This is a genomic window from Pantoea sp. MT58, from assembly GCF_014495885.1.
Taxonomy (GTDB): domain Bacteria; phylum Pseudomonadota; class Gammaproteobacteria; order Enterobacterales; family Enterobacteriaceae; genus Pantoea; species Pantoea eucalypti.
This window is the reverse complement of the sequence record NZ_CP061083.1, coordinates 1148696-1255075: the sequence shown is the minus strand read 5'-3', so window position 1 is coordinate 1255075 and position 106380 is coordinate 1148696. Positions and strand designations below refer to the sequence as shown.

Here is a 106380-nt window from a genome sequence, read left to right as displayed (position 1 = left end):
GGGGCGCTGGGGTCGCGCGGCCTGTGCAGTGCACCGCTGGCAGCCGAAGTGCTGGCAGCCCAGCTGACCGGCGAGCCACAGCCGCTGGATGCCAGTACGCTGGCAGCCCTCAATCCTAATCGTTACTGGGTGAGGAAATTACTGAAGGGAAAAGCGGTTTAACTGGCGATGATAAGGGCGGCATGCCGCCCTGCACGGTCAGGCGGAGAGCTGACGAGCCTGGACAAACAGGTTGTCCCACATCCCCACCACTAATGCCTGATCGCGCGGCGAGAGTTCACCCGCCGCAATGGCATTTTGCAGGCTGCGGGAGACCTGAATCTGCAGCGCTTCTGGCGTATGTTCGCCCAGTTGCTCCACCTCGGCCACGGCCAGTGTCAGATGCCCGCGCAGATAACCGCTGGCGAACAGCTCATCGTCACTGGCATGCTCGACCATGTCGTCAATCAGGGCCAGAATACGCGCTTCAAATTCTGCGATCATCTTAATTCCTCTATTTATAATGCCTTTCTGCATCACAGATCGTCCGGCCAGGGAAACTGCGACGCTGTTAATGACGGCCTGCCATAAAATTCCGCCAGGGCGGTAATAAAACGCGCGGGACGGTCGGGAATGCCCGACGTCAGATAGCTCATGACCTGAGCATGGACTTTACGCTGAAACGCAATGCGATCCGGCTCACAATCTCCATCGAGATTGTCACAACTCACGTTGAAGGGAAAGCCTGCCGCCGTACAAAACATCCACTCCAGCGCCTGCGGCTTCACTTCCACGGCTTCAAACTGACTCTGGGTCAGCGCGTCGCGGCCATCCGGGCAGTACCAGTAGCCAAAATCGACCAGTTTGCGGCGGGCTTCACCGGCGATGCACCAGTGTGAGATCTCGTGCAGAGCGCTGGCGTAGAAGCCGTGGGCAAAGACCACGCGGTTCCACGGCGACTCTGCATCCGCAGGAAGATAGATCGGTTCATCGTCGCCTTTAATTAGACGGGTCTGAAATTCATCGCTGAAACAGCGATCAAACAGCGTGATCAGCTGTTCATAATGATGAGTCGGGTTCATGACGGTATCACGTAAAAAGTTACGAATGCAGCGTGGCCAGCCAGGCCAGAACGTCGCTGCCGTGGCTGTCCCACAGTAATTTAATGCTCATGACGGCAGAGACAATGACCACCATCGGGCGGATCAGTTTCTGTCCGCGGCTCAGCACCAGCCGCGCGCCCAGACGCGCGCCGCAGAACGCGCCGAGCATCATAACCAGGCCTGTTCCCCACACCACTTTGCCGCCGAACATAAAGAACAGCAGGCTGCCCAGGTTTGAAGTGAAGTTAAGGACCTTGGCGTGCGCGGTCGCTTTGGCCAGGTTGTAGCCGCAGAGCGTGACGAAAGCCAGCGCATAAAAGGAGCCTGCGCCCGGTCCGAAAAATCCGTCGTAGAATCCTACTGCTCCGCCGCCCACCAGCGCATAAGCCAGGCCATGCAGGCGGCGCGCCTGATCCACTTCCCCCAGGCGCGGCATCAGCAGGAACCACAGGCCGATGGCGATTAAAAACAGCGGCAGCATCTGGCGCAGAAAATCCGCCTGCAGGCGCTGAATCAGTATCGCACCCAGCACGGACCCCATCAGCGTCATGGCGATATTCAGCCACTGTTCATTCAGCTTCACTGCACCGCGTCGGACAAAGTAGAGACTGGCGGAAAACGATCCGCCGACTGATTGCAGTTTATTGGTCGCCAGCGCCTGGGCGGGAGAGAGGCCCGCCGCCAGCAACGAAGGTACCGTAAGTAATCCCCCGCCACCCGCGATTGAATCAATAAAACCGGCCAGCATGGCGATTAAAAACAGCAGCCCGACCAGCAGCGGGCTGACCACAAACCAATCCATGGAATCCCTTACAGTAAATGTTTATCCAGCAGGGCCTGACAGGCAGGCGGCAGCGGCGGTGGCTCACGTTTCACCGGTGCACCAGAACCCGGTTGCTTCGGCAGGAACCAGCTCTGCAGTTCTGCGCCACAGCCATCGCCTGGCGGCGGTGCAGGCTGATCTTCACAGCCAATACTGCCTGCCGGGCAGCGCAGCCGCACATGCATATGGGCACGATGAGCAAACCACGGACGCACTTTACGCAGCCAGTCGCGATCGTTACCTGCATCAGCACAAAGCTGCTTTTTAATTGCCGGATTGACGAAGATGCGTGTGACATCATCATCTTTGGCCGCCAGTTTAATCAGGCTGTCGATTTCCGGCTGCCAGTGGCGCGCAATGACATTTTTATCGCCTGGCCCAACCAGATCCAGCGGCTGCGGCTTCAGCAGTTGCTGCGCGCTCCAGCGGCTTTTTGGTAGCTGCAGCCAGATATCTACATCCAGTCCGGTCTGATGACTGGCGTGACCGCTGCTGAAGCGCCCGCCTGCTGCCATGCCCATGTCGCCAATCAGCACGTTACCCAGTTGCAGGTTATGCACCTGGGTGCTGAGCCGCTGAATAAACTGAATCAAATCGGGATGACCGAAATAACGCCGCTGATCCTGCCGCATCACCTGATAGTTGGGTGAATTCAGCGGCAGCGACTGCGCGCCAACAATACAGCCATTGGCAAAGCCGCCAATAGATTGCGGTGCGCCGCTGATTGGATGCTGAATGTTTTGCCACGGCGTCGCCGCCAGGCTTGAGGCGCTGATCAGCAGCGCACTCAGGGTAAGCAAGAGCGCTTTCATGCCATCACCAGCGCGGCACGGAGCTGTTAACATCACCGTTCTGCGCCCGCTGGCGCAGCAGATGATCCATCAGCACGATCGCCATCATCGCTTCCGCGATCGGCACGGCACGGATCCCCACGCAGGGATCGTGACGACCTTTGGTGATCATCTCCACTTCTTCGCCATCGCGGGTAATGGTTTTACCCGGCACGGTGATGCTGGAAGTCGGTTTCATCGCCACATTGGCGCTGATGATCTGACCGCTGCTGATACCGCCCAGAATGCCACCCGCGTGATTGCTCTGGAAACCATCGTGACGGATCTCGTCGCGATGCTGACTGCCGCGCTGGTTTACCACCGCAAAGCCGTCACCGATTTCGACGCCTTTGACGGCATTGATACTCATCAGCGCATGCGCCAGATCGGCGTCCAGTCGGTCGAAGACCGGCTCGCCCAGGCCTGGTGGCACGTTCTCAGCCATGACAGTGACTTTAGCACCAATGGAGTCGCCCTCTTTTTTCAGGCCGCGCATCAGTTCGTCCAGCGCTTCCAGCTTGCCAGCATCCGGGCAGAAGAACGGGTTCTCTTCTACGATGCTCCAGTCTTTCAGCTCGCAGGCGATATCACCAATCTGTGACAGATAGCCGCGCACCACCACACCGTGTTTCATCTGCAGGTATTTCTTGGCGATGGCACCTGCCGCCACACGCATCGCGGTTTCGCGCGCCGACGAGCGGCCGCCGCCACGGTAGTCGCGCTGACCATATTTCTGCTCGTAGGTGTAATCCGCATGGCCCGGACGGAACAGATCTTTGATCGCGCCGTAATCCTGCGAGCGCTGATCGGTGTTCTCAATCAGCAGACCAATTGAGGTGCCGGTCGTCACGCCTTCAAACACACCGGACAAAATTTTCACCTGATCCGGCTCGCGGCGCTGCGTGGTATAGCGCGATGTGCCAGGACGACGGCGATCGAGATCGTGCTGAATATCGGCTTCGGTCAGCGGGATGCCTGGCGGCACGCCGTCAACAATGCAGCCCAGCGCAAGACCGTGGGACTCGCCGAAGGTGGTTACTCGAAAAAATTGCCCGATGCTGTTTCCGGCCATGCTGTTTCCTTCTCAGGGTTTGGCGGGCGATACTTCGCCCCACTTTTAGTCTTTATAAAAAGAGAAATGGTGTTGTGCGTCGACAATCTGCTGGCGCGTCAGCGTAAAGACGCCGTCACCGCCGTTGTCGAATTCCAGCCAGGTAAAAGGCACATCGGGATACTGCTCGATCATGTGCACCATGCTGTTGCCCACTTCGCAGACCAGAACGCCCTGCTCGCTGAGATAGTCAGGTGCACACGCCAGAATACGGCGCACCAGCTTCAGGCCATCGCTGCCTGCCGCCAGACCCAGCTCAGGTTCGTGGCGATATTCGTTTGGCAGATCATCCATGTCTTCCGCATCCACATACGGCGGATTCGTGACGATCAGATCGTATTTTAGCTGTGGCAGTTCGCGGAACAGGTCAGCACGAATCGGCGTCACCTGATGAATCAGCCCATGCTCTTCAATGTTCTGCTCGGCGACGGCCAGCGCACCGGTGGAGATATCCACGGCGTCCACTTCCGCTTCCGGGAAGGCATAGGCGCAGGCAATCGCGATGCAGCCGCTGCCGGTACACATATCCAGGATATGACGCGGCGGCGTGCTGACCAGACCGGCAAAGCGGTTCTCAATCAGTTCGCCAATGGGTGAACGTGGAACCAGCACGCGCTCATCCACAAAGAATTCGTGACCGCAGAACCAGGCTTTATTGGTCAGATAGGCGACCGGAATGCGCTCGTTGACGCGACGGATAACGCGCTCAACGATCAGCAGACGTTCGCTGGCGGTCAGACGCGCGTTGCGCATATCTTCAGGAATATCCAGCGGCAGCCAGAGTGACGGCAGGACCAGTTGAACGGCTTCGTCCCAGGGATTGTCTGTACCATGTCCGTACCAGATTCCGGCAGCGGAAAAGCGGCTGACCGCCCAGCGCAGCATGTCCTGAATGGTGTGCAGTTCGTTCACTGCCTCATCGACGAAAATTTTGTCCACGTAGCCCTCCGCAGGCCTTTTGCTAAATCGGCCAGTAGTGTGCCATGAAGCCGGGGAGAATTCAGCGCAGCGAGGTGAAAAAGCTGACATTTAATGACACTTAACGGTAAGGTAGCGGCTCTGCTGTGTGACAGCCTTTTCTGATATGACTGACCTGCCATGAGTAAAAAAACACCACTAAGCCCGGATGATGAAGCGCTGTTTCGCCAGTTAATGACCGGAACACGTCAGTTAAAACAGGACACCTTTGTCCATAAAGCGCCGGTGAAAACCCGCCAGATTCCGGTAAAGCGTCTGCTTTCAGAGCAGGCGGACAACAGTCACTACTTTTCGGATGAGTTTCAGCCGCTGCTTTCTACGGAAGGGGCAACCCGTTACGTTCGCGCCGATGTCAGTCACTTTGAGCTTAAAAAATTGCGTCGCGGCGACTATACGCCGGAGATTTTCCTGGATCTGCACGGATTAACGCAGCAGCAGGCTAAGCAGGAGCTGGGGGCACTCATCGCCGCCTGCCGACGTGAACATCTGTTCTGCGCCAGCGTCATGACCGGTCATGGGAAGCATATTCTGAAGCAGCAGACGCCGCTGTGGCTGGCCCAGCATCCGTGGGTGATGGCTTTTCATCAGGCGCCGAAGATGTTTGGCGGTGACGCCGCGCTGCTGGTTTTGATTGAGATTGAGGAGTGGCAACCGCCTGAGTTGCCATAAAAGGGGCCGACGGGATCGGCCCACAGACGTCAGATCGCTTTCGCCAGTTTTTTGGGACTGACCTGCCACAGCAATTTACCTGAGCTTGCCGCGGGATCGAACTCCACGCAGGCAATGGCGGAAGTGGCAAACATGGGCGGTGCTTCCTGTGGGCACAGTTCAGAGACTAAATACCCCACCAACGGTAAATGTGAGATCACCAGCGCCGATTTCACGCCTTCATTCGCCAGCGCCTGCAGATAGCACCCTACCATCTCAGGATCGCCACCCGGCGTTAACTCCGGCAGAACGTCCTGGCCTTCCGGCAGGGGAAAGGCTTCACGCACCGTCGCGAGCGTTTGCTGCGCGCGTAAATAGGGACTCACCATTACTCGCTCAATGTCCGGCGTCTGGCTGTTAAGCCAGTTGGCCATTTGACGTGATTCGTTGCAGCCACATAAGGTCAATGGCCTGACTGAATCACTGGCTGCTTCCAGAGCCGCATCGCCGTGACGCATGATAAAAACTTGCATAAAGCACCGCTGTTGTTTGTCGACATCGCCCGACGCGTAGCGCCTGACTCTTCACTCTGCGAATGAACGCTGTGTTTTACCCTAATGGCTTCAGTATAGTCAACCGGTTGTTTATTAAATAAGCACTTCTCAGAATCATGCTGCGCCGCACACTCTGGCGGCGTTTTTCTAAGCCGCTGAATCGGATTGGTTATTCCATTTTCAGCAGAAATGTAAAATTTCGTCTATTTTTTAGCCGCCTCAATCAACACGTCACAGGGTGTAAAACGTTCCCCATGTTGCTGCGTAAGCCGGGTTAATCTGTTGACCATTTCCGCCGCGCCCAGTTTGTCCATGTAGTGGAACGGACCACCCAAAAATGGCGGAAAGCCGATGCCAAACACGGCACCGATATCGCCATCGCGCGCGCAGCGGATCACCTGCTCGTCAAGACAGCGGGCCGCCTCATTGAGCATCATCATGACACAGCGTTCAGCAATCTGTGCCTCACTCTGCCTGGCTTTCGGTGTGACCTTCAGCAAAGTATAAAGTGAGGCGTCAGGTTTTTTACGCTGCCAGCGCGGCTGGTCATAGCGATAAAAGCCTTTGCTGTTTTTACGTCCCTTGCGGCCATCTTTCAGCACCGCATCAAACGCGGCCGGCGCGGCAAAGCGTTCGCCATAGGCCTGATGCAGGATGGGACTGATTTTACTGCCGACGTCGATACCCACCTCATCCAGCAGCTGAATCGGGCCGACCGGAAAACCAAACTTCACCAGCGCCCGATCAATATGGTCGATGGGTTCGCCCTCCAGCAGGCAGCGCATCGCTTCATTTATATAAGGTGTCAGGATGCGGTTAACATAGAAACCCGGCTTGTCCGCCACCACAATCGGGGTTTTGCCCTGGCTCCGCGCCAGCGCCACAATCGTCACCAGCGTTGCGGTTGAGGTGTTCAGATGGGGAATCACTTCCACCAGCGGCATTTTTTCGACCGGACTGAAATAGTGCAGCCCGATGACGTTTTCCGGACGCTGCGCTTTGACGGCGATCTCTTCGATCGGCAACGAAGAGGTGTTTGAGGCAAACAGCGTGTGCGGCTGGCAGTGTGCTTCCACTTCGCTCACCATCTGCTGCTTAAGCGCTAAATCTTCGAATACGGCTTCAATCACCACATCACGCTGTGAAAAGCCCTGATAATCTGTGCCGCCCGTGATACGAGCCATCTGCTGTTGACGCTGTGCCGGCGTCAGCTGGCGTCGTTTAACCTTTTTACTCAGCAGCTCCCAGCTGGTTTTCAGCGCATGATTTACCCCATCCAGGCTGATATCTTTGATGCGCACCGGCAAGCCCGCGTTGATGGCGGTGACGCTGGCGATGCCGCCGCCCATCAGGCCACCGCCGAGAATAGCGACGCTTTTCACCCTGGCAGGCTCCGCGTCTCCGCCCCGCTCTTTCTTCATGGCCGTGGTCGCGAAGAAGATGCCGCGCAGCGCAACGGATTCTGGCGTCATCGCCAGTTCACCAAAGGCACGCGCTTCAGCATCATGTCCTGCCCGGCTGCCCTGTTCCAGCCCGATGCGCACCACCTCAATAATGCGATTTGCCGCCGGATAATTGCCCTGGGTTTTAGCGGCTGTCTGACGGCTCGCCAGGGCAAACAGTGCCTGACGGCCAATCGGGCCATGCAGCAGACGGTCGCGCAGCGGCAGCGTTCGTCCGCTGACCTTGCCCTTTTTCACACGGGCGATGGCGGTCTCCAGCAGAATCGCCTGCGGCACCGCGTCATCAACCACACCCAGCTTACGTGCCTGTTTAGCCCGCAGCGTTTTGCCAGTCAGAATCAGCGGCAGCGCCTGCTGCACGCCGATTAAGCGTGGCAGCCGCTGAGTGCCGCCAGAGCCTGGCAGCAAGCCGAGCTGTACCTCCGGTAATCCGAGGCGGGTTTTATCATCCAGCGAACAGATACGTGCATCGCAGGCCAGCGCCAGCTCCAGTCCGCCGCCGAGGCAGGCACCGTGGATGGCTGCAACCACCGGGAACGGCAGCGCGTCGAGCGCAGCCATCACTTCCTGGCCCTGTTTTGCCAGCGCTTCAGCTTCCTGCGCGCTCTTGCAGCGGTCGATCATGCTGATGTCCGCACCCGCAATGAAGTTATCCGGCTTGCCGGAAATCAGCACCAGGCCAGCCAGCTTTGGATCGCGCCGCGCCTCCGCAATAATCGCGATGATCTGACCGGCAAATTCCGCTTTCAGGGTGTTCATTTTCTCATCAGGGACATCAATCGTGATGATGCCGACGTGATCCAGTCGCATCTTCAGATGAAACGCATTCTGCTCCATTATTCGGCCTCCAGAACCATTGCCGCACCCAGACCACCTGCTGCACAGGCAGTGACCAGTCCTAACCCGCCACCCCGGCGGCGTAATTCGTTCAGCGTCTGGGTAATCATGCGCGCGCCCGTGGCGGCGAAAGGATGACCATAGGCGATTGAACCGCCCAGCACGTTAAAGCGCTCTTCATTCACTTCGCCCAGCGCATGCGGACGATTCAGTACCTCACGGGCAAAGCGCTCATCGCGAAACATCTGCAGGTTGCTCAGCGTCTGGGCGGCAAACGCTTCATGCATATCGATCAGCGTCAGATCGGCCAGGGTCACGCCAGCGCGATCCAGGGCCAGTGGTGAAGCGTACGCCGGACCCAGCAGCATATCCTGCTGCACCCCGATAGCGGAAAAAGCGTAGCTGCGCAGATAACCCAGCGGTCTGATACCCAGCTCGCGGGCGCGGCCCTCGCGCATCAGAATCACCGCGGCCGCGCCGTCGGTGAGTGGCGTACTGTTCGCCGCAGTAACACTACCGTGCTGGCGATCAAATGCCGGACGCAGTCGGGCGTAATCCTCCGCTTTGGCATTCATACGGACGTTATTGTCCTGATCGATAGCGGTTTTCCACGGCGGCACAAAAGCGGCCATCACTTCCTGATTCAGTACCCCGGATTGCCAGGCTCGGGCGGCATGCTGATGGGATCGCAATGCCAGCGCATCCTGTGCTTCACGGGTAATGCCGTGACTCTTCGCCATCTGTTCGGCTGTGTCGCCCATGCGCAGGCCAGTGGAATACTCCGCCACTGCGGGTGGCACCGGCAGCAGATCGCGTGGGCGCAGACGTCGCAGGATCTGCAGTTTCTGCCCGAAGCTGCGGGCTTTATTGAGATCCACCAGCGCACGCGCCAGCGTTTTACTGACACCGATTGGCAGCACTGAAGAGGAGTCAGCCCCACCCGCGATGCCCGCAGAGATGGTGCCCGCCATCAGACTTTCTGCCACATTCGCTACCGCCTGAAAACTGGTGGCGCAGGCACGGCTGACACTGTAAGCGTCGGTATGTACATTCAGCCCGCTGCTTAAAACAATTTCCCGCGCAATGTTCGGCGCTTCCGGCATCTGCACGACCTGCCCAAAGACCAGTTGCTCTATCACTTCAGCGGGAAGTTCACTGCGCGCCATTAATTCGCTGACCACCATACGTCCCAGTTCAATGGCGGGAATGCCATGAAAGCCGGTCGCCTGGCGCAGGAAAGGGGTGCGTAACCCATGGGTTATTGCGATGCGTTCACCATCACGCGTCAGCAGCGGCTGCGCTTTGCTCATTATTCTCACCTGTGGCTGGGACTGTGGCATCATTGCCTGAAGAGGTCTGACCTGATCAGTGTTAACCACAAGCGGGTGAGCCGCCAATATCGGAAAGGAAAAAGTGCGAAGGGAAACACGAAAATGAAAAACGCCGCATGTACGCGGCGCTTAGAGATTTAACGCAAACCGAGCTGAAAAATCAGGGTTTCAGCCTGGCAGCTGAAGGTGAAATCGACATCGAGCTGTACGCCCTGATTTACTTCGCTGAAGCGCGATTCAATCACACAGGGTTCTGATTCAACCTCACGCGCGCGCTGGGTAAGTTGCGCTAATTTCGCTTCCGCATCGGCACGCTGAGCAAACCATTCTGACCAGCTTGCAGTGCAATCGGTGTTATCCATCACTGTGCCCACATCAACACAGCAACAGGCTGCGGTTTCGGTCGCACTGCATTTTTTAATGGCATCAGTCATTTCATTCTCCTGACCAGCATTCTGGCGGTTTGCGCGATTTTATGACCGAAATTTTACCTGCTTGCCCAAAAATGCGCCACGCGTATGGCCCTAAGTGACGAATATCACAATAAAAATTGATCCAGAACAAACTGGAATCGGTATGCTGTGCAGAATTAGGGCTGTTTTGTTAAGCAGATCGAATTTTAAGCGATCAATTCTGAAATATTTGAAAAACAATATTGCAACATGCACACAGGTCGGACCTATACTCTCCGCACTGGTCTGATATGTGCGCTTTACATCAGTCCCTACAATCCGCCGTCCTTTGTTACGCGACGTTATAGCGTTAAATAATAATTCACATGAGGTTGTGGTCATGAACCATAAAAACCTGTTTGCAAAGTCAGCCGTGGCGGCTGCAGTGGCGCTTGTCTCTTCACACGTTTACGCAGCTGGATTTCAGTTAAATGAATTCTCTACGATTGGTTTAGGTCGCGCATATTCAGGCGAAGGGGCAATGGGCGATACGGCGGCGTCAGCCAGCCGTAACCCGGCGACGATGGCATTAATGGATCGTCCTGAATTTTCACTCGGTGCGGTTTATATTGCGCCAGATGTCAACATCAGTGGTCGCAGTCCCAGCGGACGCAGCCTGGATGCCAATAATATTGCCCCGAATCAGTGGATCCCCAATATTCATTACGTTCAGCCTATTAACGATCAGTGGTGGATTGGCGCATCTGCAACGTCAAATTATGGCTTAGCCACAGAGTTTAATAATGGCTACACCGCAGGCGGTTACGGGGGTAAAACCGACCTGATGACCGGCAATTTCAATCTCAGCACCGCCTATCGTCTGAATGATCATTTTAGTGTGGGTGTGGGTTTTGATGCGGTTTACGCCAAAGCCAAAATTGAACGCTATGCAGGTGAATCAGGCGCGAGGCTGGGTATTCCGGCTGATACCCAGGTGGCCCATCTGAAAGGCGATAAGTGGGGCTACGGCTGGAATGCCGGTGTCCTGTATGAAGTGGATGAAAATAACCGCTTCGGCTTTACCTACCGTTCAGAAGTTAAAATTGATTTCGATGGCGATTATAAGAGCAACCTCTCATCACGGCTGAATGCGTTTAATGATCCGACCGTGACCGGTGTTCCTGATGGCACCAACGGCACGACCGTTCCGGGGGCATTAACCCTGAATCTGCCGGAGATGTGGGAAGTGTCGGGCTGGCATAAAGTGGCACCGCAGTGGGCGGTTCACTACAGCCTGGCGTACACCAGCTGGAGTCAGTTCCAGGAGCTGAAAGCGACCGGTTCAAACGGCCAGACGCTGTTCTATAAAGATGAAAGCTTCCACGATGCGTACCGCATTGCGCTGGGCACGACCTATTCCTACGACAAGAACTGGACTTTCCGTACCGGTATTGCGTTTGATGACAGCCCGGTGCCAGCAGATAAGCGTTCTATCTCTATTCCGGACCAGGATCGTTTGTGGCTAAGTGCCGGTACCTCTTATGCCTTTAACGATAATGCCTCTGTTGATTTAGGCATCTCTTATATGCACGGACAGAAAGTGACGGTGAAAGAAGGTCCTTATACCTTTACCTCTGAAGGTAAGGCCTGGCTTTACGGCGCGAACTTTAACTACAAGTTCTGATGAAATAGCACGATCAAAAAGGGCGACTCTGGTGAGTCGCCCTTTTTTGTGGCGGCGGGTCGCTGGCTGGCTCAGGGAGCATGCGCCCTTTGCAAAGACGCAAAACCCGCCATACCTGACTGCTCAGCGTGGGCGATTACGCACCTCATCCCTGAGATGCGCCCGCTGCCGGGCCAACGCTTTGCGTTGTTTAAAAACGCTCCCGGCGTTTTTATCCATGGCCCGCGATGCTTTGTTCCGGGCGTATGCTCCCATCACTTCAGCTGCTGTGCGCTCTGCAGAAAAACACAGCGACACGCAGGCAGGGGATCCTGCATTTACTGCGCGTCGATATCCTTCAGGTCATCCTGAATCGCGGCTGCGTTAGGGTTGTCTTCCGGCTTGAGCTTGCCACCGCGCGCCAGGAAGTCGTGACGCTGGAAGTAAGCGTTACGAATAAAGGCGTAAGGATCGCTCTGCTGTTTCAGGATCGCATCGGAATCCAGCAGCTGCGCACGGGTCTCGATCCCTTCAAGCGTCCATTTACCGATCGACATCGGCCAGGTCAGCCAGCCAAGAATCGGATAGAGGGTATCAACGTAGTCGCCGCCATCCTGACGAACCGTAAAGCTGCCATAGGCAGGCAGTTCAACGTAAGGACCATAGCCAACGCCGTAATGACCCAGCGTAGTACCGAAACGGTGCGGCTCTTCACGCGCCAGTTCCGGGTTCGCTTTACCGGCAACGTCAATGAAACCGCCCAGGCCCAGCACGCTGTTCAGGAAGAAACGGGTAAAGTGAATACCCGCATCGCGCCCGTCACCCACCAGGATGGCGTTGACCATGCTGGCAGGTTCTTCCAGGTTGCCAAGGAAATTGCTCAGGCCGGTACGTGCCGGAACCGGCACATAATCGCGCCAGGCGACAGCGACCGGACGTAACACATACGGATCCAGCACATTGTAGTTAAAGTTAAACATCGTGCGGTTAAAGCCTTCGAATGGATCGCTGCGCCCGGCAGGATCGCTATTCGCGGGCTTTGAACTGGCACAACCCACCAGAAGGACGCTGGCCACAGCCAGGCTGGTCAGGCGATAATTCATTCCAATCTCCCTGTGCGGATGAAAAAGGTCTACCCATCGTTCAGGTCACAGCCCGGAGTCGAATCGGCTTACCCGATGAGCATAGCTGACTTTGTGCCAGAGGCAGCAGGCAATGGCACGCATCATTGTTAACATTATCAATTTTTACGTTCAGGGAAGCTGCTTATTGATCTCTACCGCGATGGACTGATGCCCATCCCAGGGCGTTACAGCGCTCAGCCCCAGCCAGTCACCCGGCTGCGGATTGGCGCTGCCATCGCGTGAAACGCGCACCCTTACTGCGACCTGATGCTGCGCCGACAGCAGGCGATCTGGCATCATGGCGTTACTGTCATCCAGCGTCAGCGTCAGCGGGAAATGACTCAGCGGCATCCGCTTAACCGCCACCGGCACGGGTGAATCCCCGTCAGAAACCGAAATATACAACACTCCGTCTGGCGGTAACATTTTTTCTGCCTCAGGTGTCAGCGTCACGGTCAGCGCCAGCTGACGACTCTGCTGCCCTGCCTCACTTCTGGCCTTTTCAATGCTGCGGGCGATCATCGCGTGCCGCTTGTCATCGGCAGGCAACAGAGCTAAAAGCGTCTGCCATGCGTCGATAGCCTGATCGTATTGCTGCTGTCCGTAAGCATTAAACGCCAGCAGGCTCAGCGTCCGCAGGTTGTGCGGATCTGCTTTCAGCAATGATTGCAGCAGCAGTGACGCCTGCCGGTTATCCTGCGGGTCAGAAGATCGCGTCAGAACCTCTGCATAATCCTGTTTGAGCGCCAGATCGTTGGGGGCCAGCTGTAAAGCATGCTCAAAGGCCTGACTGGCGATCTCTGTATTATTCAGTACCATGCCGAGCCGCCCCAGCATCGTCCAGTCGGCCAGATTATCCGGTTCTGTTTGCAACGCGGTACGCAATCCGAGCTCTAAACGCGCCAGCTCTTCCATGCTCAGCGGCTTAGCGCCAGGGTCCATCAGACGGGCACGCAGCTCAGGATACGCCTGCTGCACCTGCATCCAGCCAGTGAATTGTGCCAAGCCGCCGGTTTTCAGATAAGTGCCCAGCGAGACCGCAATCAGTACAATCAGGCCTGGCAGCAAAATCCAGCGGCTGCTGGTGTGTGATTGCATTGCCTGTGACGGCGGAATATCCGCCAGTAGTGTCTGCTGTAATTCCCGCTCCATCAGCGGACGTTCAGCGACCACGCCCTGCGCTTCATCCTGCGCCAGCTCATCTATGCGCTGATGGTAGAAGCGCTGATTAAGACGATCGCGATCGTCTGTGCTGGCCTGACGTTGCCGCCAGCCCGCCGCCATAAACAGCGTGCAGGCTGCCAGCAGTAACAGAAAAAGGGTGATCCAAAATGCACTCATTACGGCTTCCTGTCTGACTTCAGTAGCGCATTAAGACGCTGTTGCTCATCTTCATCCAGCTCGCTGCGGGTTTTACGCTGACGGCTGCGCAGGATGATCACCGCGCCGCCCAGTAGCGCAAACAGCGCCGGGCCCGCCCAGAGAATCAGGGTGGAGGGCGTGACCGGTGGCGAATAGCTGACGAAATTGCCGTAACGCGCCACCATATAGTCGATGATCTGCTGGCGACTCTGGCCCTGCTTCATCAGCTCGTAGACCTTTAATCGCATGTCGGCGGCAATCATGGCATTCGAGTCGGCGATGCTGTTGTTCTGACATTTCGGACAACGCAACGACGCAGTCAGGTCACGGTATTGCTCTTCCTGGGCTACCGAGTCAAATTGCAGCGTGTCGATGGTCGCCCAGAGATTGATGCTGAACAGCAGGCCGCAGAGCAGTAACAGCGTTCTCATGATCCCGCCTCCGCGCTGTATTTCATCCACAACGGTTTCACTTCCTGCTCCCAGACTCGCGCATTCAGATCGCCCGCATGGCGATAACGAATAATCCCTTTGCCGTCGATCAGGAAGGTTTCCGGCGCGCCATAGACACCGAGATCGAGTCCCAGCATACCGTTGCCATCATAAAGACTCAGCGCATAGGGATTGCCCAGCGTGTTCAGCCAGTTAACGGCCTTGCGTCGATCGTCTTTGTAGTTCAGCCCGACCACGCGGATGCCCTGCTCCGCCAGCGTATTCAGATACTGATGCTCTGCGCGGCAGGTCGGACACCAGGTCGCCCAGACATTCAGCAACATCGGCTTGCCATCCGTCAGCACATGCTGGTCGTAGATTTTGCCCGGCTGATCCAGTGCTTCCAGCCGGAACAGCGGCACCGGTTTGCCAATCAGCGCAGATTCGAGTCGGGTCGGATCGTCACCCTCGGCATTGCGGGTCAGCTGCCACAGCAGCGCCGCCGCCAGCAGCAGAAACAGCATCAGGGGAATAAACAGGATTTTCTTATTCATGTCCGCGCCTCCGTTTCCGCTTTTTTGCGCGAACGGTAGCGGGGATCGAACAGGCAGAATAGGCCACCCAGCGCCATCAGTGCGCCACCGAACCAGATCCAGCGAACAAAGGGTTTGTAGTAAATGCGCACGGCCCAGCTGTCATCATCCAGCTCTTCGCCCAGCGCCGCATAGAGATCGCGGCTGAAACCGCCATCGATCGCCGCTTCAGTCATCATGGTGCGGGCAGCGGTGTAAAAGCGTTTTTCCGCCTGCAGTGTTGCTTCATGTTTGCCGTTGCGGGTGACATCAATAATACCCATGCCGCCGCTGTAGTTCGGCCCCTGCAGATTCTGCACACCACGGAAGACAAAGTGATAGTGATGAATATCGACACTATCGCCTGCTTTCATCCGCACATCGCGCTCCACGCTGTACTGCGTGCTGAATGCAATGCCAATCACCGTGACCCCTACGCCCAGATGGCCCAGCACCATGCCCCAGTGACTGCGTGACAGATGACGTAATCCGGCAAAGAACGGGTGGCGATGGGTGGCGCGTTCGTGCAGCTCCAGCAGTGTCAGTACAATAATCCAGAGCGACATCAGCAGGCCAACCACGGTCATCGCCTCAATGCGATCCTGCAACCACCAGGGAATGATCATGGAACAGGCCAGGGTCACGATCAGCGCCAGTGCCAGCCGTTTTGCCAGCTTTTGCGGTTCATCGCGACGCCAGCGCACCAGCGGTCCGATTCCCATCAGTAGCGCAAACGGCGCCATCAGCCAGCTGAACATGGTGTTGAAGAACGGCTCGCCGACCGAAATGCTGCCCAGCCCCAGTTGCTTATGTACCAGTGGCAACAGCGTGCCGAGAAGGACCACCAGCATTGCGGCAATCAACAGCACATTATTGCCCAGCAAAAATGATTCGCGCGACCAGGTTTCATTCTGTACCCGGCCACGCACCTGCCCGCCTTTGATGGCGTAAAGCAGCAGCGAACTGCCGATGACAATCACCAGAAACGCGAGGATAAACATCCCGCGCGCCGGATCGGAGGCGAAGGAATGCACCGACACCAGCACCCCGGATCGCACCAGGAACGTCCCCAGCAGGCTCAGCGAAAACGCCGTAATCGCCAGCAGCACAGTCCACGCTTTGAAGGTGCCACGCTTTTCCGTGACCGCCAGCGAGTGCATCAGGGCGGTGCCCGCCAGCCACGGCATAAACGACGCATTTTCAACCGGATCCCAGAACCACCAGCCGCCCCAGCCCAGCTCGTAATAGGCCCACGCCGATCCCAGCACAATGCCAATGGTCAGGAAGACCCAGGCCGCAGTCGTCCACGGGCGTGACCAGCGCGCCCAGGCGGTATCCAGCCGGCCAGCCATCAGTGAGGCGATGGCAAAGGCAAAGGCCACCGAAAAGCCGACATAGCCCATATAGAGCAGCGGTGGATGGAAGATCAGGCCGATATCCTGCAGCATGGGATTCAGGTCATGGCCGTCTATCGGGAAGTCCGGCAGCGTGCGGCCAAACGGATTCGACGTCAGCAGGATAAACAGCAGGAAGCCAAGATTGATCATCCCCATCACTGCCAGCACGCGTGCCAGCGCATCCTGCGGCATACCGCGACTGAATATCGCCACCGCCAGTGTCCAGGTGCTCAGCAGCAACACCCACAACAGCAGCGATCCTTCATGTGCGCCCCAGGTGGCGGCGATGCGATAGTAAACCGGCAGCAGGCTGTTAGAGTTGGTGACGACATAGGCAACTGTAAAGTCGTTGCTGATAAAGGCCCAGACCAGCAGTGCAAACGCCGCAGCGATACAGACAAACAGACCCGAGGCCAGCGGACGCGCCATCGCCATCAGGCGGGCATCCTGGCGCACCGCGCCCCAAAGTGGATAGCTGCTCAACAACAGGGAGAGGCCCAGCGCCAGGCAGAGCAGAAAAGTTCCGATTTCGGGCATCATGATGATTTATTTCCCACCTGATAGCGCGACTGCGGGCCGGTTTGATCACTCTTCATCGCGTTTTCAATCTCCGGCGGCGTATATTTCTCATCATGTTTTGCCAGAACCTCTTTGGCGATCACCTGGTTGCCCGCCGCCAGCACGCCCTGCGCGACAACGCCCTGCCCTTCACGGAACAGGTCCGGCAGGATCCCTTCAAAACTGACGCTGACCACACCACGCGCATCATAAAGTTTGAACGACACAGCCAGCGTTTTCGGATCGCGCCGGACGCTGCCGGGCATCACCATGCCACCGACGCGCAGCCGCTGTCCCGCTTCGGGCTTCTCGTGCGCCTCCCCTTTGCCGTAGAGGATTTCGCCTGGGGTATAGAAGAGATCGATGTTTGAGCGCAGCGCATACATCACCAGCGCGGTGGCCAGGCCAAGACCGAGCAGGATCGCCAGGGCCGCATAAAGGCGGTTGCGTCGACGGATATTCACAACTTCTCTCCTGCCGCTTCAGCCGCGGCTTTTTTCGATTTTGCTGCCCGGATGCGACGTTCACGTGCGTCACGCTGGCGAATCTCCGCCAGCAAACGGCGGCGCAGTAACAGGGTATGCAGCGTCAGGCCGATCAGTGAAAGCAACGTGCAGGCCACCGCCAGCCAGACGTAGAAAGCGTAACCGCCCATCGCAAAGAAGGCGTGCCAGGAGGAAAAGGCTGGAGTCATGCCTGCTCCCCCCGCTTCGCCACATCAATCGCCCAGGGACGATGACGTTCGGTTAACAGAATCAGGTTACGCAGTCGCATCAGCGTCAGCGTAATAAAGACCAGCAGATAACCGAGGATTGCCCAGCGCAGCGGCGTGCGCATAACCGGCGCAATCGCCTGCTGGAGAATGCCCGACGAGCCCTGATGCAGGGTATTCCACCACTGCACTGAGAAGTGAATGATCGGCAGATTGACCACGCCGACCAGAATCAAAATACCCGCGGCCCGGCCTGCGGTGCGGCGGTCATCAAAAGCGTGATACAGCGCAATCACGCCCATATAGAGGAACAGCAGTACCAGCTCTGATGTGAGGCGGGCATCCCAGATCCACCAGGTGCCCCACATCGGTTTGCCCCATGCCGAGCCGGTGACCAGCGCAATAAAGGTAAAAACCGCACCCACCGGAGCCATGGCGGCGGAAACCAGATCGGCCATTTTCATCTGCCACACCAGGCCGATAAAGGCGGCGATGGCCATTGAAGCATAAACCCCCATCGACCACATCGCAGCGGGCACATGAATGTACATGATGCGGAAGCTGTCGCCCTGCTGATAGTCAGCGGGTGCGTATCCAAATCCCCAGACCCAGCCCAGCAGCAACGCCGCCAGCCCGGCGATGGCGAACCACGGAACCAGTCGCCCCGAAAACTGATAAAGCCGTTCGGGTCTGGCCAGCTGATGTAACGCTTTCCACATATCAAATGCTCACATTAACGATAAAAGAGTGTTGCCGCGTCTTGTACGCGCGGTTATTGCAAAGTGGCTATTGCAACGTGATGCGAAGCGCCGCCGCCGTAGCAAACGGCGCGAGTGTCGCACTGCCCATCAACATAGCGCCAAGAATCGCCAGATAGCCGCCAATCGGCAACCCCTGACTGGCCGCCTCCATCGCCGCACTGGCGAAGATTAAAACCGGAATAGCCAGCGGTAATACCAGCAGGCTCAGCAGCACGCCGCCGCGCCGTAAACCCACCGTCAGACCCACGCCAATCGCACCGAGAAAACTCAGGGTTGGCGTACCCAGCAACAGCGTCAGGGCCATTGCCCGCCAGCCATTAAAATCCAGTGACAGCAGCAGCGCGGCCAGCGGCGACAGGATAATCAGTGGCACGCCAGTGACCAGCCAGTGCGCCACCACTTTGCCGATAACCGTTACCGGCAGCGGCGTCGGCAGCAACACCAGTTGCTCCAGCGAGCCATCGCTGAAGTCATCACGGAACAGACGCTCCAGCGCCAGCAGCGACGCCAGCAGCGCAGCAACCCAGGCAACGCCCGGTGCAATGCGAGCCAGCTGTTGCGGGTCCGGTCCGATACCTAAAGGAAACAGGGTAATGACGATCAGGAAAAACCAGAGTGGATTGACGACATCCGCGCCGCCACGAAAGGCGATGCGTAATTCACGCTGGATGAGGCGAAACAGCATCACTCTGCCTCCACATCGCCGAGGCGAATTTTACGCACCCGCGCTGCCTCTGCAGGCAAATCCTGATGGGTGGTCAGGATCACTGCACCGCCGTTATCGGCATGCCGGGCGAACTGCGCCATTAATTTTTCAATACCCGCTTTGTCGATGGCGGTCAGCGGCTCGTCAAGAATCCATAGGCGAGCCTGACTGAGCCACAGACGTGCCAGCGCTACCCGACGCTGCTGCCCTGCCGACAACCGGCTGACGGGCACCTCTTCGTCGCCCGTGAGATCGACACTTTCCAGCGCAGCAAAAATCTGCGCATTACTGCAATCGGGATGGTAAAAGCGCAGATTTTCCAGTGGCGTGAGCACGCCTTTGACGCCGGGCTGATGACCCAGATAGAGCATCGCCTGATGCCAGCTTTCACGCTGACGCAGGATCGACTGCTGCTGCCAGCGTATTTCACCCTCTTCAGGACGGCTCAGCCCGGCCAGCAGGCGCAGCAACGAGGTTTTACCGGCACCATTGGGGCCTTCAATCTGCACAATGTCACCTGCGGATACGCGAAATGAGAGCCGCCGGAACAGCGACCGTTCGTCGTATGCACAAGTGAGTGTAATGATTTCCAGCATTGAAGGGGGAGTCGCACCAGCTAAAAGTGGCCGGGATATTACCACAATGTTGCTGTGGGCCGAAGTGTGAGCCAGCGCTCAGTTTCGCTGGTAAGGGATTATTCGTGCGTTTTCATCAGCAGTCTGAATAAAAATGCAGTTCCGAAAAACGTTGTTACGCTTATTCGCATCGGACGTTACATTTCCGGCAAATAAAAAACGGCTACGCTTATAACGTTACAGCACTATCACCAGGAGAAAATATGAAGCCTTCATCAGGTAATGAGCAGGGTCCTAACGACGTAGAGAGCGAAGAGAAGGACAAGGGCACTGACATCGAAGTTGATGAGGAGGCTTTACCCTCCCGCGCGGCTGCGATTCATGAAGAGATTCGCCAGGATGGAGAAAAGGAGCTGGAGCGCGACGGTATGGCGCTGCTCTGGTCAGCTATCGCGGCAGGCTTATCCATGGGTGCCTCGCTGATGGCTAAAGGGATATTTAAGGTACATCTGGATGGCGTACCGGGCGCTTTCCTGCTGGAAAATCTCGGTTATACCTTTGGTTTTGTTATCGTCATTATGGCGCGCCAGCAGCTGTTTACTGAAAATACCGTTACCGCCGTATTACCGGTGATGCACAAACCCACCTGGGGTAACACGGGCCTGCTGTTACGGTTATGGAGCATTGTGTTGCTGGGTAACCTGATTGGTACAGCGCTGGGTGCGCTGGCCTTCAATGAGATGCCGATTTTTGACGAGGCCACCCGCCAGGCGTTTACCGACATCAGCATGAAGGTCATGGAAAACACGCCAGGCGAGATGTTTGCCAATGCGGTCATTTCCGGCTGGATTATCGCCACCATGGTCTGGATGTTCCCCTCTGCGGGCGGCGCGAAACTGCTGGTGATTGTGATGATGACCTGGCTGGTTGCGCTGGGCGACCTGGCGCACATTGTCGTGGGCTCAGTAGAAGTGCTCTATCTGGTGTTTAACGGCAGCATTAGCTGGCATGAATTCCTGTGGCCGTTTGCCCTGCCGACGCTGCTCGGCAACATCACTGGCGGCACCCTGATTTTTGCGTTGATCAGCCATGCACAGATTCGCAATGACATGAGTGAAGCCGCTGTGGCCAAAGCAAAAGCTGAGAAGCGGAAGCAGGAAAAACGCCGCCAGCGTGAAGAGAAGGAAAACGCGGAATAAATGGCAAAGGCAGACAAGGCTGATTTACCGGTTTTGTCTGCCTTTCAGGCATGCTGGCTGAACCTTTGATATTGAGATCAAACCGTCAGGCTAAAGCAGAGAATCTTTTCAGCGTGAACGATCTGCACGCGTCATGTTTAATTGCGTTCAGTGCAGAAAATCGGGATTGCTGGCGGAATGAGCAAACGCGCGGCAACCTGGTGAATTTTCAGGACTGTTTCGCTATACTGCACGCCGCTGTCCTCTTAGTTAAATGGATATAACGAGCCCCTCCTAAGGGCTAGTTGCAGGTTCGATTCCTGCAGGGGACACCACATTTCACAGAACCCACCTCCACCGACACGAACAAAACCCTTTCAGAATCACGCTCCCCAATAAATCATACACAACCGGCGCGAACCGACATGAATTGACTACGCCAACTTTTTGCGGGCATATTGTGGGCACAACGAAAACTATGCCCGGAATTATGCCCACATGCTGACCGTCAAGCAGATTGATGCTGCGCGCCCTAAAGATAAGTCATACCGCCTGGCGGATTCAGGAGGCTTGTTCCTCTTTATCCCGCCGACCGGCAAAAAGGTCTGGCGACTGCGGTACCGGTTTGACGGAAAAGAGAAGACGCTCGTCATCGGTCCCTACCCGGAGATACCGCTGACAGAAGCTCGGGCTCGCCAGTCTGAGGCGAAGATGAAGCTCCTTACTGGTGTTGACCCGGGAGAGCAGAAGCAGTCGCTGAAGAGGAAAGAGAAAGAGGCAGATGCCGATACCTTCGGTGACATATTCAGAGAGTGGTATGCCCACAAGTCCAAGGTTTGGTCGCCAGGATATGCAGACGAGCTGCACCGGATGTTCACCGACGACATTCTGCCGATTATTGGTTATCTGAAAATGGAAGCGGTTGAGCCGATGGTTCTGCTGAAGGTTATTAGACTCTTCGAAGAACGTGGCGCGATGGAGAGAGCGGATAAGGCAAGGAGGAGGTGTGGCGAGGTTTTCCGGTATGCGATCGTAACCGGGCGGGCTAAGTATAACCCGGCACCCGACCTTGTGGATGCACTGCGAGGGTACAGAAAGGAGAACTACCCATTCCTGCCAATTAACCGCATCAGGGAGTTCCATAAGGCGCTGGAAGGGTATGGTGGAAGTGTGATTGCAAAGATTGCGGCACAGGTTCTCCACTATACCGCCCTGCGAACAAAGGAGTTACGCTCGATGGCATGGGCGAACGTCGACTTTGAGAACAGGCTTATTACGATTGACGCTGAGGTAATGAAAGGGCGACGCATTCATGTGGTGCCAATGTCAGACCAGGTGGTTGAGTTGCTCACCTTCCTGAATAAGGTCACCGGCCAGTATCTGCTCTGCTTCCCCGGACGAACAGACCAGAAGAAGCCCATCAGCGAGAATACAGTGCTCGGTGTGATACGGCGGATCGGATATGAAGGGCAGACCAGCGGACACGGATTCCGGCACCAGTTCAGTACCGTCATGAATGAGCTTCACTGGAACAGTGATGCTATCGAGGCCCAACTGGCGCACGTCAATTCACAGGGAACTCGCGGAATCTATAACCACGCCCAGTACCTCAGCAATCGCATAGAGATGATGCAGCACTGGGCGGATTGGCTGGATGGTAAAGGGGCATAACCCCTTCGCCTCAGATTATCGGCCTGCTGGCTTCATGCACGGACAGCACTTCGGCCGTCACCTTCCCCAGCACGATAATCCCTTCCATGCCCTCTCCGTCGATCGTCTCGCCATCCGAGGTGATAATTCCTGTTTTGAACAATCTCCCCAGTTGCGAATAGTCTCCGAGCTGGAATGCGACCTTGTCGCCTATCTTGCCGTGAACCGTTCTGTCAACAATCGCGAAGCCAGCAGGCGTGTCAATCATCAGCATGTGGGTCGGATGAGGCATAAGAAGCTTATTCAGGTCGATGCGACCTTCAACGTAGTCAGACGCAGGTGATGGAAAGCCCATATCATATTCCCCCGTTCGGGTTGAACTGGCGGTAGGTTTTAGCCTCACCCTTCTGTGTCGATGCGTCGCGAAACGTCGCCGTGTTTGCTTTTATCCACTGGTTAGCCTCACGCAGGCTGAAGTGCCAGTTAACCAGCTCCAGCTGATGGACAAACTCCTGAGTCGTGACGATAACGCCCAGCCCAGGCTCTCGCCTCATGGCAGCCATGAATGCCGCCTTAATTTCACTCTCTCTCGGCATGATAAATCCTCCTCTGATAAATACTGTATGTATAAACAGTAATATTGATCGGTAGGATTGATCAAGGCGGACCAGTTCACAGATTTGTAAAGGGGTTGAGCTGGAAGGAATTTTTAATCGGGCCGGGGTCTCGGATAGTGACTAATCGCAAATGACCCACCCCGCAACCTGATCAGGCAGGATCGGATGAGTCACTGCCCGGTCGCCGGGCTTTTTTACAACCTAATTTCGTCGCGATTATTACCCAAAAGAGGTCTTATGGGTTTCTATAGCAGACTCTAAACAGTAGAATGCTTTCAGATTTTTTTTGCGAGGCTTGATATGAATAACCGTTCAGGAAGGAACGAAGATATAGAAGCACTAAGGGCAATCGGTATAGTTTTCGTTCTGATTGCTCATACTTATAAAATATTCCCCTGGTTCAAGTTTGACACAGGTGGATTAAGTAATATCTATGTTTACTTCGGTTGGTGGACAGGCGTAGATCTGTTTTTTTGCGTGTCAGGATTTATTATTTCAAAGAGCCTGCTACAACAAATCCCTAATGATAGAAGCCCTACTGAATTTATCAGATTTTCAGCTCCATTTTGGCTGAAGAGAATTTACCGACTATGGCCCGCTTCTTGGTTCTGGCTTACTTTCACTGTAATTGGCTCTTTATTATTGAATCATAGTGGAGTATTTGGCAAACCAATTAATGCAATAATGTATCAGGCATATGCCATGCTAAACATGGCAAATGTTTATGGTTTTGAGTGCACAAAGACAACAAGTTGCGGCGTTAACCAAGTTTACTGGAGTCTGTCCCTGGAAGAGCAGTTTTACTGGATACTTCCATTTATCCTTTTCTTTGTGCGAGGAAGGAAATTGGCGATTCTATTAGCGACTTTAGCTTTGATACAAATCCCATTGGATCGCGGCGGTCAATTCATAGGCTTCATTAGGACTGACGCGCTTGCTATGGGAGTGCTTATAGGGATGGCATGCAATCAAAGTTGGTACGCCAGTCTCAATCCAATAGCCTTAGCTAAAAAGCCTTATTCGTGGATGACCACAATAATTTTGATGGGGCTCCTTGGGCTTGTCGGAACATGGAAGATAGTTGTGGTCCCTTTCAATACCGGCGTTGTTGCCATCATATCCGGCATCCTCGTATGGATTGCAAGCTATGGCAATGGATACATCATTCCTGGAATTAGGACCCTGACCAATTATCTCGGCTCAAGGTCCTATTCATTATACCTTGCACACATTCCAGCTTACTACATATCTTACGAAGTAATGCATCGTGTAAACGAGCATTACAATAACGCCTTATATGGTAATTATTTACCATATTGGACCATGGCTATTACGCTAGCTTTCATTTTTGCTGAGTTTACCCACAAGGTCATTGAAACACCCTTAAGAAATAAGGGTAAGAGATACAGCATTGAGCTTGAGAAAAAGATTTAACTAAAGTGAGTGGGATTCATTCTTTGTGAATTCCCACTTACCATTAATTTCAGAAGCAGAATCACCTACCCCAACCCCTGCTAGCTCTGTAATATCAACCATTACTTTACCTTCAAAGATATCACCACCCCCATCCCAAAGAATAATATTTACTACCTTACCACCTTCAATTTCAGCCCAAGTCTTTACGTCCATTAAGCATACTCCCATACGATAACTACGCCATTTGAACCTGCTGCGCCATTATATTGCGTTGAATTGCTGGCGTATGCGTTAGCTCCACCACCACCAGCTCCGTAACCAGATGCAGCAAATCCGGCTGCAGCAGTTCCGTGTGAACCACCGCCTGCCCCTAGTGGAGACCCGCCCCCACCGCCTGATATAATTGCATTTAATGAAATGGCCATGCCAATTACAGCCCCCTGACCAGAGATGTTTTCAATATTTCCTCCTGATGCAGTTGGTATCCCTGTAGCGTTCTGGATGATAGGAGGTGCTGAGGTGCCTGACCCGCCACCAAAGCCTCCTCCGCATGTGATTATAGATCCGAAAGTAGTCGACCCCGCATTTCCGCCAGACCCATTGACTCCACCAGACCCAGGTGCGCCAATTGTCACTGCATATGACGCTGAAAGATTTGTTAGATATGACTTAGCATATGCGCCTCCGGAGCCACCCGACGCCACTGCAACTGTAGATGCTGACGTAGCGCCTACTCCACCGCCGCCGCCGCCAGCACCCTGAACTTCAACAATAATACTTTTGGTGCCTGCCCCGGGCGTATATGTTCCTGAAGATAAAAGAATGACAGGTGGCCTTAACAAGCGCCCAAGCGATGCGGACAGCAAACCAGACTTGAGACTGGCTAGGATAGCTGCTGTATTGCCGTTATCGAGCACATCATTACCAGATGAATCAGCAATGAATTGAGCCAGTATGCTGGCCATTACAGCGCCCTGGCGCAGGGCTTTATTTATTTGTGCAGAGGAAGCCTTTCCTGCCTGGAACCCGGAAGATAGGGCGCCCAGAGATTCATAATCAGCCTGGCTTAAAACATTTGCGCCAGAGCCAATTGCAAAGGGTTTGAAGTTGTTTGTAGCCATTAAAGTGTTACTCCCCAAGCGCCATCATCAAATCCGGCGATATATTCGTTGTCCATGTCGAATCCGAAAAATTTCGAACCTACCGATGGTGTTAAAATTGAAGGTGTTTGCACATCACCAGCCCATACACCTGCTGCCTTTACAGTCAGGTAGCCCTGCTTTATTGCTGCGATGAGTTCTCGCGAAACAAGTGAAATGTCATTCTCCGGAAATACCCATACCGAAATGGTCATGTCTCGGTTATCTACGATCTGCATTCTCAGACCTGAACCGTCTAAGGCTGTTTCTAAAATTGAAGGCAAGGAGTCGTTTTGCCCGTCCCAGCTGTTAATGGCTATCTTCGCTTTGAGTACGATGCGATAGGTGTCATCGCTCAGGCTGGTGAAGCCGGCATCCGGGTCATACGGCCCTTGCCAGACGCCCTGGTCCCAGCCTAGCCCATCGGTATCAAACGAAAAGTACACACCAGAAATAGGCTGGCTGACGATTCGTGTTCGTCCAATCCACTCACCCAGCACATCCAGTTGCACTCCGACTGCGCTGTCGATATCGAAGGCGGAGAGCAGATTTTGCAGGGCTGTAGAGGTGTCAGTAAGCGGTCGCGTTGACAGGTCGACGTGATCTACAAAAAGAGGTTTTCCTCTGTGGTAGTTGGTAATAAGGTCGGTGTATTTGCTCATGAGGTCACCGTGAGCGCGATATTAGCTGTGCTGCAGGAAGCAGATTCGTTGAACGCTATGACGATATTCGCCGCTGCCTGAGAGCTGGCAGACTTGCCAATGGTCAAGGCGTTGATATCGTAGTATTTCGCGTTGCCACCGCTCACGACACCGAGGTTTGCCGGTGAATAGATGCGGCTTAACAGGACGTCATCGCCAATTGTCAGGCTGTTAATGTAATCGGCAATCGCCTGTTTTATCTGTTCGCCAATCTGAGTTGTGTAACCGGTGAACACCTTCAGCGTTATTGCCACATATATCGGAACATCAGTTGATCGCGAGAAGCTTATTGTGTGTGGGTTACCGTATTTATCCGGTACAGTGACGGTCGTCGAGCCGAACGTGGAAACGCCCTGCCCTTTTTTGCCACGAAGGGTCTGTGCAATCTCCGTAACGTCCCCACCATCCACGATCGCTGCCAATGAGTGTGCTGGGATTCCGTTACCGTCTACTGCTCCTGTATCGTTTTCATATAGTTTGTGACGCGTTACGCCGGTGAGATTGGCAATAGCGCCATCCACAGCGTCAAAAGGTGTCAGGGCCGGTATCGCCACGCTCTGAGCCTGTCTAACACGAAGCTGCGCATCAGTTTCTGCTGCGGAGCCTACAGTCGCCGCACTGGCATTTGATACCGCCGTCCATCCTCTTGTCGGCGTGTTGATCTTGGCGATGCTGCCGGCAACTGCTGCAACGGGCCCGGAATTAGCGCATGTAGCCGTTACCGTCACCGAGCCACCGACACCGATAGTTACGTTGGCTGGCAGGTTCCAGATGATGCCGTTAGCATCTTTTACAGAGCCATTAGTGATCGTCGTGCCTTCCGTGCCGGTGAGTGTAACGTCCACCGTAGAATTAGTGGCAGCCTTACGAGTAATGCCGTTGATTTTGACGTTACGCGTAAGGGCATCGGTCATGCCGGAAGATGGTGAAAAGGAACTGTACACCTGAATTGCCGTGTTGTTAGCGTCATGCACGGCCAGCGCCACCAAAGCAACCATCTGACCATCCTTACTGTCAGGCTCCAGATAAGCATCGGTACCGTATATCTGCTGAAAGTAGTCCGTGATTGTACTCAGGATTGTCTGGTAGTCGGGCGCACTTATCCCTGAGGCGGTCACCATTGCGGAGAGCCCCAGCGTATCGAGATTGAGAGCCATTATGCCTCGCTTGTGACGGTCGTCGTTCCGTAGATTGTTTCAATGGTAGCGGTGAAAATCACACGCCGGGAGGATGTGTTGAGGCTGGTATCGAATGACTTGATCGAGTTCACGCCGGGCGTCTCAAGTATCCGTTTACGGATAGCCAGGTTATAGGTTTCAGGCTTCTGCTTACCGAGCACCGACTGAACCCATGGAGTGCCCTCTGTCGTATCGAGGAACCACTGACCGTACCAGAGCAGGAAGCGAGTTTTGATTGCTTGGGCAACGCACTCAGGTGAGTTAATCAGCCAGGTGTCATCCCCTTTCCCGAAGGTGTAATCACCGTTTTCATCTTCGCGTCTGTAACGCATCAGTTCACCTTGCCAGAGTTGCCAGAGCCAGACTGCACGCCGTTATGCGTATGCTGGTCGCTGATGTCTTTGCCGTTGGATTTCAGGCTGCCGATGAATTCTATGGCCCCGGTGATTTTTGCAGCAGTACCCGTCGCAAGGCTACCCACCATGCCACCCATCCATGTCAGCAGGCCTGTAATCGCCACCGCCTGGCTGAACTTAGCCAGAGGCGTCGTCACGTTCATTCCGCCAGGGGCGACGATGTTTACCGCATGGCTGTTCGGGTCCAGCTCAATGTAGGCAACTCCGTCATCGGTACGCATCTGTAACGTTGATGGGCTGATGTTGCTGATAACTTCTGCCTGAGACTGCGGGCCGATGATAGCGAAGGCGTCTGACAGGTCGTGCTGTCGAGGGTCCACAGGCTCCTGAATGCCGCCGTTCTGCCACCAGAAATCGATGCAGCGGTCGCTAAAGATGACCAGGCACTCATCACCCTCTTTAACCGGAAAGGTGATCGTGCAGCCGCCGCCGCGAGGAAACACTACCGGGACATCGAGAAGCAGAGGAAGCGGTGCCGATTTGAAGTTACCCAGCTCATCTGCCGCCTGGCCGCTGATAGCTGGCTGAACAGTGCAGGTGCAGGCAATTGGGTCAAAGCTCTGGATGATGCCAGGCATGGAAACGCGGAGCATGGAGAAGATGGAATCTGACAGCGCTTTATAGGCCTGCGATTCACCGCCAGCCTGTGATTGAGGTGAAACTGGCATAGTTGCTCCAATAAAAAACCCGCCGAAGCGGGTTCATAAAATTGCGTCTTACTTAAATTTTCTTGCAGTCATACGTTCCGAACATTCGTGGCTCATCCATGTTGGCTCGGATGGCTTCAACATTCAGAATGGCTTTGCCATTACGCTTAATGAAATCCATGCCATAGTAGCCGGGATAGTCTGTGCGAGGCACCATCCATTGATACGTGATGTTCTTATAATCATCAGCGACATTGGTGAACCTAAACTTCTGACTGACCGGTCGGATGTTATTTACATGCATGAAGCCATCATTACTTGATGACAGTGTAAATGGCCCGCATTGCATTAGAGGCTTAGCTATATCATTTGCTAATGCACCCGCACTCAATAGTGACAGTGCGACCATTAGAATTTTCATTTTCATGCATCAGCACTCCTGTTTAAGGCCGATGTTGTCTGAAGGTCTGCGGAACCTCTGGCGCTGCACATCAAATCCATATACCAGGCTTGTCCGCGTGTGTCACCAGTATAACTGATGGATTGCACGATATACACGCCATCGGTCGCAATACTTGCGGGCTGTTGCAGTGTCCCATTAACGTTCAGATTCCCGTTATTTTCGGTCTCAAATATGCGACCACCCGACCGCTGCACTTCGTCACTGGATAGCGCTGAGCGGTACACAGAAGCCTGGTCCAACTCTATCAGGCCACTCACCCGGATATTGGGATTAATAAGGCATCGCACATTGACGCCAGCGCCCATTGTCTGCTGTGGCATGCCGATGAGCCCGGTAAGGCTGTTTAGCACGATCGCCTCATGAATGTACTTATCAGTGCTGACCATCTGCGCCTGACTATCCACAATCTGCCAGTTTGCATTGCACTGGTCAGCCACATTGCTCATCACGTCGCGCGCCATGCCATACATTACGCGTCCGCGGGGGAATACGGTATCCGGCATCTGAGATGTGATGCCTTGGGTGATACCGAAAGGCTGGAAGCTCTGCATTGTGGCTGCATGCAAATCTGCCACTGTGTAACCGGCTGCTAGCGTGGTGTTGACCTTCGCGGCAACAAACGCCTGATGACCATCAATGGCCTGAATCAGGATATACGTGTCGGTTGGGTTATCGCGCCCGGTTATCGTAAAGCGAATTTCACCATCGAATATCTGCCCGAAGTTCTGCCCATCAGTCTGGCCGACCTGTGTAGCATCAACATTACGTGCGATACCAACCTGACTGGCATCCACCGGCTCAGCCAGTCCGTCATACCCGGCGATCATTTTCAGCCGTGAAAACTCCTTTCCCTGTATCCGGCTGAGAGTATCCTTTTTCAGGTTATAGATTTTAACAGTCGCAACGCGGGGCCAAAGCGCGTTCGTCCACTCGATGTTAAATACGACTTTGAAATCTGAGAGGCTGATGCCCGCGCCAGACTCGTCAACAAGGAGCAGCTCAAAGTGGCGCATCCAGTTCTGGCTCATGCTCACTCCGTTATGACGTAAAGGTGACTGCGGATGCCGAGGTCAGTTTTGGTTGGATAATCCTGTGAAGCATCATCACAGGCCACTTCAAGCGCAAATCCCAGATTAAGATAGGCCCACTGCGATAACAGGTTTCCCCCCGTAACCATCGGTATCCCACTTACGATTTCATTACCACCGCTATCCTTCAAATCAAGCACCCACCCGAAATCGCGCCACTCTACCTGTAGTTGATAGGTGGTGTTATTCAGCTGGATATTGAATGCCTGATTATCCGGTGATAGCGGGATTTCATATCCCTGCATATCTACCCCGAAAAGTAACTTGAGAGCTTAGAAAGCACGGACTCATTGGCGCTCTTCACTGACTTGGTGCCGGTGTTCTGCACTGGTGAGGTGCTCACTCCATCCGTCATGTCGGCTTTGTTCGCCGCGCTAATAGTCTGCGTCTGCGAGATGATGACCTCTTTGAGGGTCAGGGAAGCCATCAGTACATTTTCAGACGTCCGGTCCGTGGTGACATCAAGCACGCGTATCAGCATGTTGCTGTAGATGCGCTTGCCAGTAACCACGTCGAATGGAACGCGACTGGCCTGCAGGTCGAGAAGGTTCTGATAGGTTTCTTTTGGGCTTAGCCCCAGCAAACTCGTACCGGTGAGCGAACTCGCAAAATCAAGCAGCGAACCACCACCTGAAAAGCCGACCTCCATTGTCAGCTCTGCTGGCCGCTTGTACGCATGGTCAGCAACTGGCGCACCATCCTCGGTGGGATGCTCTGTGATTTCAAGCACATCACTGTGCTTTTCAGAGATAACCACATCCGGGATGATCAGGCCTATCTTCCTGCTTTGCTGTGAAAACAGCGTAGAGAGAATATCCATTATCTGACCGCCGGAGTGAGCTGCTGAGTTAAACGAGAGTTCACACCCATCTGGCGATCTGCAACGCTCATGCCAGCACGTTCAGGGTCGCTAACGCCGTGGATGTGGATGTTCGTTTCCTGCGTGATACTCGCGCCTGCATTAGGCATATTGCTAAGCACCCGGGGAACATAATTTCGAGTTTCCTGAGGCATCAAAGCCATACCATGCTTTTGCACGTTACCCAGCCCCCAGTTGTAGGAAGCAAGGGCTTTCGATAAATCGCCGTTGTTGGCTTTAAGCAACTGGCTGAGATATTTTGCCGCCGCTGCCGCCGCCTTCATTGGGTCGAAAGCGTCATTGCCGCGCAACCCCAGATCGCGCCCCGTTCCCGGCATTATCTGGAACAAGCCCTGAGCACCAGCGCCAGATAATGCATTTGGATTGCCGGAAGACTCGGCTATAGCAACGCTTTTGAGCAGCCCCTCCGGGAGTCGATAAAGCTGCTCCAGCCTGTCCATTGCAGGCTTCATCCAGCCCAGCAACGCGGCACCATCTCTGCTTGCCTGTGGCCTCCGTACAGACTGACCATATTGTGAAATCGGACCATCTACCGGATAGATTTTTTCAGGTCCGGGCTCTTCAGCTGGCATCGGCTGGGGTTCACTGTCAGTCAGCCATCTCTTCAGAGCCAGGCCAACACTGCGCGGGTCAAAACCAGTTTTGCTTTTGATATATTCTGCAGCACTGTCTGCGCTGGAAGTAACAGCGGGCAAAGCGTCAGGATTATCTTTTCCTTGATTTACAAGCTCGCGACCAATTGAATAGGCATCTTTCCAGCGCCCATCCTTAATAGCGTTAAGCAGCCTTGCGATGCCATCCAGCATTTTTGACAGCTCACCAAGATTGTCCATGAGGTTGCTCATGTCCCACTTAGATGTCCATGTTTGCGGATCAATTCCAAGCAGCCGCATGACGGCATCTTTAAGGTTATCGATGCCTTTAATGGCACCTTTAATCTGCGGCTCCCACTTGCTCCAGTCGATGAGTGACTTGCCGCCTTCCCTCCACGTTTTGTAGTCGTCATATAGCGCGAGAATGGCGAGACCAAGCGCGGTAATGATGCCAATCGGCGACATCAGGAAAGCGCTGTTTAATATTCGCCAGGCTATTACCAGCCCGCCAAAAATCTCAATAAGCCGCTGAGTAGACTTGTCCAGCGATGACCACCACGACATGATGTCAGCACCAGCCTGAATTAATCGGTAAACAACTCTGCCGATCGTCTCAGCCAGCCATAACAGACCTTTCACACCACTGATGATCGTCTGCTCTATCTTCGGGAAGTTATCAACAATCTGTTTACGCAGAGTGTCGATTGAACCCGACAGACCTTCAGCCAGACTCGAACCGATTTTATCGCGCGCCATGCCCGCCATTTGCCCGAAGGCGCGTAGCGATGTCATAAATCTGTTTGAGCTAACGGCAGCCGCGTCAGCATTGTAGCCAATCGCTTTCGCCATCTGCGTGAACTGCGCACTGAATTGGCCCACGCCCCGACGCATCGCCATCAGGGTGTTTTCATCAATGCCGAGCATCTGCGCATATTGGTTTGCGCGGTAGTAAGGCATCTGGCTCAGGCGCTGACCGACGCCCGTAAAGACGCTGGCCATGTCGCGCATATTGCCTTTCGCATCGCGAGTCTGAACCCCTAGGCGATTCAGGAATCCTTCGGCGCCAGGATTGTTACGCACGAAGTGCGCAAGTCCTTCCAGCGAAGATCGCGCGCCGTCAACGGTGCCCCCAAGCTGTGACACGGCATAGCCAATCTGCTGGATGCCCGCCACCGTTGCTCCGGTACGCTGAGACATCCAGTAAAGGTTATCAAGTCCACTGGCGATTTTAGCTGTGAAGGCCACCACTGAGAGGGCGGTAGCTTCCACTACCGCGCCGAGCTTGACCACCTGCAGAGTTGTACCCAGCACCACCGAGTCAAACTTGCGTGCGCCAGCATCGTCAATCTGAAAGCCGAGGCTTACCAGAAAATCCTTGATAGTCTCAGCGTTCATTATCCTGCCTCCAGCGCTCAATGCGGTTGTTGTTATCTGCCTTCAGGTCTAGCCAGTCATTCATGCGGGCAACGTCTGCGAGGTCTACTGAGCCGTCTTTAAGCGCGGTGTAGCTGATGTACCCGGCATCAACCGGGCGCATCAGAAAGTCTTCACCATCAGGCAGGGATTCAATCGTCAGGCCGCTGAGTTGTCCGCAATCTCTTTGCCGGGGGCTGCGGGCAAAAAATTTCCCAGGCTGTCGCCCACCACCCGACCGACGATCTGCAGCATGCTCATAAGGTCGATGTCATCGAACATCAGCGCGCCCTGAACCATTACCGGTGCCCAAACCTTGCCGTTCTGCCGCGCGACCACGGTCAGGCAGGGGAATATGATCGCATTCGTATCTTCCTCACTCATTTCTGCCAGCGAGTCCGCAATCTTCGGCAGCGCGCTTTCAAGGGCTTTATTTACATCGCCACCCTGCGCGGCAGCCTTGATGCCCTGAAAGTCGCCAAGCATCCCGGCCAGAACCGGGAGCAACTTGCGTGATACTTTCAGTTGGTCGAAAACGCTGAGCTTTGATGCGCGGTAGTTAACGCCTTTGATTTCAAATTCCATCGATTAAAACTCCCCGAGCACTTCGTCGATTTTGCCGCCGTCAAACACCCATGCGACCATTCCGGCAACCTTTGGGTTATTCCAGTCAGGCTGCTTCTGGAAAGCCGCTGAGCGAACGGTAACGATGTCACCTGAAGCTTTATTTCTCAGCAGGAATACGTTGTTCCCCCACAATGCAGAAGACTGGCTTTGCGCGTTGTACATCAGGGAAAGCTTTTTATTTACCGGCGAGGTTTTCTGAAGATTGATGGTTACGGTGCCACTCTTGCCAGCATGCAGGCTGTGCATCGTTTCGCCATCAGCACCAATCGTCATGGTGTTTTTAGCCTCGGTCATCGTTACCGTGATGCCTTCTTCGGCGTTCGCAGAGCCGTAGCCAAGGTCAATTGAGCCGGTCGGGCCGGTCATGGACGCCGTAATGTCCATAAAGCTGTAGGTACTCATCTATATCCCCTTAGCGAACAACGTTGATCTGAACATCGGCGTAGTGAACTGCGCCGGCCAGTTTGATAGCAGCCTGAATCAGCGGCGCGCGGCGTTTCTCACGGTCAGATTGGGCCTGCGATGACAGCGGCTGCGCGTACACGTAATAGCCCTTGGTCAGCGTGTCACCTGAGGTTATCTGGCCGATGTCGCCGCCATTCCACACGCCAGGCGCGACCAGCCCATTCGAAACAGCCTGGTCCAGAGACATCTCAACGTTAGTCAGGAGGCGTGTGATACCGGCTTCGGTCTGCGGGATTTTGCTGGTCGAGGTGTATAGCAGGTTAAACAGGTTGGTCTGCACGTAGTTCTGCAGCCAGTCCAGCCCGTGGCGCTCGTCGAAGAAGTCACCGTTAGACATTACGCCCTGCTGCAGGATTGCTGTGTCGTTCGCGTAGTACACGTAGACGTTGGCATTCTTCGCATCAACTGCGGCCGCCTGAGAGCTGGTCAGGGTTTCATACGTCACGCCCGGCTCAGTTTTAAACTTGAGGGTGATCGTCGTGTTGTTGCCGGTGAAGTTAACAGTGAATGCACGACCAAACGCCGACAGCGCTGCATATTTGCTCTTGGTCGAGTACTGAACGAATGTGCGGCTGTAACCGGCAGCCTTAAGGGTTGAGGCCACATCTGAAGTGGAAGCTGAGTCGATGATGCCAGAATCGGAAGAGGTGACAGCAAATACGCGGCTAAGACTGGATGCCTGAATTGCTGCTGCAGTGGCCGTAATCTCTGCAGGGGTCAACTCATCTTCATCTGCAATACCCAGCCCATACCAGTTGGTGAACTGCAGCACTGCGCTGATTGCCTGAGCCAGTGTTTCAACGCTGCCAGTTTCGCCAGTTGCCAGAGTCTTGGCCCAGCGGCCGACGTAGACCTGAGACGGTCGCGGTGACTGTGAGAAGTAAATCAGCGCCGCTTCGTACTCCGTGCTGTCTTCGCCAAAATCAACACCGATATCCTCTGAGCTGGTGTAGAGCCGTATGCGTTCTGACACAGGGATTACAGTCGATGTGCCGAGAATCAGCAGCGAGCCGAAATTACGACCCGTCGCCGCAGTGGGCGACATGATCACATCAACGTTCACAACGTTGGATACAGGTAAGCCCTGTGCCATAGATTAATCTCCAAAGAATGATACTGGCGCTTCGACCAGTGATTTAATGCCGTAGTCGCGGATTACCTTGCGGCGCAGGTGCACAGTGATGTCGTACCTGCGCACCCATTGGTTGTTGATGAGTTCAGGGAAGGCTTTCAGTTCACTGTAATCAGCAAGTGACAGCTCGTTTTGCTTGAGAGTTTCGTTGTTCTGCTCGACTGTCAGGCCGTCACGAAACAGTGTTGCTATGGACTGGCTTTGCGGACCATAAAAGGATGCGAGTGTTTCAATCACCTCGTGACGCCAGAGCTGGCTGCCATCATCAGTCTGCCGAACGAAAGCCGGCGCGTTATCAGCCGTAAAACCGATGATGCCGAAACCACACCAGTTGGTGTCAGCCGAAGGAAGAGCGGCCTGTGTAGCCGTCCAGCGCGGTCTCACCATGCCAGCCGGTAATCCTGATAATGCTCTGGCCCACTGACTCAGCTCGCGCTCCAGCGCCTCATCGTAGGCCTGTGACGCACTGACGGGTGTCAGATAGCCGGGAGATGTGCTGTCTTTACTCACCTGCGCCTCCGTCAAATGGCTGAAGCTCACAGTGAGCCTGAACGAAGCCAGCGCCGTAAGCCGTGTAAGGGTCTACGAAAGTGACGCGATACTCACGCCCACGGTAGGTGACAATGTCGGCATCGATACCGGTGTTGCCACTGGTCAGGCGGAAAACAGTCACAATCAGGATTGCGCCGTTAATCACCTGGCCGGCCTGCATGCGCTTGGCTTCCAGTGAGCGGTCAACTGTCACCACGCCGCCAAACGGCGTCACAGTGGCGATGTTGGTGGGGAATCCATCATCATCGACGGTCTGGACATTTCGTTTAACGGTGAGGGATGTGTCGAGGAATTCAGGCGAGAGCAGCACGTCAGTTACATCAAGAGTCGGCATCTTTATCCCTCACAATGTGCGTGATTGAGCGGCGATACTCGCCTGTGTCGATTAGAGGCTTATTACCGGTACGCCCGCGACGGAGACGATTTGCAATCGTGGCATCTGCCAGGGGAGTGAACCCGGTAATGGTGATGTAACGCTTCACCCCGTTAGCAGCCACTGTCCCGGCGCGATCGAGTGATGTAACCGCACCCTCTGCATTACCTTCCAGCGCCTTCTGAGCAGCGGCTTTCAGGTGAGGCAGGTAATCCTGCTCCACCGACCGGACGCCGGGCTTTAAGTGCGGGCGAGCCGGAATGTTTTGCTTGGGCGATCCATTTTCATTGATATACCCGATACCAGCATTACCAAACTCACCTTCAGTCTCACCCTGACGCTCATCCTTGCTCTCAGGGATGCCCACCAGAACATCCTTGTTCGCGAGGGTTTTAAGGGCGTCCAGAATGCTTTGCGCTTTGTCAGCACGAACCGTAAGGCCTGATTTCATAACTGAATACCGCCATACCCGAAGTACTGAAGCATCTGCCAGAACTCGGCCCCGTAGCGTGAGAAGTTCCAGAATCCCGCATCAGCGTTTAAAGTCGAGCTGTTGTCATAGCTCACACTGACCTTGTCCACTGACTTGGAGGTGACTACGCCACTGGTAGCGCCTCCGGCACCACCCAGCACCCCGGCAGCAGTATCAGCTGCGTTCAGCACCATGTAATGCGCCACAAACAGCTCTACTAAGTAGGGGAACATATCCCCCATAGCAGAGCCATCAATGAGCATGTCAGCGAGATTGAGACGGAACTGGATTACTGCGTCGGGGTATTTGGTGGTGTCAGAGAACTGCGGGAAGTCGCGGCGGAAATCACTTACTGTCGGCAGGTTTTTGTTTCTTGCCATCGTCGTTACCTTCCGGCTCCGGATCAATCACAGGCTGCTGCAGTGCTGCCAGTTGCGCGGTCAGGTCAGCAATGATTTCGTCTTTCTCGGTTACTGATAACTGCAGGTCACCGATGGACTTATCTTTGCCTTCCAGTTGCGCGGTCAGGCTGTCGATCTGCGCCTGAAACTCCTTGGTGTCTGCCGGCACTTTGGTTTTGCCAGTGATTTCGGCATGCGCGGCGACAAACCAGTGATCGGCAACCTTGTCATCTACAGTGTGCTCACCAACGCTGAACTCCTGCGCCGTACCATCTTCGCTGTTGAGCTTAAACGGGGTATGCACACGAATGGTCTTCTTAGCCATTACATTCTCCTTAATGCCCCTTTCGGGGCGGATAGGTTAGATGCCATCCATATACGCGATGGTTTCCGGATACGGAGATTCAACAGCGCCCAGCTTGCCGTAGTACGTGGTCAACTGGTAAATGCCGCGATACTGAACCGGGATGTTCTGCAGCGGAACCATCGGGAAGCGCACGAACTTCTTATCGTTGGTGTAAGCCATCATGCGGTCAGTGCCACCAACGCCAGCGCCTTTCAGCCACTTCACGGCGCGGATATTCAGTGGTGTGCCGTTCTGATGGAATGCGATGGTGTTGTTCTGCAGGTAGGTCAGCAGTGACTGGTTACCGGCAGATGAGACGATGACGCTCGACAGCAGAGCGAACTGCTCAGGCGGAAGCAGCAGGTCACGCGGCACGATCGTGTAGCCGGTGGCAGCCCATGCATTCGACAGCAGCAGGTTGATCGAGGTGCGGATTTCATCGGCAGTAGACGTTGCCCACGTTTTCGGCGCGTTGGTCACCGCAGCACCGGTGTAGTTAGTCAGGCCTTTAACGCCCAGCTGACTGTCACCGCGATACACCTGTTCATCGGTGTCCATGTTCCACTTCAGCTGCATGCCGTCGAACTTCTGAGTGTCCAGCGGGCGGCCAACTTTAGCGGCGGCAGCCAGTTCAACAACGGTCCAGCCCAGCTCCATGCCCCACAGGGTCAGCGGGAAGCCAGTTTTAGAGATGTCGACGTTAACGCCTGCGATTGCAGTGGAGTCTTTGCCGATCCAGTTTTTACCAGCCGGGTTAGGTGTGCCCGCCGCTGCAAACTGTGAGTTGGTGAAAGAACTGATGTCATCAGCGATAGACACATCTTCGCGCAGCTCAATATCGCGCGACCAGGTGTATCCCACCAACGGCATGTTCAGGTTCTGATCGAGGCGCTCAAGTTCGCCAACCAGGAAAGCGCCAGAACCGTCAACGGTGGCTTGGTCAAAAGTAAACATATTTAGCGGTTCCCTTAGATGTTGTAAGCGACTTCAGCGTTGCCAGCAGCATCGCCTGCACCGGTGAAGGAGGCGTTAGGCAGCACGACAGTTTCGCCGGTGACTGCTGCGCCAAGAATTGCGCCCAGCGGGCTCGCGTCGGTCGGATTGGCATTGCGCACATAGACCGCGCCACCCTTAACCAGTCCAACTGCGGTGCTGCCGATGTTCACGGTCATATAGCCGCGCTTCATCACGTCGCCGGTGAAGTTCTTACCGGTGCCAACCTGACGCACCATGTCAGGCGTCGAGATGGTTGGGTATGGGCGAACGTACAGGCCAGTAATCACGGTGGCGGCGTCGGAAGCAGCTAACGGGATGAACTTGCCATCTGCGCTGTCCTTACCCACCAGACCGTAAGCGCTGAATGTATTGGTCGAGTCCAGAATCACCGGCTCGGTGGTCAGATCCTGAGGGCGTGAAATAGCCCCGGTGATGCCTACAGGCATCCGGTACAAATATGCAACCATGGGTTTATCCCTTATTTATTCCAGTGAGCGGCGAAGGCTTTGTTGAGAGCAGCCGGTGAGTTTTTGTTGGATGAATCGTAGAAAGCAGCGCGAGAGGTGGTGACCGGCGCAGCGTTGCGTGATTTAGCGATTTCACTCGCAGACACGAACACGGCATCCAGCGTGGCTTTTGGCATCTTGCTGAAGTCCGGTGTAGCACCAACCAGAGGAACCAGCAGCGACTGACCTTCAGGTGTCTTAAATGCCGCGTCCATGGTGGAACGCTTAAAGGCCGCCAACTTACCGCCTTCCGGCAGCTTCACGCCCGGCATGATCAGTTCAGCGCGAGCCACGACACCCTGATGGTATGAAGCGTCAGTGGTGGCCTTCTTCTTCTCTTCCTCTTCGTCCGGATCTGAGTCAGTGGTAGATGTCGAGGCTGGATTAACCAGCTGCTGAACCAGCAACGACAGAGCATCAACCTTCTTCTCCAGCTCGCCAATGCTCATAGCGCCGCCACCTTCACCTTCTTCATCGGTAGTTAGACCGCCAAGCTCACGCCCTTGTGGCAGTGGCTGCGCCGGATTGATAGTGATGTTTACTGCCCGCGCCAGATCAAGGCTTGGCTCGACCAGTTCTGATGGCGCATTGTCCACCAAATCAGCCAGGCTATCGGCATCCTTGGTTTTAATGGCCCGTTTCAGCTGGCTAAACCAGCCCTGATTTTTGGTAGTCATGAATGTGCTATCTCCAATTGAACAGCGAATGCCTGCACGACCATTGGGTACGCTCGCACAGTGGTTACCGATAATTGTGTGTTGCCGGGCCTGACCGGGTGCCTGCTGCTCATATTCAGCATCATAGCCCATTGATATCTGGTCCTGACCATCCATCACCTTCTGAATGCCTTCAGCAGTTTTGATGTGGATGTCACCCAGCATTAAATCTGACTGGTCACCAGTGCCGCGCCGGACGTTCTGGATATGTCCATGCGCGTGCTCTTTCCAGTTGCCCGGATTGACCATGTCTTTCGGGTGGCCCAGCGTGAAGGCCATGCCTTCGAATGATGCAAGTGTTTCAGGCCGGAATACTTCGTCAGCGTCACGCGTTACGACAATCTCACCATCCTCATCGCCAACGATGCCGGGCAGTTCGCTTTCGTCGTATACCTGCGCGCCGATACGGGCGATCGGGACGTCTTTGCAAAGCAGTGAGCCATCGGCCATCTCAAATCGAGTGTTGCCGAGGCGGGTTGTGTAGAAATATTGCATCGTTAATCCTCGGGAACGACGACTTCGCAGTAGCAGCGGCAGTTAGGGAACTGACCGGCGTGACCCGTCATGCCATCGAGCGTCGGCGGGGTTGTCCAGTCGACATACTGGCCTTCCATTTGTTTGTGAGAATGCCGCACGTCGCTATCGTCAGCTGTGCGCCAGATGTAGCCACGCGAGCCAATAGCAGTTGAACGAGCCTGGGTGATAGCGGTGGATGCGCGACCAACCTCAGTACGGGCGATAGTGCGCGCACGCGACTCAGTGACTTGACCGGTGCGCATGATTTCTTTCTTCAGATCACCGGATCGCTTACCGAACACAACAGCCTCAATCGCCTGATTGTGAATGTCGTAAACCCGGTCGGCGGCTTCCAGCGGGAGGGACTTGAACAGCTTCACCTGTTCCTGAATGATGCTGCGGGTGACCATCCCCTGACTGCCAGACATCAGGTCACGCAGACCGGCAGAGATTTGATAGGAGCGCTCACGCCACATCGCATCGTCGGCAATCTCCAGCGTGCTGATAAGGCGATTTGATACCGCCTCAGCCCATGGCTCAATCAGGTCGGCGTAACGCTCCAGCCTGTCCATGATGTCAGTGACGCTGTCATTTGAACCATCGTAAGAACCCTCGACTATCGCGCCCACTGCCTGCGCTATCTGTCGTAGCTGTGTTCCCAGTTGCCTCTCGGCGCGCTTCAGGTTCGGTGGCTTCGACGTTATCGAGGTCTTTCTCGCTCGGCGGCGGGAGGTCACTGGCATTATCAATATCCTCGTCGCTGATGGTTGACCCGAGGCCGGTTACTCGCGCTGTTTCCTGCAGATGCATTGCACCGGCTTTCTCTGTCATCAGGCCAGCGTCAACAGCCTGAACCGTTGCGGCCACAACCTTCGTTGCGGTGTCGGCACGCTCACTGTCTGGTGTCTGCCACAGCTCGTTAAACTCGAAAGTGAAGTCATCAGGCAGAGGTGTTGCGAACAGGCTCATATGCAGCACCTGAAACAACTTGCGGATGGGGCGGCGTAACTTGCGCTCCTGCTGGGTAGACACGTTGTCGTAGTAGTTAGCGAGGTCAGTGTCACCGGTAGAAAACCCGGCAGGAGACTGACCAAACAGGCGCACCAGCGGGATGCCGAACGCGCCTGATACCTGCTGCCCAAACTGTGCCAGCACATCGCTGAGGCCGGCATAGGAATAGGTGTGCGCCTCGAACTTGTCGGCGGCATCCATGATGGTCATACCTTCATTGCTCTGGTATTCGCGGATCATGTCCATGTGCGACATCAGCCCCTTAAACATCGGGCTGTCTTTACCCATCGCCAGCAGCTTACGCAGCCCTTCGATGCTGTAAGTGCGCAGGTGAGCTTTGTAGACCAGCTGAGCAACGCCGGTTGTCGTGGAGTCGAACGCCAGTAGGCGATCAAAGCAACGTTCAATCACCGACATACCCCAGTCGTTTTCTGTCAGGCGCTGCTGATACGGCAGCGGAATACCGTCAAACCGAATCAGCCTGGAGTGGTGGATGCGCCACGGCGGGATGCCGGTAGCTGATGTCACCACCTTGTAGAACTCTGGCATGCCGAAGTCCGGCCCCAGCTCACTCACGCGGCGCTCTGTCATGGCGTTGAGCATCCAGCGGTCCATCACCATCACGCCTTTGAAGGAGTCTTTAGCGATAGCCTCGACACGAAGCGGCGTTGAGTAGTTCTGACCGTCAATCAGGATGACGCCCACGGCGCCACCATAGAGCCGCGCCCACTTCAGCGTGTCGTTGATTGCTTCCCACAGGCCCATTTCATCCCATGCGTGGTCAAGCTGCTTCTTGCGGCCATCTTCGAGCTTGGAGGTGATGGTCACGCCCTTGCGGGTCATGTCGTCAGGAATAGCATCAACGCCTGCGCCAACCAGCCATGACGTGCGGTAGGCCTGTTCAATCAGAAGGCGGTTGCGTGATGTCCAGTTGTTGCGGTAGGTGCCAGCGCCTGACTGGTTCGACTCGTTGACGCCCAGCCGGGCAATGAAGTTTTCATAGCTGTCACGCGTTGGTACAGGCTGCGACATGCTTTCTGTTTCGGACATATTCAGCCTTTCCCAAGTTGCGCCCAGGTGCCGAGGCTGTCTGAGCTGGTAATGTAGCCATCCAGCCCGTAGCGAATGGCGTCGATGCAATGGTTAAACTTGTCGACGATGATCGGCAGTATGTCGCCGTTCTTTTTGTCGACCTTGTAGGAGTAATGGCGGAATTCATCGGCGGTGTGTTTGCAGCGCTCATGGATGATGATTTCCTCAAACCCTTTCAGGTAGGTGACACCATCCTCAACGCTGCCCTTCCACTTGGCGGCAGCATCAATTGAGAAGCCCTGACGCGCCAGATAGCTGATTGTTTCCGGGCGGGAGTTATCACCCTTGACCGGCCACTTACGCACTTCAGGGATTGAGTCGTAAAACTGCGGCATCTCATCCAGCTCAACACCCACACCATAGGCCTCATATTCGATATAAAGCCGGGTGTCGATCATGAACATGCGGATAAGCGTGCTCGGGTCATTTGCGAAACCAAAGTCAGCACCGAAGAACAGGCGGTTAGCCTGCTGCCACAGGTCATCAGGGAATGCTTCAACCCGGTATCGGTTACGGAAGATGACTGAATCGCTAATCGACTTCGGCTTGCCCAGCCAGATATGCTCATACGCCTCGTAATCGACGCGCTTGCAGTACTCCATCTCTTTCCGGAGCGTGTCCGGAAGGTATGGGTTGTCGTAGTAATTCACCTCAACCGTAATGCTGTCATCCGGTGGGGTAACGATGAAGCGCTGATAGGTCGGGTCTGACTCTTCGCCGGGGTTAAACGTCACCCAAATTTCAGAACATTCCTTTCGGATGGTGGGTATCAGAATCGCCCATGAGTCAGAGGAAACAGACTGCGCCTCCTCAACCCAGCAGATGTCTACGCCTTCAGTTGATTTGATGCCAAGCGGATCGAAGCGCAGACCTTTGAACAGGAACTCGCTACCGGATGCGCTGGTGATGCTCTCATTGGTGATGCGGAACCACGGGTTAAGCCCCAGCATCTCAATCTGGTCTTTCAGTAGCTTGTGTACTGAGTCCTTGATCGAGTTCTGAACCTCGCGGGTACAGAGTATGCGGAGCTTTTTGCTGGCAGCCATGATGACCAGTGCGCGGGCAGCAGCCCATGATTTAGCGCCGCCTCGCCCACCGTGGAACGTCTTATATCGCTTGGGCTGGAAGAGTGGTTTGAACTTAGGCGCAAAGCTAAGTCTCGTCTCCGCTGCTGTCATCTTCCGCTCCGAAGCTAATCACGAATGATGGCGTGGCAAGAGGAAGGCCATTGGCGCCTACAAGTTCGTTTTTAACGTTGTCTTTGAATGCCTGGACAGTGACGTGCTTGCCAAGCAATTCGAGATTCTTAACCTTGTCAGGCCATTTAATCTTTTTCAGAATGCCAACCATTTCCCGATCTTCACCCCTGCCCTCAAACATGTCGGCCAGGTCGAATCCGCTAAGATATCGACGCCAAGAGGCGGGCCACTGAGATACTGGCTTAATGCTCATATCGTCAGTCATGATGTCGAGCACATCCATTTCGTCGATCTCTACCAGTCGACGGAGGACATATGCCGCATCAATGCCTGTCTGCTCGACGCGCTCAGCCTTAAGCTTGGCGACCAATTCGAGGATGTGAGGTTTAGTGAGGTTTTCGTAGCCAGCCTCTTTGGCGGTTTTTTCGCTGTAGCCCGCCCTGATAGCTGCCTGAGTGGCGTTTAAATCTTTCAGGTACTCACGGGCAAACAGCTCTTGTTTGTCTGTGAGCTTTGCCATAATTAACCTTCAATATCCTAAATTAATTACTTATGCTGATTGATACGAACTATGTCTGTTAAAAGAGGAGTGCGCACATGGAGTTGTTGACATCAATATGCGGTTATATTACCAAATATCACATCATTTCAATCGCAGTAGGTTTGTTCTCCGCAATTCAATGGTTTTTATCAACCAAAGTTAAAGCGAAGCCAATAGTTGCTGGAGTTGAATTAACAAATCCGGATCCAAAAAAAAATGTTAATTTGCACCAGCATTTTGAAACCCTCGAAATTCAAACCAAATACAACTCAAGAGCCGCCTTTGCAGCTGCTGTTGCAGTTATACTCCAAGGTCTTGGCATCTAATCAGTATCATCAGGCGCACTCGTAAATGCGCCTTGTTATTGGTACCACTTTCGATTGCCTTAATTGTACGCCGGCCTGTTTATCATGATTGGAGGCCATTGATTGCATCTATAATGGGCTGCATAGAGAAACCAATCCCTATACCTGAATTCGCATTTTTGGACATCATGTCAGAGACAATCTGTAAAGACCTACCGAACAAATCTGCCATTTGTCCAAAATTCACGCCCATGATTTCCGCATGACCATGCTGGCTTGCAGCACTAAGATACTGACGAAGTTGAGATATCTCTTGGCCAAAAGCATTTGCCTGATCACCCATCAAATATCTACGCTGAGTTACGATACCTATTGCCTCACCCGTCTCACGATCAATGATAGGCCCTCCAGAGTTACCTCCATTCACCATTCCATCAAGAGCAAATCGTCCATATTCCAGCGGAGCTGAGATAACACCTTCGTTTGTAAGCAGTTGAGGAATGCCGTGTGGATAACCGGCAAAAATGCATTTCTTTCCTCGAGTTGGCGTAAATTCGCGGGATTGTTGAAGCACAGTCCTGCCATCAGGAAGTGGGGATAATAATTTCATGATTGCAAAGTCATTTTCGCCATCAATATGCAAAATTCGGACATTAATACGCTCATTAGCCTCAGTGCAAATGATCACCGGACTGATTTGCTGCATTGCTTGCAGATCACAGCAGGAGGCAACAACATGGAGGTTTGTTACCACTAAATCCTCCCGCACAAAGCTGAAGCCACTACCAAGTGATTCACCTGCAATAACTTGAAACGTTGCGTTCGCTAAAAATTGATGCATTTCCTGTTCCTCCACTAAAGTAGAGGAATAATTTACACTTAAGATAATTCTTAACCAACGTTAAATTCATTGATTTAGAATTTTCAAACTTTAGTAATCACTTAACCGGTTTAATGTCGATGAAGTACTCTTTGCCATGCTCAAACTGATCGAAGGCTGCAGGGTTAGAGATGTTGAGGCTAAGGTCGCCAGATGGCGTGTACTTTGACCACTGTTCATTCTCAGCGCTGCCAGTGGTTACCGCACTCAGGCGAACTAAACAGGCCCAACCATCCTCTGACTTTCGGATCATATGGCAGTGAAATTTTGCGCGGATGGACATCGTTTTTCCTCTCAGGTTATTTCAGGCATTGTTCGTAGATGTACTGCTGCAATCCGGCTATTTGCTTTCCGGCGATTTCGATTCGCTCTCTGAGGGTGAAATAATCCCGCTGAGCGGTGTCAGTAAGTCGGGCGCTGGCTGCATCATCCACGCTGGCGGTGCCGGAGGCTGATTGTTTCGCGCAGGTGGCGTTAAGCTGCAGCCGGCGCTTGCCAGTAACAACATCATCATGCAGCTGATCGATAGTGGCTTTAGCATTGGCTAACTCCTTTGTGTATTTCTCATCCAGCGCGGCCACATCACGCTGGCGCGTCTGCATATCGTTGATGGTGTCATTTGCCACCTTAAGACTGCTGCTTGCCGTGTCACGCTGCGTCTTGTAGTCAATGGCATTGCCGCGGTAATAGAGCGCGAACGCTACCGAGATGACTAACAGCAGCAGAACCAGCACGATGAATGCAGCAAGCACTTTAGCCTTTAAGGTCATCGGCACTCTCCGCCAGGCACATAGTGCGCTCCATATCGCGACGGTTCATTAATCCCCGCCACTTCTGACCACCGGCATAAATCCAGCGACGCAGTTCTTCACATGCGCCATCAACATCGCCTGAGTTAAGTCGCTTCAGCAGAGTCGATTTAGAAAACGCATTGGTGCCAACGTTATAGGTGAAGCTGTAAAGTGCGGCGCGCTGATATTCGCCCAGCGGTATTTTTACCATGCCATCAACCGCTTCCTTAACTGGCTGAAGGTCATTCCACATCAGCCGATCACATTCGCGGTCGGTATACTTTTTGCCTTTGATGATGTCGGTGCCGGTGTGTCCATCGCAGACAGTCCAGACGCCTGCCACATCTTTGTAAGGCTCGTATACCCTGCCCTCTACCCCATCCTTTCCGCCGAGGAATACCGTAGCGATAGCCATAGCTCCGCCACCCGCGACAGCAATTAGCTTATTGCGCAGGCTGTTTGACATAGCCATGGGTTAATCCTCGTTGATGTCTGGTGCGGTGGGCCAGCGCTGAAGGGCTTTGATTTGCGCTATTGTGGTCTTGCGCTTGTAATACCAGTTGATGCCTAGCGTGAAGAGCGCGACCAGAATACCGGCCAGTACGCCCACAGCACTCCATTCATCGGGACTTAACCGGGTCAGCAGACCATTGGCAATCGTCCCGGCTGATGCGCCATATGCTGCGCCTGATGCCAGTTTGCTCATATCAATACTCATGTGACCCCCGGTTACGGGGACAGGCTCAATTAGGAATTGTCTACTTTCTGAACTGAGCAAGTCCGGTTAGTCTTTTCTTGTCGAGAGAAAACACCGCACCGCCGTTGGGTAGCCAATAAGAAATAATCCGCCATTGAGCGGATTTTTTTATGCATAAAAGATCGCCCGTTGCCACACAGGAAAAGGTGAGAGTCGAGGTTGATTGGCAGGGGCAAAAAAAGAAAAGGCCAGCTCTATGGCTGACCTTTGAAATGATTTATTAGTGTTACCTGTGCGATGCAGAGGGAGAAAATAAAAAGCCCCGCCGACTGGTGAGGTCGCGAGGCTTCTTGGCATCCACATTTATGCAACTGACCGGTAAAGCCGCGATCTGTTCGCTTCACTTCCCGATCATGGCGTTAATGTGCCAGGTTGCTTGCCCTTTGTCTTTGTCATTTCGTGCTATTTTGTATATTCAAGCAGCGATTTTAAGAATCTCCTTCTCCATTTCTCGATTAATTGCGTAAAACATTTCTCCTTCGAGAATATCCATGGCCCATTCCATTCTGTTCCGGGCCTCTTTTGGTGAGATGCTGCAGTAATAAATCAGCGATGAGCCGATGTTTTGCACGCTCTTGCGTTTGCAGTATCGTAATCTGGCTACATTGCGAAGCGGGTTATCCTTACCGAACGTCTTTACCATGACTGATTCAACAAAGGCGGCATCATCTGATTCTTTGGCGAGAGCGATGATGTTTGCCGTTGATGACTGAGGGATAAGCAGGTCACGCGCCTTGCGGAATAGCTCTTCACCACGCAGCCCTTCACAATGCAGCTGTGTTACAATTTTCTCTATCTGCTTACCCTTCTGCTCACTCCATTCGCATCGCATCATCAGGCGGCCAATCACGTTCACCTCTGCGCGGTCGTAATCTTCCCCGCCCAGGTGATCGCCCCATACGCCCAGCAGATGACGTATCCATGCCTGCTGTGATTTGTTGATAGTTTTCCAGCCATTTCCGAATAAGCGGCGCATATCCGCTGCTGTCCTGACGCCTGACAGCCTGACGATTTGCTGATAGTCACGCTCAATGCGCATGCTTCACCCCCATCATTTTCGCCGTGTTGCGGATTATCCGGTAGTTGATCTCATACATGCCGCGCATCTTTAGGATGCGAAGCCTGAGCCACTTCTCTCTGAGGTATTGGGTCATGCTGCTTCCCTCTGCTTAACCAACTCACGCAGCAAAGCCCTGTAACGCGCACGAATGCCGTCCAGTTCTTCTCTGGTGTATCGGTGAGGTTCATTGTTTGATTCGAGCGCCAGAACGCGCTGAAGGCCGATTTTGGTAATGAGGTTGATGCGGTATGGACTGATGTTGCCTGACTGATGCGTATTGCACGCACTGCACTGGCTGTGAACATTGTCCTTGATGAAACGTAACTGCGAAGCCGCTGCAGTCGTCCTGTAGTGCCCTGCGTGATAGCTGACCGCTGTTGTGCTGCCACAGCTGATGCAGATATTGCCGTCCCGCGCCCGGATGTAGTCGTTGAATGCCCGCTGGGTCATGTTCATCCAGTGGCTTAACGGCTTCACATCGGCTTTGCGTTTGTTCCATGCAGCGCGCTGCTCTTTCTCCAGGCGCTTTTGCTTGCGCTCGGATATCTGGTTGGCGAGTTGGATGGCACATTTGGGAGAACAGACGGTCTGGAGGCTATTGCGGGGGATAAACTTTTCAGGACAGCATTTGCACTTCTTCGGCTTCGGCGGCTTGATGCCTTTAGCCATCACTTTCTCCTGTCATGTCGAAGTTCGGATCGCTTTCCACCCATGACTTTACGCAGCCCGCGCAGCAGTAAACTTCCTCCGTTGTGAGCCATGCTGGACAGCCAGCGCACCTGATAGCGGAGATATCGCCAGGCGCAACGGATTGGGTAGTAGTCGAAGTATTCTGCATACTGGTAGTCCTCGTTACAGGTTTCGCAGTTAGCCCCGTAGTGATACTTGTCTTCTGAGGTGAGGATGGTATGACAGCGGCAGCAGCGTTCTTTCTGTGTCATCTTCAGCTCCACATTGGGTTTCGATACTGCTTTGATGGCCTTGGCTCTTCCCGGAACTCTGGAAGCAGTGCGCTCACCAGCCACAGGCGTGGATCTGCTGAGAGTGTCTTCTGAGTTTTGATATTGCGGGAGGCGTAGCGGGAAAGGAGTTCGGCGGCGGTTTCGGTGTCTACTGGGTCATGAGTGAACCACGTTTTCATGGCGCCCCCTTACGGTTGAGAGCAGGCTATCCAGCATCGCCATGTTGTAGCTCCGGCCAAAACCAACACTGACCGTTCCCATGCGGTATTGATAGTCATGGTCAGAGCTGCCGAACTGCTGGCGCTTAATCTTGTTGCTATCGGTCATGTCGTGCAGAGCGACGGCAACGTTATTGCGCTTCGCTAAAGCCATTGCACAGGCACGGTCGGTTATTTCTTTGGAGGTGTGCCATTCGCCATCAGAAAGCACGTTCAGAATTGCAGTGGTTAATTTACTCATGATGTACTCCCGAATCTTCCAGCCCATTCAGCAGCGCGCGCTGACTCGTCGCTGAACCTGACGTTCTGCTCGGCACCAAATGCATGGATGAGGGTGATTAAATCTCGCATCTCACTGACGCGCATTTTGCTTGTTGATTTACCGAGGACTACAAAGCCATTCCCCGCCAGATTCGGCACTGCCTCCTGTCCGTTTAGGCTCGCACTAAACAGGTGCTTCCAGCTCTCCGGAGCCAGCTTTCGCCCATGCCAAACAACCTGCTCTGATACGTCATGCAGGCAAGCCCATAAGAGAGCGTTTTGTTCGAGGGTTCTGGTTCGTTCGGAGATGGTCACTACAAGAGGGGTTTGGTTATTCGCTGATATCTGCTGGATGGCTTCTACGCAATTTTGGCGTATTCGGTTATCCCGCAGGATGTAGGTTTGTTTCTCCATCGCGCTTCTCTCGCTTTAATGCGTCGCCCAGCACCTTACGCATCACCGCTGGATAGCAGGTGAAGTCGTGGAACTTACGCCCGTGATTGATAACTTCCTGCAGAAGATCTTCAAATTCTTCATCTGGCAGAAGATAGGTGGATTTCTTCAGGGGGATTACGTTGTTCATGTTTGATCCTGCTTTCCACGGGCCAGCCACGATGCCTGCCAGCAATTCCAAGCATTTGCTGTAGCTGGGTCATCGTAATCGCCATCAAAAAAGAGGAGGTCGAAACCTTTTGAGTCCGCCCACCGTTCGAATTCATCTCTTTTCAGCTCTTCGTTGTTTTTCATCGCCACCACCACTCAATACATAATTTGCCAACCCACAAAGCGCGCATCGGGCCGTCATGCCATAGTGAGAAGTATCCCCATTTTGATTTCTTATTCCAACTGACGCCAAACCACCATCCGCCATATCTTCCGGGAATTGGTATCTTCATATCACTGCTCTCCGTTCTGATTGGTGGCCCGCTCCGGGATGATGCGGTAGGCGATGATGTCATTTGGATGTTCATCATGCGCCCAGACAAAGTATTTACTTTTACCATTACCGCAACCGCCGTCTCGTAACTTGAATTCAATAACAACATCCTTTGACACCGGACATTTCCCACCGCCCCACGCAACCCACCCACCCCGCTCCTGCTGCTCCTGCTTCTCCTGCTTCTCCTGCTGCTCCAGTATGGGGAGTGCAATCTCAAGGGCTTGCATGTGGCGCTCTTCCTTCATGCTTATTCCGCAGGTTTCTATCCATGACTTCAGGTGGTTCAGGTCTTGCCGTGCGACTTCAGCGGTTAGCTTGTTCATTGGTGACTCCTTGATTTAACGGCGCCATGCTAAGAAGCACGTATCCCGGCAGATAGTCGCCCACGTCAGCGATGTGAGTTATGACTCGTTCGCAGGCATCGCCTGTGTAATCTCCGTTCCACTCCATGAGTAGTAACGTGTCGCCTATGCTGAATGGGCGATCGCTTTTGCGTAACTCCGCGGTTTTCAGTTCATCCAAGACGGGCGTGAAGTGCTCAGGTAAAATTTTCAGTTCGTGAATCATCAAAATCCTCCTTTTCGCTGACCTTTGGCAGGCTGCTGCTCATCTTCAGCATCGACTATCAGGTCGTGTGCCTCACGCGCCAGCATGTCGATAGCGTTCAGGTGCGCCCGGAACTGCTCTGGTTTCAGGTCTCGCTTCTTAGCCAGGTCGATGATTGCCAGTTGCAGGTTACGTGCCTGGCGCATCAGAGGCGTGTTAATTACCAGTTGAGTTACCTGTGTCATGCGGCACTCTCCCTGCCCTCAAGCCAGAAGAAAAACGCCCGGTCTACCACAACATCCTGATAGCCAAGATGTGATCGGGTCAGGTTGTGTTTGTCACCGTGAACGCTGCGATACAGCCGCTCAAAGCGTATGCGGTTCATCTCAGTCATGACGGCCACCTTTCAACCCAAAGCGGCGGCGAATGTCGGCGAGGTGGTCCAGGGCCTTTTCGTTACCGGTCGGGATGTGGAGTTGTGGAATCTGTTTGCGCGGCAGCGGGATGACTTCGCCAGCTTCAATGCGGCGGGACATCTTGCGCAGCTCATCGCCCAGGCGTTTGCGGCATTCAGAATCCGTCAGGTTGAATGAGCGCATCTGGTTGTAGACCGCTGTCACCATGTGGAAACAGGCAGGACTTTCCCAGGGAAAATCTTCGCTGCTATCGTAGATGCCACGGTCGCGACAGTACAGGCGGAACATGTCATAAATCTCTTCATCTGACGGCAGGCCAGCGGCGCGATGTTCGCCCTGCTTGCACCACTCGATAAACTGACCGGGCGACGGCAGGAATGGTGAGCCACTGGCGCGGGCCAGCTTCATGCCTGCTGACAGCTGTTGCTTATTGTGAATTCCGTTCTCGGCGAAAGCGGCGATCCACTGGCGTTTCGCTGCTGCTTCGTCGTTCGGGTTACGCCAGGCAGTGCTGACAGATGCCGGGAATACCTGCTTCAGGTTCGAAAACAGAGCGTCTACCAGGCGCTCAACGTCTTCATGCACTCCACGCTCAACCGGGCGCGGCCCATCTCCTGCAATGCGAGCCAGTGCGCCTGCATCACGGTTCTGAATTGCTGATACGAGATTTCTCATAGGAATTCATTCTCCCAGGCTTCGCGGCTGTTCCAGTGCTGAGCAGGTTGCTGAGCGACTGCCTGCCGGTTACGCCCTGGCTGGCTCATCTGCGCCCGGAGTGTGTCCCACTTGGCGCGGAGTTTTGCAGGGCTGAGGATATTGGTCTGCCAGAAGTGATCGGCGTTAGCCCACCTGAAGGTTTCGCAGATATCGTGATGCGTGACATCCTGCGATCCTCTCAGAAGGCGGACTTCGTTAGCCCAGGCAGGCCAGTTAGGGTCTTTGGCAGTTGGAGTAACAATCTTCACCCTGCTGAACATCCACTCGGCTGCCTTAAGGTCGTCAGCAGTTCCCCACTTGTCACCTTTCGGTGAATGGGTTGCTGCTTCAGGACGGATGACAGGGAGACTCTTCAGGGGTGTGTCAGAGGATTCGCCAGAATTCCCTGACGTATGTTTAATGTCTTTCTTGTCTTTAGAAGAGTGTCTTTTGTGTGTCTCTAACTTCGAGACCCCTGAAGTCTCTAACTTAGAGACATTTGAAGTCTCTGGCTTAGAGACAAAATTGCTAACTTGGAGACACTTGCTGAACTGCCACGCTGAAACCTCCTTGTTAACACCGATTTGACTCCCTTCGATTATCAGGCACTTCATAAAAATCAGTTCCTTCTTGGCCTTGTTCACGTTCTGCCGTGACAGGCCGGTAAGCTGAGCAATCTGCTCATCTGCTATGCGATCTGATTTCTTGTTGAAGCCGTATGTTTTACGAATGTAAGCCAGCATGAGCTTCAACTGACGAGCTGTTAAATCGGCGCTTGCGATAGCCTCCAGTAGTTCGTTAGCGATTCTGGTAAACCCATTATCGGTATCGACCACACGGCGCTCCACGGCCTCTGTATCAGGCCTGATTGGTGAAACGTTGTCGTAAGCGAGATTACTCACAAAGCACCTCGCCACTGTTTACATATCCAGTTAGTCCTGGCATACTTTTCTCCAGTTATTTGTGTTCGCAAATATCTATCAAGCCTCGAAGCTGTTCGCGCAGCTCGGGGCTTTTTCTTTGGTCAGTAGCTGCTCTATGCGCATCAACCGGCGCGCCATTTCAGACTCAGGTGAAACCACATCCAGATAAGCCAGCGCCAGACTCATCATCTGGAAGAAGCTGTGACGCTGCTTTCCTGATGGTCGTTTCATGCGGCTTACAGCTGCGTCATCCAGACCGAGCACCTTCGCTAATTCTCCCTGTCCACGTTCAGCCAGTTTGTTCAGTAACTGACTTTCAATCTCTCTCGCTTTTTTGCGATATGTTGCAAGTTCCATCATGTAATATTCCTTTCGTTCAATTAGTTGCGTGACATTGCGGTGAGCAAGTCACTTGGGTTTTGCTCCGACATTTCGGTGGGAGCGGGGTCAGAGTTTTAAAGAGCGGTGCCGCTTATGCAGCGGCAGTTTTGCTACTTGGGAAAGGTCGATGCTCTTCAGCTACTACACGCCCATCTGGCAGCGTGATAATGAAGATCCTTCGGCCTACCCTTACTGCTTTACTGATTGCCGTCTGGTGAACACCGAGGATGTCGGCGGCCTTTGCTTGCCCGTTCTCCGTGACGTAATCAGCGAGAGTTACCTTTTTCATCGGTTTCCTCCGAGTGATTACCGATGAATCAATAATACTACAAGTATTAAATATATCAATACTTGCGGTATTTCATTTTTTAATAACTTGGGTATTAGAATCCGGGGATGGAAAAAAAACGTGAACTGACCACAGAGCAGATCTCAGACGCCACGCGTTTGAAAGCTCTCTATGAGTCAAAGAAGAAATCGCTGGGATTAACTCAGCAGCATATAGCTGACGCTCTGGACATTACCCAGGGCGGCGTCGGACATTACCTGAATGGAAGGAACCCGCTCAACATATCTGTGGCTTCTGTCTTTGCAAAGATGCTCCAATGCTCTATTGCGGACTTTAGCCCCTCACTGGCAAAAGAAGCCAGCAGCTACGCTTCCGCTGCAGATGGTAACGTTTCAAACCCTCGGGACTACAAGCCCACTGCGCGCTACCCCGTTCTAAGCAAGGTTCAGGCTGGCTCATGGGATGAAGCCTGCGAACCCTATACGATAAAGGATGTCGATATGTGGCTTGAATCTGACGCACATACGCAGGGAGATGCTTTCTGGTTGCAGGTAGAAGGTGATTCGATGACGGCTCCTATTGGGTTGAGCATACCAGCAGGAACGTACGTTCTGTTCGATACTGGCCGTGAGGCGGTGAATGGCAGCCTGGTCGTGGCAAAGCTGACCGACGACAACGAAGCTACGTTTAAGAAGCTCATCATTGACGGCAGCCAGAAGTATCTGAAAGGCCTGAACCCTCAGTGGCCTATGGTGCCGGTGAACGGTAACTGTAAGGTACTGGGTGTAGCGATTGAGACCAAGATGAAATTGGTTTAACAATCAAGGTCAAGTCAAGCCTTACTAATCACCTGGCTGATAAAGAATTCCTCTAATTGAAACATAAGATTTTTTACTAAAAAAAAACCAACTTGTGCCGATAAAGTCCCTAATCTGAGATTGAGTTATTCCAGTCAGGATTGTCTCAAAATCATACATTTTTTTATAATTGAGGCTAGACTTACCATTATGGTAACACGTATGATTCTAAGCCGTTACTGTGATGACCCGCCAGAAGAGGCAGGTTCACGCGAAATCAGCGGAGGTCCGCTCTACCCTGACATTGTTGATATCATTGATAAATGTACGGTCGTTGCCTGGACTAAGAAGTGTATACGCGATGTCAGAGAGATGTCATTCGATGAACAGCAGATTTCTATTTGGATTGCGAGGGCAGTTAAGACCGGACGCTTTAAAGGTTCAATGTGGTGTGAAGGCAATAAAGAAGGTGTTTGGGCGGCATGCGATTCCTATGTAGTTACAGACTGCCAATGGAACGAGAATGCAGGAAAAGAGCTTTCTTGCGATTACTACATTAAGTTTTTTTTGAACAAAGGTGGGACTGTAGTTATGACAGTTTCATTTCATCTATCTAATTAATAGATAGGAGCAGCACAATGAAATCAAAAAATGGATGCCCTGTTTGCTTGGAAGGTACCCTGACAGTTTGTCACGAACAACAGCCTGTGAGCTACAAGGGTGAAACGAAGCTACTGCCCTTACGTTTCTCGGTATGCGACTGCTGTGCTTCTGAGTTAGCACTTGCGTTAGACCTTCGTGAGAATAAGCGCATTTCAAATGAGTTTAAAAAGCAGGTTGATAGGTTACTGACCGGCTGTCAACTGCGCACGATCCGCAATGAAATCTGGGGAATAACTCAACAACAGGCCTCTAAGATTTTTGGTGGCGGCTCTAAAGCATTTTCAAAGTATGAATCCGAAGATGTGATTCAGTCCGAAGCAATGGACAAGCTAATGCGAGTTGCTAGCGCGCTGCCCGAAGCCTTTGATCTCCTCAAACAAATGGCTGGAGAACAGCTCATTGTCGAAAAATCTATAACAGTTAAATCTTCAGTTGCTACCTGGACAGAAAGCTCTACAGAGTACCGCACTGATGAAGCAAATGAAGCGCCTAGCTTAGCAATGCAGCCCAGTGTTGATTTGCACTACTCAGAGAAGAAAAACTGGCGAGTCAGGAAAGTGGCATAATGAGTAAACTGCTCAAATCTGCAATTGATAACTTAGCAATTGCAAACATAGCTTTAAGAAGTTCTAGCACTGAATTTACCGACGGGTATAATCACTTAAATATCAGGGATTTACCAAAGAAAACGCAGTCTTTTAGATCGATTATTAAAATTGAAGCTATAGAGATGGTTTCTCCCGGACAAGAAGAACAAACCAAGATTTTCTACTGCTTCCACTACAGAGTCGGGTCTAGGGTGGTAACGGCCAAAAATGATGAAGAACCTGAGCATGAAGTTGTATTGACAATTGAAGCTTGTTTCGAAGCTTTATACCAAGCAAAAAAAGAACTTAGCAAAGATGAACTTGAAGCTTTTGCAGCCAGAAATGTAGGTTACAACGTTTGGCCTTATTGGCGCGAATATTTGCAAAGTACATGTTCTCGCATGAGCATAATCCCGATAAAAGTTCCATTCTATAAATTTAAAGAAGAGTCTGACCTGCCTAGCAAGGATGAGTAACTCTTCGATAATTTAAAGCCCGCCACCGAGCGGGCTTTTTTGTGCCTACTAAACCTCGCAATCAAGCCTCCTGATGGCTAAAGTTTCTGCAGTAATTGACGATGATCTGATTGAGCACCAGAGATGCTCAAGTACTTCTACTTTGAATGCAATGTAACGATTTGCCCGCGTTCTGCGGGCTTTTTTTCATGACAAATTGAGAGTGAAATTTTTTACCGCTTACGCTTGTCATCTATGCGATAAGCCCTACCCTTTAGCCTGTTGTGAGAAAGCTGGCGCTCCTACCGCCAAGTGATGTGATGCACGGTTGGCTTGCCATGCATCATGTTCACAACATTAGAAGCCACTTAAGAGTTTCATAATCTTCACCGCGATTTATGCCTGCTACCCGCCTCGGGTGCAGGTATTTTTTTACCCAAAATACACATCGTGCTTTCTCTAAAATATTGTTTATTCCTTCACTATTAATCACCGCCTGAAGCTGTATTGTGTGCCTGTCAGCCGAAGCTGACGCTACGATTTTCCTTTCTTGTCACAATTCATGCCTGCGTAACGCGGGCTTTTTTGTGCCTGCAGATCCCACTTCGCAAAAATAAATCACCTTTAAAATCACATAATTAATACTTTTGGTATTTATTTTAATACTCATGGTATTGCTATTTATTAATACCGCTAGTATTGTTAATCCCATCAGCAGGACGCAGTAACCAACAGGATGTTGGGTCGCTCTTTAACATTGATGGGGTTTATCTCCGCCGAAATGCGGGGAACCAAAGTGAAGTTGGCTTTGGGATTGGATGAATACCTGCGCCAACAGGTTCACGTACGGGAAATAGCTACCTGGGCAACACAGGCGGCCGTATCGAAAGCGAATAGCCGTAAAGGCTAACGGCCAGACCCGCTTGATGCTGGTGAATTAACACCCTACCCCGATCATCGGGATGTCGTAAAACGTAGGCTGGTTTGAGTCCAGCTAAGCCGGAGAAGGCACCGGTCATCCAATCACCTAAGCCAATTACCGGAGGTACACATGACAATCGTAATGACCATTCTGGCCTCTGATAACTCCAGAAATCGCCGCAGGGCAAAACGTGCAGCTGAGCGTGAGCAGGTTGCAGGCCAACAGCACATCACCCGCATCGAGAAGGCTTGCTCCTCCCCTTCTCTGCGTGACAGGCATGAGAGCACATCACAGTGCTTACCGGAGATAGCCATTTTTGCAGCTGGCTATCGCAACTCAAAAGACATCGTAACGGCGAGGTGATCAATATGGCACTTGACCACGGCATGCTTAATGTCCCGCTGGATAAGCGCGGAAACTTCCACAAAGAGCTGGATGACCATCTGGCATCAAAGAAGCGCTGCAAAGAGGATGAGCTATTCATCCGCAAGACGGCCTTCAACGATGCCAAGTCACAAGCGCAGCATCTTTATCTGAAGCTGGATAACGACTTAGTCAGGGCTGAAGCAAAGCGCCGCGGCATGAAGCTGAGCGAGCTCAGGGAGGTGCTGAAAGATATCAGAGATTTCAAACCAAAGCAGGCGCCTGTTGCGTTTGCACCATTCATTAAGGCTGCCTAACCCGCAGCCTTTTTCTTATCTGGAGGCACCATGTTAAGCGCGTCTGATTATGAATTTGGCTGGTTTGTGTTTGGCGTGCTGATGGTGCTGGGGTTTATAGCAGGAGGTTGAAGATGCAAAAGCCAATTGAAGTGACTCAACTCGATATCGCGTTTGGTGGAAAGGCAATGAAGATTCTTCCAGCCTACTCATCAATACCGAGTGAGTTTAAAAAAGATTCCAACAAGTGGAGTCAGCTGGTTAGCAAGTGGTTCTTCGGCGGCCTAAATAAGAGTGAGTGGCCGAAAGCAAAGGATGGCATCAACTGGAACCTGGCAATGCTGAATATCCAGGCGTGTCTTTCATGCTTCGAGCCAAAGCACGAACACAAAATTGCTGGCGCGGCTTACCTCGCTTCGCAGTGGTTTGAGTGACACCGTAAAACTGTCTGCTTAGACGGCTTTGAGGTGCTACGCACCAACGCTGAGGTTTCAGCAGGATAGATAACCAGAACGTTTCAACCCTCGGGGCCGCAATGACCCCTTCTTTTTGCCCAAAATTCAGGAGAAGGAAATGACTGAGACCACCAATTTAGCAGTGCTGGAGATTAAACCTGAACAGGCTCCGGCACTGTATGTACCAAACGGCCTCGACGCTTACCTTGAGCAGATTCGCCAGCAGGTTAACGAAGTGCCTGACCTGAGCACCGCAAAAGGCCGGGCGCGTGTCGCATCACTGGCGGCGCAGGTATCGCGCAGCAAGGTAGCTATCGAAAAGCCTGGTCGCGACTACCTGAAGCGCCTGAAGGAGCTACCTAAAGATGTAGAGGCTGAGCTTCGCCGTTGGGTTACTGAGTGCGACACGTTGCGTGATGAAGTGCGCCGCCCCCTTACCGAGTGGGAAGCGGAGCAGGAGCGCATCGCAGCAGAAAAGGCTGCTGAAGATGAGCGCCTGCGCATTGAAGCGGAGCAGCAAGCCGCTGCAGAAGCCCTTAAAAAGCAGATTGAATCCGATCACGAAATGGCGCTGCTGCTGAACGACAAGTTCGACCGTGACGCTGCAGAAGCAAAAGCCGAAGCAGAGCGCCAGCGCGCCGCACACGAAGAAGAGATTCGCCGTCAGGCTGCTGAACAGGCCCGCATCGAAACAGAAAAGGCAGCGCAGCGTGAACGTGATGCAGCGGCTAAGCGTGAAGCCGATCTGCAGGCTGCCAAGGAAAAGGCTGAGGCCGACGCTAAAACAGCACAGGAGCGAGCTGAACGACAGGCACAGGAAGCGCGCGAGAAAGCTGAGCATGAAAAGCAGGCAGCTATTGAGGCTGAGCAACGCAAAGCCCGTGAAGCCGAAGCCGCTCGCCTGGCTGAAGAGAAACGCATTGCTGATGAAGCCGCCGCCCGTGCAGCCAACGAGAAGCATCGCAAAGCGATTGGCGCAGGGATTGTCACCGCGCTATTGGGACACACCAGCCTTACTCGTGAGCAGGCCATCGAAGTCCTGGTTGCTCTGAAAGACAACAAAATCCCACATACCGGCATCACTTACTAATACCCACCAACACCAAGGAACCCACGATGAACTATGCCATCGCGGGCGGCGCCATCGTGGGCGCTGCTCAGCTAGACGAATCACTGCTCGACACCATTACCCGCCGCCTCCGCACTGGCTGGCGCAACCTTATCGACAATCTGAATCAGAAGGTGAATTCGCTATGACCATTATCCCAGTGAACGGAACCGTTCTGGTTCAGCAAGGTTGCAGCCACTTCAACAAGCTGTACGAAGAAGCATTTCCTGACACGAAGGAAGGTATGCACAAGGCCTATGAGTGGGCCTCTGTGATTTCTTTGGGCTGGCACTCGTGTCAGGACGATGACTGGAATAAGAGGTTCAACAACCATGCAGCATAACGAAGATGAATTTGTCGCACTGATGCGCGGCATGCTTGGCGATTTAGCTGAGCCAATGACATACGAGCAAGCTGCAATGGATGCGGCGGCTGATTACCGTACGGAGCAGCAGGCAGAGCAAATGGGGATTAACTGATGGGTACAGCGACACTAATTCTCGGCGAGTCAGGCACGGGCAAATCGACCAGCCTTCGTAATATTGACCCATCCATAACGATGCTGATTAAACCGGTTGGCAAGCCTTTGCCATTTAAGTCGAAGGATTGGCTGCCGTGGGATAAGGAAAAAAAGACAGGTACTGTCGTCGCGACAGATAAGTCAGATGCCATTGTGAATGTTATTAAGTGGGCTCACCACCTCGGCAAGCGGATCGTCATCATCGACGATTTCCAGTACGTGATGAGTAACGAATTCATGCGCCGTTCCGAAGAGAAATCCTTCGATAAATTTACCGAAATCGGCCGGCACGCATGGGACATCATCAAAGCTGCTCAGGACGCTCCTGATGACCTTCGCGTTTACTTCATGGCTCACACTGAAGAGACGCAGATGGGCCGCGTGAAGATGAAGACGATCGGCAAGATGCTGGACGAGAAAATTACCGTTGAAGGCATGTTCACCATCGTTCTGCGCACGCTCACCCGCGATGAGCAATTCTTCTTCACTACCAAGAATAACGGTGCCGATACGGTCAAATCACCGATGGGCATGTTTGAAACCAACGAAATCGACAATGACCTGGCTTTCGTGGATGCGACCATCTGCGACTACTGGGGGTTATCCAATGTTCACAACCTGAAGGAATCAGCCGCATGAGTAATGTTATTTTCACCTACAACCACGAAGCAGCATTAACCGCCGGTCAGGGCGGCTTCATCAATGAGTCTGGCGCATACGTCCTGACAATTACTGAGGCGGCCCTGACAACCTCGCAAGGCGGCGCAAAAGCCATTGAGTTCTCTGGCGAGGCCGATGACGGGCGCAAGGTGCAGTATCTCAGCGTCTATGTTTCCAAAAAGGACGGCAGCGACAATACCTTCGGCGTGAATATGATCCACGCCATCATGGGTTGCGCCGGGGTCAAGCAACTGACTAACCAGATGAAGGACGCCAAGACATTCGTAGCACCAGAGTTTGCTGGCAAGAAAGTCGGCCTGGTACTGCAGAAAGTCCTCCGCAGCAAAAATGACGGCTCGGATACGTACGGGCTGGAGATTCGCCTTCCATTCATCGTCCAAACCAGACAGACGCTTCTGGAGAAGGCTGAAGGCAAAAATGCTGAGGCGGTCGATCGAATGGTTGCCGGCCTGAAAGACAAAGATGAACGCAAGAAAGGCGGCGGCCAGCATTCAGGCGACTACGGCAACTACCCTCAGCAAGACGACTCAGGCTTTACCCCTTTCTAACACCTACCAATAAGGCACCGACCATGAACCTCACCGAACCTTCGGCGGACTCTGCACGCCCTGATGAAACGCAATCACAGCGTTTGCATCGGCTGGCTATGCAGGACGCACAGCAGCAGATTGCCGCCCGGTACGGTGAGCGGTGCCGGATTGAATCGCGCACAACGGAATTACTGGAGACGCGGCGCAGGGAGCGCGCCACGAAGGAATATGCACGACAAGCAGCCTTCTATCCGCAACTGCCACGCATCGTTATGACGAAACCTGATGTCGTCTGGAATGACTATCAGACAGAGCTGCGCGGCCGCTTTGGTGCTGTGGTGCAGGACTAACTATTTTCGCCGCGGCATTGAGCCTGACAGCGGCATAAGGGGTAAGAGAATGAGTGCACATTGCGAAAATTGCGGCTGCCGTAAGGTTTCCGGCTACTGCACAAACTGTCAGGAGGAAGCGTATATCGCCTTTGAGCAGGCACCTGATATGCAGTTCAGCGAAGAGTTCATGCAGAAAGCATGGGAACAAGAATCACAACGCGCAGGAGAGCCATCATGACAAACGAAGAGAAGCAGGCGCTGATTGAATTTGCTGAAAGCGTTTTAGCTAACTATGAAAGCGGCAGTTATATGGCCGGGACAAAAAGCGAAGAGTTAATTCGCATCGCACTCGCCGCCCTGACCGCGCAGCCGGTTAAGTTGCCAAATCCTCAAGCATATTTCACCTGGCATTATGGAGGAAATGCGCCAGATGATTTTTACGAGGATGTGCAGATATCTCGTCACCATGATGAAAAAAGCGTAGATGGGACAGATCTGTATCCGGTCTATTCACAGCATGAAGTTATTGCCGCCATCCGTGCAGCAGGCTATGAGGTGCAGGAATGATTAGTGATGAGAGGCTGGAAGAGCTGGGCGATGACAATACCATTTGCAAAGTCAGCTGGGATGAGCGCGTGGAAATGGCTCGGGAGCTACTGGCGCTGCGTAAGGCGTTTAGTGAAACAGCTGTTTACGAGGCTGAAATCAACGGAGTCATGTCATCAGTGACGAAGTCGCATTATGAAGACTGCAAAAAATACGGTGTAAAAACGCGAGAGCTAATCGTCAAGCCCACCCCGCCCCAATAAGCGATATACTCCCCACAGGAGGACATCGCTATGTCACACAACTTAGCAGCACGCAGCAGAGAAGAGCGCGACAGGATTAACGTGGATTTAGCCGCGTCAGGAGTCGCATACAAGGAGCGTATGAATCAGCCTGTTATCCCGCATGAAGTGGAGATGCAGCAGCCTGAAGCAATGAGGGAGTATTTCAGGGAAAGATTGCAGCATTACAGGAACGTTGCTCTGCAGTTCCCGCGCGGCACGGACCCGGTTTATTTTAAGGAGGAAGGAAAATGAAAAACTACGTGCAGATGGATTTAGATGAGTTCCGTCAAAATAATCTGCCTCTTTATGATCAAATCAGGAAGGATGCAGGCAAGCAATCAGATGCACTAGGCATTTCAGTGCCTGAGTTCATCGAATGGAAGCTGAGAGAGGCACATGCAGAGCATCTGCTTAGCATGGGCGTTCAAAATCCATTTGAGTATTGCGTTGATAAGCATGAGCACGACAGCGCCCTTGCCTTAAAAATTATTGATGAGCACAGGAAGGAGATGGCTCGCTGTCTTGGTGAATAGTCACCGCACTAATCCCATAAAACCGCCCACTGAGGCGGTTTTTAAGTCCACACGACTAAAGTTCTACCGCGAAGAGTCGATGAAGTTTTCACGGGATCGGACCCGGTTTATCAAAGGGAGGATAAAATTTGAGCTGGCACCATGGAGACTACATCAATCTGATTTCATCTATTGGGGGATTAGGATCAGCGGTATTCGCTGCATATGCTACTTACCAAGCAAGGAAATCAACTGAAATTTCAAAAATGTCTTTAATAAGATCCGAGAGGCAAAGCGAAGTTTCAAGATTAATGGATGAGCTTGTCAGATTCGCGGAAAGGTGCAACTTATGCCTTGGTGAAGACGGACATGTTAAGGAAAACATCGAGAGTATCAACGAGGTTGTAGCAGCTTGTCATTATGCCTTCCTTGCCATAGAGAATTCTGGTTTAGATAAAAAAGATATAGATCTACTGATTCAATTCTTTATCCGCCAATTAAGACCTGGCATAAATGGAGAATTTGAACATGGGTATGTAGTGCTTAAACTTGGAATGGCTAAAACTGATAAGGATCTGCGTACGCTGTATCGGAGAATTCAGGGGTATCTTGACCTAGACGATCCGGTGGATATACCTGAGCCGGGCAATATTTAAATCGCCAACCACCCTAGCGGTGGTTTTTTTACGCCCAAATTTCGGAGGTAGAACATGTCTGACGAATTAGACCAGGCCGCTGAGCTCGAGGAGCTGGAGCGCAATATCGCGCTGGCTAACCGCAAGCATCCGGAGATGCAGTTTAACGGCGCCTGCTATTACTGCGAAGAGGCGGTGCAGGCAGGATGCTTCTGTTCACCTGAATGCTGTGAGGATTTCCAGCGCATTGAGCGCGCTAAGCAGCATCGCAAGGTGGCATGACGCCGGTAGCGGAGAACGTGCTAAGGGCCGTAGCGCGTAAGTGCAGGAGCGAAATCATCAAAGCCATTGACGGCAGACCCAAGAAAGAACACGACCGCATCATCACCACCCTTCTCGATAAACACGCCAAATTAATCACCGCCCTGCCGCCTGACACGTTTCCAGCAAAGCTATGGCTGAGCTATTACGTGCGGCAGGTGGATAAGGAGATAAGACAGTGACGGACGAAGAATTAGTATCAGCCGCAATCGAACTGGCGGGAAAGTTTTACGAAATGCACGGATATCGACACCGTCCTGGCTTCAAATATTATGAATCTCCGCACCCTCAAGAGCAGCTGATGTGGCAAATGGCGTGCAAAGCATTCGAAGACCTTCGTGATACAGATATAGAAGACGCCCTTTCCAGCATTGAGTAACCCCCACCCACCCTATTCACTATCGCGCTCTGCGTGAGGAGTTGTTATGTCTGAAGTAAGCATATTGGACATGTGCTGCGGTTCGCGCATGTTCTGGATGGATAAGCAGGATGACCGCGCGTTGTTCAGCGACCGCCGGGAAGAACAACATGTTTTATGTGATGGACGCACGCTGCAAATAAGCCCCGACATCATTGCCGACTTTCGCGCTCTTCCTTTCGCGGATAACACTTTTGCCCAAGTGGTGTTTGATCCGCCTCATCTGGAGCGCGTAGGCGACAATGCATGGATGAAAAAGAAGTATGGCGCTTTGGATAGGAAGACGTGGACAGACGATATTCGCGCTGGGTTCGCTGAGGCATTCAGGGTATTGCGGCCACACGGCACTCTTATCTTCAAATGGAATGAAACGCAGATTCCAGTAGGTAAGGTCATCGTCCTCACCGAGCATAAGCCGACAATCTGGCAACGCACCGGCAAGAGTGACAAAACTCACTGGATTCTCTTTCTGAAGCCTGCAGCATGAACACCATCCACGACATCTCCCCCGACGAGTTCACCCTGTGGCTCGTCGTTTTTATTTGCATCGTGCTGGTCTGGAACTGGCCGTATAAGGAGTAGATATGGAATTACGTGACGATTCCCTTGTTGACATGAAATTCATGGTGAGTGATTCTGGCTTCACCGATCGGTACTTCTACAAGCAAATCCAGAAAGGCAATCTGCCGCCGCCGAAAAAATACGGTCGGTCATCTCGCTGGGAATACAAAGATTACAAATGCTGGAAACAGTCATGCGGGCAGCCAATGAAGTCCGCCGCGTGACGCTTTGTGGGCACATCTGCGGGCACAATAAAAATCACATCCGAAATATCCATTCAGAATCAACCCCCTGCGCACCGTATTTGGTGTTTGCAGGGGACACCATATGCCTGTCTCTCAACGTCAACTTTATCCATTCCATTCAGTAAGTTAATTCAATTCTATAGTCTACCTGCGTCTCCAGCAGGCTCACAAAATCCACAGTGTTATGTTGGTATAATTGTTAGTATGTTTGGTTCGATAATGCAGATACCATCAGCCGGAGATTTTTTACTATGCCACTCACTGAGTTAAAGGTAAGGAATTCAAAGGCTGCTGCGAAGCCTGTCAAAATGACAGACGGTAATGGTATGCATCTTTTTATTACCCCCACACGGTTCCAAATACTGGCGTTTTCAGTATCGCTTTGGCAGCAAACAAAAGATTCTTGCTCTCGGTGTTTATCCTGAGGTTTGACCTGCTCCCCGTTGATAAACACGCCGCGATGTTAGTAATGTCTTCATAAGCCACATGAGGACATCCCCATGAACGCGGGATCCGCGATAAGGAAATGCAGTTAAAGCAGTGGTGTGAAATTTTCGACCAGATCCTCAACAAATCCATAGCAAAATAATGAGCACCAAAATCATATAAGGAATTAAAAATGAATAGATTTTCAACAGTTGCAGCCCTGTCTTTAGCAGTTTTGCTTACCGGCTGCGACAGCAAACCCTCCTCTTCCGAAATCCAGAAAGCTATGCAGGACAACATTGAGCGCACAAACCAGACAGCGATTCGGTGAGAATAGCAAAGACATGCTCACGACTCTAAACCAAGCTGATAAGGTTTCCTGTAAGGAGTCAGAGGAAAAAGGGAAATACCTTTGCAAAGTGGATACTGATATAAAACTACCCATGATGGGCGAGAAGCAAACTGTAGCTGAATTTAAATTCATTAAAAACGATGGTAACTGGAAAGTGTCACCGTAACCTAACGCATCAATCTACAATAGAAATTCTTAGAAAAATCCCGAAGGAAAGCTATTTTATTCAATTGCAGCGCCAGAAAATATATCAAAAAAACAAATCATTCACACCATTATCAGGATTGTTTGAGGGGTGAATAACATTCACTATTAATTTACACAAATTAATGAGTGAGCTTTTGCAACTCTACTTAACTGTGCGAGAAGGTATAAGAATTATATTTGCCCAAACCCTATCTAAGCATCATCATCATTTAAGTATGAATTAAGATTATCAGCAAAATCAATCAAGGTAGAACCTACCAGAAAATTACCTCTTTTAGGTCGATGTTCTTTGAATATACCAATAGCTTTTAAAGAAACTCCGCCGTCCAATTTATTAATTATCAACTGAGCAATCACGCTTCCACTCATACCTGCAAGCGAAGTAACGGTTTTATTAGTACTGGCATCCTCAAAACAGATGTTTTTTTCTTTTCCGCCAGCAATAAAATGGAAATAAATATCTTCGGTTTTTCTTTCATAAAAAAAGTTGTGAAAATTAATATTAAAAGGCGACAAGCCTTTCTCAGGGTGCATTTTATGTAACTTATTAACTTTTGATGGATATCCCATGATCACAAATGAAGATGTTTTCTCAAAAAAATCGTTATTAACTTTAGTATCAAAAAGAACGCTATTTGGTATAGCCTTCATGATTTTTTCAGACATAGGAATAATAGCGTAATCTTGTTCATCATTAAAAAATACTTCCAGATGCTCGAACTTAAATTTATTTCCGTCAATCGATATGAACGACAATTCACTTTTTTGCATCTCTTTAATTACATGGGAAGCAGTAACAATACAAGGTATATGGTCACCTAATAGATATATAAAACCGCTTCCGATCAAAAAGGCCTCTTGTTTACGGTGAGGTTGAGTTATAAAAAAAGACACTAGTGAACTCTGCCATTCCAAAGCTAATTCAGTAGTCCTGCTCTCATCAATCCACGTTGGGGAATAGTGTATAATTGAAAAATGCGGATAAATTAATTTTGAGTCCTCTAACACTTTCATTTCCTTTTAAATGACAATATAATTTTTTCTGGTAAATTATTAGCAATGTGAGTTATGATCAATATAAATCTACAATTTGGTGATGATATGAACATTTTTGAAATTGAAGAAAAACTTGCTGAAAACGGTTTCAATGCGAAAGACATTGCTGCTTTAAGAATGCAAGCTGAAAAAAGTGGAACGACTTATCCGGCTTTACTTAAAGAGCTTAGCATACGTTTTATTGCTTCAATGGTCCTTGTAGCCATTCTTGCTATAGTCTGGATATACACGCTTATGTACAAGGATAGCCTCGCTGTTACCTCATACTCAATCACAATGCTAATCATAGCTCCTATTTTTTACATTTTCACACCCATGAAGTTAGGCTACAAATCATTCCGGTACACGAGAAAAAAGTGATTTATTTTTTATTATCGTAAATTGATTTCAGAGCCGAATAGTCATTATATATTTCCACGCCTAATTCAAAGCGGCTCATATCTTTGATACCCCTAACGAAGTCGGAGTTTACGTAGTAAAAAAGTCGAAATGTTTGAGGTTTTCTTATCAGCCTGAACATGCCATAGGCCGAAAGAGCAAGATCCATACTGCTGTAGGCAATTTCACCTGTTTTTTGATCAAAACCCAAGAACCTGGCTGCTCCAATGTAACCATCTTTCAAGAATCCCTGGGCGTCATTTTTTCCTGTAATAACATTCATTACACCTTCCTGAACGCCATTCACGCCATGAAGCGTGAGCATCGCACCAAAACCAACCCCTATTATATTTCCGGTTGCAGCTGAAGCGGCCATAACTCCAAACCCAGCCACCACCTGTAATCCACTCAGTACTACCCCCACACCATCGATAATATATCCCCAGATATCACCTTGCTGAACGAATTTTACTGAAGCATGCAATGCCGCCTGACCAGTACGAAGAAGTTGATCTTGTCTCATGAGATTACGATGTTCTTCTTTCAGGTTTTGAATGCATTGCTGGCATTCATCATCGCTGGCACCTGTTCGAATCGTATCAATCTGAGCATTAACGAAAATCTTCACTTCGTCCTGAAACTGAATCCTGTTGTAACCCTCAGACAGGTGAATCAAAGATAAGTGATTTGACGTACTAAGCAGCTGATTAGCTTCAGCATTAGCCATAGTCAGAAAGTAATCCTTGAATCGGTCTGGTTTCCAGTAGTCCATGACTGTGCCTTTATGTCATTATACGTATCGTTAAGTTTATTTAATCAGATTCCCTTACACAGGGAAAGCAAAAGGACCAGCTATGAGTACAGACATCTTCTTAAAAATCGATGGCATCACAGGCGAATCACTGGATAGTAACCATAAAGGCTGGATTGCTATTGAATCTTTCACCTGGGGTGCAAACCAACCAGGGAATATGTCTGCTGGAGGCGGTGGTGGCGCAGGAAAAGTTCAGTACCGGGACCTGTCGGTTCAGGCACTTATTGACAAAGCTACGCCAGCGATAATGCGCTACGTATCCAACGGCAAACATGTCGCCAAAGTTGAGCTTTCAGTATGTAAAGCCGGAGGCAGCCAGATTGAGTACTGTCGCATTACGCTTGAAGACGTCCTTATCACTAATGTGGTTTTCAATGGCACTACAAATCGTGACCTTATCGGAGTCTCATATCAGTTTCAGGCATCAAAAGTCAGAACACAGTATTGGGAACAGTCTGCGAGTGGCGGCAAAGGCGCTGAAACTCAGTCAGGGTGGGATATTAAAGGTAACAAAGAACTGTAATGTCTCAAGAACATTAGATGGTTTAACACGTTCCGAAGCTTTTTATTTAAGGTGTCCATCAAGATTGGCACCTTCATATTTTATCTGCCCATAAGAATGTTTCTCAAAGTATAACTCTTAATCCGATGAGACACTCTTGACACATTCATGAAGCATTAATGAAAATTAAGACTCATATGTTAAGCCAGAACTCAAAAAAGTTTTAATGCTCTGAAGAATCATTGCCGACTGGCTAAATGGTAATCCAGGGCTGGTTATTCAGTGTGGCTTGAAATCAGTATCTATAGCGGCAAGTTTAGAAATTTTGACAACTCCCCCGCCGGCACGCCGAAGGCGTCATGCCATAAACCTGACGAAAACGATGACTGAAGTGTGATGAAGAGTGGAATCCACACTGAAAAGCAATGTCGGTCAGCGTCAGGTCAGGTCGCTCAAGCAACGTCCGTGCGCGCTCCATACGACGGCGCATCACAAACTGGTGTGGCGCTTCGCCCGTGGTGTGACGGAACATACGGGCAAAGTGAAACTCACTTAATGCCGCTTCCTGCGCCAGCACCGCCAGAGTTAAAGGCTGGTCGAGATGGGTTTCAATAAATTCCAGAACACGTCGTAATACCGCCGGCGCCAGTCCGCCACGCACCTGTGGCAGTTGCCACCTGACTTCGCTGTAGTGCTGCAATAGATGGGTCAGAAGCAGTGTGGATGCACTGCTCAGCATCAGCTGGCTTGCGGGCTGTTGCCAGTCACTGCTCAGAAGAAAGTGCCGATAAAGCTGGGTAATGCGGTCATCAGTGGAAAAGATTTTTTCATGCAGATTTAACTGCGCCGGGCTGCGGTCCCAGACCCGTTCGGCCAGCTGCCGCAGCTGGTTTTCGCTGCAATAGAGATGAACAAAGGCGAGATCGGCTCGCAGATCCCAGGTTGATTCCGTGCCTGCCGGCATCAGACAGAAGCGATCCGGTGCGCCACCATTACGCCAGCCGTGTGGGGTTTTATGCCAGGTATCGTAGCCGCCCGCGACATAAAGGCTCAGGGTGTGATGATCGCTGAGGTTGGTGACGCGATCGCCGCTGTTGAACCAGGCTGCCAGCTGAATGCCACTATTAAGATGCACATGGTCACGCAGTTGCGCTTTGTGACGTTGCAGCATTTCAAAGGTCTGGTAGGTACGCATCAAAGTATCAGTTCAGATAAAACAGAAGATCAGTTTACGGATTGTAAGGGACAGAGAACAGGTCACATTGGGACGGAGGATAAAAATGCGCAAGATTTTGCAAATCCGGCGCAATGCCCTGCAAGACCAGAACGCAGTGCAGATGCAGAATCAACGGTTTAGATCGGAGAATCTGGCATGAACCTGTTTTTGTATCTTTCTGTTGTACTTATCTGGGGCACGACCTGGATCGCGATTTACGCGCAACAGTCTGCGGGCGATAACGCCGTGGTCGTCGCGGTGTTCTGGCGGTTTTTGCTGGCTTCACTGGTCATGCTATTGCTGCTTACGCTGATAAAACGGCTGCACAGACTGACACTGCAGGATCATCTCTTTTGTATGCTGCAGGGCTGTTGTGTCTTTGGCTTCAACTTTGTCTGTTTCTATTACGCGTCCGGCTATATCAGCAGCGGACTGGAGTCAGTGATTTTCTCAATGGCTGTCATGTATAACGCCATTAATAGCTGGGTATTCTTCCGTCAGCGCCCCTCTGCACGTCTGATTCCGGCGGTAGTGCTGGGGATGGCAGGCATTGTTGCCCTGTTCTGGCACGATCTGCGCAGCACGCAGGCCTCGGCAGAATTGATATGGGGCATTGGATTGAGTGCACTGGGCACCCTGGGATTTTCATTCGGCAATATGATCAGTCAGCGACATCAGCGTCTGAAACGCGACGTACTGACAACTAACAGTTACGGCATGTTATACGGTGCGGTTGCGATGGCCCTTGTCTCGCTGGCACAGGGGATTTCGCTGCAGCCAGCATGGAATACCCAGTGGGTGGGAGCCTTAACTTATCTGGCTCTGGTAGGGTCAGTGATAGGGTTTGGCGCCTACTTTACGCTGGTTGGTCGCATCGGAGCCAGTCGTGCTGCATATACAACTGTCCTGTTTCCGCTGGTTGCACTGGCACTTTCCACCCGATACGAAGGGTACGAATGGCATGCCAGCGCCATCCCTGGCCTTGTCATGATTTTGCTGGGCAATGTTGTGATGCTTGCCCGCTGGCCGGCAAGCCGTCGCCGGGTCATTATCTGACATGAATGCGGGCTAAGGCCCGCGTCCGGATGGGCGTTACGCCGACTGCTGCTGAAGAAGTTTCTGTGGTTGATTGATCGCTTTACGCGCAATCCAGTAAAGCAGAACACGCTCATCGTCACTATCACGATCGGCCATGGAGAGCAGTTTCAATGCCAGGGTCGATTTAGTCACAGGCTGCTGTTCTGTACTGAGTTCAATCACCGCCTGACCGATGATGCAGCAAACGTCATCCTCACTGCTATTGGATTCATATGTCCGGTCTTTCATATTTCCTCCTGTTAAGTGAGTTGTAAGTCTGGCAAATAATCTGGAAACCCGCTCACAGAAACAGCGAAATGAAACATTATCTTACGGTTAATTACGCTTACACATCATGATGCCGTATTGGTTACTTTTCCCGTTACGCCCCGTCGCTGCACCTGTGACGATGTCGTTCATACCCTCTGAAGAGCATTTCATTCCCTGATCCGTTCTATTCATGCCTTTATTACACACGCACGCGAAGCACGGCTTTATTCTGACCGCAGTTTCCAGATTCCCGGACGGGAGAGAAAAATCATGAACCAGACTCAACAGGCTTCTTACCAGCGTTCCCGCTGGCTTACATTGTTCGGCACGGTAATCACTCAGTTCGCGCTGGGGTCAGTCTACACATGGAGTTTGTTTAATGGCCAGCTGTCACAGAAGCTGGATGCCCCCGTCAGTCAGGTCGCTTTTTCTTTCGGCCTGCTGAGTTTAGGTCTGGCTATCGCCTCTTCGCTGGCCGGTAAATTACAGGAACGTTTTGGTGTACGCCGCGTCACTATCGGTGCAGGTGTACTGATGGCACTGGGTTTCTGGCTCACCGCTCACGCAAATAACCTGATGATGCTCTATTTCAGTGCCGGCTTGCTGGTCGGTCTGGCCGATGGCGCAGGTTACCTGATGACGTTGTCTAACTGCGTGAAGTGGTTCCCTGAGCGCAAAGGAATGATCTCTGCCTGTGCGATTGGGGCATACGGTCTGGGCAGCCTGGGATTTAAATTTATTTGCGGGGCGCTGCTGGCGACGGTGGGTCTGGAACAGACCTTCATGATCTGGGGCGTGCTGGCGATGTCGATGATTATTCTCGGTGCGCTGCTGATGCGTGAAGCACCACTGCAGCAGATCGGAACCTCAACTAAAGGTCAGCAACATACGCGGGATTACACGCTGGCACAGTCGGTACGTCTGCCGCAGTACTGGATGCTGGCGCTGATGTTCCTGACCGCCTGTATGAGCGGCCTCTATGTGATAGGCGTTGCCAAGGATATCGGCGAAGGCATGGTGCATCTTTCCACGCAGACAGCTGCCAGCGCAGTAACAGTGATCGCGATTGCCAACCTGAGCGGTCGTCTGGTACTGGGTGTGCTCTCTGACAAAATGATGCGCATCAGAGTCATTTCACTGGCGCAAATTGTGTCTCTGATCGGAATGAGCGTGCTGCTGTTTACCCGGATGAATGAGATGACCTTCTTCCTGTCACTCGCCTGTGTCGCCTTCAGCTTTGGCGGCACTATCACAGTGTTCCCATCGCTGGTGAGTGACTTCTTCGGGCTCAACAACCTGACTAAAAATTACGGTCTGCTCTATCTCGGCTTTGGTATCGGTAGCGTGCTGGGTTCACTGGTCGCCTCACTGTTTGGTGGTTTCACCGTCACCTTCAGCCTGATTATGACGCTGCTGGTCATCTCGCTGTTCCTGTCACTCACTATCCGCTTACCTCAGAGTTCCATCACAGCAGAACCGGTGTTGCAACGCCATTAACGCTTACTGACAATGATTACGGGCCGCAATTAAGCGGCCCGTAGTCGTTTAACCGCGGAATCGCGGCTCTGCCATTCCCGCCACCGCCAGGTCTACTGCAAAGATATCGCCGGACTGCGGATAGCGTGCCAGCTCCTCTTCCGTGCGATCTTCACGTGAACTGGTAATGAACAGCGTTTTAAGATCGGCACCGCCAAAGGCCACCATGGTTGGCCACTTCACCGGCAGCAGGATCTCATCGACGATTTCGCTACTCTGCGGATCGATACGTACCACGCGTCCGCCATCAAACTGTGCAGACCAGTAAAATCCTTCACTGTCCACAGCAGCGCCATCCGGTAGCCCGCCCTTCGCGTCGAAACGGCGGAACAGCGTGCGCTCACCCGGTTCGCCCTGCTCATTCAGCGGATAGCGATAGAGTGCCTCATTCGGCGTGTCGCTGTGATACATCCAGCGTCGGTCAGGAGAAAATGCCAGCCCGTTGGAAATTTTAATGTCGCGCGCCTTCACCTCCAGCTTCAGGTCAGGCGTCACACGGCACAGCAGGCCGCCGTTTTTGTCCTGCGGTTCCCACAGGCTGCCGCACCAGAAGTTACCCCAGGGATCAACGCGGCCATCATTAAAGCGACTTTGCGCAGCGATACCGGGATTCTCTGCGACCTTTTTCTCCGGCTTACCCTGCGCATCCAGCAGCCAGACACCGCCGCGCAGTGCCGCTATTATCCCGCCCTGCTCACGCAGCCCAATACATCCCACCTCTTCCGCCTGCGGGAAGGTTTGCAGCTCGCCGCTGACTGGATTAAAACGGTGAATGGCCGGTGCCAGGATATCGACACAGTAGAGCACCTGCTCCTCCACTGACCAGAGCGGGCATTCGCCCAGCTCTGCCTGTAAAGCCAGAATATTTTTAACGTCATGCGGCATGTTTCTCTCCCATTGAACTGACATGCTAATAATGTAGTGGTAAAAACTTTCAAATGAGAATTATTTTCGCTTGATTTTGAGACTATTCTCTTTGATAGTATTAATTATTCAGTTCATTCCGATGTTTTCAATTCCCCTTGCTGCATAATTCAGCATTTTGAAATATTCCGTCATATCTTCTTAAATAACTCTACAAAGCCTGCATCTTCACTCCACTTTTCCGGCGTAGTGTCGTAGTCATTGGAAAAGAGGAGAAGCTTCCGATGAAGAGATTAATTAAAGTCGCTTCTGTCGTTGCACTGATGACGTTATTAAGTGGTTGTATCATCAGCCCACGACACGATAATGGCTGGCATCGCGGAGGTGGCGGCGGATATCATGGAGGCTACTATGGAGGTTATCACGAAGGGTATCATGGCGGTTACTATCGCCACTGACGGGCAAAGATGTCACACAGCATAAAATAAAAGCATTACATTTTAAGGGCGGGATATTTATCCCGCCCGTTTTATTTAACTTTTCAAAGCATAATTACACTGGAACCACGCTTTCTTCAGTCCCGGAATATGACTCTCCTCGGCAGGCAGCGCTTCGACCTTATCAAATCCTTTACTGCTGCAGTAATTCGCCAGATCAATATCCATTGCGTCACGATTGACCTTTGCCGGGTCAAAACGGTACTGAACGGTATTTGAATCCGGATCTTCATCAACACGTTCGAATGCCCCGGGTTTGCTGGCAGTACATCCACTCAGCAAAATCAGCGCTACTGCGCCGGTAATTAGTTTTTTCATAGTTGTTGTCCTCACGTTGCCGCGCAGTGTATGACGCAGCATGCCGCTCATCCATAGGATTTATGCGCGAAAATTAAAACTTGAGAAGCTTTTGCCGATTAATGTAATACGATTAAACGGCTATCGCTATCGTGTCAGAAATGACAGGATGTACTCAGACAAGACGAAACGAAGACTGCACCACACCAGGAAATGCCAAAAATAAAAAAGCTGTTCCTCTCTCTTCCCTGCCCGCGCTTAGCGGGCTTTTTTTTGCCCGCTATTCCGCGGTCGCTTACTGACCCGTCGTTGCCACCATTCTACGTAACAGGTTAGCGGCGCGTTTGTCAGGTAATGCCAGAATGGCACTGTAGAGATCAATGGACATGCCACACAGCGATGAGCGATCCACTGCCGTGTCAGCTGGCATATTCAGCTGCTGCAGTTTGTCGCCCCATTTCAGAAAGAGGCGTCCGACGATCTTTTGCAGATCATCCTGCGCCTGCGTCTTATCGAGGGGCTTTTCGGGCGGAGGGCTGTTAAGCAGCAACTGCTCCATGGCATCCGCTTCTTTGCGATTCAGCGAAGACGTTAGCGTAGTCTGTAAATTAATTCCTCCACTCACCTGCGGATAGAGAAAACGGAAGCAGAGACCCGGATCGATTTGATTCAGCGCCCGCATCTCTTCTACCGAGACGCCGATATAGTTAACCACTGCTGCATCCGTTGCGCGCATCAGCCGTTGGTTGACCACCTCAATCAGCCAGCCACGCAGTTCACCTGTTGCCTGCAGAGCGGGCTCGCCTGCACGGATTCGACGGGTCAGCTCCTGGGTCAGCAATAACCAGAGCGCGGGTTCCTGCGTTTGCAGCACGCGATAGCCTGGCATCTTTGCCAGTTGATTTACTGCCTGCTCATGCTGGCTTGCCTGCAACTGATGCGGCGCGACCCAGCTGAACCAGAGCAGATTAGCCATGATCAGGGGCAGCAGAAAAATGAGCAGCCCCTGCCACAAACGCAGTCGGGTCGTTTTGATCAGCACAATAACGATCAACGCCAGCAATGAAAACGCAGCCAGCGTAATAAAAAGCAGAGAATTCATGCTGCGGGGTTAATCCTTACGCACATCGATTAGCACAGGACAGTGAGCACGCTCAATCACCGCTGCGCTGACCGAGCCTTTTAATAATCTGTTAAACGAAGAGAGGTGGCGACGTCCCATGATAATCATGCTTGCCTTAAGCTGTTGTGACTGGGCAACAATGGTATCTGCCGCCTCACCCGCCAGGATCACGCCACGCGCATTAATGCCAGCGCGCAGTAACGGTGCCAGTGCATGACGCACCACCATTTCCGCCGTATTTTGCTCATCCTGTGCTGCCACAAAATCGGCCGGGTCTTCACCCGCATCGATTTCCATCGGCTGATTACAGGAGGAGTAGGCAGGATCGACGCAGCACAGCACCACCACATCGGCGCGATGTGCCAGCGCTTCTTCAATCGTCAAGGCAACCACTTTCCCGGCAACCGGAGAGTGGTCTATGGCCATCAGCAGGGTTTTCATCAGATGCTTATCCTTAAATCGCGGCAACTTTGCCGATTTCACGCACCAGCGCCTCTTTACACTTCAGCATCTCGTCACGAAAACGCGCTTCATGTCGCAGAAAACGAGCAGAGGGCACCAGTAAAGAGACAGAAAAGCGACCAAACAGCGTATCCAGCGCAAACGCCATGGTAGAGATCCCTTCCAGGGTTTCACCGCGATCCACGGCGATACCGGTTTCGCGGACTTCCCTGATAAGTTGTAGCAATTGTGGCAATGTTTTCACCGTCTGATCGGTCAGCTCCTGCCAGGCGTCGCCAACAATCGTCCGGACATCTTTTTCACACTCCAGTGCCAGCAACGCCCGTCCCCCGGAGGTACTGTAGAGCGGCAGATTCAGTCCCATATGCGGGACAACCCGAAGTTCACGTGACGCCACGACATGGTGAATAATCGCCAGCTGGCTGCCGCTGGCGCGCGCCAGCGAGACCGTTTCATTAGTATCCGAAGAGAGTTTTTCCAGTAGCGGACTGACCAGATCAACCACGTCGGTATGCACGCTGGAGATCAGTTTTAAAAGGGCAGGTCCCAGACGCAATCCGCCCGCCCCACTGCTGCGCACAAGCTCTGCGCTGTCGAGCGCAGCGACAATGCGCTGCACCGTTGAACGGGGCAGTTCCACCGCCTGAGCGATCTCGCCAAGGCTCATGCCGCCCGGCTGTTCGCCCAGCGCATTAAGAATTTTTGCCGCACGGGCGATGACCTGGATACCGCCCGTTTTTTCATCCTCGCGGCTGGAGGGTTGATGTGCCATAGCGTCGTCCTGTTTGAGCTGCCTTACTGTAACGCGAATGCCGCACTTTTTACAGCCTGTACCACATTGCAATACAGCATACCGGGATGTAATATTACGCCCTGTACCACATTGCAGTACACTGCATCATAATAACGAGATTGCCAGTAATGAACGCTAAGCCCGCCACGCCGCCGGCTCCTCATCCTTTTACACTCCGACTAGCTCTGGGCCTGATCGGCGTGCTTATTGCTGCGCTGACCTCCGGGCTGAACGACCGCGTCAGTGATATCGCGCTGGCTGATATCCGTGCCGCAATCGGCATCGGTTTCGATCAGGGTAGCTGGATTATCTCCGGCTATCAGGCGGCAGAAGTTGCGGCGATGATGATTGCCCCCTGGTTTGCCGTCACCCTGTCGCTGCGGCGTTTTACACTCGGCGTGTCGGCGGGATTTATGCTGACCGGCATTCTGCTGCCGCTGGTGCCGGATCCCACGCTGTTTATCAGCCTGCGCGTGCTGCAGGGGTTGTTTGGCGGCGCACTGCCGCCGATGCTGATGACTGTGGCTCTGCGCTTTCTGCCGCCGCCTTTTAAGCTGTTCGGCCTGGCGGGCTATGCCCTGACCGCGACGTTTGGCCCCAATATGGCAGCGTCGCTGGCCTCAATATGGACCGACCATGTCAGCTGGATCATGGTGTTCTGGCAGGTGGTGCCTGGCATGCTGATTGCGATGGTGCTGATTAGCTGGGGGATACCGCAGGACCCGCTGCGTCCGGAACGTTTTCAGCAGATCGATCTGTTCGGCATGGTGACCGGTTGCATTGCTGTCGCGCTGCTGGTGCTGGTGCTGACCCAGGGGGAGCGTCTTGACTGGCTGAACTCGCCACTGATCGCCGGTATGCTGCTCGCCGCGCTGCCGCTGCTGCTGGTTTTCCTGATCAATGAGTGGTTTCACCCGCTGCCGCTGTTTAAATTACAGATGCTCAGACGGCCCAACCTGGCGCACGGCCTGCTGGGGCTGGCCTGCGTGCTCATCCTGGGGCTTTCAGGTTCCGCGCTGCCTTCGGCCTACTTTGCTCAGGTGAGCGGCTTTCGCACCCTTGAGTTTGCCCCGCTGGCACTGACCGTAGGCCTGCCACAATTGCTCATCGCGCCACTGATTGCTGCCCTGCTCAATATCCGCTGGATTGATTGCCGCTGGATGCTGACGGCGGGCGTCGGCCTGCTGGTGACTGCCTGTCTGCTGGGCTCGCAGATCACCAGTGACTGGGCGCGACAGAATTTCTGGCTGCTGCAAATCCTGCAGGCGTTCGGACAACCGATGATCATTTTGCCGATATTGATGAGTGCCACCAGCGTTGTGGCCCCACCTGAAGGCCCTTTTGCCTCCGCGATGTTTAACACGGTGCGCGGGTTTTCCAGTATTGCCGCCTCCACGCTGGTTGAGGTTTTCCTTTCTCATCGTGAGCAATTTCATTCCAGTGTCCTGATTAATCAGGCCGCCAGCCGCAGCTGGCTGATGACCGCGCCGACAGCCGATCAAGCCAGCCGCAGTTTGCCGCTATTGCCGGATGGCAGCATCAGCGCCAGCGATAATCTCAGCGGATTCGCCACCCTGGTCCGGCATCAGGCCACGATCCTGAGCCTGAGCGACAGCTGGCTGATGCTGACCGGCTTTGCCGCCTGCCTGTTATTGCTTACCGCCATCCTGCCAAAACGGGTCTGGCCGCCTCAAACTTTGATTCAACACCCTCCCCGGAATAACTGAATATGCGTACTTTTGAAATGAGAAGAACCCTGCTGCTGAGTCTGCTGCTGCTGGTGTTACTGGCCATTGCCTTTGTTGTCTGGACGATGATGACCAGCAACGATCACCGCACCAATGATGCTTACGTCAATGCGGATTACACCCTGGTAGCACCTAAAGTCTCGGGCTACATAAGCCATGTTGAGGTGCAGGATAATCAGCAGGTCAAAGCGGGCCAGTTGCTGGCAACGCTGGATGACCGTGACTATCGGGTGGCGCTGGAGAGTGCTGAAGCTGACCTGCAGGTGAGTCAGGCGAAACTGCTGAGCAGCCAGGCTCAACTGGAACAGCAGCAGTCGATGATTGATCAGCAGAAAGCCAGCGTCGCGGCAAGTCAGGCTTCTGCGCAGTATGCGGGTCAAAGCGCCGATCGCTATAACCGCCTCTATAAAAGCGGCACCGTCGCCGCTGACGATCAGCAAAAGGCCAGCTCAAATCAGCGCTCGGCGCTGGCAGCTGTCCATCAGAGTCAGGCTGCACTGGCATCGGCAATAAAACAGGTGGGCGTATTACAGGCGGCGGTGCGTTCAGCAGAAGCGGATGTTGCCGCAGCCAAAGCCAGCGTCGATCAGGCCAGGCTGAATCTCTCCTACACGCGCATTACGGCTCCTGTTGACGGCATGGTGGGTCAGCGTGCGGTGCGGACAGGCGCATACGTTTCAGCCGGAACCCGTCTGCTGGCCGTGGTCCCCCTGCAGCAAACCTACATTACGGCTAACTACCTTGAGACGCAGTTAAGCGATGTGCGCCCAGGACAGCGGGTCCGAATCCGGGTTGATGCCCTGCCAGGCGAGACCTTTACCGGTCATGTGGACAGCATCGCACCGGCCACTGGTGCAACTTTTTCAGCGATCGCTCCCGATAACGCCACAGGCAACTACACTAAAGTCGTTCAACGTCTGCCGGTGAAAATTGTGCTGGATGGCGACCAACCGCATCTGGCTCAGTTACGTGTCGGCATGTCGGCGATCCCTGAAATCGAGGCGCCCTAATATTGTGAGCAATATCTCAGAACGGGCCTATTTCATTTGGGTGGGATTACGCGTAAATTAGCGCCTGATCCTGTTCTGAGAGTTATTCAGATCGACCCGGAAGAGAGCAGACCATTACTGAAATGGCGATCTCTTTTCCACATCTGTTCGCGTTGCACTGGTTTGGGATCGCCATCATCGTAACCGCTCAGAGGAGTTGCTTTGTGAAATATGCCTTGATGGGAATATCTTTTTTCGCGTTACTTTGGTTCGGAACCTTTGTTCTGCTGCTGAAGTAATGGCGTGACAGTGCCGCCATGGGGCGACCATCGTGTCGCCCCTGCTGGCTGTCAGCTCTCTTCTTCTGTTTTCATGCTGCCCGGCAATACGCCATCGGCACGAAACATCGCCTTAATTCCCCGCACTGCCTGACGAATACGATCGCTGTTTTCAATCAGCGCAAATCGCACGTGCGTGTCGCCATAGTCACCAAACCCGATACCAGGGGAAACACAGACTTTCGCCTCCTGCAGCATATGTTTAGCAAATTCCAGCGAACCCAGATGTGCATAGTGGTCGGGAATTTTTGCCCAGACGTACATCGAGGCTTTGGGGTTATCCACCATCCAGCCCGCTTCATGCAAGCCTTTGACCAGCACATCACGGCGGCGTTTATACTGCTCAGCAATGTCACGCACGCACTGCTGATCCCCTTCCAGCGCCGCAATGGCTGCCACCTGTAGCGGCGTAAAGGTGCCGTAGTCATGGTAACTCTTGATACGCGCCAGCGCGGCGACCAGCTCTTTATTACCCACCATGAAACCGATACGCCAGCCCGCCATGTTGTAGCTTTTCGACAGGGTAAAGAATTCAACGGCAACATCACGCGCGCCCGGCACCTGCATAATCGACGGCGCTTTCCAGCCATCGTAGACGATGTCAGCATAAGCCAGATCGTGGATGACCAGTACGTTGTACTGCTTCGCCAGCGCAATCACCCGCTCGAAAAAGTCGAGTTCAACACACTGTGCGGTCGGGTTGGATGGGAATCCAAGGATCATCATTTTTGGCTTGGGGTAGCTTTCCCGAATAGCACGTTCCAGCTCATTGAAGAAGTCGACACCCGCCACCAGCGGCACCGAACGCACCTGCGCTCCGGCAATCACTGCACCGTAGATATGAATCGGATAGCTGGGATTGGGCACCAGTACGGTATCACCATGATCCAGCGTCGCCAGCATCAGATGCGCCAGCCCCTCTTTGGAGCCGATGGTGACAATTGCCTCAGATTCAGGATCGATCTCCACCTGATAGCGCTCAGCGTACCAGCGCGAAATCGCTCTGCGCAGACGCGGTATGCCGCGCGAGGTGGAATAACCGTGGGTATCGTCACGCTGCGCCACCTGGCATAATTTTTCGACAATGTGAGGCGGAGTCGGACCATCAGGGTTACCCATTGAAAAGTCGATGATATCTTCGCCGCGCCGACGCGCAGCCATCTTCAGTTCAGCGGTGATGTTGAAAACGTAAGGAGGTAAACGTTCAATACGCGAGAAACGACGGGGTGTGCTGTTATCAGCCATGATGTCCTCTGGATTACGTAAGCGCCCGGACCGTCCGAGCGACGTGGGTCACTGCGGTGACCCGTTACGAACATAACGTGGCGAGGATCATTTTGTCGAGGGTGGCGGAAAATTTTTTTATTTTTGCGGATTCAGCCGTCCCAGCAGCCAATCGTTCACCCAGTGGCCATCCAGCAGATAATTATCCCGCAGCGTGCCCTCCAGCTGAAAACCGTTTTTCTCCAGAATACGGCGTGACGCCCAGTTCCCTTCAATCACCATCGCCTTGAGTTTGTGAAAATCGGCTTCAAGCAGAAACTGACACAGCGCCGCCAGCGCTTCGCTGCCATAGCCCTGACCACAGTGGCGATGCAGCAGCATATAGCCCACCTCCGCCTGACGATACGGCTCCCATTCCGGGCTGCAGCCAAACAGGCCAATGGGCTCACCGCTGTCCTGGCGTCTTGCCACCAGGCAGAGCATATGAAAACTGCCCGGCTGCCAGGGTGCCAGACGTTGTGTGAAACGCTGTCGAATATCCGCTTCATCCGGGATTTCGCTTACCCATTTCATGGTGTCGGGATCTTCATGGACGGCACGAAACAGTTGCCAGTCTTCGGGTTGTAATTTACTCAGGGTTAATCTGTCGGTGACAAGTTGCATCTGTGGCTCCCGATGGGCGCGGTTTTCCAGCGGTTACTGGCGCGCGTCATCGCGCAACATAGCAAAACGGCTTCACAGCGACCAGCATGAAAAACTGTTCCCCTTTATTCCACTCAACTTTTCCTCTTTTTACGGGATTGCCGTAAAAATTGATCTGAAACATTAACTTGTGGCGGGATTGATCGGGGTGCTAGCGGTTCGCGATCACATTTTTTATCATAGAGGCACTTTCCATCGCTCACGAGTCGCCTGTGTCCTCCCACTTCACGATGTTACTGGCAGTTTTTGACCGCGCCGCCCTGATGTTGATCTGCCTGTTCTTCCTGACGCGCACCCGGCCTTTTCGTCAGCTGCTGCAAAAAGATGAGCACACCCGCGCGGAAAAAGTGGCGGTCACTGCCATCTTTTCCCTGTTTGCGCTGTTCAGTACCTGGTCGGGCGTCAATGTCGACGGTTCGCTGCTGAATGTGCGGGTCATTGCCGTGATGGCGGGTGGGATTCTGTTTGGTCCCTGGGTTGGCATCGCCACCGGTGTGATTGCGGGCCTTCACCGTTTTCTGATCGATATTCATGGCGTCACTTCCGTGCCCTGCCTGATTACCAGCATCATTGCCGGTGTCGTCGCGGGCGGGATTAATCGCCGGGTGCTGAAAGAGCATCGCTGGCGCGCCGGTATCGTCGGCGGCATGCTGTGTGAAGCCCTGACGATGTTGCTGATCGTCCTGTGGGCGCGCCCTGCCTCACTCGGGCTGGCGATTGTGTCGGAGATTGCCCTGCCGATGATCCTCGGCGCGTCCAGCATCGGCATCATTGTGTTGCTGGTGCAAAGTGTTGAGGGAGAGAAAGAGGCTATTGCTGCCCGCCAGGCCAAGCTGGCACTGGAGATCGCCAACAAAACGTTGCCGCTGTTTCGTCAGGTGAACAGCGACTCGCTGCGCAATATCTGTGACATTATCCGAAGAGAGATCAAAGCCGATGCGGTGGCGATGACAGATAAAAAGCAGATTCTGGCCTACGTCGGCTATGGCGAACATAATTATAAGCATGGCGATGATGGCATCAGCCCCACGACGGCGCAGGCGATCAACAGCGGTAAAATTATTATTAAGAACAATGATGAAGCGCACCGTACTAAAGATATCCACTCAATGATCGTCATCCCGCTGTGGGAAAAAGGCAAAGTCACCGGCACGCTGAAAATCTATTATCGCCGCGCACACCGTATTACCGGCTCGCTGAAGGAGATGGCGATTGGCCTGTCACAAATTATCTCAACCCAGCTTGAAGTGTCGCGCGCCGAACAGCTGCGTGAGATGGCCAATAAAGCGGAACTGCGCGCGCTGCAAAGTAAAATAAATCCCCATTTCCTGTTCAATGCGCTGAATGCTATTTCCTCTTCTATCCGGCTCAATCCCGATACTGCCCGCCAGCTGGTCATTAACCTTTCACGCTATCTGCGCTACAACCTGGAACTGAACGACGATGAGCTAATCGACATCCGTAAAGAGCTGTGGCAGGTGAAAGATTATATCGCCATTGAGCAGGCGCGATTCGGCGATAAACTGACGATGATTTATGACGTTGATGAAGATCTGCATTTTCTGCTGCCAAGTCTGCTGATTCAGCCACTGGTAGAAAACGCCATTGTGCATGGTATTCAGCCCTGTAAAGGCAAAGGCGTGGTCACGCTGAGCGTCCGGGATCTGGGCGATCGGGTGCGGATCTCCGTGCGGGATACCGGTCAGGGCATCAGTGACGAAGTCGTGGAACGGGTGGCGCGCAACGAGATGCCCGGCAATAAAATCGGTCTGCTCAATGTGCACCATCGCGTCAAACTCCTGTCAGGTCAGGGACTGAACATCGTGCGGCATCAACCGGGGACCGAGATCGCTTTTACGCTGAGTAAAAATGGCCAGCGCCTGGCGGAGAATCTGTTATGAAAGCCATTATTGTGGAAGATGAATTTCTGGCCCAGCAGGAGCTGAGCTGGATGATTCAGCATCACAGCAAAATCGAAATTGAAGCCTGTTTTGATGATGGTCTTGATGTACTGAAGTATCTGCAACAGCATCGGGTCGATGTGATTTTCCTCGACATTAATATCCCCTCGCTGGATGGTATGTTGCTGGCACAGAATATCCATCAGTTTGCCCACAAGCCGCTGATCGTCTTTATTACCGCGTGGAAAGAGCATGCGGTAGAAGCATTCGAGCTTGAGGCATTTGACTACATTCTCAAGCCCTATCAGGAGTCGCGGATTGTCACCATGCTGAACAAGCTGGAAGCCACCGCACAGGCGCAGCAGGCTGTGAGTCATCTTAGTGCCACACCTGCGCCGCAGACCGTCAACCTGATTAAAGATGAACGCATTATCGTCACTGACGTGAATGATATTTACTACGTTGAGGCGCATGAAAAGCTGACGTTTGTCTATACCCGGCGCGAGTCCTACGTCATGTCGATGAATATCACCGAGTTCTGTTCACGCCTGCCAGAGCAGCAGTTCTTCCGCTGTCACCGCTCTTACTGCGTCAGCCTGAGCAAGATCCGCGAAATCGAGCCGTGGTTTAACAACACCTATCTGCTTAAGCTGCGCGATCTGGAATTTCAGGTGCCGGTCAGCCGCAGTAAGGTTAAGCAGTTCAGACAGCTGATGCGTCTGTAATGCAGGAGAGTGAGGGAACGATTCAGGCAGAGAAGTGGCTTTCAGGACAACAGCAGGAAAAGGCAGGAGAAGTCAGGCGGTGATTTCCCGGGCCTGAACGGCTGAAGCCTCCAGGTCGGGAAAGCGATCGCGCGCACAAAGGCTGTGCGCGCGGAGTAAAGCAGAATCAGATTTCGCGGCCCAGCGTCTGACGCAGATGCGCGCCCGCCCCCAGCAGGCCAGGCTGATCGTGCGTAATCATGTAAACCGGAATGCTGGCAACATAGTCGCGGAAGCGTCCTTTATCTTCAAAAGCCGCACGGAAACCCGACGCCTTAAAGAATTCCAGGAAGCGAGGCACAATGCCTCCCGCAATATAAACGCCACCAAAAGTGCCCAGGTTCAGCGCCAGATTGCCGCCAAAACGGCCCATAATGACGCAGAACATGGAGAGCGCGCGACGGCAGTCGGTACAGCTGTCATCCAGCGCACGTTCACTGACATCTTTCGGCTTCAGATTTTCCGGCACGCGGTTGTCAACTTTCACAATGGCACGGTAGAGATTAACCAGACCGGCACCCGACAGCACACGTTCAGCTGAGACATGGCCCAGTTCTTCACGCAGCACTTCCAGGATCTGATCTTCTTCTTCGCTGTTGGCCGCAAAATCGACATGACCGCCCTCACCTGGCAGGCTCACCCAGCGCTTGTCCACATGCACCAGATGGCTGACGCCTAAGCCGGTACCGGCACCATAAATGGCGATAGGTTTATCTTTGACCGGCTCTGAGCCGCCAAACTGAATCACGTTTTCGGCGGTCAGCATCGGAATAGCCATGGATACCGCAGTAAAATCGTTAATGATTTCCAGGTGTTCAAAACCGATGTTCTCTTTGAGCTTGCGCGTAGAAAACGCCCAGTCATGGTTGGTCATTTCAACCCAGTCATCGGTAATCGGGCAGGCGATAGCAATACAGCCATCTTTAACGTCCTGCTGTTGTTCATCAAGATAGTGGCGGATGACGGCTTCGAGGCTGTCGTATTCTGATGTTGAGAATGTTTTGGCCTGGGTGATGCTGCCGCTTTCCACCTCACACAGGGCGAGGCGCGCGTTAGTACCGCCGACATCGCCGACCAAGGCATAGGTTGTCATTCTTCTGTTGCTCCGCTTGGGGTCTTAAGAGTTGGAGGACACTATAAAATTCTGCCCATAAAACAACAACGCTCACCGGTGCGATTGGTGAGCGTCTTACTCAGTTGTGCTACAGCCTAACCGCGTTAGTCCAGCCTGCACAGCGGCAACTATCTGAATCTTAGCCGCCGTTGCGTTGATTCAGGCAGGCGGTGACTTTTCTTAGCAGTGGCGGCAAATCGTCTTTCAGCATAACCACCTCAACCAGCGAAAGCCATTGAGGCGCGGCAAGTCGCGTCATCACCTCGTCTAACTGCACGGTTTCACTGATGCGCCAGCTCTGCGCCTGGCCCTGAAGGCTAAGGGCGTGTGGCAGAGCCGTCCAGTTCCACGGGGCGATATCATTGTAACGTTGTGTTGCGCCATGAATCGCCCGTTCGACGGTATAGCCGTCATTATTCAGCAAAAAGATTATCAGTCGCTGCCCATCGCGCAGCATTGAACTCAGTTCCTGAATGGTCAGTTGCGCCGAACCGTCTCCGATGATCAGGATAACCCGTCGATCAGGGTTGGCGGTCTGCGCGCCAAACGCTGCCGGAAGAGTATAGCCGATTGATCCCCATAATGGCTGAACCACCAGCTGTGCCCGCGAGGGTAATCGCAACGCGGCGGCACCAAAGGCGGCCGTCCCCTGCTCGGCCAGAATCAGGTCGCCGGGTTGCAGAAATCCCTGCATGGCCTGCCAGAAGGCGTGCTGACTGATCACCGCCGTGGGTTCTGCTGGCTGCGCGGCGGGGATTGCGGCGGCAGGCTGCCACTGCTGACCATAATGTGCAAACAGCGGTTGCAGTTCACTGAGTGCATCCGCCATCGACAACGGCGCAAAACGTTCATTACCCACGCTGGCACTGAAGGGCTGCAGATCGATCAGTCGCTCGGTGGCAAACTGCTGTGTAAAACCTGCCGTAATGGTGTCGGTAAAACGGACACCGACGCAAATTGCTGCATCCACCTGTTCAATCTGTTCACATACCTGCCCTGCACTGGCCGCGCCGGCATAGGTACCGACGTAACCTGGCTGCTGCTCATCCAGTACGCCTTTGCCCATCAGCAGACTGGCGCAGGGAATCGCGCTCTGTTCGCGCAGCGCGGCCAGCGCAGACTGCTGCTGCCAGCGCAGCGCCAGAAAATCTGCCAGCAGTGAGACACGCTGTGCCGGTGCCAGTAAACGTTCTGCCGCGGCCCTGAAAGCGCGACGCGCGTCAGCCGATGCAGGCTGATGGGTGTTCAGCGGCTGTGCAGGTGGCTGTACAGACATGGCTGCCACGTCCACTGCCAGCGACAGATAGCCGGGACGACGGGCCTGCAGCGCACTGATAATCACCCGATCAATCTCAGCCGTGGCATTGTCGGCATTCAGCAGTGCGGTTGCCACACTGACCTCGGCAGCCATGCGAATAAAATGCTGGAAATCACCATCGCCCAGCGAGTGATGCACGCAGTCACCCTGCAACTGCGCCTGCGTGGCTGGCGCACCCACAATATGAATCACCGGCAGATACTCAGCATAACTGCCCGCAGTGCCATTAATCGCGCTGAGCTCGCCAACACCAAACGTCGTTAACAGTGCCCCCGCGCCGTTGCAGCGCGCATAACCGTCCGCCGCATAGGCTGCGTTGAGTTCATTAGCGCAGCCCACCCAGCTGATTTCAGGATGGGCGATAACGCGGTCCAGGAATTGCAGGTTGTAGTCGCCCGGCACACCAAACAGATGCTTGATACCAATCTCCTGCAGACGGGTCAGCAGGTAATCTCCGACAGTGAATGTGGACATTGCGCGTTCCTTTCAGGGAAGAGTCGGGTTAAGTATCTGACAGAGGATAAAATTAGCGAGGAGAGTAGCTATTTTAACCAGCCGCAATGCCTGGCAAGACGACGTTACGCTGGCGGAATATTCTGTAAAATCGCGAACTGCTGCGCGCAGTCACTAAGTGTAACCGTATACACTGATAGACTTTTGGCACATATTCCCGTTTTTGCTCAGGAGCGCTAAATGTCCTCTTTCCCCCATCCCGATCGCTATCAACAGATGGAATATCGCCGCAGCGGCCGCAGCGGCATCAGACTGCCTGCAATTTCGCTGGGACTTTGGCACAACTTTGGTGACAGCACGCGGGTCGATAACAGCCGTGAGTTGCTACGTCATGCATTTGACCTCGGCATCACCCACTTCGACTTAGCGAATAACTACGGCCCGCCTCCGGGCTCGGCGGAAGAGAATTTTGGTCGTATTCTGCGGGAAGATTTTCGTGCCCATCGTGATGAGCTGATAATCTCCACCAAAGCGGGCTATACCATGTGGCAGGGGCCTTATGGAGACTGGGGGTCGCGTAAATATCTGATTGCCAGTCTGGATCAAAGCCTTAAACGCATGGGGCTGGAATATGTCGATATTTTCTATCACCACCGTCCCGATCCGGAAACCCCGCTGGAAGAGACGATGCGCGCGCTCGATCATGTGGTACGCCAGGGCAAAGCGCTTTACGTAGCTCTTTCTAACTATCCGGCTGAACGGGCTGCCCAGGCGATTGCTATCCTGCGCGATCTCGGCACCCCCTGCCTGATTCACCAGCCGCGTTATTCGATGTTTGAACGTACCCCTGAGCAGGGATTGATTCAGACGCTGGGCGATGCGGGCGTTGGCTGTATCGCTTTCTCTCCCCTGGCAGGCGGTGTGCTCACCGATCGCTATCTGCAGGGCATTCCGGAAGATTCGCGTGCGGCCAGCGGCAGCAAATTCCTGAGCGAAAGCCAGCTGACCGAAGAGAAGATGGAAAAAGTCCGCAGGCTGAATGTCATCGCACAGCAACGTGAGCAGAAACTGGCGCAGATGGCGCTGGCGTGGGTGTTGCGTGATGATCGCGTCACGTCAGTGCTGATTGGGGCCAGTAAAACGGCGCAGATTGATGACGCGGTGGCCATGCTCGCCCTTCGTCAGTTCAGCGACAGCGAATTAGCGGCCATTGACGCGGCTCTGATGTAAGCATTCACCGCCCGGCGCAGGTCGGGCGTTTTTTTTCACCAGAATAATCTCAATCCCCCTTCTCTCCCCAATTTCCTCACAATTTTCCGACACAATGATGCGGTAACAACAGTAATACGCAGGCATAATCACTGCGCCGCAACAGCATCAGCCTGTTGATGAGGAGAATATAATGAAAAGAGCTCTATTTTTTGCTGCCCTGCTGGCGCTGTTTTCGCCGCTGGCCTGTCACACAGCCGAGGCCTCCAGTGCCTCTATTTCTCTGGCCCCTGGCGTCACCCTGAATCTGGGCGATCGCGATAATCGTGGTAATTACTGGGATGGCGGTCGCTGGCGTGAACCCCGCTGGTGGAATGACCGCTATACCTACAACGAACGCCGCTGGTGGCGACACGAAGAGTGGCGTCGTCAGCAGCAGTGGGAGCGTGAACGCCGCTGGCAGGAACGCGACCGCGAGCGCCGCTGGGATCATCAGTATCGCCGCGATCGCGACTGGGATCATCATGACCGTCGTGGTCCAGGTCCTGGCCCGCGTGGTTTTGGGCCCCACGGACCCGGTGGACCCGGTCCGCATGGCCACGATCGTCACTAACAAAAAACGCCCGGCTATGCCGGGCGTTTTTTGTTTCCAGAAATCCCTACAGTCCCAGCGCTTCACCTACCAGCAGGTAAAGATTGAGCGCAATCACCAGCAGCACGATCAGTCGCCCGGTGTTCTGCATCAGACGCGAGTTCACCATATCATCGCCCATCAGCTCGCGGTTGCCGGTAAAGGAGAGCAGCGGAATCAGCGCCAGCGCGATACCAAAGCTCAACAGCACCTGACTCATCACCAGAACCCGTGTCGGATCCCAGCCTGCCCAGATGACAATAAACGAGGGCAGCATGGTGACAGTTCGACGCACCCAAAGTGGAATGTGGAAACGGATGAAGCCCTGCATTACCACCTGCCCCGCCAGCGTACCGACCACTGTTGAGGAGAGTCCCGCAGCCACCAGGCTCAGACCAAATACGGTTGCGGCAGCCTGACCTAACAGCGGTTGCAGCGTCAGATAGGCTTGGTCAAGCTCTGCGATTTTACTGTGACCACTAAAATGAAACGCCGCTGCCGCAGTTGCCATCATCGCCAGGTTTACAAATCCGGCAATGGTCATGGCAATCGCCACATCCAGTTTAGTTGAGGAGTAACGCTGACTTTTACTGTCCTCACTTTTGCCCTGCGTCAGCGCAGAGTGCAGATAAATTACGTGCGGCATGATGGTCGCCCCAAGCACGCCGGCGGCCAGGAATACGGCATCCGACGTCGGTAACGCGGGCAGCGCCATGCCGACCACCAGCTCTTTAATATTGGGCTGGGAGAAGAAAAGTTCGACAATATAGGCGGCCGCCACAAACAACAGCAGTCCACCAATCACCAGCTCCAGCGGCTTCTGCCCGCGACTCTGTAACATCAGTATCAGGAAGGTGGCGATGCCCGTCAGCACCGCGCTCTGCATCAATGAAATGCCGAGCAGCAGTTTGAACCCCAGTGCGGCACCGATAAACTCCGCCAGATCGGTGGCCATCGCGATAATTTCCGCCTGCACCCAGTAAAACCAGACGGCAGGCCGGGGAAAGCGATCGCGGATGTGTTCGGCAAGATTTTTGCCGGTGGCGATACCCAGCTTGGCAGACATGAGCTGAATCAGCATGGCCATGATATTGGCCCACACCACCACCCACAGCAATTTGTAGCCGTAAGCAGCGCCTGCCTGAATGTTGGTCGCAAAGTTGCCCGGATCGATATAGCCAATAGCGGCGATAAAGGCGGGCCCCAGCAGTGCGAGTTTGACTTTTCTGACTCCGCGAGCAGCGCGCTCGGCGGTACGACTCTCAAGCATATCCGGTACCCTGTCTGAACATTTGCCTGCCCCGGCAGCTTAGGGGTTAGCATGTGCAAGTGAAATTCGTTTATTGTTATCGGTGTAATAGATGCTGCTATAAAGTATAGCCATTGCTATACATTACAGTAAAGGAAGTGAGTGCTAAAAATGTGAGCAACGGTGTCACTTTACGCTCTGTGTAAAATTCAGACAATAATTATGTGGTTATCTGGGTTGAACGATTTTTAAACAGGGCGTGATCTCTGGAACTTTTCTGGAAAATATAGCGATAGCGAATACTTATAATGTGGTTCAGATCTCGTTTTTAAGTAACGCGTTACATAGAATACGCAACAAAATACAACCCTCCTCAAATTTGGAGCAACTATGTCCCATATTTTGCAATTTCTTTTAGCACTGGTGGTGGTCGGGATACTCTCCTTGCTGGTCAGTCACGATCGTAAAAGCATTCGCATTCGCTACATTATACAGCTACTGGTGATTGAAATTGTGCTCGCCTGGTTCTTCCTGAACTCAGAAGCGGGACTGGGTTTCGTCAAAGGCTTCGCCGGCTTCTTTGATCATCTGCTGAAGTATGCGGCCCAGGGAACAAACTTTGTCTTCGGTAACATGAATGATAAAGGCCTGGCGTTCTTCTTCCTCAACGTATTGTGTCCAATCGTCTTTATCTCTGCGCTGATCGGTATTCTGCAGCATTTCCGTATCCTGCCGTGGGTTATTCGCGGTATCGGTACTGTGCTGTCGAAAGTCAATGGCATGGGAAAACTGGAATCTTTCAACGCCGTGAGTTCTCTGATACTGGGACAGTCAGAAAACTTCATTGCCTATAAAGATATCCTGGGCAAGATGTCACAGCGCCGCATGTACACCATGGCCGCGACGGCGATGTCGACCGTTTCGATGTCTATTGTCGGTGCCTATATGACCATGCTGCAGCCAAAGTATGTGGTCGCCGCACTCGTGCTCAACATGTTCAGCACCTTTATCGTGCTGTCATTGATCAACCCTTACCGCGTTGAGAATGAAGACGATCTGCAGTTGCAGGATCTGCATAAAGGTCAGAGCTTCTTCGAGATGCTGGGCGAATATATCCTGGCCGGTTTTAAGGTCGCGATTATCGTTGCCGCGATGCTGATTGGTTTTATCGCGCTGATTTCAGGTCTGAATGCGCTGTTTGATCTGATCTTCGGCATCAGCTTCCAGGGCGTGCTTGGCTATATCTTCTATCCGTTTGCCTGGGTGATGGGTGTGCCGTCGGGTGAGGCGTTGCAGGTCGGCAGTATTATGGCGACCAAGCTGGTATCGAATGAATTTGTTGCCATGATGGATCTGCAGAAAATTGCAGGCCAGTTGTCACCCACTTCAGAAGGTATTCTTTCCGTGTTCCTGGTGTCGTTCGCCAACTTCTCTTCCATCGGCATCGTGGCCGGTGCGATTAAAGGCCTGAACGAAGAACAGGGCAACGTGGTTTCCCGCTTTGGCCTGAAGCTGCTGTACGGCTCTACGCTGGTCAGCGTGCTCTCCGCCGCTATCGCCGGTCTGGTTCTGGCGTTCTGAGTGCAGTGCTGAACATCAAAGGGCGAGCCTGTCTCGCCCTTTTCGTTTTTCGCCATCCCTGCTTTTCTTCCCGCTGAATACCTCTTCAGGCGACGTCTGCCCTTATACAATACACTCAGATTCTGCATTTAAAGCGCGCACGAGGCGCAGCACAGCGTTATCCGGGCAGAACGCGGCGGCGCTTGCCGGGTATGTACGCGTTAAGCGTGCGCAGCAGCTGATTTGCAAAGCAATAGCGTTAGATTCGCAGAAAGGCGAATGAAAGATAAATCAGAAAGGATTTTGACAACAATGACATCGACGTTGTCAGAAAATGGTGGAGATAAGCGGGATCGAACCGCTGACCTCTTGCATGCCATGCAAGCGCTCTCCCAGCTGAGCTATACCCCCACATCTGGAATCGTTTTTCAGTGCCAAACTTTTGGGAAAAAGTTTGGTGGAGCTAAGCGGGATCGAACCGCTGACCTCCTGCATGCCATGCAGGCGCTCTCCCAGCTGAGCTATAGCCCCGAACCGAAAAACTGTCGCGTTAAGCGACGAACGGCATAATATGAAACCGCCTCCAGGGTGTCAACGGCAAAATGACATTCTCTGTTTGATCGCTGAAAAAGGCGGCAACCTGCGAAGTTTCAGCAGCATGCTGCAGATAAAAATCATGTCTGGTCACGCAGTACCGTTTTTTAACTGTTATACCCGCTGCCATCAGGTTAATTCACGGTTAAATATGTTATAGGAATTTTCTTGTCTTCGTCTTTTTCGCATGCAAAACTTAGCCCGCTAATTTAGTGGCCACCGGGACCCTCTCCCGCGGGCCACGCGTCCACCAGGCGTTATCGTCCCCATTAATCATAAAAAAACTATTGAGATACTATGTCGCTGCATACACCTAAAGAAATCGCACAACTGGCGATCCAGTCTGGCGTGGCTAAAAGTCGTGCGCCTGTCAGCATCCTTCTGATTCTTGGCTTTATGGCGGGTGCATTTATTGCGACCGGCTTCCTGTTAGATCTTCACGTCATTAACTCCCTGCCCGCTGAATGGGGCTCTTTCGGTGGCCTGTTAGGTGCCGCAGTCTTCCCTGTAGGTATCATTATGACCGTGCTGGCGGGTGGCGAGCTGCTGACCGGCAATATGATGACGTTACCCGTGGCCTGGTTCGCCCGCCGCATCAGCTTTATGAGCGTAGCGCGTAACTGGTTCTGGGTGACCCTGGCGAACTTTATCGGCAGCGTGGCTGTTGCATGGTTCTTTGGCCATATGCTGGGCATGACCGAAGGTGACTACCTGAAAAAGACCGTGGCTATCGCCTCTGCCAAAGTTCATGCCGATTTCCTGCATTCCTTTATTTCAGGCATTGGCTGTAACTGGCTGGTGTGTCTGGCGGTGTGGCTGGCATTTGCGAGTAAAGATATGGTTGGCAAAATCTTCGGCATGTGGTTCCCGGTGATGGCGTTTGTTGCCATTGGCTTCCAGCACGTTGTCGCTAACATGTTTATTATTCCGGCCGCTATTTTTGCCGGTCAGATGAGCTGGGCAGAGTACTTCCCTAACTTTGTCGCCGTCTTCCTGGGCAATGCCGTAGGAGGTGCCGTCTTCGTTGGTCTGGCCTATTTCCTGGCATTCCGTCCTGCTGCCGAACCTGCCAGTAATCCTCAGTAATTCTGTTTTGCCTTTTGTCATCAGACAAAAGGCAATTTCAGCCTACGTTACTTTTCACCGTTACTTTTTGCTGTAATATGTACCGCTAATGTATTTAACAGGGACAGTGTCGTGAAAAAGGAATGGCTTACCCCCGAAGAGCTGGCTGCAGAAACGGGTTACAGTCGGCAAACGGTGAATAAGTGGATCAAGCGGGAGAACTGGACAACCACGCCAAAGCCCGGAGTTCAGGGCGGCAAGGCACGTCTTATTCATATTGATGAACGCGTAAAAAGTTTTATTCAATCCACCCGCAACCTTAATGAACCCACAGCCACCTATGGCGCAGTAACGAATTCATTACCTGCGTTATTGTTAAGTTCCATCCAGCAAATGAGCCAGGATGAACAGGATCAACTCACTGCATTAATCTTACGTGAAGGGATTAAAGGCGTGCTGGAGCGACTGGGAATTGGTGAAGAGTAAGAAAACCGGAAGCGTAGCGCCTCCGGCTGTGTTCATTACGCCTGCGCTTCGCGCTCACTGATAAAGGCCAGGGCCTGCTCAATACGGGCCACGCTGCGGCTGCGGCCAATCGCCTCCACGGTGACATCCAGACCCGGTGACTGACCGGCACCGGTCACGGCCACACGCAGCGGCATGCCGACTTTACCCATACCCACTTCCAGCTCATCTGCGGTGCTCTGAATCGCCTGATGCACGTTTTCCGCCGTCCATTCAGTGATGGCGGCCAGCTTGTCACGCACCACTTCCAGCGGCTGACGCGCGACCGGACGAAGATGTTTCTTCGCCGCATCGGCATCGAACTCTGCGAAGTCTTCGTAAAAGTAGCGGCAGGATGCAGCCATTTCCTTCAGCGTTTTGCAACGCTCGCCCAGCAGACCCACCAGCTTCGCCAGTTCCGGTCCGGTGCGGGTATCAATTTTCTGCTCTTCAATATGCCACTGCAGATGTGTCGCCACATATTCTGGCGGCAGCGTATTGATATAGTGGTGGTTCAGCCACTGCAGTTTCTCAGTGTTGAACGCACTGGCAGACTTACTGACGGCATCCAGCGTAAACAGCTCAGCCATTTCAGCCACGCTGAAAATTTCCTGATCGCCATGTGACCAGCCCAGACGAACCAGGTAGTTGAGCAGCGCTTCCGGCAGGTAGCCGTCATCACGATACTGCATCACCCCTACTGCGCCATGACGCTTGGAGAGTTTTTTGCCATCATCGCCCAGAATCATGGAGACGTGAGCGTAGACCGGAACCTGCGCACCAATCGCTTTGAGGATGTTGATCTGACGTGGTGTGTTATTGATGTGGTCTTCACCACGAATAACATGGGTGATACCCATATCCCAGTCATCGACAACAACGCAGAAGTTATAGGTTGGCGAACCATCGGTGCGGCGGATGATCAGATCATCCAGTTCCTGGTTACTGAACTCGATCGGTCCACGAATCTGATCGTCAAAGATGACCGAACCTTCCTGCGGATTGCGGAAACGCACCACGCATGGTTCATCATCGGCATGATGTTCATGGCTGTCACGGCAGTGGCCGTCATAACGCGGCTTTTCGTTGTTCGCCATCTGTTCTTCGCGCAGCGCTTCCAGGCGTTCTTTAGAGCAGTAGCATTTATAAGCGGTTCCGGCTTCCAGCATGTCATCAATGACCGCGTTATAGCGATCAAAACGTTTAGTCTGGTAGTAAGGGCCTTCATTCCAGTCGAGGCTCAGCCAGTTCATACCATCCATGATGGCTTCAATAGCTTCCGGCGTGGATCGCTCCAGATCGGTATCTTCAATGCGCAGCACGAACTCGCCCTGGTTGTGACGGGCAAAGAGCCAGGAGTAAAGTGCGGTACGTGCGCCACCGACATGCAGATAGCCGGTTGGGCTTGGCGCGAAGCGTGTTTTGATTTTCATTGAGTATTGCCTTAGATGCGCGGGTTCTTTGTCTGGATGACAAAAAACAGGTTAGACGCGAAAAACAGTGGGCATATTCTAGCATCTGACGGTGAATCCTCAATGCATGCCCGCCGGTTGCGTCCCGGGAAAAGGGACTTTTCTGCCAGTAAAACCAGCACATTGGCTAAAAGCGCAACAGGATGTTTAAAAATAAACCGAACGCACATTTATGTTTTAAAAAGCGTTGACTCAAAATCAACTATCCCTATAATGCGACTCCACACAGCGGGGGTGATTAGCTCAGTTGGTAGAGCATCTCCCTTACAAGGAGGGGGTCGGCGGTTCGAACCCGTCATCACCCACCACTCTTAACAGCGTGGCCCGCAGTGAACAGGTATGAAGATATGGGTGATTAGCTCAGTTGGTAGAGCATCTCCCTTACAAGGAGGGGGTCGGCGGTTCGAACCCGTCATCACCCACCATATCTGACCTGTTAAAGCAGTACTGAAGTACGAAGTGGGTGATTAGCTCAGTTGGTAGAGCATCTCCCTTACAAGGAGGGGGTCGGCGGTTCGAACCCGTCATCACCCACCACTTCGGGTCGTTAGCTCAGTTGGTAGAGCAGTTGACTTTTAATCAATTGGTCGCAGGTTCGAATCCTGCACGACCCACCAATTCAGAATAAAGCGCCTTTTAGGCGCTTTTTTCGTTTCCGGGGCACGGACGTGACCGTGCGGGATGAGAACCTGCTGCAGGTTCGACTGAATCGCTGGCGATTCAGGCTGATGCGTTAGCATCACCCGGAGGGCGAGGCCCACGATGGGCCGAGGCTATCCTGCACGACCCACCAATTCAGAATAAAGCGCCTTTTGGGCGCTTTTTTCGTTTCCGGGGCACGGACGTGACCGTGCGGGATGAGAACCTGCTGCAGGTTCGACTGAATCGCTGGCGATTCAGATTACGGACAAACTCAAATCAGGGCGCATCTTGCAGCGATGAATAGCTCAACTAGCAGGGAACAGGGTCAGAGGAGGAAAGCGTCCCGCGCCATGGACAAAAACGCCGGGAGCGTTTTTGAACAACGCAGAGCGTTGGCCCGGCAACGGGCGCACCTCAGGGATGAGGTAAGTAATCGCGCGGGCCGAGCGAGCCATGGATGGCGGTTTTAGCGTCTTTCCGAACTGACCCTGTTTCCTGCGCTGGCTCGCTCTCACTGCCATCAGTCCAGACGTTGTCGACAATCTGAAGGCCTGTAAGGCGCTTTTTTCGTTTCTGCTGTTTAGACATTGGCTTGTAGATAAGCTCCCTTCTTTTCCAAACCTTAACAATCTCCGCGCTAAAGTCGTTTCACAGCGTGCCGATAACGTATGTGACGACTTACAGGGAGAAAATGATGTCCTCAATTTCCGGAATTTTAAGCAGTGCGGTCAGTAGCGGTGACAGCGGCGGCAGTGTTGCCTCTCAGGTCGCAGCCCTGAATAAACAGATTCAGAATGTCTTAACGCAGGTCAAAGAGCTGGCCGACAACAAAGAGCTGACTGACGAACAGAAAGCTGAAATGCAGCAGATGTATCAGTCACAGCTCACCATGCTGCAGGCACAGATTGCGCAGCTGGAGCAGAAGCAGGCGGAGCAGGATCAGCCAAAAAGTGACAGCACGCCTGTCAGTGCGAACAAAGCAGACGGCATTAACCGCCCTACCGACACCAATAAAGTGGACGTCTATATCTAAAACGCGGGGCTGGCTTCGCGTTGTTGCGCCAGCAGCGCTGCCTGCTGGCGCACCTCCTGCCAGATCGCTTCGGCAGCAGGCGTCAGCGAGCGGTTTTTACGTTTGATCAGCGTCAGGCTGCGATTAATTTCCGGATAAAGACGACGCACACTAAGGTCACGATCGGCCGGTAACGGTAAGGCCAGCGCGGGCAGAATACTGATGCCGATCCCCACTTCTACCATCGGAAACAGCGTAGCGGGATGGCCAATTTCCTGCACCACTTGCGCCCTGATGTTCTGCTGCTGCATCGCCGCATCAATCAGTACCCGACTGCCGGACGCGTAATCCTGCAGCACCATGGTGCGACCATCCAGCATCGACCATTCAGCCCTTTCCACCTGCGCCAGCGGATCATCATCGCGGCACAACAGCAGGAAAGGCTCATCCAGAATCGCGATGCTATCAAAATCACTGTCGCTGAGCGGCCCAATCACAATCCCGAAGTCGACCTCGGCGTTACGCACACTTTGCAGCACCCACTGCTGAGCGCGATCGTGCAGTATCACTTTGATATCGGGAAAGTGCTGCTGACTGGCAGCCAGACATTGCGGCATAAGATGCGCAGAGATGGTCTGGCTGGCTGCCACTCTGACGGTGCCACTGCGCTGCTCCCCAAAACTGCGGATATCCAGCAGCGTCGTATGAATCTCCTCCAGCAGGCGCTCCATCCGTGACGCCAGCTGCTTGCCTGCCTCGGTCAGCATCACCTCACGCGTGGTGCGATCCAGCAGCCGGACGCCGGTTTCCGCTTCCAGCTCTTTAATACTGTGGCTGACTGCCGACTGACTCAGACCTATCGCCTGCCCCGCCTGACTGAAACCACCGTAGTGTGCCACTGCAATAAAAGTCCGAAGCTGACGCAGGGTATAATTCATCGATTATGCTCATAGATTAATTCAATAAATCAATTTTATTTCTAAAACCAATTCACGCACAATCGCGCTATTGAAAAATTTACCGGATTTTAACAATGGGCTTTTTAAAACTCGATCCGATGATGGTCAAACTCATCATCACCGTGCTGCTGGCGTCGTTCCTGCCAGCGAAAGGGATCTACGTCGATGTCTTCAGCTACCTCGCGACGGCAGCGATAGCACTGTTATTCTTTATGCACGGTGCCAAACTTTCGCGTGAAAAAATCATCGCAGGCAGCAGCCACTGGCAGCTGCATCTGTGGATTATGTTCAGCACCTTTGTGTTGTTTCCCGCGCTGGGTCTGCTGCTGGTCTGGTGGCATCCGGTTGATGTCGGTCCGGAAATTTATACCGGCTTTATCTACCTCTGTATCCTGCCAGCCACCGTTCAGTCCGCTATCGCGTTTACCTCTATGGCAGGCGGTAACGTTGCAGCAGCGGTGTGCAGCGCCTCGGCATCAAGCCTGCTGGGTGTATTTATTTCGCCGTTGCTGGTGAACCTGGTGATGGATATTCACAGCAGCGCGCCCAGCGACGGTCTGGAGCAGATCGGTAAAATTATGCTGCAACTCATGGTGCCATTCATTCTGGGCCACCTCTCTCGTCGCTGGATCGGTGGCTGGGTTGAGAAACATCGCAGCCTGATTGGCAAAACTGACCAGACCTCGATTTTGCTGGTCGTTTATTCCGCCTTCAGTGAAGCCGTGGTGAATGGCATCTGGCATCGCGTTGGCTTGACTACGCTGCTGTGGATTGTGGCAGGTTCAATCATCCTGCTGACCGCCGTGCTGATTATCAACCTGCTGGCCTCGCGCCTGTTCCGCTTTAAACGTGCCGACGAGATTGTGGTGCTGTTTTGTGGCTCGAAGAAGAGTCTGGCGAACGGGGTGCCCATGGCGAATATTCTGTTCCCGGCCAGCACCGTGGGGATTATCGTGCTGCCGCTGATGATTTTCCATCAGGTTCAGCTGATGGTCTGCTCGTTTATTGCCGGCCGTTACAAGAAGACCAATGAGAAACAGCAACAGCAGACGCTGAAGGTTAAAGATTCGGTGATGGAGTCACAGAAGTAGAACAGGTGCCCGCCTGCGCGGGCACAGTTACTTGCGGGTCTGGAGCGGTTTAACTAATCCCTCCAGACCTTCAATTTTTATTGTCAGAGTCAACTGCATCAAATCCCCCAACAGCCCCGACGGGAAGTCGCCACTGCGGGCAAACCACAGCAGATAAGGCTCAGGCAGATCGATCAGCATCCGCCCTTTATATTTCCCAAACGGCATCGGCGTATTGGCTATCGCCACCAGCTGGTGTTCATCCATCTCAGGCCCCCAGCAGGCGAATCATTTCCGCTTCATCAATCACCTCTATGCCCAGTTCCTGTGCTTTCGCCAGTTTGGAACCGGCAGCTTCTCCGGCAATCAGCAGATCGGTTTTCTTCGATACGCTGCCGCTGACTTTTGCGCCGAGCGCGACGAGCTGCGCTTTGGCATCATCACGGTTCATCTGCGACAGCGAGCCGGTCAGCACCACCGTTTTCCCCGCGAACGGACTGTCGATCTCTTCGGCTTTCACTACCACCACCTGCGGCCAGTGAATGCCGATCTCTTCGGTCAGCTGACGGATAACTTCACGGTTGCTCTCCTCTTCCATGAAGTTGCGAACGTGTGTGGCAACAACTTTGCCCACATCCGGTACCGCAATGAGCGCCTCAAGATCGGCATCCATCACCTTCTGCAGCTCACCAAAATGGTTAGCCAGATTAGCGGCGGTAGCTTCACCCACTTCACGAATGCCCAGCGCATAGAGGAAGCGTGCCAGCGTGGTCGACTTCGCTTTCTCCAGCGCATCTACAACGTTTTGCGCTGATTTCGGCCCCATGCGATCCAGTCCGGTCAGCTTGCCCGCCGTGAGACGGAACAGATCGGCTGGCGTACTCACGTACTCTTTCTCCACCAGCTGGTCGATAATCTTATCGCCCATGCCATCCACATCCAGCGCCCGACGTGAGACAAAATGCTTCAGTGCCTCTTTGCGCTGTGCGCCGCAGATCAAGCCGCCGGTGCAGCGCGTGACTGATTCGCCTTCAACCCGTTCAACCTCAGAACCGCAGACCGGACAATGGGCAGGAAATACCACCTCTCGCGTCTCTTCAGGTCGCTCCGCGATAACCACGTTGACGACCTGCGGAATCACATCGCCGGCGCGGCGAATCACAACTCGATCACCGATGCGTAAACCCAGCCGTTCGATTTCGTCTGCATTATGCAGTGTGGCATTGCTGACGATAACGCCTGCGACCTGCACCGGCTCCAGGCGAGCTACTGGCGTGATAGCGCCTGTGCGGCCAACCTGAAATTCGACGTCGCGCACCCAGGTCAGCTGTTCCTGTGCCGGGAACTTAAAAGCAATCGCCCAGCGCGGCGCTCGTGCCACAAAGCCCAGCTGCTCCTGCAGCGCCTGTGAATCGACTTTGATTACGACACCATCGATATCAAAACCCAGGTTCGGACGTTGTTGCTCAATTTCCCGATAGAACGCCAGGGCTTCCTCCGCATTATGCACCCGCTTAATGCGGTCGCTGACCGGCAGGCCCCAGGCTTTAAACTGTTGCAGGCGCGCCATGTGGCTGTGTGGCATCTCACCGCCTTCCAGCAGGCCAAAACCGTAGCAGAAAAACGTCAGCGGACGTTTGGCGGTAATGCGTGGATCAAGCTGACGCAGGGAACCTGCTGCTGCATTACGCGGGTTAGCAAAAACTTTGCCGTCTGTCCGACGCGCTTCTTCATTAAGCTTCTCGAAGCCGCGCTGCGTCATAAACACCTCGCCGCGCACTTCCAGCCGGGCCGGGATGTTGTCGCCCTTCAGCCGCAGCGGGATAGCGCGAATGGTCCGGACGTTGGCGGTAATGTTCTCACCGGTCGTGCCGTCACCGCGCGTCGCGGCCTGAACCAGCAGGCCATTTTCATACATCAGGCTGACCGCAGCGCCATCGAGCTTGAGTTCACAGCAGTAAGTAATGTCCTCACTGTTTTTCAGCCGATCCTGTACCCGCTTATTGAAAGCCATAAATGTGGCTTCATCAAACGCGTTGTCCAGCGACAGCATCGGCACTTCATGGCGAACCTGCTCAAATACCGTCAGCGGCGCAGCACCCACACGCTGGGTGGGCGAATCCGGTGTAATGAGATCGGGATGTTCCTCTTCCAGCTGACGCAGTTCACGCATCAGGCGATCGTATTCAGCATCCGGCACTTCCGGCGCATCCATGACGTGGTAGAGATATTCGTGATGGCGCAGCGTGGTGCGCAGTTCGGTGATGTGATCCTGGACGGATTTCATAAAGCCCCATCAGATAAAAAACCCCCGACAGGCGGGGGTTTGTTTTAACAATTCAGATAGCGTTTAGCGCAGGTGTCAGACGCCAACCACATCGCGGATACGCGCTTTGTAAGTTTCCAGCTTCTGTGGCGTCATCATGCGACGCTCATCGTCCAGCACCACGCCACCAACATCATCAGCGATACGCTGTGCAGACTGCAGCATCAGCTTGAAGTTCTGATTCGCATCGCCATAAGAGGGCACCATCATAAAGATGGAGATACCAGGCGTGCTGAAATCGGTCATCATGTCAGGATTGAACGAACCTGGCTTGACCATGTTAGCCAGACTGAACAGCACCGGACCACTGCCTGCCGGACTAAGATGACGATGGAAAATATTCATTTCACCAAACTGGAAGCCCGCCTGCAGAATACCCTGCAGCAACGCTTCACCGTTCAGTTCGCCGCCCGAATGGGCAGCAACATGCAGCACCAGTACGGCTTCTTTCGGTTTTTCTGCTGGCGCTTTAGCCGCGGGTTGTTCAGGCGCAGGAGGCGCTGACACCTCAGGCTGCGGTTGTGGCTCAGGTTCAGCCTGGTACTGCGGCGCAGGCTGCACAGACTCCAGCGGATCCAGATCCAGCAACGGGTCGGCCTGAACAGGCGGCGCGACGAAAGTCTGCGCTGGCTGCTGACGCACCGGTTCAGGGCGCGGCTGTGGAGCAGGCTTCGGTGCCGTAGTGAACAGCGGATCGCTGTCAGGTTCGGGTTGCGGTGCGGGTCGTGGCGCAGGCTGACGCACAGGCTCAGCGGGCGCTTGCTTACGCGGCGCTTCTGGCTGTGGTTCGCGGATCTCATCGAAACGCGGTTCCTGATGGACGTTGCGCTCAGAACGAACACGAACCTCGCCGACGCCGTCATCTTCGTCGTCAATCAGGTCCTGCTCATCATGGTCATCACGTTGTTTTAGACGTTTGTGCGGGCGATCACGGAACACTGACGAACGCTCTTTACGGCTGGTCCACAGCCCGTGAAGAAGGAGCGCTATAATGGCGATCGCGCCAACAACGATTAATATCAGACGCAAATCCTGCATCATTGTATTCTCTGTTGTTCCAATACCTTGCCACCGCGGCAAACTTTATCCTCTAACTGTATTTGCCCTGCTACACAAGTGCAAGTCTGTGCAGTATTTTCTGACAAATAAGATAGGCAACCCACGCTTTTTCGCTGTTTTTTTACCCAAACGGCACCTGGCCTGGAGAAAAAGCCAGGTTATAGTGAGCGCGCCTTAACACCTTCAGGAGAATTGGCTTTATGGCCCTTGAGAATTCCGTCTCAAATTTTAATGGCATGCACTACTTTAGCCAGGGCTGGAAACTGGTCCGTCTGCCTGGCATTCGCCGCTTTGTGGTGATGCCACTGCTGATCAACATCATTATGCTGGGCGGCGCATTCGTCTGGCTGTTCTATCGCCTCGGCGACTGGATTCCACGCCTGATGACCCATATTCCCGACTGGCTGCAGTGGCTGAGTTATCTGTTGTGGCCACTGTCGGTGATTGCGATTGTACTGGTTTTCAGCTATTTCTTCTCAACGCTGGCAAACCTGATTGCTGCTCCATTCTGCGGCCTGCTGGCCGAACAGCTCGAAGGCCGCCTGACCGGTAAGCCCCTGCCCGACAGTGGCTGGGCGGGAATGATTAAAGATGTGCCGCGCATTATGAAGCGCGAGATGCAAAAACTGGGCTATTACCTGCCCCGCGCGCTGGGACTGTTGCTGCTCTACTTTATTCCAGGATTTGGTCAGACGGTGGCGCCCGTGCTGTGGTTCCTGTTCAGTGCCTGGATGTTATCCATTCAGTATTGCGACTACCCGTTCGACAACCACAAAGTGCCTTTTCAGCAAATGCGAAACGCCCTGCGCCGGCACAAAACGGCCAACATGCAGTTTGGCGCGCTAACCAGCCTGTTCACCATGATTCCGATTCTTAATCTGGTGATTATGCCGGTTGCCGTTTGTGGTGCCACCGCCATGTGGGTTGACCGTTACCGGCCGCAACTGGCCCGCAGTGAGGTGCGCTAGTCACACCCGCACGCCTTATGCTCTTTTTAGCAGGGCTTATTGCCGGGCGAAATATAGATATACGATTTCTTTCCTTCCGCCCCCAGGCAGAACAGGTATGCTCATAGCGTTCCCAATAATTCATACAGTTAAGGACAGGCTATGAGTAAGATCTATGAAGACAACTCTTTGACAATTGGTCATACGCCATTGGTTCGACTGAACCGCATCGGTAACGGCCGCATCCTTGCGAAAGTTGAATCCCGTAACCCGAGCTTCAGCGTAAAATGCCGTATCGGTGCCAATATGATTTGGGACGCAGAAAAACGCGGTATTCTGAAGCCCGGTGTTGAACTGGTTGAACCGACCAGCGGTAACACCGGTATTGCGCTGGCCTATGTTGCCGCAGCGCGCGGCTACAAATTAACCCTGACGATGCCAGAAACCATGTCAGTGGAACGTCGTAAATTGCTGAAAGCGCTGGGTGCTAAGCTGGTGCTGACCGAAGGTGCTAAAGGCATGAAAGGCGCCATCAGCAAAGCGGAAGAGATTGTCGCCAGCGATCCGGACCGATATGTCCTGCTGCAGCAGTTCAGCAACCCGGCTAACCCGGAAATCCATGAGAAGACCACCGGCCCGGAAATCTGGGAAGACACAGATGGCGAAGTGGATGTCTTTATCGCAGGTGTCGGCACCGGCGGTACGCTGACCGGGGTGAGCCGCTATATCAAAAACACCAAAGGCAAGAAAGACCTGATAACCGTCGCCGTTGAGCCAACGGATTCACCGGTAATTGCTCAGGCGCTGGCGGGTGAAGAGATCAAGCCTGGTCCACACAAAATTCAGGGTATCGGCGCAGGCTTTATTCCGGGCAACCTTGAGCTGAATCTGGTGGACCGCGTAGTGGCGATCACCAATGATGAAGCGATCAGCACAGCGCGTAAGCTTATGGAAGAGGAAGGCATTCTGGCCGGTATCTCATCCGGTGCTGCCGTCGCCGCCGCGCTGAAGCTGCAGGAAGACGAAACCTTCGCGAATAAAAATATTGTGGTCATTCTCCCCTCCTCCGGCGAACGCTATCTGAGTACGGCTTTGTTTGCCGATCTCTTCACAGAAAAAGAGCTGCAGTAGCAGCGGCAGATAGTCTGAAAATGGAGAAAAAAGCACCCGCCTGGGTGCTTTTTTGTGGTGCAGATCTCACTTTCATAACCCGGCAGATTGATTTCAGTGACGCCGATCTGGTATTCAGACTGCCAATTATTTCGATGCCTGAAATTAATCCGCCTTTGAAGTGGATCAAGCTGAATCGATTTACGGATTCAGTGAAACGGCGAATCACGGCATAATTAACCGGTGACGTGTAGAATCGGTTTTGAGAAGCAACGGAATGTAGATTTGACGCCTGCGCGTCTTTGGTCAGCATGATGCTATACCCGCGCACCTACACAGGCTAAAGTGAAGGCTCCAGGCTAGACTTTAGATCCATAACACTCATCCTGATAACGTTGGGGAAATAGAATGTTCCAGCAAGAAGTTACCATTACTGCACCAAACGGTCTGCATACTCGCCCAGCTGCGCAATTCGTAAAAGAAGCCAAAGCTTTCCAGTCAGAAATTACCGTGACCTCTAACGGTAAATCAGCAAGCGCGAAAAGCCTGTTCAAGCTGCAGACATTGGGTTTAACCCAGGGAACGGTTGTGACGCTTTCTGCAGAAGGCGAAGATGAGCAGAAAGCAGTTGAGCATCTGGTCAAACTGATGGCTGAACTGGAGTAATCTCCGCTCAGCTCTCCAGCCAATCGACTCCTCTGCGCCATTGAGTGCAAACATCTTGATCGCGGACAACCTGTCCGCGTTATTGCTTTCGTAGAGTACGTGTCCCGCGACAATGGCACCGCATAGAGTCCCATCAGCCATCGTGATTAAAAGGTAGCGTTATGATTTCAGGCATTTTAGCATCACCAGGTATCGCTTTCGGCAAAGCACTGCTGCTGAAAGAAGACGAGATCGTCATCAACCGCAAGAAAATTTCTGATGATCAGGTTGAGCAGGAAGTACAACGCTTCCTTGATGGCCGTAGCAAAGCGGCATTACAACTGGAAGCGATTCGCGTCAAAGCGGGTGAAACCCTCGGTGAAGAGAAAGCAGCCATCTTCGAAGGCCACATCATGTTGCTGGAAGATGAAGAGCTGGAGCAGGAAATCATCGATCTGATTAAAAAAGATCACGCTTCTGCCGATGCTGCTGCCTACTCTGTTATTGATGGCCAGGCGAAAGCTCTGGAAGAGTTAGATGACGAATACCTGAAAGAGCGTGCGGCTGACGTACGTGACATCGGTAAACGTCTGCTGCAAAACATCCTCGGTCTGCACATTGTTGACCTGAGCGCTATTCCGGACGAATCCATTCTGGTGGCAAAAGATTTAACGCCGTCAGAAACCGCACAGCTGAACCTGAAAAAGGTGCTGGGCTTTATCACCGATCTGGGTGGCCGTACCTCACACACTTCAATCATGGCGCGCTCGCTGGAGATCCCAGCCATTGTCGGCACCGGCAATGTGACCGTCACGGTTAAAAACGGCGATTTCCTGATCCTGGATGGCGTTAACAATGCGATTCACGTCAATCCTTCTGAAGCGATTCAGGAAGAGCTGAAAGCCGTACAGAATCAGTATCTGTCGGAAAAACACGAATTAGCCAAGCTGAAAGATCTGCCAGCCGTCACGCTGGATGGTCACCAGGTTGAAGTCTGCGCCAACATCGGTACCGT

143 protein-coding genes, 7 tRNA genes, 1 other RNA gene and 1 pseudogene (2 of these 152 only partly in view) are annotated in these 106380 nt (G+C 53.0%); 60 read left to right on the top strand and 92 right to left on the bottom strand.

The genetic code is table 11. The annotated features are described in order from the left end of the window. Window positions 1-162, top strand: the end of a protein-coding gene (gene mnmC / locus IAI47_RS06175; protein ID WP_008926489.1) for a bifunctional tRNA (5-methylaminomethyl-2-thiouridine)(34)-methyltransferase MnmD/FAD-dependent 5-carboxymethylaminomethyl-2-thiouridine(34) oxidoreductase MnmC. It extends 1845 nt beyond the left edge of the window; 162 of the gene's 2007 nt are visible here — the last part of the coding sequence; the start codon falls outside the window, past its left edge; its stop codon occupies window positions 160-162. A gap of 36 nt (window positions 163-198) precedes the next feature. On the opposite strand, the gene IAI47_RS06170 is transcribed toward mnmC, so the two are convergent. Genes IAI47_RS06170 through prmB form a run of 6 tightly spaced genes read right to left on the bottom strand, consistent with a single transcriptional unit; the run spans window position 199 to window position 4785 of the window. Further along, complete coding sequence (locus IAI47_RS06170) at window positions 199-483, bottom strand: YfcL family protein (RefSeq protein ID WP_003854283.1); 285 nt, start codon at window positions 481-483, stop codon at window positions 199-201. Between the two features lie 32 nt (window positions 484-515). Further along, window positions 516-1061 (bottom strand): elongation factor P hydroxylase, encoded by a 546-nt coding sequence (locus IAI47_RS06165; protein WP_003854284.1) that lies wholly within the window; start codon window positions 1059-1061, stop codon window positions 516-518. 19 nt (window positions 1062-1080) lie between these two features. Continuing rightward, the gene (locus tag IAI47_RS06160; RefSeq protein WP_003854285.1) at window positions 1081-1884 is read right to left on the bottom strand and encodes a sulfite exporter TauE/SafE family protein; all 804 of its coding nucleotides are present in this window, start codon (window positions 1882-1884) and stop codon (window positions 1081-1083) included. Between the two features lie 8 nt (window positions 1885-1892). Further along, window positions 1893-2717: a penicillin-insensitive murein endopeptidase gene (gene mepA / locus IAI47_RS06155; protein ID WP_003854286.1), complete on the bottom strand. Its 825-nt coding sequence runs from the start codon at window positions 2715-2717 to the stop codon at window positions 1893-1895. Window positions 2718-2721: 4 nt separating this feature from the next. Beyond that, entirely contained in the window at window positions 2722-3807 is a 1086-nt protein-coding gene (aroC, locus tag IAI47_RS06150) for a chorismate synthase (RefSeq protein ID WP_003854287.1), read from the bottom strand. A 45-nt stretch (window positions 3808-3852) separates the two neighbouring features. Further along, window positions 3853-4785 (bottom strand): 50S ribosomal protein L3 N(5)-glutamine methyltransferase, encoded by a 933-nt coding sequence (prmB, locus tag IAI47_RS06145; protein ID WP_008926490.1) that lies wholly within the window; start codon window positions 4783-4785, stop codon window positions 3853-3855. A 159-nt stretch (window positions 4786-4944) separates the two neighbouring features. On the opposite strand from prmB, the gene smrB reads away from it, so the two are divergent. Then, complete coding sequence (smrB, locus tag IAI47_RS06140) at window positions 4945-5493, top strand: endonuclease SmrB (protein ID WP_008926491.1); 549 nt, start codon at window positions 4945-4947, stop codon at window positions 5491-5493. Window positions 5494-5522: 29 nt separating this feature from the next. Here smrB and sixA read toward each other — a convergent pair whose 3' ends face one another. From sixA to IAI47_RS06120, 4 genes are all read right to left on the bottom strand, one after another. Further along, complete coding sequence (sixA, locus tag IAI47_RS06135; protein ID WP_008926492.1) at window positions 5523-6005, bottom strand: phosphohistidine phosphatase SixA; 483 nt, start codon at window positions 6003-6005, stop codon at window positions 5523-5525. 224 nt (window positions 6006-6229) lie between these two features. Further along, on the bottom strand, window positions 6230-8326 hold the full coding sequence (gene fadJ, locus IAI47_RS06130) for a fatty acid oxidation complex subunit alpha FadJ (RefSeq protein WP_008926493.1): 2097 nt from the start codon (window positions 8324-8326) through the stop codon (window positions 6230-6232). After that, window positions 8326-9636 (bottom strand): acetyl-CoA C-acyltransferase FadI, encoded by a 1311-nt coding sequence (gene fadI, locus IAI47_RS06125; protein ID WP_008926494.1) that lies wholly within the window; start codon window positions 9634-9636, stop codon window positions 8326-8328. Before fadI ends, fadJ begins: the two co-directional genes overlap by 1 nt. Window positions 9637-9794: 158 nt before the next feature. Next, a complete protein-coding gene (locus IAI47_RS06120; protein WP_003854289.1) occupies window positions 9795-10091 on the bottom strand; it encodes a YfcZ/YiiS family protein in 297 nt (98 codons plus the stop codon). Between the two features lie 358 nt (window positions 10092-10449). Here IAI47_RS06120 and fadL point away from each other — a divergent pair, with 358 nt between their 5' ends. Further along, window positions 10450-11733 (top strand): long-chain fatty acid transporter FadL, encoded by a 1284-nt coding sequence (fadL, locus tag IAI47_RS06115; protein ID WP_008926495.1) that lies wholly within the window; start codon window positions 10450-10452, stop codon window positions 11731-11733. Window positions 11734-12050: 317 nt separating this feature from the next. On the opposite strand, the gene mlaA is transcribed toward fadL, so the two are convergent. The 10 genes from mlaA to ccmA all read right to left on the bottom strand — a co-directional run bounded on the left by mlaA (window position 12051) and on the right by ccmA (window position 19931). Continuing rightward, window positions 12051-12815: a phospholipid-binding lipoprotein MlaA gene (gene mlaA, locus IAI47_RS06110; protein WP_003853085.1), complete on the bottom strand. Its 765-nt coding sequence runs from the start codon at window positions 12813-12815 to the stop codon at window positions 12051-12053. Window positions 12816-12965: 150 nt separating this feature from the next. Further along, window positions 12966-14177, bottom strand: coding sequence for a c-type cytochrome biogenesis protein CcmI (gene ccmI, locus IAI47_RS06105; RefSeq protein ID WP_008926496.1), 1212 nt, complete (start codon window positions 14175-14177; stop codon window positions 12966-12968). Continuing rightward, on the bottom strand, window positions 14177-14629 hold the full coding sequence (locus IAI47_RS06100; RefSeq protein WP_003853088.1) for a cytochrome c-type biogenesis protein: 453 nt from the start codon (window positions 14627-14629) through the stop codon (window positions 14177-14179). The genes ccmI and IAI47_RS06100 overlap by 1 nt, the downstream gene beginning before the upstream one ends. After that, a complete protein-coding gene (locus IAI47_RS06095; protein WP_003853089.1) occupies window positions 14626-15183 on the bottom strand; it encodes a DsbE family thiol:disulfide interchange protein in 558 nt (185 codons plus the stop codon). Before IAI47_RS06095 ends, IAI47_RS06100 begins: the two co-directional genes overlap by 4 nt. Further along, window positions 15180-17138, bottom strand: coding sequence for a heme lyase CcmF/NrfE family subunit (locus IAI47_RS06090; RefSeq protein ID WP_008926497.1), 1959 nt, complete (start codon window positions 17136-17138; stop codon window positions 15180-15182). The genes IAI47_RS06095 and IAI47_RS06090 overlap by 4 nt, the downstream gene beginning before the upstream one ends. Beyond that, window positions 17135-17620, bottom strand: coding sequence for a cytochrome c maturation protein CcmE (gene ccmE / locus IAI47_RS06085; RefSeq protein ID WP_008926498.1), 486 nt, complete (start codon window positions 17618-17620; stop codon window positions 17135-17137). The genes IAI47_RS06090 and ccmE overlap by 4 nt, the downstream gene beginning before the upstream one ends. Continuing rightward, window positions 17617-17850 (bottom strand): heme exporter protein CcmD, encoded by a 234-nt coding sequence (gene ccmD, locus IAI47_RS06080; protein ID WP_003853092.1) that lies wholly within the window; start codon window positions 17848-17850, stop codon window positions 17617-17619. The genes ccmE and ccmD overlap by 4 nt, the downstream gene beginning before the upstream one ends. Continuing rightward, window positions 17847-18587, bottom strand: a complete 741-nt coding sequence (locus IAI47_RS06075; RefSeq protein ID WP_008926499.1) for a heme ABC transporter permease — start codon at window positions 18585-18587, stop codon at window positions 17847-17849. The genes ccmD and IAI47_RS06075 overlap by 4 nt, the downstream gene beginning before the upstream one ends. 67 nt (window positions 18588-18654) lie before the next feature. After that, the gene (ccmB, locus tag IAI47_RS06070) at window positions 18655-19314 is read right to left on the bottom strand and encodes a heme exporter protein CcmB (protein ID WP_008926500.1); all 660 of its coding nucleotides are present in this window, start codon (window positions 19312-19314) and stop codon (window positions 18655-18657) included. After that, window positions 19314-19931, bottom strand: a complete 618-nt coding sequence (gene ccmA / locus IAI47_RS06065; protein ID WP_008926501.1) for a cytochrome c biogenesis heme-transporting ATPase CcmA — start codon at window positions 19929-19931, stop codon at window positions 19314-19316. The genes ccmB and ccmA overlap by 1 nt, the downstream gene beginning before the upstream one ends. Window positions 19932-20173: 242 nt before the next feature. Here ccmA and IAI47_RS06060 point away from each other — a divergent pair, with 242 nt between their 5' ends. The 3 genes from IAI47_RS06060 (at window position 20174) to IAI47_RS06050 (ending at window position 22759) form a co-directional block, all read left to right on the top strand. Then, on the top strand, window positions 20174-21109 hold the full coding sequence (locus tag IAI47_RS06060) for a formate/nitrite transporter family protein (protein WP_008926502.1): 936 nt from the start codon (window positions 20174-20176) through the stop codon (window positions 21107-21109). 239 nt (window positions 21110-21348) lie between these two features. After that, window positions 21349-21423, top strand: a tRNA-Arg gene (locus tag IAI47_RS06055). 163 nt (window positions 21424-21586) lie between these two features. Then, on the top strand, window positions 21587-22759 hold the full coding sequence (locus tag IAI47_RS06050) for a tyrosine-type recombinase/integrase (RefSeq protein ID WP_187961241.1): 1173 nt from the start codon (window positions 21587-21589) through the stop codon (window positions 22757-22759). Window positions 22760-22769: 10 nt separating this feature from the next. On the opposite strand, the gene IAI47_RS06045 is transcribed toward IAI47_RS06050, so the two are convergent. Beyond that, entirely contained in the window at window positions 22770-23093 is a 324-nt protein-coding gene (locus tag IAI47_RS06045) for a phage repressor protein (RefSeq protein WP_187961240.1), read from the bottom strand. 1 nt (window position 23094) lies between these two features. Beyond that, entirely contained in the window at window positions 23095-23334 is a 240-nt protein-coding gene (locus IAI47_RS06040; RefSeq protein ID WP_187961239.1) for a DNA polymerase V, read from the bottom strand. Window positions 23335-23655: 321 nt separating this feature from the next. Between IAI47_RS06040 and IAI47_RS06035 the strand changes: the two genes are divergently transcribed. Further along, entirely contained in the window at window positions 23656-24789 is a 1134-nt protein-coding gene (locus IAI47_RS06035) for an acyltransferase (protein ID WP_187961238.1), read from the top strand. Here the strand turns inward: IAI47_RS06035 and IAI47_RS06030 are convergent, their stop codons facing one another. Genes IAI47_RS06030 through IAI47_RS05900 form a run of 27 tightly spaced genes read right to left on the bottom strand, consistent with a single transcriptional unit; the run spans window position 24790 to window position 44213 of the window. Then, a complete protein-coding gene (locus IAI47_RS06030; protein WP_187961237.1) occupies window positions 24790-24984 on the bottom strand; it encodes a hypothetical protein in 195 nt (64 codons plus the stop codon). Then, window positions 24984-25892: a hypothetical protein gene (locus IAI47_RS06025; protein ID WP_187961236.1), complete on the bottom strand. Its 909-nt coding sequence runs from the start codon at window positions 25890-25892 to the stop codon at window positions 24984-24986. The genes IAI47_RS06030 and IAI47_RS06025 overlap by 1 nt, the downstream gene beginning before the upstream one ends. Beyond that, entirely contained in the window at window positions 25892-26572 is a 681-nt protein-coding gene (locus tag IAI47_RS06020; protein ID WP_187961235.1) for a DUF2612 domain-containing protein, read from the bottom strand. The genes IAI47_RS06025 and IAI47_RS06020 overlap by 1 nt, the downstream gene beginning before the upstream one ends. Further along, entirely contained in the window at window positions 26569-27768 is a 1200-nt protein-coding gene (locus IAI47_RS06015) for a baseplate J/gp47 family protein (RefSeq protein ID WP_187961234.1), read from the bottom strand. The genes IAI47_RS06020 and IAI47_RS06015 overlap by 4 nt, the downstream gene beginning before the upstream one ends. Then, on the bottom strand, window positions 27768-28121 hold the full coding sequence (locus IAI47_RS06010) for a hypothetical protein (protein ID WP_187961233.1): 354 nt from the start codon (window positions 28119-28121) through the stop codon (window positions 27768-27770). Before IAI47_RS06010 ends, IAI47_RS06015 begins: the two co-directional genes overlap by 1 nt. Next, a complete protein-coding gene (locus IAI47_RS06005) occupies window positions 28121-28873 on the bottom strand; it encodes a Gp138 family membrane-puncturing spike protein (RefSeq protein WP_187961232.1) in 753 nt (250 codons plus the stop codon). The genes IAI47_RS06010 and IAI47_RS06005 overlap by 1 nt, the downstream gene beginning before the upstream one ends. 52 nt (window positions 28874-28925) lie before the next feature. Then, entirely contained in the window at window positions 28926-29279 is a 354-nt protein-coding gene (locus tag IAI47_RS06000; protein ID WP_255527151.1) for a hypothetical protein, read from the bottom strand. After that, entirely contained in the window at window positions 29276-30343 is a 1068-nt protein-coding gene (locus IAI47_RS05995) for a hypothetical protein (protein ID WP_187513173.1), read from the bottom strand. The genes IAI47_RS06000 and IAI47_RS05995 overlap by 4 nt, the downstream gene beginning before the upstream one ends. Before the next feature lie 2 nt (window positions 30344-30345). Next, a complete protein-coding gene (locus tag IAI47_RS05990; protein ID WP_187513174.1) occupies window positions 30346-30648 on the bottom strand; it encodes a hypothetical protein in 303 nt (100 codons plus the stop codon). Window positions 30649-30650: 2 nt separating this feature from the next. Beyond that, complete coding sequence (locus IAI47_RS05985) at window positions 30651-31223, bottom strand: phage baseplate protein (RefSeq protein WP_187513175.1); 573 nt, start codon at window positions 31221-31223, stop codon at window positions 30651-30653. Further along, window positions 31223-33271: a transglycosylase SLT domain-containing protein gene (locus IAI47_RS05980; RefSeq protein WP_187961231.1), complete on the bottom strand. Its 2049-nt coding sequence runs from the start codon at window positions 33269-33271 to the stop codon at window positions 31223-31225. Before IAI47_RS05980 ends, IAI47_RS05985 begins: the two co-directional genes overlap by 1 nt. After that, a complete protein-coding gene (locus tag IAI47_RS05975) occupies window positions 33261-33413 on the bottom strand; it encodes an NTP pyrophosphohydrolase (RefSeq protein ID WP_078805241.1) in 153 nt (50 codons plus the stop codon). The genes IAI47_RS05980 and IAI47_RS05975 overlap by 11 nt, the downstream gene beginning before the upstream one ends. A gap of 35 nt (window positions 33414-33448) precedes the next feature. Next, window positions 33449-33874 (bottom strand): phage tail assembly chaperone, encoded by a 426-nt coding sequence (locus IAI47_RS05970; RefSeq protein ID WP_187961230.1) that lies wholly within the window; start codon window positions 33872-33874, stop codon window positions 33449-33451. A gap of 3 nt (window positions 33875-33877) precedes the next feature. Next, window positions 33878-34318, bottom strand: coding sequence for a DUF3277 family protein (locus IAI47_RS05965; protein ID WP_187513178.1), 441 nt, complete (start codon window positions 34316-34318; stop codon window positions 33878-33880). A gap of 10 nt (window positions 34319-34328) precedes the next feature. Continuing rightward, window positions 34329-35474, bottom strand: a complete 1146-nt coding sequence (locus IAI47_RS05960) for a DUF3383 family protein (RefSeq protein ID WP_187513179.1) — start codon at window positions 35472-35474, stop codon at window positions 34329-34331. Window positions 35475-35477: 3 nt separating this feature from the next. Continuing rightward, a complete protein-coding gene (locus IAI47_RS05955) occupies window positions 35478-36038 on the bottom strand; it encodes a hypothetical protein (protein WP_370581729.1) in 561 nt (186 codons plus the stop codon). Further along, window positions 36016-36399: a head-tail adaptor gene (locus IAI47_RS05950; protein WP_187513180.1), complete on the bottom strand. Its 384-nt coding sequence runs from the start codon at window positions 36397-36399 to the stop codon at window positions 36016-36018. Before IAI47_RS05950 ends, IAI47_RS05955 begins: the two co-directional genes overlap by 23 nt. Next, on the bottom strand, window positions 36386-36889 hold the full coding sequence (locus IAI47_RS05945; protein ID WP_187513181.1) for a hypothetical protein: 504 nt from the start codon (window positions 36887-36889) through the stop codon (window positions 36386-36388). The genes IAI47_RS05950 and IAI47_RS05945 overlap by 14 nt, the downstream gene beginning before the upstream one ends. After that, entirely contained in the window at window positions 36886-37290 is a 405-nt protein-coding gene (locus tag IAI47_RS05940) for a DUF4054 domain-containing protein (protein ID WP_187961228.1), read from the bottom strand. The genes IAI47_RS05945 and IAI47_RS05940 overlap by 4 nt, the downstream gene beginning before the upstream one ends. Beyond that, a complete protein-coding gene (locus tag IAI47_RS05935; protein WP_187961227.1) occupies window positions 37256-37636 on the bottom strand; it encodes a hypothetical protein in 381 nt (126 codons plus the stop codon). Before IAI47_RS05935 ends, IAI47_RS05940 begins: the two co-directional genes overlap by 35 nt. Window positions 37637-37672: 36 nt before the next feature. Next, entirely contained in the window at window positions 37673-38611 is a 939-nt protein-coding gene (locus tag IAI47_RS05930) for a DUF2184 domain-containing protein (RefSeq protein ID WP_187961226.1), read from the bottom strand. A 14-nt stretch (window positions 38612-38625) separates the two neighbouring features. Beyond that, complete coding sequence (locus IAI47_RS05925) at window positions 38626-39120, bottom strand: hypothetical protein (RefSeq protein ID WP_187961225.1); 495 nt, start codon at window positions 39118-39120, stop codon at window positions 38626-38628. Between the two features lie 11 nt (window positions 39121-39131). Next, window positions 39132-40370, bottom strand: a complete 1239-nt coding sequence (locus IAI47_RS05920; protein ID WP_187961224.1) for a DUF2213 domain-containing protein — start codon at window positions 40368-40370, stop codon at window positions 39132-39134. Between the two features lie 2 nt (window positions 40371-40372). Then, window positions 40373-41020, bottom strand: a complete 648-nt coding sequence (locus IAI47_RS05915) for a phage minor head protein (protein WP_187961223.1) — start codon at window positions 41018-41020, stop codon at window positions 40373-40375. Continuing rightward, window positions 40980-42452 carry a DUF1073 domain-containing protein gene (locus tag IAI47_RS05910; protein WP_187961222.1) on the bottom strand — a complete coding sequence of 491 codons (1473 nt, stop codon included), beginning with the start codon at window positions 42450-42452 and terminating at the stop codon, window positions 40980-40982. Before IAI47_RS05910 ends, IAI47_RS05915 begins: the two co-directional genes overlap by 41 nt. Window positions 42453-42454: 2 nt before the next feature. Beyond that, window positions 42455-43672, bottom strand: coding sequence for a PBSX family phage terminase large subunit (locus tag IAI47_RS05905; RefSeq protein ID WP_187961221.1), 1218 nt, complete (start codon window positions 43670-43672; stop codon window positions 42455-42457). Continuing rightward, the gene (locus IAI47_RS05900) at window positions 43647-44213 is read right to left on the bottom strand and encodes a terminase small subunit (RefSeq protein ID WP_187961220.1); all 567 of its coding nucleotides are present in this window, start codon (window positions 44211-44213) and stop codon (window positions 43647-43649) included. Before IAI47_RS05900 ends, IAI47_RS05905 begins: the two co-directional genes overlap by 26 nt. Window positions 44214-44290: 77 nt before the next feature. Here IAI47_RS05900 and IAI47_RS05895 point away from each other — a divergent pair, with 77 nt between their 5' ends. Then, window positions 44291-44560 carry a hypothetical protein gene (locus IAI47_RS05895; RefSeq protein WP_187961219.1) on the top strand — a complete coding sequence of 90 codons (270 nt, stop codon included), beginning with the start codon at window positions 44291-44293 and terminating at the stop codon, window positions 44558-44560. Window positions 44561-44642: 82 nt separating this feature from the next. Here IAI47_RS05895 and IAI47_RS05890 read toward each other — a convergent pair whose 3' ends face one another. The 21 genes from IAI47_RS05890 to IAI47_RS05790 all read right to left on the bottom strand — a co-directional run bounded on the left by IAI47_RS05890 (window position 44643) and on the right by IAI47_RS05790 (window position 53659). Then, window positions 44643-45380: a serine protease gene (locus IAI47_RS05890; protein ID WP_187961218.1), complete on the bottom strand. Its 738-nt coding sequence runs from the start codon at window positions 45378-45380 to the stop codon at window positions 44643-44645. A 97-nt stretch (window positions 45381-45477) separates the two neighbouring features. Continuing rightward, window positions 45478-45702, bottom strand: a complete 225-nt coding sequence (locus IAI47_RS05885) for a hypothetical protein (RefSeq protein ID WP_187961217.1) — start codon at window positions 45700-45702, stop codon at window positions 45478-45480. Window positions 45703-45718: 16 nt separating this feature from the next. Continuing rightward, entirely contained in the window at window positions 45719-46189 is a 471-nt protein-coding gene (locus IAI47_RS05880) for a lysis protein (protein ID WP_187961216.1), read from the bottom strand. Then, entirely contained in the window at window positions 46173-46682 is a 510-nt protein-coding gene (locus IAI47_RS05875; protein WP_304622251.1) for a lysozyme, read from the bottom strand. Before IAI47_RS05875 ends, IAI47_RS05880 begins: the two co-directional genes overlap by 17 nt. A 3-nt stretch (window positions 46683-46685) precedes the next feature. Then, window positions 46686-46928: a phage holin gene (locus IAI47_RS05870; protein ID WP_039660053.1), complete on the bottom strand. Its 243-nt coding sequence runs from the start codon at window positions 46926-46928 to the stop codon at window positions 46686-46688. A 454-nt stretch (window positions 46929-47382) separates the two neighbouring features. Next, window positions 47383-48006, bottom strand: coding sequence for a hypothetical protein (locus IAI47_RS05865; RefSeq protein ID WP_187961215.1), 624 nt, complete (start codon window positions 48004-48006; stop codon window positions 47383-47385). Then, window positions 47996-48073 carry a hypothetical protein gene (locus IAI47_RS21985; protein WP_244964524.1) on the bottom strand — a complete coding sequence of 26 codons (78 nt, stop codon included), beginning with the start codon at window positions 48071-48073 and terminating at the stop codon, window positions 47996-47998. The genes IAI47_RS05865 and IAI47_RS21985 overlap by 11 nt, the downstream gene beginning before the upstream one ends. A gap of 44 nt (window positions 48074-48117) precedes the next feature. Further along, on the bottom strand, window positions 48118-48696 hold the full coding sequence (locus IAI47_RS05855) for a recombination protein NinG (protein ID WP_187961214.1): 579 nt from the start codon (window positions 48694-48696) through the stop codon (window positions 48118-48120). Further along, a complete protein-coding gene (locus IAI47_RS21920; RefSeq protein ID WP_223138351.1) occupies window positions 48696-48968 on the bottom strand; it encodes a hypothetical protein in 273 nt (90 codons plus the stop codon). The genes IAI47_RS05855 and IAI47_RS21920 overlap by 1 nt, the downstream gene beginning before the upstream one ends. Window positions 48969-49145: 177 nt before the next feature. Further along, window positions 49146-49448 (bottom strand): hypothetical protein, encoded by a 303-nt coding sequence (locus tag IAI47_RS05845; protein ID WP_187961212.1) that lies wholly within the window; start codon window positions 49446-49448, stop codon window positions 49146-49148. Further along, window positions 49445-49882, bottom strand: coding sequence for a recombination protein NinB (locus IAI47_RS05840; RefSeq protein WP_187961211.1), 438 nt, complete (start codon window positions 49880-49882; stop codon window positions 49445-49447). Before IAI47_RS05840 ends, IAI47_RS05845 begins: the two co-directional genes overlap by 4 nt. Continuing rightward, window positions 49851-50051 (bottom strand): hypothetical protein, encoded by a 201-nt coding sequence (locus IAI47_RS05835; RefSeq protein WP_187961210.1) that lies wholly within the window; start codon window positions 50049-50051, stop codon window positions 49851-49853. Before IAI47_RS05835 ends, IAI47_RS05840 begins: the two co-directional genes overlap by 32 nt. Beyond that, entirely contained in the window at window positions 50048-50215 is a 168-nt protein-coding gene (locus IAI47_RS05830; protein ID WP_158280070.1) for a hypothetical protein, read from the bottom strand. Before IAI47_RS05830 ends, IAI47_RS05835 begins: the two co-directional genes overlap by 4 nt. 150 nt (window positions 50216-50365) lie before the next feature. Continuing rightward, a complete protein-coding gene (locus IAI47_RS05825) occupies window positions 50366-50731 on the bottom strand; it encodes a hypothetical protein (RefSeq protein ID WP_187961209.1) in 366 nt (121 codons plus the stop codon). Next, window positions 50712-50975, bottom strand: a complete 264-nt coding sequence (locus IAI47_RS05820) for a DUF3850 domain-containing protein (RefSeq protein WP_187961208.1) — start codon at window positions 50973-50975, stop codon at window positions 50712-50714. Before IAI47_RS05820 ends, IAI47_RS05825 begins: the two co-directional genes overlap by 20 nt. Next, window positions 50975-51199: a hypothetical protein gene (locus IAI47_RS05815; protein ID WP_187961207.1), complete on the bottom strand. Its 225-nt coding sequence runs from the start codon at window positions 51197-51199 to the stop codon at window positions 50975-50977. The genes IAI47_RS05820 and IAI47_RS05815 overlap by 1 nt, the downstream gene beginning before the upstream one ends. Continuing rightward, window positions 51196-51348: a hypothetical protein gene (locus IAI47_RS05810; protein ID WP_187961206.1), complete on the bottom strand. Its 153-nt coding sequence runs from the start codon at window positions 51346-51348 to the stop codon at window positions 51196-51198. Before IAI47_RS05810 ends, IAI47_RS05815 begins: the two co-directional genes overlap by 4 nt. After that, window positions 51341-52045, bottom strand: a complete 705-nt coding sequence (locus IAI47_RS05805; RefSeq protein ID WP_187961205.1) for a replication protein P — start codon at window positions 52043-52045, stop codon at window positions 51341-51343. Before IAI47_RS05805 ends, IAI47_RS05810 begins: the two co-directional genes overlap by 8 nt. Then, on the bottom strand, window positions 52042-52968 hold the full coding sequence (locus tag IAI47_RS21980) for a replication protein (RefSeq protein WP_255527150.1): 927 nt from the start codon (window positions 52966-52968) through the stop codon (window positions 52042-52044). The genes IAI47_RS05805 and IAI47_RS21980 overlap by 4 nt, the downstream gene beginning before the upstream one ends. 78 nt (window positions 52969-53046) lie before the next feature. After that, window positions 53047-53349 (bottom strand): CII family transcriptional regulator, encoded by a 303-nt coding sequence (locus IAI47_RS05795; RefSeq protein WP_255527149.1) that lies wholly within the window; start codon window positions 53347-53349, stop codon window positions 53047-53049. A gap of 112 nt (window positions 53350-53461) precedes the next feature. Further along, on the bottom strand, window positions 53462-53659 hold the full coding sequence (locus tag IAI47_RS05790; RefSeq protein ID WP_187961204.1) for a Cro/CI family transcriptional regulator: 198 nt from the start codon (window positions 53657-53659) through the stop codon (window positions 53462-53464). Window positions 53660-53766: 107 nt separating this feature from the next. On the opposite strand from IAI47_RS05790, the gene IAI47_RS05785 reads away from it, so the two are divergent. The 26 genes and pseudogenes from IAI47_RS05785 (at window position 53767) to IAI47_RS05665 (ending at window position 65834) form a co-directional block, all read left to right on the top strand. After that, the gene (locus IAI47_RS05785; RefSeq protein ID WP_187961203.1) at window positions 53767-54477 is read left to right on the top strand and encodes a LexA family transcriptional regulator; all 711 of its coding nucleotides are present in this window, start codon (window positions 53767-53769) and stop codon (window positions 54475-54477) included. Between the two features lie 201 nt (window positions 54478-54678). Next, a complete protein-coding gene (locus IAI47_RS05780) occupies window positions 54679-55077 on the top strand; it encodes a hypothetical protein (RefSeq protein ID WP_187961202.1) in 399 nt (132 codons plus the stop codon). 17 nt (window positions 55078-55094) lie between these two features. Beyond that, window positions 55095-55685 carry a type II toxin-antitoxin system MqsA family antitoxin gene (locus tag IAI47_RS05775; protein WP_187961201.1) on the top strand — a complete coding sequence of 197 codons (591 nt, stop codon included), beginning with the start codon at window positions 55095-55097 and terminating at the stop codon, window positions 55683-55685. Next, entirely contained in the window at window positions 55685-56182 is a 498-nt protein-coding gene (locus IAI47_RS05770; RefSeq protein ID WP_187961200.1) for a hypothetical protein, read from the top strand. Before IAI47_RS05775 ends, IAI47_RS05770 begins: the two co-directional genes overlap by 1 nt. Before the next feature lie 1030 nt (window positions 56183-57212). Beyond that, window positions 57213-57446, top strand: coding sequence for a hypothetical protein (locus tag IAI47_RS05765; RefSeq protein ID WP_187961199.1), 234 nt, complete (start codon window positions 57213-57215; stop codon window positions 57444-57446). A gap of 5 nt (window positions 57447-57451) precedes the next feature. Next, window positions 57452-57763 (top strand): hypothetical protein, encoded by a 312-nt coding sequence (locus IAI47_RS05760; RefSeq protein ID WP_187961272.1) that lies wholly within the window; start codon window positions 57452-57454, stop codon window positions 57761-57763. Window positions 57764-57876: 113 nt separating this feature from the next. Further along, complete coding sequence (locus IAI47_RS05755) at window positions 57877-58176, top strand: hypothetical protein (RefSeq protein WP_187961198.1); 300 nt, start codon at window positions 57877-57879, stop codon at window positions 58174-58176. Between the two features lie 139 nt (window positions 58177-58315). Further along, window positions 58316-59287 (top strand): hypothetical protein, encoded by a 972-nt coding sequence (locus IAI47_RS05750; protein WP_187961197.1) that lies wholly within the window; start codon window positions 58316-58318, stop codon window positions 59285-59287. Window positions 59288-59313: 26 nt separating this feature from the next. Beyond that, window positions 59314-59454 (top strand): protease FtsH-inhibitory lysogeny factor CIII, encoded by a 141-nt coding sequence (locus tag IAI47_RS05745; RefSeq protein ID WP_187961196.1) that lies wholly within the window; start codon window positions 59314-59316, stop codon window positions 59452-59454. Continuing rightward, entirely contained in the window at window positions 59451-59648 is a 198-nt protein-coding gene (locus tag IAI47_RS05740; protein ID WP_187961195.1) for a DUF5444 family protein, read from the top strand. Before IAI47_RS05745 ends, IAI47_RS05740 begins: the two co-directional genes overlap by 4 nt. Next, window positions 59638-59784 (top strand): hypothetical protein, encoded by a 147-nt coding sequence (locus IAI47_RS05735; RefSeq protein WP_187961194.1) that lies wholly within the window; start codon window positions 59638-59640, stop codon window positions 59782-59784. The genes IAI47_RS05740 and IAI47_RS05735 overlap by 11 nt, the downstream gene beginning before the upstream one ends. Then, window positions 59784-60464: an ATP-binding protein gene (locus IAI47_RS05730; protein WP_187961193.1), complete on the top strand. Its 681-nt coding sequence runs from the start codon at window positions 59784-59786 to the stop codon at window positions 60462-60464. The genes IAI47_RS05735 and IAI47_RS05730 overlap by 1 nt, the downstream gene beginning before the upstream one ends. Further along, complete coding sequence (locus IAI47_RS05725; RefSeq protein ID WP_187961192.1) at window positions 60461-61054, top strand: DUF669 domain-containing protein; 594 nt, start codon at window positions 60461-60463, stop codon at window positions 61052-61054. The genes IAI47_RS05730 and IAI47_RS05725 overlap by 4 nt, the downstream gene beginning before the upstream one ends. Before the next feature lie 23 nt (window positions 61055-61077). Then, a complete protein-coding gene (locus IAI47_RS05720) occupies window positions 61078-61386 on the top strand; it encodes a hypothetical protein (protein WP_187961191.1) in 309 nt (102 codons plus the stop codon). A 216-nt stretch (window positions 61387-61602) separates the two neighbouring features. Next, a complete protein-coding gene (locus tag IAI47_RS05715; protein WP_187961190.1) occupies window positions 61603-61935 on the top strand; it encodes a hypothetical protein in 333 nt (110 codons plus the stop codon). Continuing rightward, on the top strand, window positions 61932-62177 hold the full coding sequence (locus IAI47_RS05710; protein WP_187961189.1) for a hypothetical protein: 246 nt from the start codon (window positions 61932-61934) through the stop codon (window positions 62175-62177). Before IAI47_RS05715 ends, IAI47_RS05710 begins: the two co-directional genes overlap by 4 nt. Before the next feature lie 30 nt (window positions 62178-62207). Next, window positions 62208-62450 (top strand): DNA polymerase III subunit theta, encoded by a 243-nt coding sequence (locus IAI47_RS05705; protein ID WP_187961188.1) that lies wholly within the window; start codon window positions 62208-62210, stop codon window positions 62448-62450. After that, window positions 62447-62731: a hypothetical protein gene (locus IAI47_RS05700; protein WP_187961187.1), complete on the top strand. Its 285-nt coding sequence runs from the start codon at window positions 62447-62449 to the stop codon at window positions 62729-62731. The genes IAI47_RS05705 and IAI47_RS05700 overlap by 4 nt, the downstream gene beginning before the upstream one ends. Window positions 62732-62859: 128 nt before the next feature. Further along, window positions 62860-63366, top strand: a complete 507-nt coding sequence (locus tag IAI47_RS05695; protein ID WP_187961186.1) for a hypothetical protein — start codon at window positions 62860-62862, stop codon at window positions 63364-63366. 54 nt (window positions 63367-63420) lie between these two features. Next, a complete protein-coding gene (locus tag IAI47_RS05690) occupies window positions 63421-63627 on the top strand; it encodes a hypothetical protein (protein ID WP_187961185.1) in 207 nt (68 codons plus the stop codon). Continuing rightward, on the top strand, window positions 63624-63848 hold the full coding sequence (locus IAI47_RS05685) for a hypothetical protein (protein ID WP_187961184.1): 225 nt from the start codon (window positions 63624-63626) through the stop codon (window positions 63846-63848). Before IAI47_RS05690 ends, IAI47_RS05685 begins: the two co-directional genes overlap by 4 nt. Further along, on the top strand, window positions 63845-64045 hold the full coding sequence (locus tag IAI47_RS05680) for a hypothetical protein (protein WP_187961183.1): 201 nt from the start codon (window positions 63845-63847) through the stop codon (window positions 64043-64045). Before IAI47_RS05685 ends, IAI47_RS05680 begins: the two co-directional genes overlap by 4 nt. A 46-nt stretch (window positions 64046-64091) precedes the next feature. Then, window positions 64092-64571 carry a class I SAM-dependent methyltransferase gene (locus IAI47_RS05675; protein WP_187961182.1) on the top strand — a complete coding sequence of 160 codons (480 nt, stop codon included), beginning with the start codon at window positions 64092-64094 and terminating at the stop codon, window positions 64569-64571. Between the two features lie 97 nt (window positions 64572-64668). Next, window positions 64669-64869 (top strand): AlpA family transcriptional regulator, encoded by a 201-nt coding sequence (locus IAI47_RS05670; RefSeq protein ID WP_187961181.1) that lies wholly within the window; start codon window positions 64669-64671, stop codon window positions 64867-64869. Window positions 64870-65141: 272 nt separating this feature from the next. Next, a pseudogene (locus IAI47_RS21975) lies at window positions 65142-65319 on the top strand (Arm DNA-binding domain-containing protein); the annotation flags it as partial. Between the two features lie 296 nt (window positions 65320-65615). After that, complete coding sequence (locus IAI47_RS05665; RefSeq protein WP_050540853.1) at window positions 65616-65834, top strand: hypothetical protein; 219 nt, start codon at window positions 65616-65618, stop codon at window positions 65832-65834. A gap of 233 nt (window positions 65835-66067) precedes the next feature. On the opposite strand, the gene IAI47_RS05660 is transcribed toward IAI47_RS05665, so the two are convergent. Beyond that, the gene (locus tag IAI47_RS05660) at window positions 66068-66883 is read right to left on the bottom strand and encodes a hypothetical protein (protein WP_008926504.1); all 816 of its coding nucleotides are present in this window, start codon (window positions 66881-66883) and stop codon (window positions 66068-66070) included. Window positions 66884-66943: 60 nt separating this feature from the next. On the opposite strand from IAI47_RS05660, the gene IAI47_RS05655 reads away from it, so the two are divergent. After that, window positions 66944-67291, top strand: a complete 348-nt coding sequence (locus IAI47_RS05655) for a hypothetical protein (protein WP_008926505.1) — start codon at window positions 66944-66946, stop codon at window positions 67289-67291. 1 nt (window position 67292) lies between these two features. On the opposite strand, the gene IAI47_RS05650 is transcribed toward IAI47_RS05655, so the two are convergent. Further along, the gene (locus tag IAI47_RS05650) at window positions 67293-68081 is read right to left on the bottom strand and encodes a DUF4225 domain-containing protein (RefSeq protein ID WP_008926506.1); all 789 of its coding nucleotides are present in this window, start codon (window positions 68079-68081) and stop codon (window positions 67293-67295) included. An 82-nt stretch (window positions 68082-68163) separates the two neighbouring features. On the opposite strand from IAI47_RS05650, the gene IAI47_RS05645 reads away from it, so the two are divergent. Beyond that, window positions 68164-68646, top strand: a complete 483-nt coding sequence (locus IAI47_RS05645) for a type VI secretion system tube protein Hcp (protein WP_008926507.1) — start codon at window positions 68164-68166, stop codon at window positions 68644-68646. A 295-nt stretch (window positions 68647-68941) separates the two neighbouring features. Here IAI47_RS05645 and IAI47_RS05640 read toward each other — a convergent pair whose 3' ends face one another. Beyond that, window positions 68942-69820, bottom strand: coding sequence for a helix-turn-helix domain-containing protein (locus IAI47_RS05640; RefSeq protein ID WP_008926508.1), 879 nt, complete (start codon window positions 69818-69820; stop codon window positions 68942-68944). 177 nt (window positions 69821-69997) lie between these two features. Between IAI47_RS05640 and IAI47_RS05635 the strand changes: the two genes are divergently transcribed. Continuing rightward, a complete protein-coding gene (locus IAI47_RS05635) occupies window positions 69998-70897 on the top strand; it encodes a DMT family transporter (RefSeq protein ID WP_187961180.1) in 900 nt (299 codons plus the stop codon). A gap of 36 nt (window positions 70898-70933) precedes the next feature. Here IAI47_RS05635 and IAI47_RS05630 read toward each other — a convergent pair whose 3' ends face one another. Continuing rightward, entirely contained in the window at window positions 70934-71167 is a 234-nt protein-coding gene (locus IAI47_RS05630; protein ID WP_003848934.1) for a hypothetical protein, read from the bottom strand. Window positions 71168-71458: 291 nt separating this feature from the next. Here IAI47_RS05630 and IAI47_RS05625 point away from each other — a divergent pair, with 291 nt between their 5' ends. Continuing rightward, window positions 71459-72685 (top strand): MFS transporter, encoded by a 1227-nt coding sequence (locus IAI47_RS05625; protein ID WP_008926511.1) that lies wholly within the window; start codon window positions 71459-71461, stop codon window positions 72683-72685. Window positions 72686-72733: 48 nt separating this feature from the next. On the opposite strand, the gene IAI47_RS05620 is transcribed toward IAI47_RS05625, so the two are convergent. Further along, the gene (locus IAI47_RS05620; protein ID WP_008926512.1) at window positions 72734-73609 is read right to left on the bottom strand and encodes an SMP-30/gluconolactonase/LRE family protein; all 876 of its coding nucleotides are present in this window, start codon (window positions 73607-73609) and stop codon (window positions 72734-72736) included. A gap of 263 nt (window positions 73610-73872) precedes the next feature. On the opposite strand from IAI47_RS05620, the gene IAI47_RS05615 reads away from it, so the two are divergent. Beyond that, the gene (locus IAI47_RS05615; protein WP_008926513.1) at window positions 73873-74046 is read left to right on the top strand and encodes a hypothetical protein; all 174 of its coding nucleotides are present in this window, start codon (window positions 73873-73875) and stop codon (window positions 74044-74046) included. A 75-nt stretch (window positions 74047-74121) separates the two neighbouring features. Here IAI47_RS05615 and IAI47_RS05610 read toward each other — a convergent pair whose 3' ends face one another. From IAI47_RS05610 to IAI47_RS05595, 4 genes are all read right to left on the bottom strand, one after another. Further along, entirely contained in the window at window positions 74122-74403 is a 282-nt protein-coding gene (locus IAI47_RS05610) for a lipoprotein (protein WP_003848928.1), read from the bottom strand. 274 nt (window positions 74404-74677) lie between these two features. After that, on the bottom strand, window positions 74678-75484 hold the full coding sequence (locus tag IAI47_RS05605; protein WP_008926514.1) for a hypothetical protein: 807 nt from the start codon (window positions 75482-75484) through the stop codon (window positions 74678-74680). A 9-nt stretch (window positions 75485-75493) separates the two neighbouring features. After that, the gene (locus IAI47_RS05600) at window positions 75494-75946 is read right to left on the bottom strand and encodes a universal stress protein (protein ID WP_003848924.1); all 453 of its coding nucleotides are present in this window, start codon (window positions 75944-75946) and stop codon (window positions 75494-75496) included. 13 nt (window positions 75947-75959) lie between these two features. After that, window positions 75960-76739, bottom strand: coding sequence for an IclR family transcriptional regulator (locus IAI47_RS05595; protein WP_003848922.1), 780 nt, complete (start codon window positions 76737-76739; stop codon window positions 75960-75962). 149 nt (window positions 76740-76888) lie between these two features. Between IAI47_RS05595 and IAI47_RS05590 the strand changes: the two genes are divergently transcribed. The 3 genes from IAI47_RS05590 to ypdK all read left to right on the top strand — a co-directional run bounded on the left by IAI47_RS05590 (window position 76889) and on the right by ypdK (window position 79796). Beyond that, entirely contained in the window at window positions 76889-78487 is a 1599-nt protein-coding gene (locus IAI47_RS05590) for an MFS transporter (protein ID WP_008926515.1), read from the top strand. A 2-nt stretch (window positions 78488-78489) separates the two neighbouring features. Continuing rightward, the gene (locus tag IAI47_RS05585; RefSeq protein WP_008926516.1) at window positions 78490-79518 is read left to right on the top strand and encodes an HlyD family secretion protein; all 1029 of its coding nucleotides are present in this window, start codon (window positions 78490-78492) and stop codon (window positions 79516-79518) included. A gap of 203 nt (window positions 79519-79721) precedes the next feature. Further along, entirely contained in the window at window positions 79722-79796 is a 75-nt protein-coding gene (gene ypdK, locus IAI47_RS05580) for a membrane protein YpdK (RefSeq protein WP_099257831.1), read from the top strand. Between the two features lie 51 nt (window positions 79797-79847). Here the strand turns inward: ypdK and alaC are convergent, their stop codons facing one another. Further along, on the bottom strand, window positions 79848-81080 hold the full coding sequence (gene alaC, locus IAI47_RS05575) for an alanine transaminase (protein ID WP_008926517.1): 1233 nt from the start codon (window positions 81078-81080) through the stop codon (window positions 79848-79850). 117 nt (window positions 81081-81197) lie between these two features. Next, entirely contained in the window at window positions 81198-81722 is a 525-nt protein-coding gene (locus tag IAI47_RS05570; RefSeq protein ID WP_003848913.1) for a GNAT family N-acetyltransferase, read from the bottom strand. 269 nt (window positions 81723-81991) lie between these two features. Here IAI47_RS05570 and IAI47_RS05565 point away from each other — a divergent pair, with 269 nt between their 5' ends. Further along, complete coding sequence (locus tag IAI47_RS05565; RefSeq protein WP_003848911.1) at window positions 81992-83662, top strand: sensor histidine kinase; 1671 nt, start codon at window positions 81992-81994, stop codon at window positions 83660-83662. Next, window positions 83659-84387: a LytTR family DNA-binding domain-containing protein gene (locus IAI47_RS05560; RefSeq protein ID WP_003848909.1), complete on the top strand. Its 729-nt coding sequence runs from the start codon at window positions 83659-83661 to the stop codon at window positions 84385-84387. The genes IAI47_RS05565 and IAI47_RS05560 overlap by 4 nt, the downstream gene beginning before the upstream one ends. Window positions 84388-84553: 166 nt before the next feature. On the opposite strand, the gene glk is transcribed toward IAI47_RS05560, so the two are convergent. Next, the gene (gene glk, locus IAI47_RS05555) at window positions 84554-85519 is read right to left on the bottom strand and encodes a glucokinase (RefSeq protein ID WP_003848907.1); all 966 of its coding nucleotides are present in this window, start codon (window positions 85517-85519) and stop codon (window positions 84554-84556) included. A 160-nt stretch (window positions 85520-85679) separates the two neighbouring features. Further along, complete coding sequence (gene ipdC, locus IAI47_RS05550; RefSeq protein ID WP_008926519.1) at window positions 85680-87332, bottom strand: indolepyruvate decarboxylase; 1653 nt, start codon at window positions 87330-87332, stop codon at window positions 85680-85682. A 219-nt stretch (window positions 87333-87551) separates the two neighbouring features. Here ipdC and mgrA point away from each other — a divergent pair, with 219 nt between their 5' ends. Both mgrA and IAI47_RS05540 read left to right on the top strand, forming a co-directional pair. Further along, entirely contained in the window at window positions 87552-88541 is a 990-nt protein-coding gene (gene mgrA, locus IAI47_RS05545; RefSeq protein ID WP_187961179.1) for an L-glyceraldehyde 3-phosphate reductase, read from the top strand. A gap of 172 nt (window positions 88542-88713) precedes the next feature. Beyond that, window positions 88714-89133 carry a DUF2502 domain-containing protein gene (locus tag IAI47_RS05540; protein ID WP_008926521.1) on the top strand — a complete coding sequence of 140 codons (420 nt, stop codon included), beginning with the start codon at window positions 88714-88716 and terminating at the stop codon, window positions 89131-89133. Between the two features lie 46 nt (window positions 89134-89179). On the opposite strand, the gene IAI47_RS05535 is transcribed toward IAI47_RS05540, so the two are convergent. Continuing rightward, window positions 89180-90421: an Nramp family divalent metal transporter gene (locus tag IAI47_RS05535; protein ID WP_187961178.1), complete on the bottom strand. Its 1242-nt coding sequence runs from the start codon at window positions 90419-90421 to the stop codon at window positions 89180-89182. 369 nt (window positions 90422-90790) lie between these two features. On the opposite strand from IAI47_RS05535, the gene IAI47_RS05530 reads away from it, so the two are divergent. Beyond that, window positions 90791-91981, top strand: a complete 1191-nt coding sequence (locus IAI47_RS05530; protein WP_008926523.1) for a NupC/NupG family nucleoside CNT transporter — start codon at window positions 90791-90793, stop codon at window positions 91979-91981. A 314-nt stretch (window positions 91982-92295) separates the two neighbouring features. On the opposite strand, the gene IAI47_RS05525 is transcribed toward IAI47_RS05530, so the two are convergent. Beyond that, window positions 92296-92371: transfer RNA gene (locus IAI47_RS05525), tRNA-Ala, on the bottom strand. Window positions 92372-92415: 44 nt separating this feature from the next. After that, a tRNA-Ala gene (locus tag IAI47_RS05520) sits at window positions 92416-92491 on the bottom strand. A 360-nt stretch (window positions 92492-92851) separates the two neighbouring features. Between IAI47_RS05520 and IAI47_RS05515 the strand changes: the two genes are divergently transcribed. Both IAI47_RS05515 and IAI47_RS05510 read left to right on the top strand, forming a co-directional pair. Continuing rightward, window positions 92852-93640 (top strand): formate/nitrite transporter family protein, encoded by a 789-nt coding sequence (locus IAI47_RS05515; protein WP_003848892.1) that lies wholly within the window; start codon window positions 92852-92854, stop codon window positions 93638-93640. A gap of 111 nt (window positions 93641-93751) precedes the next feature. Beyond that, complete coding sequence (locus tag IAI47_RS05510) at window positions 93752-94105, top strand: YfeC-like transcriptional regulator (protein ID WP_003848889.1); 354 nt, start codon at window positions 93752-93754, stop codon at window positions 94103-94105. A 35-nt stretch (window positions 94106-94140) separates the two neighbouring features. Here the strand turns inward: IAI47_RS05510 and gltX are convergent, their stop codons facing one another. Continuing rightward, window positions 94141-95556, bottom strand: a complete 1416-nt coding sequence (gene gltX, locus IAI47_RS05505) for a glutamate--tRNA ligase (RefSeq protein WP_008926524.1) — start codon at window positions 95554-95556, stop codon at window positions 94141-94143. Window positions 95557-95827: 271 nt separating this feature from the next. Between gltX and IAI47_RS05500 the strand changes: the two genes are divergently transcribed. The 6 genes from IAI47_RS05500 (at window position 95828) to IAI47_RS05475 (ending at window position 97270) form a co-directional block, all read left to right on the top strand. Next, a tRNA-Val gene (locus tag IAI47_RS05500) sits at window positions 95828-95903 on the top strand. A 41-nt stretch (window positions 95904-95944) separates the two neighbouring features. Continuing rightward, window positions 95945-96020, top strand: a tRNA-Val gene (locus IAI47_RS05495). Window positions 96021-96056: 36 nt separating this feature from the next. After that, window positions 96057-96132, top strand: a tRNA-Val gene (locus IAI47_RS05490). Window positions 96133-96136: 4 nt separating this feature from the next. Then, window positions 96137-96212 (top strand) — tRNA-Lys (locus IAI47_RS05485). 43 nt (window positions 96213-96255) lie between these two features. Then, window positions 96256-96388, top strand: a non-coding RNA gene (locus IAI47_RS05480) — RtT sRNA. 543 nt (window positions 96389-96931) lie between these two features. Further along, the gene (locus IAI47_RS05475) at window positions 96932-97270 is read left to right on the top strand and encodes a FlxA-like family protein (protein ID WP_008926525.1); all 339 of its coding nucleotides are present in this window, start codon (window positions 96932-96934) and stop codon (window positions 97268-97270) included. Here the strand turns inward: IAI47_RS05475 and IAI47_RS05470 are convergent. Next, window positions 97267-98187: a LysR family transcriptional regulator gene (locus IAI47_RS05470; RefSeq protein WP_008926526.1), complete on the bottom strand. Its 921-nt coding sequence runs from the start codon at window positions 98185-98187 to the stop codon at window positions 97267-97269. The two genes, IAI47_RS05475 and IAI47_RS05470, sit on opposite strands and share 4 nt — an antisense overlap. Before the next feature lie 95 nt (window positions 98188-98282). On the opposite strand from IAI47_RS05470, the gene IAI47_RS05465 reads away from it, so the two are divergent. After that, on the top strand, window positions 98283-99299 hold the full coding sequence (locus tag IAI47_RS05465) for a bile acid:sodium symporter family protein (protein ID WP_003848880.1): 1017 nt from the start codon (window positions 98283-98285) through the stop codon (window positions 99297-99299). Window positions 99300-99326: 27 nt separating this feature from the next. Here IAI47_RS05465 and IAI47_RS05460 read toward each other — a convergent pair whose 3' ends face one another. From IAI47_RS05460 to zipA, 3 genes are all read right to left on the bottom strand, one after another. After that, window positions 99327-99545, bottom strand: coding sequence for a DUF3820 family protein (locus IAI47_RS05460; RefSeq protein WP_003848878.1), 219 nt, complete (start codon window positions 99543-99545; stop codon window positions 99327-99329). Between the two features lies 1 nt (window position 99546). Then, window positions 99547-101565: an NAD-dependent DNA ligase LigA gene (ligA, locus tag IAI47_RS05455; RefSeq protein WP_003848876.1), complete on the bottom strand. Its 2019-nt coding sequence runs from the start codon at window positions 101563-101565 to the stop codon at window positions 99547-99549. Between the two features lie 75 nt (window positions 101566-101640). Further along, window positions 101641-102645: a cell division protein ZipA gene (gene zipA / locus IAI47_RS05450; RefSeq protein ID WP_008926527.1), complete on the bottom strand. Its 1005-nt coding sequence runs from the start codon at window positions 102643-102645 to the stop codon at window positions 101641-101643. A 218-nt stretch (window positions 102646-102863) separates the two neighbouring features. Here zipA and cysZ point away from each other — a divergent pair, with 218 nt between their 5' ends. Together cysZ and cysK are read left to right on the top strand one after the other, a co-directional pair. Beyond that, window positions 102864-103631, top strand: a complete 768-nt coding sequence (gene cysZ, locus IAI47_RS05445) for a sulfate transporter CysZ (protein WP_008926528.1) — start codon at window positions 102864-102866, stop codon at window positions 103629-103631. A 141-nt stretch (window positions 103632-103772) separates the two neighbouring features. Further along, on the top strand, window positions 103773-104741 hold the full coding sequence (cysK, locus tag IAI47_RS05440; protein ID WP_003848872.1) for a cysteine synthase A: 969 nt from the start codon (window positions 103773-103775) through the stop codon (window positions 104739-104741). On the opposite strand, the gene IAI47_RS05435 is transcribed toward cysK, so the two are convergent. Further along, on the bottom strand, window positions 104719-105033 hold the full coding sequence (locus tag IAI47_RS05435; protein WP_153574537.1) for a hypothetical protein: 315 nt from the start codon (window positions 105031-105033) through the stop codon (window positions 104719-104721). The two genes, cysK and IAI47_RS05435, sit on opposite strands and share 23 nt — an antisense overlap. Window positions 105034-105128: 95 nt before the next feature. Here IAI47_RS05435 and ptsH point away from each other — a divergent pair, with 95 nt between their 5' ends. Both ptsH and ptsI read left to right on the top strand, forming a co-directional pair. Beyond that, on the top strand, window positions 105129-105386 hold the full coding sequence (gene ptsH / locus IAI47_RS05430; protein WP_003848868.1) for a phosphocarrier protein Hpr: 258 nt from the start codon (window positions 105129-105131) through the stop codon (window positions 105384-105386). Between the two features lie 161 nt (window positions 105387-105547). Continuing rightward, window positions 105548-106380, top strand: partial view of a phosphoenolpyruvate-protein phosphotransferase PtsI gene (ptsI, locus tag IAI47_RS05425; RefSeq protein ID WP_003848857.1) — the beginning only. The gene runs 895 nt beyond the window's last position; the window shows 833 of its 1728 coding nt (coding positions 1-833); it begins with the start codon at window positions 105548-105550; its stop codon lies off the right edge, out of view.

Bases quoted from the DNA above. Each gene is read 5' to 3' on its own strand.
- IAI47_RS06170 (WP_003854283.1), bottom strand. From the start codon at position 483: ATGATCGCAGAATTTGAAGCGCGTATTCTGGCCCTGATTGACGACATG.
- IAI47_RS06165 (WP_003854284.1), bottom strand. From the start codon at position 1,061: ATGAACCCGACTCATCATTATGAACAGCTGATCACGCTGTTTGATCGC.
- IAI47_RS06160 (WP_003854285.1), bottom strand. From the start codon at position 1,884: ATGGATTGGTTTGTGGTCAGCCCGCTGCTGGTCGGGCTGCTGTTTTTA.
- mepA (WP_003854286.1), bottom strand. From the start codon at position 2,717: ATGAAAGCGCTCTTGCTTACCCTGAGTGCGCTGCTGATCAGCGCCTCA.
- aroC (WP_003854287.1), bottom strand. From the start codon at position 3,807: ATGGCCGGAAACAGCATCGGGCAATTTTTTCGAGTAACCACCTTCGGC.
- smrB (WP_008926491.1), top strand. From the start codon at position 4,945: ATGAGTAAAAAAACACCACTAAGCCCGGATGATGAAGCGCTGTTTCGC.
- sixA (WP_008926492.1), bottom strand. From the start codon at position 6,005: ATGCAAGTTTTTATCATGCGTCACGGCGATGCGGCTCTGGAAGCAGCC.
- fadJ (WP_008926493.1), bottom strand. From the start codon at position 8,326: ATGGAGCAGAATGCGTTTCATCTGAAGATGCGACTGGATCACGTCGGC.
- fadI (WP_008926494.1), bottom strand. From the start codon at position 9,636: ATGAGCAAAGCGCAGCCGCTGCTGACGCGTGATGGTGAACGCATCGCA.
- IAI47_RS06120 (WP_003854289.1), bottom strand. From the start codon at position 10,091: ATGACTGATGCCATTAAAAAATGCAGTGCGACCGAAACCGCAGCCTGT.
- fadL (WP_008926495.1), top strand. From the start codon at position 10,450: ATGAACCATAAAAACCTGTTTGCAAAGTCAGCCGTGGCGGCTGCAGTG.
- mlaA (WP_003853085.1), bottom strand. From the start codon at position 12,815: ATGAATTATCGCCTGACCAGCCTGGCTGTGGCCAGCGTCCTTCTGGTG.
- ccmI (WP_008926496.1), bottom strand. From the start codon at position 14,177: ATGAGTGCATTTTGGATCACCCTTTTTCTGTTACTGCTGGCAGCCTGC.
- IAI47_RS06100 (WP_003853088.1), bottom strand. From the start codon at position 14,629: ATGAGAACGCTGTTACTGCTCTGCGGCCTGCTGTTCAGCATCAATCTC.
- IAI47_RS06095 (WP_003853089.1), bottom strand. From the start codon at position 15,183: ATGAATAAGAAAATCCTGTTTATTCCCCTGATGCTGTTTCTGCTGCTG.
- IAI47_RS06090 (WP_008926497.1), bottom strand. From the start codon at position 17,138: ATGATGCCCGAAATCGGAACTTTTCTGCTCTGCCTGGCGCTGGGCCTC.
- ccmD (WP_003853092.1), bottom strand. From the start codon at position 17,850: ATGACTCCAGCCTTTTCCTCCTGGCACGCCTTCTTTGCGATGGGCGGT.
- IAI47_RS06075 (WP_008926499.1), bottom strand. From the start codon at position 18,587: ATGTGGAAAGCGTTACATCAGCTGGCCAGACCCGAACGGCTTTATCAG.
- ccmB (WP_008926500.1), bottom strand. From the start codon at position 19,314: ATGCTGTTTCGCCTCATCCAGCGTGAATTACGCATCGCCTTTCGTGGC.
- ccmA (WP_008926501.1), bottom strand. From the start codon at position 19,931: ATGCTGGAAATCATTACACTCACTTGTGCATACGACGAACGGTCGCTG.
- IAI47_RS06060 (WP_008926502.1), top strand. From the start codon at position 20,174: ATGAAGCCTTCATCAGGTAATGAGCAGGGTCCTAACGACGTAGAGAGC.
- IAI47_RS06050 (WP_187961241.1), top strand. From the start codon at position 21,587: ATGCTGACCGTCAAGCAGATTGATGCTGCGCGCCCTAAAGATAAGTCA.
- IAI47_RS06045 (WP_187961240.1), bottom strand. From the start codon at position 23,093: ATGGGCTTTCCATCACCTGCGTCTGACTACGTTGAAGGTCGCATCGAC.
- IAI47_RS06040 (WP_187961239.1), bottom strand. From the start codon at position 23,334: ATGCCGAGAGAGAGTGAAATTAAGGCGGCATTCATGGCTGCCATGAGG.
- IAI47_RS06035 (WP_187961238.1), top strand. From the start codon at position 23,656: ATGAATAACCGTTCAGGAAGGAACGAAGATATAGAAGCACTAAGGGCA.
- IAI47_RS06030 (WP_187961237.1), bottom strand. From the start codon at position 24,984: ATGGACGTAAAGACTTGGGCTGAAATTGAAGGTGGTAAGGTAGTAAAT.
- IAI47_RS06025 (WP_187961236.1), bottom strand. From the start codon at position 25,892: ATGGCTACAAACAACTTCAAACCCTTTGCAATTGGCTCTGGCGCAAAT.
- IAI47_RS06020 (WP_187961235.1), bottom strand. From the start codon at position 26,572: ATGAGCAAATACACCGACCTTATTACCAACTACCACAGAGGAAAACCT.
- IAI47_RS06015 (WP_187961234.1), bottom strand. From the start codon at position 27,768: ATGGCTCTCAATCTCGATACGCTGGGGCTCTCCGCAATGGTGACCGCC.
- IAI47_RS06010 (WP_187961233.1), bottom strand. From the start codon at position 28,121: ATGCGTTACAGACGCGAAGATGAAAACGGTGATTACACCTTCGGGAAA.
- IAI47_RS06005 (WP_187961232.1), bottom strand. From the start codon at position 28,873: ATGCCAGTTTCACCTCAATCACAGGCTGGCGGTGAATCGCAGGCCTAT.
- IAI47_RS06000 (WP_255527151.1), bottom strand. From the start codon at position 29,279: ATGAAAATGAAAATTCTAATGGTCGCACTGTCACTATTGAGTGCGGGT.
- IAI47_RS05995 (WP_187513173.1), bottom strand. From the start codon at position 30,343: ATGAGCCAGAACTGGATGCGCCACTTTGAGCTGCTCCTTGTTGACGAG.
- IAI47_RS05990 (WP_187513174.1), bottom strand. From the start codon at position 30,648: ATGCAGGGATATGAAATCCCGCTATCACCGGATAATCAGGCATTCAAT.
- IAI47_RS05985 (WP_187513175.1), bottom strand. From the start codon at position 31,223: ATGGATATTCTCTCTACGCTGTTTTCACAGCAAAGCAGGAAGATAGGC.
- IAI47_RS05980 (WP_187961231.1), bottom strand. From the start codon at position 33,271: ATGAACGCTGAGACTATCAAGGATTTTCTGGTAAGCCTCGGCTTTCAG.
- IAI47_RS05975 (WP_078805241.1), bottom strand. From the start codon at position 33,413: ATGCGCCCGGTTGATGCCGGGTACATCAGCTACACCGCGCTTAAAGAC.
- IAI47_RS05970 (WP_187961230.1), bottom strand. From the start codon at position 33,874: ATGGAATTTGAAATCAAAGGCGTTAACTACCGCGCATCAAAGCTCAGC.
- IAI47_RS05965 (WP_187513178.1), bottom strand. From the start codon at position 34,318: ATGAGTACCTACAGCTTTATGGACATTACGGCGTCCATGACCGGCCCG.
- IAI47_RS05960 (WP_187513179.1), bottom strand. From the start codon at position 35,474: ATGGCACAGGGCTTACCTGTATCCAACGTTGTGAACGTTGATGTGATC.
- IAI47_RS05950 (WP_187513180.1), bottom strand. From the start codon at position 36,399: ATGCCGACTCTTGATGTAACTGACGTGCTGCTCTCGCCTGAATTCCTC.
- IAI47_RS05945 (WP_187513181.1), bottom strand. From the start codon at position 36,889: ATGAAATCAGGCCTTACGGTTCGTGCTGACAAAGCGCAAAGCATTCTG.
- IAI47_RS05940 (WP_187961228.1), bottom strand. From the start codon at position 37,290: ATGGCAAGAAACAAAAACCTGCCGACAGTAAGTGATTTCCGCCGCGAC.
- IAI47_RS05935 (WP_187961227.1), bottom strand. From the start codon at position 37,636: ATGGCTAAGAAGACCATTCGTGTGCATACCCCGTTTAAGCTCAACAGC.
- IAI47_RS05930 (WP_187961226.1), bottom strand. From the start codon at position 38,611: ATGTTTACTTTTGACCAAGCCACCGTTGACGGTTCTGGCGCTTTCCTG.
- IAI47_RS05925 (WP_187961225.1), bottom strand. From the start codon at position 39,120: ATGGTTGCATATTTGTACCGGATGCCTGTAGGCATCACCGGGGCTATT.
- IAI47_RS05920 (WP_187961224.1), bottom strand. From the start codon at position 40,370: ATGCAATATTTCTACACAACCCGCCTCGGCAACACTCGATTTGAGATG.
- IAI47_RS05910 (WP_187961222.1), bottom strand. From the start codon at position 42,452: ATGTCCGAAACAGAAAGCATGTCGCAGCCTGTACCAACGCGTGACAGC.
- IAI47_RS05905 (WP_187961221.1), bottom strand. From the start codon at position 43,672: ATGACAGCAGCGGAGACGAGACTTAGCTTTGCGCCTAAGTTCAAACCA.
- IAI47_RS05900 (WP_187961220.1), bottom strand. From the start codon at position 44,213: ATGGCAAAGCTCACAGACAAACAAGAGCTGTTTGCCCGTGAGTACCTG.
- IAI47_RS05895 (WP_187961219.1), top strand. From the start codon at position 44,291: ATGGAGTTGTTGACATCAATATGCGGTTATATTACCAAATATCACATC.
- IAI47_RS05890 (WP_187961218.1), bottom strand. From the start codon at position 45,380: ATGCATCAATTTTTAGCGAACGCAACGTTTCAAGTTATTGCAGGTGAA.
- IAI47_RS05885 (WP_187961217.1), bottom strand. From the start codon at position 45,702: ATGTCCATCCGCGCAAAATTTCACTGCCATATGATCCGAAAGTCAGAG.
- IAI47_RS05880 (WP_187961216.1), bottom strand. From the start codon at position 46,189: ATGACCTTAAAGGCTAAAGTGCTTGCTGCATTCATCGTGCTGGTTCTG.
- IAI47_RS05875 (WP_304622251.1), bottom strand. From the start codon at position 46,682: ATGGCTATGTCAAACAGCCTGCGCAATAAGCTAATTGCTGTCGCGGGT.
- IAI47_RS05870 (WP_039660053.1), bottom strand. From the start codon at position 46,928: ATGAGTATTGATATGAGCAAACTGGCATCAGGCGCAGCATATGGCGCA.
- IAI47_RS05865 (WP_187961215.1), bottom strand. From the start codon at position 48,006: ATGCGCATTGAGCGTGACTATCAGCAAATCGTCAGGCTGTCAGGCGTC.
- IAI47_RS21985 (WP_244964524.1), bottom strand. From the start codon at position 48,073: ATGCGCGGCATGTATGAGATCAACTACCGGATAATCCGCAACACGGCG.
- IAI47_RS05855 (WP_187961214.1), bottom strand. From the start codon at position 48,696: ATGGCTAAAGGCATCAAGCCGCCGAAGCCGAAGAAGTGCAAATGCTGT.
- IAI47_RS21920 (WP_223138351.1), bottom strand. From the start codon at position 48,968: ATGACACAGAAAGAACGCTGCTGCCGCTGTCATACCATCCTCACCTCA.
- IAI47_RS05845 (WP_187961212.1), bottom strand. From the start codon at position 49,448: ATGAGTAAATTAACCACTGCAATTCTGAACGTGCTTTCTGATGGCGAA.
- IAI47_RS05840 (WP_187961211.1), bottom strand. From the start codon at position 49,882: ATGGAGAAACAAACCTACATCCTGCGGGATAACCGAATACGCCAAAAT.
- IAI47_RS05835 (WP_187961210.1), bottom strand. From the start codon at position 50,051: ATGAACAACGTAATCCCCCTGAAGAAATCCACCTATCTTCTGCCAGAT.
- IAI47_RS05830 (WP_158280070.1), bottom strand. From the start codon at position 50,215: ATGAAAAACAACGAAGAGCTGAAAAGAGATGAATTCGAACGGTGGGCG.
- IAI47_RS05825 (WP_187961209.1), bottom strand. From the start codon at position 50,731: ATGAACAAGCTAACCGCTGAAGTCGCACGGCAAGACCTGAACCACCTG.
- IAI47_RS05820 (WP_187961208.1), bottom strand. From the start codon at position 50,975: ATGATTCACGAACTGAAAATTTTACCTGAGCACTTCACGCCCGTCTTG.
- IAI47_RS05815 (WP_187961207.1), bottom strand. From the start codon at position 51,199: ATGACACAGGTAACTCAACTGGTAATTAACACGCCTCTGATGCGCCAG.
- IAI47_RS05810 (WP_187961206.1), bottom strand. From the start codon at position 51,348: ATGACTGAGATGAACCGCATACGCTTTGAGCGGCTGTATCGCAGCGTT.
- IAI47_RS05805 (WP_187961205.1), bottom strand. From the start codon at position 52,045: ATGAGAAATCTCGTATCAGCAATTCAGAACCGTGATGCAGGCGCACTG.
- IAI47_RS05795 (WP_255527149.1), bottom strand. From the start codon at position 53,349: ATGATGGAACTTGCAACATATCGCAAAAAAGCGAGAGAGATTGAAAGT.
- IAI47_RS05790 (WP_187961204.1), bottom strand. From the start codon at position 53,659: ATGAAAAAGGTAACTCTCGCTGATTACGTCACGGAGAACGGGCAAGCA.
- IAI47_RS05785 (WP_187961203.1), top strand. From the start codon at position 53,767: ATGGAAAAAAAACGTGAACTGACCACAGAGCAGATCTCAGACGCCACG.
- IAI47_RS05780 (WP_187961202.1), top strand. From the start codon at position 54,679: ATGATTCTAAGCCGTTACTGTGATGACCCGCCAGAAGAGGCAGGTTCA.
- IAI47_RS05775 (WP_187961201.1), top strand. From the start codon at position 55,095: ATGAAATCAAAAAATGGATGCCCTGTTTGCTTGGAAGGTACCCTGACA.
- IAI47_RS05770 (WP_187961200.1), top strand. From the start codon at position 55,685: ATGAGTAAACTGCTCAAATCTGCAATTGATAACTTAGCAATTGCAAAC.
- IAI47_RS05765 (WP_187961199.1), top strand. From the start codon at position 57,213: ATGACAATCGTAATGACCATTCTGGCCTCTGATAACTCCAGAAATCGC.
- IAI47_RS05760 (WP_187961272.1), top strand. From the start codon at position 57,452: ATGGCACTTGACCACGGCATGCTTAATGTCCCGCTGGATAAGCGCGGA.
- IAI47_RS05755 (WP_187961198.1), top strand. From the start codon at position 57,877: ATGCAAAAGCCAATTGAAGTGACTCAACTCGATATCGCGTTTGGTGGA.
- IAI47_RS05750 (WP_187961197.1), top strand. From the start codon at position 58,316: ATGACTGAGACCACCAATTTAGCAGTGCTGGAGATTAAACCTGAACAG.
- IAI47_RS05745 (WP_187961196.1), top strand. From the start codon at position 59,314: ATGAACTATGCCATCGCGGGCGGCGCCATCGTGGGCGCTGCTCAGCTA.
- IAI47_RS05740 (WP_187961195.1), top strand. From the start codon at position 59,451: ATGACCATTATCCCAGTGAACGGAACCGTTCTGGTTCAGCAAGGTTGC.
- IAI47_RS05735 (WP_187961194.1), top strand. From the start codon at position 59,638: ATGCAGCATAACGAAGATGAATTTGTCGCACTGATGCGCGGCATGCTT.
- IAI47_RS05730 (WP_187961193.1), top strand. From the start codon at position 59,784: ATGGGTACAGCGACACTAATTCTCGGCGAGTCAGGCACGGGCAAATCG.
- IAI47_RS05725 (WP_187961192.1), top strand. From the start codon at position 60,461: ATGAGTAATGTTATTTTCACCTACAACCACGAAGCAGCATTAACCGCC.
- IAI47_RS05720 (WP_187961191.1), top strand. From the start codon at position 61,078: ATGAACCTCACCGAACCTTCGGCGGACTCTGCACGCCCTGATGAAACG.
- IAI47_RS05715 (WP_187961190.1), top strand. From the start codon at position 61,603: ATGACAAACGAAGAGAAGCAGGCGCTGATTGAATTTGCTGAAAGCGTT.
- IAI47_RS05710 (WP_187961189.1), top strand. From the start codon at position 61,932: ATGATTAGTGATGAGAGGCTGGAAGAGCTGGGCGATGACAATACCATT.
- IAI47_RS05705 (WP_187961188.1), top strand. From the start codon at position 62,208: ATGTCACACAACTTAGCAGCACGCAGCAGAGAAGAGCGCGACAGGATT.
- IAI47_RS05700 (WP_187961187.1), top strand. From the start codon at position 62,447: ATGAAAAACTACGTGCAGATGGATTTAGATGAGTTCCGTCAAAATAAT.
- IAI47_RS05690 (WP_187961185.1), top strand. From the start codon at position 63,421: ATGTCTGACGAATTAGACCAGGCCGCTGAGCTCGAGGAGCTGGAGCGC.
- IAI47_RS05685 (WP_187961184.1), top strand. From the start codon at position 63,624: ATGACGCCGGTAGCGGAGAACGTGCTAAGGGCCGTAGCGCGTAAGTGC.
- IAI47_RS05675 (WP_187961182.1), top strand. From the start codon at position 64,092: ATGTCTGAAGTAAGCATATTGGACATGTGCTGCGGTTCGCGCATGTTC.
- IAI47_RS05670 (WP_187961181.1), top strand. From the start codon at position 64,669: ATGGAATTACGTGACGATTCCCTTGTTGACATGAAATTCATGGTGAGT.
- IAI47_RS05655 (WP_008926505.1), top strand. From the start codon at position 66,944: ATGATCAATATAAATCTACAATTTGGTGATGATATGAACATTTTTGAA.
- IAI47_RS05650 (WP_008926506.1), bottom strand. From the start codon at position 68,081: ATGGACTACTGGAAACCAGACCGATTCAAGGATTACTTTCTGACTATG.
- IAI47_RS05645 (WP_008926507.1), top strand. From the start codon at position 68,164: ATGAGTACAGACATCTTCTTAAAAATCGATGGCATCACAGGCGAATCA.
- IAI47_RS05640 (WP_008926508.1), bottom strand. From the start codon at position 69,820: ATGCGTACCTACCAGACCTTTGAAATGCTGCAACGTCACAAAGCGCAA.
- IAI47_RS05635 (WP_187961180.1), top strand. From the start codon at position 69,998: ATGAACCTGTTTTTGTATCTTTCTGTTGTACTTATCTGGGGCACGACC.
- IAI47_RS05630 (WP_003848934.1), bottom strand. From the start codon at position 71,167: ATGAAAGACCGGACATATGAATCCAATAGCAGTGAGGATGACGTTTGC.
- IAI47_RS05625 (WP_008926511.1), top strand. From the start codon at position 71,459: ATGAACCAGACTCAACAGGCTTCTTACCAGCGTTCCCGCTGGCTTACA.
- IAI47_RS05620 (WP_008926512.1), bottom strand. From the start codon at position 73,609: ATGCCGCATGACGTTAAAAATATTCTGGCTTTACAGGCAGAGCTGGGC.
- IAI47_RS05615 (WP_008926513.1), top strand. From the start codon at position 73,873: ATGAAGAGATTAATTAAAGTCGCTTCTGTCGTTGCACTGATGACGTTA.
- IAI47_RS05610 (WP_003848928.1), bottom strand. From the start codon at position 74,403: ATGAAAAAACTAATTACCGGCGCAGTAGCGCTGATTTTGCTGAGTGGA.
- IAI47_RS05605 (WP_008926514.1), bottom strand. From the start codon at position 75,484: ATGAATTCTCTGCTTTTTATTACGCTGGCTGCGTTTTCATTGCTGGCG.
- IAI47_RS05600 (WP_003848924.1), bottom strand. From the start codon at position 75,946: ATGAAAACCCTGCTGATGGCCATAGACCACTCTCCGGTTGCCGGGAAA.
- IAI47_RS05595 (WP_003848922.1), bottom strand. From the start codon at position 76,739: ATGGCACATCAACCCTCCAGCCGCGAGGATGAAAAAACGGGCGGTATC.
- IAI47_RS05590 (WP_008926515.1), top strand. From the start codon at position 76,889: ATGAACGCTAAGCCCGCCACGCCGCCGGCTCCTCATCCTTTTACACTC.
- IAI47_RS05585 (WP_008926516.1), top strand. From the start codon at position 78,490: ATGCGTACTTTTGAAATGAGAAGAACCCTGCTGCTGAGTCTGCTGCTG.
- alaC (WP_008926517.1), bottom strand. From the start codon at position 81,080: ATGGCTGATAACAGCACACCCCGTCGTTTCTCGCGTATTGAACGTTTA.
- IAI47_RS05570 (WP_003848913.1), bottom strand. From the start codon at position 81,722: ATGCAACTTGTCACCGACAGATTAACCCTGAGTAAATTACAACCCGAA.
- IAI47_RS05565 (WP_003848911.1), top strand. From the start codon at position 81,992: ATGTTACTGGCAGTTTTTGACCGCGCCGCCCTGATGTTGATCTGCCTG.
- IAI47_RS05560 (WP_003848909.1), top strand. From the start codon at position 83,659: ATGAAAGCCATTATTGTGGAAGATGAATTTCTGGCCCAGCAGGAGCTG.
- glk (WP_003848907.1), bottom strand. From the start codon at position 85,519: ATGACAACCTATGCCTTGGTCGGCGATGTCGGCGGTACTAACGCGCGC.
- ipdC (WP_008926519.1), bottom strand. From the start codon at position 87,332: ATGTCCACATTCACTGTCGGAGATTACCTGCTGACCCGTCTGCAGGAG.
- mgrA (WP_187961179.1), top strand. From the start codon at position 87,552: ATGTCCTCTTTCCCCCATCCCGATCGCTATCAACAGATGGAATATCGC.
- IAI47_RS05540 (WP_008926521.1), top strand. From the start codon at position 88,714: ATGAAAAGAGCTCTATTTTTTGCTGCCCTGCTGGCGCTGTTTTCGCCG.
- IAI47_RS05535 (WP_187961178.1), bottom strand. From the start codon at position 90,421: ATGCTTGAGAGTCGTACCGCCGAGCGCGCTGCTCGCGGAGTCAGAAAA.
- IAI47_RS05530 (WP_008926523.1), top strand. From the start codon at position 90,791: ATGTCCCATATTTTGCAATTTCTTTTAGCACTGGTGGTGGTCGGGATA.
- IAI47_RS05515 (WP_003848892.1), top strand. From the start codon at position 92,852: ATGTCGCTGCATACACCTAAAGAAATCGCACAACTGGCGATCCAGTCT.
- gltX (WP_008926524.1), bottom strand. From the start codon at position 95,556: ATGAAAATCAAAACACGCTTCGCGCCAAGCCCAACCGGCTATCTGCAT.
- IAI47_RS05475 (WP_008926525.1), top strand. From the start codon at position 96,932: ATGTCCTCAATTTCCGGAATTTTAAGCAGTGCGGTCAGTAGCGGTGAC.
- IAI47_RS05470 (WP_008926526.1), bottom strand. From the start codon at position 98,187: ATGAATTATACCCTGCGTCAGCTTCGGACTTTTATTGCAGTGGCACAC.
- IAI47_RS05465 (WP_003848880.1), top strand. From the start codon at position 98,283: ATGGGCTTTTTAAAACTCGATCCGATGATGGTCAAACTCATCATCACC.
- IAI47_RS05460 (WP_003848878.1), bottom strand. From the start codon at position 99,545: ATGGATGAACACCAGCTGGTGGCGATAGCCAATACGCCGATGCCGTTT.
- ligA (WP_003848876.1), bottom strand. From the start codon at position 101,565: ATGAAATCCGTCCAGGATCACATCACCGAACTGCGCACCACGCTGCGC.
- zipA (WP_008926527.1), bottom strand. From the start codon at position 102,645: ATGATGCAGGATTTGCGTCTGATATTAATCGTTGTTGGCGCGATCGCC.
- cysZ (WP_008926528.1), top strand. From the start codon at position 102,864: ATGGCCCTTGAGAATTCCGTCTCAAATTTTAATGGCATGCACTACTTT.
- cysK (WP_003848872.1), top strand. From the start codon at position 103,773: ATGAGTAAGATCTATGAAGACAACTCTTTGACAATTGGTCATACGCCA.
- IAI47_RS05435 (WP_153574537.1), bottom strand. From the start codon at position 105,033: ATGCTGACCAAAGACGCGCAGGCGTCAAATCTACATTCCGTTGCTTCT.
- ptsH (WP_003848868.1), top strand. From the start codon at position 105,129: ATGTTCCAGCAAGAAGTTACCATTACTGCACCAAACGGTCTGCATACT.